General features: G+C 56.0%; 117 protein-coding genes (2 of these 117 cut by a window edge). 50 read left to right on the top strand and 67 right to left on the bottom strand.

Annotation, left to right across the window (positions count from 1 at the left end; translation table 11 throughout):
- From USG84_RS03375 to USG84_RS03365, 3 genes are all read right to left on the bottom strand, one after another.
- Positions 1-635 carry the start of a DNA topoisomerase III gene (locus USG84_RS03375; RefSeq protein WP_320738158.1) on the bottom strand. Its footprint begins 1309 nt before the window's first position, so the window shows 635 of its 1944 coding nt (coding positions 1-635); it begins with the start codon at positions 633-635; the stop codon falls past the left edge of the window.
- Positions 636-639: 4 nt separating this feature from the next.
- Positions 640-1683, bottom strand: a complete 1044-nt coding sequence (gene selD, locus USG84_RS03370) for a selenide, water dikinase SelD (protein ID WP_061098526.1) — start codon at positions 1681-1683, stop codon at positions 640-642.
- Positions 1684-1799: 116 nt separating this feature from the next.
- Entirely contained in the window at positions 1800-2351 is a 552-nt protein-coding gene (locus tag USG84_RS03365) for an NAD(P)H nitroreductase (protein ID WP_045261605.1), read from the bottom strand.
- A gap of 167 nt (positions 2352-2518) precedes the next feature.
- Between USG84_RS03365 and sppA the strand changes: the two genes are divergently transcribed.
- The 4 genes from sppA (at position 2519) to USG84_RS03345 (ending at position 7538) form a co-directional block, all read left to right on the top strand.
- Positions 2519-4375: a signal peptide peptidase SppA gene (sppA, locus tag USG84_RS03360; RefSeq protein ID WP_151413206.1), complete on the top strand. Its 1857-nt coding sequence runs from the start codon at positions 2519-2521 to the stop codon at positions 4373-4375.
- 63 nt (positions 4376-4438) lie between these two features.
- On the top strand, positions 4439-5455 hold the full coding sequence (ansA, locus tag USG84_RS03355; protein ID WP_028012774.1) for an asparaginase: 1017 nt from the start codon (positions 4439-4441) through the stop codon (positions 5453-5455).
- 9 nt (positions 5456-5464) lie between these two features.
- Positions 5465-6106: a bifunctional nicotinamidase/pyrazinamidase gene (gene pncA, locus USG84_RS03350; protein ID WP_063437674.1), complete on the top strand. Its 642-nt coding sequence runs from the start codon at positions 5465-5467 to the stop codon at positions 6104-6106.
- Between the two features lie 175 nt (positions 6107-6281).
- Positions 6282-7538 carry a glycoside hydrolase family 18 protein gene (locus USG84_RS03345; RefSeq protein ID WP_061098530.1) on the top strand — a complete coding sequence of 419 codons (1257 nt, stop codon included), beginning with the start codon at positions 6282-6284 and terminating at the stop codon, positions 7536-7538.
- A 61-nt stretch (positions 7539-7599) separates the two neighbouring features.
- On the opposite strand, the gene USG84_RS03340 is transcribed toward USG84_RS03345, so the two are convergent.
- Both USG84_RS03340 and msrB read right to left on the bottom strand, forming a co-directional pair.
- Positions 7600-7878 carry a YeaC family protein gene (locus tag USG84_RS03340; protein WP_061098531.1) on the bottom strand — a complete coding sequence of 93 codons (279 nt, stop codon included), beginning with the start codon at positions 7876-7878 and terminating at the stop codon, positions 7600-7602.
- Between the two features lie 41 nt (positions 7879-7919).
- Entirely contained in the window at positions 7920-8333 is a 414-nt protein-coding gene (msrB, locus tag USG84_RS03335; RefSeq protein ID WP_013097052.1) for a peptide-methionine (R)-S-oxide reductase MsrB, read from the bottom strand.
- Between the two features lie 341 nt (positions 8334-8674).
- Here msrB and gapA point away from each other — a divergent pair, with 341 nt between their 5' ends.
- Both gapA and USG84_RS03325 read left to right on the top strand, forming a co-directional pair.
- On the top strand, positions 8675-9670 hold the full coding sequence (gene gapA / locus USG84_RS03330; protein ID WP_014831506.1) for a glyceraldehyde-3-phosphate dehydrogenase: 996 nt from the start codon (positions 8675-8677) through the stop codon (positions 9668-9670).
- Between the two features lie 74 nt (positions 9671-9744).
- Positions 9745-10629, top strand: coding sequence for a D-hexose-6-phosphate mutarotase (locus tag USG84_RS03325; protein ID WP_253541591.1), 885 nt, complete (start codon positions 9745-9747; stop codon positions 10627-10629).
- 78 nt (positions 10630-10707) lie between these two features.
- Here the strand turns inward: USG84_RS03325 and USG84_RS03320 are convergent, their stop codons facing one another.
- Positions 10708-11454, bottom strand: coding sequence for a MipA/OmpV family protein (locus tag USG84_RS03320; protein ID WP_041910477.1), 747 nt, complete (start codon positions 11452-11454; stop codon positions 10708-10710).
- Between the two features lie 430 nt (positions 11455-11884).
- On the opposite strand from USG84_RS03320, the gene yeaG reads away from it, so the two are divergent.
- From yeaG to USG84_RS03305, 3 genes are all read left to right on the top strand, one after another.
- Positions 11885-13819, top strand: coding sequence for a protein kinase YeaG (gene yeaG / locus USG84_RS03315; protein WP_014883443.1), 1935 nt, complete (start codon positions 11885-11887; stop codon positions 13817-13819).
- A gap of 74 nt (positions 13820-13893) precedes the next feature.
- On the top strand, positions 13894-15177 hold the full coding sequence (locus tag USG84_RS03310; RefSeq protein WP_320738157.1) for a YeaH/YhbH family protein: 1284 nt from the start codon (positions 13894-13896) through the stop codon (positions 15175-15177).
- 98 nt (positions 15178-15275) lie between these two features.
- Positions 15276-15782 carry a YbaK/prolyl-tRNA synthetase associated domain-containing protein gene (locus tag USG84_RS03305; protein WP_151413270.1) on the top strand — a complete coding sequence of 169 codons (507 nt, stop codon included), beginning with the start codon at positions 15276-15278 and terminating at the stop codon, positions 15780-15782.
- 5 nt (positions 15783-15787) lie between these two features.
- Here the strand turns inward: USG84_RS03305 and yoaI are convergent, their stop codons facing one another.
- Positions 15788-15892, bottom strand: a complete 105-nt coding sequence (yoaI, locus tag USG84_RS03300; RefSeq protein WP_151413204.1) for a small membrane protein YoaI — start codon at positions 15890-15892, stop codon at positions 15788-15790.
- Between the two features lie 144 nt (positions 15893-16036).
- Here yoaI and USG84_RS03295 point away from each other — a divergent pair, with 144 nt between their 5' ends.
- Positions 16037-16483 carry a DUF441 domain-containing protein gene (locus USG84_RS03295; RefSeq protein ID WP_151413203.1) on the top strand — a complete coding sequence of 149 codons (447 nt, stop codon included), beginning with the start codon at positions 16037-16039 and terminating at the stop codon, positions 16481-16483.
- On the opposite strand, the gene USG84_RS03290 is transcribed toward USG84_RS03295, so the two are convergent.
- Positions 16467-17258, bottom strand: a complete 792-nt coding sequence (locus USG84_RS03290) for an AraC family transcriptional regulator (protein WP_151413202.1) — start codon at positions 17256-17258, stop codon at positions 16467-16469. The genes USG84_RS03295 and USG84_RS03290 overlap by 17 nt on opposite strands.
- 99 nt (positions 17259-17357) lie before the next feature.
- Between USG84_RS03290 and USG84_RS03285 the strand changes: the two genes are divergently transcribed.
- The gene (locus tag USG84_RS03285) at positions 17358-18545 is read left to right on the top strand and encodes a CynX/NimT family MFS transporter (protein ID WP_151413201.1); all 1188 of its coding nucleotides are present in this window, start codon (positions 17358-17360) and stop codon (positions 18543-18545) included.
- Between the two features lie 31 nt (positions 18546-18576).
- Here USG84_RS03285 and USG84_RS03280 read toward each other — a convergent pair whose 3' ends face one another.
- Positions 18577-19284, bottom strand: a complete 708-nt coding sequence (locus USG84_RS03280) for a CTP synthase (RefSeq protein ID WP_061098536.1) — start codon at positions 19282-19284, stop codon at positions 18577-18579.
- A 101-nt stretch (positions 19285-19385) separates the two neighbouring features.
- Here USG84_RS03280 and USG84_RS03275 point away from each other — a divergent pair, with 101 nt between their 5' ends.
- On the top strand, positions 19386-19730 hold the full coding sequence (locus USG84_RS03275; protein WP_253541582.1) for a DUF488 domain-containing protein: 345 nt from the start codon (positions 19386-19388) through the stop codon (positions 19728-19730).
- Here the strand turns inward: USG84_RS03275 and USG84_RS03270 are convergent, their stop codons facing one another.
- Positions 19731-20036, bottom strand: a complete 306-nt coding sequence (locus tag USG84_RS03270; RefSeq protein WP_061098538.1) for a hypothetical protein — start codon at positions 20034-20036, stop codon at positions 19731-19733. It lies immediately after the preceding gene.
- Between the two features lie 80 nt (positions 20037-20116).
- Complete coding sequence (locus USG84_RS03265; RefSeq protein WP_045261615.1) at positions 20117-20371, bottom strand: DUF333 domain-containing protein; 255 nt, start codon at positions 20369-20371, stop codon at positions 20117-20119.
- Positions 20372-20683: 312 nt separating this feature from the next.
- Here USG84_RS03265 and USG84_RS03260 point away from each other — a divergent pair, with 312 nt between their 5' ends.
- Entirely contained in the window at positions 20684-21703 is a 1020-nt protein-coding gene (locus USG84_RS03260) for a sensor domain-containing diguanylate cyclase (RefSeq protein ID WP_253543481.1), read from the top strand.
- A gap of 45 nt (positions 21704-21748) precedes the next feature.
- The gene (locus USG84_RS03255; protein ID WP_014883431.1) at positions 21749-21847 is read left to right on the top strand and encodes a YoaK family small membrane protein; all 99 of its coding nucleotides are present in this window, start codon (positions 21749-21751) and stop codon (positions 21845-21847) included.
- Positions 21848-21973: 126 nt separating this feature from the next.
- Here USG84_RS03255 and USG84_RS03250 read toward each other — a convergent pair whose 3' ends face one another.
- Both USG84_RS03250 and USG84_RS03245 read right to left on the bottom strand, forming a co-directional pair.
- Positions 21974-22222, bottom strand: coding sequence for a GlsB/YeaQ/YmgE family stress response membrane protein (locus USG84_RS03250; protein WP_028012758.1), 249 nt, complete (start codon positions 22220-22222; stop codon positions 21974-21976).
- A gap of 278 nt (positions 22223-22500) precedes the next feature.
- Complete coding sequence (locus USG84_RS03245; protein ID WP_253541578.1) at positions 22501-23985, bottom strand: diguanylate cyclase; 1485 nt, start codon at positions 23983-23985, stop codon at positions 22501-22503.
- Positions 23986-24157: 172 nt separating this feature from the next.
- On the opposite strand from USG84_RS03245, the gene USG84_RS03240 reads away from it, so the two are divergent.
- Positions 24158-25657 (top strand): EAL domain-containing protein, encoded by a 1500-nt coding sequence (locus USG84_RS03240; RefSeq protein ID WP_151413199.1) that lies wholly within the window; start codon positions 24158-24160, stop codon positions 25655-25657.
- 1 nt (position 25658) lies between these two features.
- On the opposite strand, the gene USG84_RS03235 is transcribed toward USG84_RS03240, so the two are convergent.
- The 4 genes from USG84_RS03235 to icd all read right to left on the bottom strand — a co-directional run bounded on the left by USG84_RS03235 (position 25659) and on the right by icd (position 29954).
- Positions 25659-25904, bottom strand: coding sequence for a DUF2543 family protein (locus USG84_RS03235; RefSeq protein WP_028012755.1), 246 nt, complete (start codon positions 25902-25904; stop codon positions 25659-25661).
- Between the two features lie 69 nt (positions 25905-25973).
- Positions 25974-26321, bottom strand: a complete 348-nt coding sequence (locus USG84_RS03230) for a DUF1304 domain-containing protein (protein ID WP_151413198.1) — start codon at positions 26319-26321, stop codon at positions 25974-25976.
- Between the two features lie 67 nt (positions 26322-26388).
- Positions 26389-28386: a BCCT family transporter gene (locus USG84_RS03225; RefSeq protein WP_253541576.1), complete on the bottom strand. Its 1998-nt coding sequence runs from the start codon at positions 28384-28386 to the stop codon at positions 26389-26391.
- Between the two features lie 317 nt (positions 28387-28703).
- Positions 28704-29954 (bottom strand): NADP-dependent isocitrate dehydrogenase, encoded by a 1251-nt coding sequence (gene icd / locus USG84_RS03220; RefSeq protein WP_061098543.1) that lies wholly within the window; start codon positions 29952-29954, stop codon positions 28704-28706.
- Positions 29955-30071: 117 nt separating this feature from the next.
- Between icd and rluE the strand changes: the two genes are divergently transcribed.
- The 8 genes from rluE to USG84_RS03180 all read left to right on the top strand — a co-directional run bounded on the left by rluE (position 30072) and on the right by USG84_RS03180 (position 37879).
- Entirely contained in the window at positions 30072-30725 is a 654-nt protein-coding gene (rluE, locus tag USG84_RS03215) for a 23S rRNA pseudouridine(2457) synthase RluE (protein WP_151413197.1), read from the top strand.
- Between the two features lie 9 nt (positions 30726-30734).
- Positions 30735-31208 carry an NUDIX hydrolase gene (locus USG84_RS03210; protein WP_151413196.1) on the top strand — a complete coding sequence of 158 codons (474 nt, stop codon included), beginning with the start codon at positions 30735-30737 and terminating at the stop codon, positions 31206-31208.
- Between the two features lie 40 nt (positions 31209-31248).
- A complete protein-coding gene (gene mnmA, locus USG84_RS03205; RefSeq protein ID WP_061098546.1) occupies positions 31249-32361 on the top strand; it encodes a tRNA 2-thiouridine(34) synthase MnmA in 1113 nt (370 codons plus the stop codon).
- 26 nt (positions 32362-32387) lie between these two features.
- Positions 32388-33017 carry a high frequency lysogenization protein HflD gene (gene hflD / locus USG84_RS03200; protein WP_013097081.1) on the top strand — a complete coding sequence of 210 codons (630 nt, stop codon included), beginning with the start codon at positions 32388-32390 and terminating at the stop codon, positions 33015-33017.
- Positions 33018-33036: 19 nt separating this feature from the next.
- The gene (purB, locus tag USG84_RS03195; protein ID WP_151413195.1) at positions 33037-34407 is read left to right on the top strand and encodes an adenylosuccinate lyase; all 1371 of its coding nucleotides are present in this window, start codon (positions 33037-33039) and stop codon (positions 34405-34407) included.
- A gap of 123 nt (positions 34408-34530) precedes the next feature.
- Complete coding sequence (gene phoP, locus USG84_RS03190; RefSeq protein ID WP_025911763.1) at positions 34531-35202, top strand: two-component system response regulator PhoP; 672 nt, start codon at positions 34531-34533, stop codon at positions 35200-35202.
- The gene (phoQ, locus tag USG84_RS03185; RefSeq protein ID WP_253541574.1) at positions 35203-36666 is read left to right on the top strand and encodes a two-component system sensor histidine kinase PhoQ; all 1464 of its coding nucleotides are present in this window, start codon (positions 35203-35205) and stop codon (positions 36664-36666) included. It begins immediately after the preceding gene.
- A gap of 91 nt (positions 36667-36757) precedes the next feature.
- Positions 36758-37879: a JmjC domain-containing protein gene (locus USG84_RS03180; protein ID WP_151413194.1), complete on the top strand. Its 1122-nt coding sequence runs from the start codon at positions 36758-36760 to the stop codon at positions 37877-37879.
- A gap of 42 nt (positions 37880-37921) precedes the next feature.
- Here the strand turns inward: USG84_RS03180 and pepT are convergent, their stop codons facing one another.
- Positions 37922-39145, bottom strand: coding sequence for a peptidase T (pepT, locus tag USG84_RS03175; protein WP_151413193.1), 1224 nt, complete (start codon positions 39143-39145; stop codon positions 37922-37924).
- A 237-nt stretch (positions 39146-39382) separates the two neighbouring features.
- Between pepT and potA the strand changes: the two genes are divergently transcribed.
- The 4 genes from potA to potD are packed head-to-tail and all read left to right on the top strand — an operon-like array spanning position 39383 to position 43191.
- Positions 39383-40531, top strand: coding sequence for a spermidine/putrescine ABC transporter ATP-binding protein PotA (gene potA, locus USG84_RS03170; RefSeq protein ID WP_192845941.1), 1149 nt, complete (start codon positions 39383-39385; stop codon positions 40529-40531).
- Positions 40515-41372 (top strand): spermidine/putrescine ABC transporter permease PotB, encoded by an 858-nt coding sequence (gene potB, locus USG84_RS03165; protein WP_151413192.1) that lies wholly within the window; start codon positions 40515-40517, stop codon positions 41370-41372. Before potA ends, potB begins: the two co-directional genes overlap by 17 nt.
- Complete coding sequence (gene potC, locus USG84_RS03160) at positions 41369-42160, top strand: spermidine/putrescine ABC transporter permease PotC (RefSeq protein ID WP_061098552.1); 792 nt, start codon at positions 41369-41371, stop codon at positions 42158-42160. The genes potB and potC overlap by 4 nt, the downstream gene beginning before the upstream one ends.
- Positions 42157-43191 (top strand): spermidine/putrescine ABC transporter substrate-binding protein PotD, encoded by a 1035-nt coding sequence (gene potD / locus USG84_RS03155; protein ID WP_151413191.1) that lies wholly within the window; start codon positions 42157-42159, stop codon positions 43189-43191. The genes potC and potD overlap by 4 nt, the downstream gene beginning before the upstream one ends.
- A gap of 39 nt (positions 43192-43230) precedes the next feature.
- Here potD and cobB read toward each other — a convergent pair whose 3' ends face one another.
- From cobB to lolC, 5 genes are read right to left on the bottom strand one after another with little or no spacing between them, the layout of a single operon-like run.
- Entirely contained in the window at positions 43231-44052 is an 822-nt protein-coding gene (cobB, locus tag USG84_RS03150) for a Sir2 family NAD+-dependent deacetylase (protein ID WP_061098554.1), read from the bottom strand.
- Between the two features lie 14 nt (positions 44053-44066).
- A complete protein-coding gene (gene nagK / locus USG84_RS03145; protein ID WP_151413190.1) occupies positions 44067-44978 on the bottom strand; it encodes an N-acetylglucosamine kinase in 912 nt (303 codons plus the stop codon).
- 54 nt (positions 44979-45032) lie between these two features.
- On the bottom strand, positions 45033-46277 hold the full coding sequence (gene lolE, locus USG84_RS03140; RefSeq protein WP_151413189.1) for a lipoprotein-releasing ABC transporter permease subunit LolE: 1245 nt from the start codon (positions 46275-46277) through the stop codon (positions 45033-45035).
- A complete protein-coding gene (gene lolD / locus USG84_RS03135; protein ID WP_008500772.1) occupies positions 46277-46978 on the bottom strand; it encodes a lipoprotein-releasing ABC transporter ATP-binding protein LolD in 702 nt (233 codons plus the stop codon). The genes lolE and lolD overlap by 1 nt, the downstream gene beginning before the upstream one ends.
- The gene (gene lolC / locus USG84_RS03130) at positions 46971-48170 is read right to left on the bottom strand and encodes a lipoprotein-releasing ABC transporter permease subunit LolC (RefSeq protein ID WP_061098557.1); all 1200 of its coding nucleotides are present in this window, start codon (positions 48168-48170) and stop codon (positions 46971-46973) included. The genes lolD and lolC overlap by 8 nt, the downstream gene beginning before the upstream one ends.
- Before the next feature lie 256 nt (positions 48171-48426).
- Between lolC and USG84_RS03125 the strand changes: the two genes are divergently transcribed.
- From USG84_RS03125 to ldtC, 3 genes are all read left to right on the top strand, one after another.
- The gene (locus USG84_RS03125; RefSeq protein WP_061098558.1) at positions 48427-49500 is read left to right on the top strand and encodes an acyltransferase family protein; all 1074 of its coding nucleotides are present in this window, start codon (positions 48427-48429) and stop codon (positions 49498-49500) included.
- Between the two features lie 149 nt (positions 49501-49649).
- A complete protein-coding gene (gene mfd / locus USG84_RS03120) occupies positions 49650-53096 on the top strand; it encodes a transcription-repair coupling factor (protein ID WP_253541571.1) in 3447 nt (1148 codons plus the stop codon).
- A 153-nt stretch (positions 53097-53249) separates the two neighbouring features.
- Positions 53250-54215, top strand: a complete 966-nt coding sequence (gene ldtC / locus USG84_RS03115; RefSeq protein WP_253541569.1) for a L,D-transpeptidase LdtC — start codon at positions 53250-53252, stop codon at positions 54213-54215.
- A 73-nt stretch (positions 54216-54288) separates the two neighbouring features.
- On the opposite strand, the gene bhsA is transcribed toward ldtC, so the two are convergent.
- Positions 54289-54546 (bottom strand): multiple stress resistance protein BhsA, encoded by a 258-nt coding sequence (gene bhsA, locus USG84_RS03110; protein WP_045630104.1) that lies wholly within the window; start codon positions 54544-54546, stop codon positions 54289-54291.
- A gap of 244 nt (positions 54547-54790) precedes the next feature.
- Between bhsA and comR the strand changes: the two genes are divergently transcribed.
- Positions 54791-55426: a TetR family copper-responsive transcriptional repressor ComR gene (gene comR, locus USG84_RS03105; protein ID WP_061098561.1), complete on the top strand. Its 636-nt coding sequence runs from the start codon at positions 54791-54793 to the stop codon at positions 55424-55426.
- Positions 55427-55485: 59 nt separating this feature from the next.
- Here comR and USG84_RS03100 read toward each other — a convergent pair whose 3' ends face one another.
- The 8 genes from USG84_RS03100 to hinT form a co-directional block, all read right to left on the bottom strand.
- Entirely contained in the window at positions 55486-56025 is a 540-nt protein-coding gene (locus tag USG84_RS03100) for a glycine zipper 2TM domain-containing protein (RefSeq protein WP_028012731.1), read from the bottom strand.
- Positions 56026-56218: 193 nt separating this feature from the next.
- Positions 56219-57523 carry an NAD(P)/FAD-dependent oxidoreductase gene (locus USG84_RS03095; protein ID WP_028012730.1) on the bottom strand — a complete coding sequence of 435 codons (1305 nt, stop codon included), beginning with the start codon at positions 57521-57523 and terminating at the stop codon, positions 56219-56221.
- A 236-nt stretch (positions 57524-57759) separates the two neighbouring features.
- The gene (gene ycfP / locus USG84_RS03090; protein ID WP_151413188.1) at positions 57760-58302 is read right to left on the bottom strand and encodes an alpha/beta hydrolase YcfP; all 543 of its coding nucleotides are present in this window, start codon (positions 58300-58302) and stop codon (positions 57760-57762) included.
- 34 nt (positions 58303-58336) lie between these two features.
- Positions 58337-59362: a beta-N-acetylhexosaminidase gene (gene nagZ / locus USG84_RS03085; RefSeq protein ID WP_151413268.1), complete on the bottom strand. Its 1026-nt coding sequence runs from the start codon at positions 59360-59362 to the stop codon at positions 58337-58339.
- An 11-nt stretch (positions 59363-59373) separates the two neighbouring features.
- On the bottom strand, positions 59374-60198 hold the full coding sequence (thiK, locus tag USG84_RS03080) for a thiamine kinase (protein ID WP_151413187.1): 825 nt from the start codon (positions 60196-60198) through the stop codon (positions 59374-59376).
- Positions 60179-60823: a penicillin-binding protein activator LpoB gene (lpoB, locus tag USG84_RS03075; protein WP_151413267.1), complete on the bottom strand. Its 645-nt coding sequence runs from the start codon at positions 60821-60823 to the stop codon at positions 60179-60181. Before lpoB ends, thiK begins: the two co-directional genes overlap by 20 nt.
- Before the next feature lie 13 nt (positions 60824-60836).
- Positions 60837-61211, bottom strand: coding sequence for a YcfL family protein (locus tag USG84_RS03070; protein WP_061098564.1), 375 nt, complete (start codon positions 61209-61211; stop codon positions 60837-60839).
- A gap of 1 nt (position 61212) precedes the next feature.
- A complete protein-coding gene (gene hinT / locus USG84_RS03065) occupies positions 61213-61572 on the bottom strand; it encodes a purine nucleoside phosphoramidase (protein WP_006809243.1) in 360 nt (119 codons plus the stop codon).
- 341 nt (positions 61573-61913) lie between these two features.
- Between hinT and fhuE the strand changes: the two genes are divergently transcribed.
- Positions 61914-64103 (top strand): ferric-rhodotorulic acid/ferric-coprogen receptor FhuE, encoded by a 2190-nt coding sequence (gene fhuE / locus USG84_RS03060; RefSeq protein WP_253541563.1) that lies wholly within the window; start codon positions 61914-61916, stop codon positions 64101-64103.
- A gap of 71 nt (positions 64104-64174) precedes the next feature.
- On the opposite strand, the gene ptsG is transcribed toward fhuE, so the two are convergent.
- From ptsG to yceD, 14 genes are all read right to left on the bottom strand, one after another.
- Positions 64175-65608 (bottom strand): PTS glucose transporter subunit IIBC, encoded by a 1434-nt coding sequence (ptsG, locus tag USG84_RS03055; RefSeq protein ID WP_028012724.1) that lies wholly within the window; start codon positions 65606-65608, stop codon positions 64175-64177.
- A gap of 297 nt (positions 65609-65905) precedes the next feature.
- Positions 65906-66700: a metal-dependent hydrolase gene (locus USG84_RS03050; RefSeq protein ID WP_151413186.1), complete on the bottom strand. Its 795-nt coding sequence runs from the start codon at positions 66698-66700 to the stop codon at positions 65906-65908.
- A gap of 10 nt (positions 66701-66710) precedes the next feature.
- Positions 66711-67715 carry a DNA polymerase III subunit delta' gene (gene holB, locus USG84_RS03045; RefSeq protein WP_151413185.1) on the bottom strand — a complete coding sequence of 335 codons (1005 nt, stop codon included), beginning with the start codon at positions 67713-67715 and terminating at the stop codon, positions 66711-66713.
- Positions 67712-68353 carry a dTMP kinase gene (gene tmk / locus USG84_RS03040; RefSeq protein ID WP_151413184.1) on the bottom strand — a complete coding sequence of 214 codons (642 nt, stop codon included), beginning with the start codon at positions 68351-68353 and terminating at the stop codon, positions 67712-67714. Before tmk ends, holB begins: the two co-directional genes overlap by 4 nt.
- Positions 68343-69365 carry a cell division protein YceG gene (gene yceG / locus USG84_RS03035; RefSeq protein WP_253541557.1) on the bottom strand — a complete coding sequence of 341 codons (1023 nt, stop codon included), beginning with the start codon at positions 69363-69365 and terminating at the stop codon, positions 68343-68345. The genes tmk and yceG overlap by 11 nt, the downstream gene beginning before the upstream one ends.
- Positions 69366-69367: 2 nt before the next feature.
- Positions 69368-70177, bottom strand: a complete 810-nt coding sequence (gene pabC, locus USG84_RS03030) for an aminodeoxychorismate lyase (protein ID WP_151413183.1) — start codon at positions 70175-70177, stop codon at positions 69368-69370.
- 121 nt (positions 70178-70298) lie between these two features.
- Positions 70299-71540, bottom strand: coding sequence for a beta-ketoacyl-ACP synthase II (gene fabF, locus USG84_RS03025; RefSeq protein WP_045630098.1), 1242 nt, complete (start codon positions 71538-71540; stop codon positions 70299-70301).
- Positions 71541-71631: 91 nt separating this feature from the next.
- The gene (gene acpP / locus USG84_RS03020) at positions 71632-71868 is read right to left on the bottom strand and encodes an acyl carrier protein (protein ID WP_003857954.1); all 237 of its coding nucleotides are present in this window, start codon (positions 71866-71868) and stop codon (positions 71632-71634) included.
- Between the two features lie 154 nt (positions 71869-72022).
- Entirely contained in the window at positions 72023-72757 is a 735-nt protein-coding gene (gene fabG / locus USG84_RS03015; RefSeq protein ID WP_010429699.1) for a 3-oxoacyl-ACP reductase FabG, read from the bottom strand.
- Positions 72758-72769: 12 nt separating this feature from the next.
- Positions 72770-73699, bottom strand: coding sequence for an ACP S-malonyltransferase (gene fabD / locus USG84_RS03010; RefSeq protein ID WP_061098571.1), 930 nt, complete (start codon positions 73697-73699; stop codon positions 72770-72772).
- A gap of 15 nt (positions 73700-73714) precedes the next feature.
- Positions 73715-74668, bottom strand: a complete 954-nt coding sequence (locus USG84_RS03005; RefSeq protein WP_041910515.1) for a beta-ketoacyl-ACP synthase III — start codon at positions 74666-74668, stop codon at positions 73715-73717.
- Between the two features lie 6 nt (positions 74669-74674).
- The gene (gene plsX, locus USG84_RS03000) at positions 74675-75709 is read right to left on the bottom strand and encodes a phosphate acyltransferase PlsX (protein ID WP_061098573.1); all 1035 of its coding nucleotides are present in this window, start codon (positions 75707-75709) and stop codon (positions 74675-74677) included.
- Positions 75710-75789: 80 nt separating this feature from the next.
- Positions 75790-75963 (bottom strand): 50S ribosomal protein L32, encoded by a 174-nt coding sequence (gene rpmF / locus USG84_RS02995; protein ID WP_003857964.1) that lies wholly within the window; start codon positions 75961-75963, stop codon positions 75790-75792.
- 16 nt (positions 75964-75979) lie between these two features.
- Complete coding sequence (gene yceD / locus USG84_RS02990) at positions 75980-76501, bottom strand: 23S rRNA accumulation protein YceD (RefSeq protein ID WP_021240759.1); 522 nt, start codon at positions 76499-76501, stop codon at positions 75980-75982.
- Positions 76502-76641: 140 nt separating this feature from the next.
- Here yceD and USG84_RS02985 point away from each other — a divergent pair, with 140 nt between their 5' ends.
- Positions 76642-77226 (top strand): Maf family protein, encoded by a 585-nt coding sequence (locus USG84_RS02985; RefSeq protein ID WP_151413182.1) that lies wholly within the window; start codon positions 76642-76644, stop codon positions 77224-77226.
- 131 nt (positions 77227-77357) lie between these two features.
- Here USG84_RS02985 and rluC read toward each other — a convergent pair whose 3' ends face one another.
- On the bottom strand, positions 77358-78305 hold the full coding sequence (rluC, locus tag USG84_RS02980) for a 23S rRNA pseudouridine(955/2504/2580) synthase RluC (protein WP_048999989.1): 948 nt from the start codon (positions 78303-78305) through the stop codon (positions 77358-77360).
- Between the two features lie 572 nt (positions 78306-78877).
- Here rluC and rne point away from each other — a divergent pair.
- Positions 78878-81985 (top strand): ribonuclease E, encoded by a 3108-nt coding sequence (gene rne, locus USG84_RS02975; protein ID WP_151413181.1) that lies wholly within the window; start codon positions 78878-78880, stop codon positions 81983-81985.
- A gap of 41 nt (positions 81986-82026) precedes the next feature.
- Here the strand turns inward: rne and USG84_RS02970 are convergent, their stop codons facing one another.
- Positions 82027-82929, bottom strand: a complete 903-nt coding sequence (locus USG84_RS02970; protein WP_414146772.1) for a LysR family transcriptional regulator — start codon at positions 82927-82929, stop codon at positions 82027-82029.
- A 145-nt stretch (positions 82930-83074) separates the two neighbouring features.
- On the opposite strand from USG84_RS02970, the gene USG84_RS02965 reads away from it, so the two are divergent.
- Positions 83075-84289 (top strand): MFS transporter, encoded by a 1215-nt coding sequence (locus USG84_RS02965; protein ID WP_320738156.1) that lies wholly within the window; start codon positions 83075-83077, stop codon positions 84287-84289.
- A 75-nt stretch (positions 84290-84364) separates the two neighbouring features.
- Here the strand turns inward: USG84_RS02965 and flgL are convergent, their stop codons facing one another.
- The 11 genes from flgL to flgB form a co-directional block, all read right to left on the bottom strand.
- Positions 84365-85318 (bottom strand): flagellar hook-associated protein FlgL, encoded by a 954-nt coding sequence (gene flgL / locus USG84_RS02960; RefSeq protein WP_151413179.1) that lies wholly within the window; start codon positions 85316-85318, stop codon positions 84365-84367.
- Between the two features lie 14 nt (positions 85319-85332).
- Positions 85333-86973: a flagellar hook-associated protein FlgK gene (flgK, locus tag USG84_RS02955; RefSeq protein WP_253541548.1), complete on the bottom strand. Its 1641-nt coding sequence runs from the start codon at positions 86971-86973 to the stop codon at positions 85333-85335.
- Between the two features lie 75 nt (positions 86974-87048).
- A complete protein-coding gene (gene flgJ, locus USG84_RS02950; protein WP_151413178.1) occupies positions 87049-88002 on the bottom strand; it encodes a flagellar assembly peptidoglycan hydrolase FlgJ in 954 nt (317 codons plus the stop codon).
- Entirely contained in the window at positions 88002-89093 is a 1092-nt protein-coding gene (locus tag USG84_RS02945) for a flagellar basal body P-ring protein FlgI (protein ID WP_028012706.1), read from the bottom strand. Before USG84_RS02945 ends, flgJ begins: the two co-directional genes overlap by 1 nt.
- Positions 89094-89105: 12 nt before the next feature.
- Positions 89106-89804, bottom strand: coding sequence for a flagellar basal body L-ring protein FlgH (gene flgH / locus USG84_RS02940; protein ID WP_023311139.1), 699 nt, complete (start codon positions 89802-89804; stop codon positions 89106-89108).
- 57 nt (positions 89805-89861) lie between these two features.
- Positions 89862-90644: a flagellar basal-body rod protein FlgG gene (flgG, locus tag USG84_RS02935; protein WP_000625853.1), complete on the bottom strand. Its 783-nt coding sequence runs from the start codon at positions 90642-90644 to the stop codon at positions 89862-89864.
- Between the two features lie 11 nt (positions 90645-90655).
- Entirely contained in the window at positions 90656-91411 is a 756-nt protein-coding gene (locus USG84_RS02930) for a flagellar basal body rod protein FlgF (protein ID WP_045281249.1), read from the bottom strand.
- A 20-nt stretch (positions 91412-91431) separates the two neighbouring features.
- On the bottom strand, positions 91432-92640 hold the full coding sequence (gene flgE, locus USG84_RS02925; RefSeq protein WP_061098580.1) for a flagellar hook protein FlgE: 1209 nt from the start codon (positions 92638-92640) through the stop codon (positions 91432-91434).
- A 26-nt stretch (positions 92641-92666) separates the two neighbouring features.
- Complete coding sequence (gene flgD / locus USG84_RS02920; RefSeq protein WP_041910524.1) at positions 92667-93377, bottom strand: flagellar hook assembly protein FlgD; 711 nt, start codon at positions 93375-93377, stop codon at positions 92667-92669.
- An 11-nt stretch (positions 93378-93388) separates the two neighbouring features.
- Positions 93389-93793, bottom strand: coding sequence for a flagellar basal body rod protein FlgC (gene flgC, locus USG84_RS02915; protein WP_013097138.1), 405 nt, complete (start codon positions 93791-93793; stop codon positions 93389-93391).
- Between the two features lie 3 nt (positions 93794-93796).
- A complete protein-coding gene (gene flgB, locus USG84_RS02910; RefSeq protein WP_008500815.1) occupies positions 93797-94213 on the bottom strand; it encodes a flagellar basal body rod protein FlgB in 417 nt (138 codons plus the stop codon).
- Positions 94214-94370: 157 nt separating this feature from the next.
- On the opposite strand from flgB, the gene flgA reads away from it, so the two are divergent.
- From flgA to flgN, 3 genes are all read left to right on the top strand, one after another.
- On the top strand, positions 94371-95030 hold the full coding sequence (flgA, locus tag USG84_RS02905; protein ID WP_028012702.1) for a flagellar basal body P-ring formation chaperone FlgA: 660 nt from the start codon (positions 94371-94373) through the stop codon (positions 95028-95030).
- Positions 95031-95123: 93 nt separating this feature from the next.
- The gene (flgM, locus tag USG84_RS02900; RefSeq protein WP_014883360.1) at positions 95124-95417 is read left to right on the top strand and encodes a flagellar biosynthesis anti-sigma factor FlgM; all 294 of its coding nucleotides are present in this window, start codon (positions 95124-95126) and stop codon (positions 95415-95417) included.
- A gap of 4 nt (positions 95418-95421) precedes the next feature.
- Positions 95422-95847, top strand: coding sequence for a flagella biosynthesis chaperone FlgN (gene flgN, locus USG84_RS02895; RefSeq protein ID WP_061098581.1), 426 nt, complete (start codon positions 95422-95424; stop codon positions 95845-95847).
- A gap of 59 nt (positions 95848-95906) precedes the next feature.
- On the opposite strand, the gene murJ is transcribed toward flgN, so the two are convergent.
- From murJ to rimJ, 4 genes are all read right to left on the bottom strand, one after another.
- Complete coding sequence (gene murJ, locus USG84_RS02890) at positions 95907-97442, bottom strand: murein biosynthesis integral membrane protein MurJ (protein ID WP_061098582.1); 1536 nt, start codon at positions 97440-97442, stop codon at positions 95907-95909.
- A 129-nt stretch (positions 97443-97571) separates the two neighbouring features.
- Positions 97572-98495 (bottom strand): Gfo/Idh/MocA family protein, encoded by a 924-nt coding sequence (locus tag USG84_RS02885; RefSeq protein ID WP_151413177.1) that lies wholly within the window; start codon positions 98493-98495, stop codon positions 97572-97574.
- Between the two features lie 2 nt (positions 98496-98497).
- Entirely contained in the window at positions 98498-99145 is a 648-nt protein-coding gene (locus tag USG84_RS02880) for a YceH family protein (RefSeq protein WP_151413176.1), read from the bottom strand.
- Between the two features lie 9 nt (positions 99146-99154).
- The gene (rimJ, locus tag USG84_RS02875) at positions 99155-99739 is read right to left on the bottom strand and encodes a ribosomal protein S5-alanine N-acetyltransferase (RefSeq protein ID WP_013097146.1); all 585 of its coding nucleotides are present in this window, start codon (positions 99737-99739) and stop codon (positions 99155-99157) included.
- A 236-nt stretch (positions 99740-99975) separates the two neighbouring features.
- On the opposite strand from rimJ, the gene mdtH reads away from it, so the two are divergent.
- The 9 genes from mdtH to USG84_RS02830 all read left to right on the top strand — a co-directional run bounded on the left by mdtH (position 99976) and on the right by USG84_RS02830 (position 106663).
- Positions 99976-101184, top strand: a complete 1209-nt coding sequence (mdtH, locus tag USG84_RS02870; RefSeq protein WP_061098586.1) for a multidrug efflux MFS transporter MdtH — start codon at positions 99976-99978, stop codon at positions 101182-101184.
- Positions 101185-101308: 124 nt separating this feature from the next.
- The gene (locus tag USG84_RS02865) at positions 101309-101869 is read left to right on the top strand and encodes a lipoprotein (RefSeq protein ID WP_061098587.1); all 561 of its coding nucleotides are present in this window, start codon (positions 101309-101311) and stop codon (positions 101867-101869) included.
- A 126-nt stretch (positions 101870-101995) separates the two neighbouring features.
- Positions 101996-103042 carry a dihydroorotase gene (gene pyrC / locus USG84_RS02860; RefSeq protein WP_253541545.1) on the top strand — a complete coding sequence of 349 codons (1047 nt, stop codon included), beginning with the start codon at positions 101996-101998 and terminating at the stop codon, positions 103040-103042.
- A gap of 74 nt (positions 103043-103116) precedes the next feature.
- Positions 103117-103362 carry a DNA damage-inducible protein I gene (gene dinI, locus USG84_RS02855; RefSeq protein WP_028012694.1) on the top strand — a complete coding sequence of 82 codons (246 nt, stop codon included), beginning with the start codon at positions 103117-103119 and terminating at the stop codon, positions 103360-103362.
- Between the two features lie 272 nt (positions 103363-103634).
- The gene (gene bssS, locus USG84_RS02850; RefSeq protein WP_023299782.1) at positions 103635-103889 is read left to right on the top strand and encodes a biofilm formation regulator BssS; all 255 of its coding nucleotides are present in this window, start codon (positions 103635-103637) and stop codon (positions 103887-103889) included.
- A gap of 116 nt (positions 103890-104005) precedes the next feature.
- Positions 104006-105124, top strand: coding sequence for an N-methyl-L-tryptophan oxidase (gene solA, locus USG84_RS02845; RefSeq protein ID WP_151413175.1), 1119 nt, complete (start codon positions 104006-104008; stop codon positions 105122-105124).
- 60 nt (positions 105125-105184) lie between these two features.
- Complete coding sequence (locus USG84_RS02840; protein WP_032644857.1) at positions 105185-105298, top strand: YceO family protein; 114 nt, start codon at positions 105185-105187, stop codon at positions 105296-105298.
- Between the two features lie 218 nt (positions 105299-105516).
- Positions 105517-106083, top strand: coding sequence for a cytochrome b (locus tag USG84_RS02835; protein WP_151413173.1), 567 nt, complete (start codon positions 105517-105519; stop codon positions 106081-106083).
- A 1-nt stretch (position 106084) separates the two neighbouring features.
- Positions 106085-106663 (top strand): YceI family protein, encoded by a 579-nt coding sequence (locus USG84_RS02830; protein ID WP_320738155.1) that lies wholly within the window; start codon positions 106085-106087, stop codon positions 106661-106663.
- 41 nt (positions 106664-106704) lie between these two features.
- Here USG84_RS02830 and USG84_RS02825 read toward each other — a convergent pair whose 3' ends face one another.
- Positions 106705-107754, bottom strand: coding sequence for a rhodanese-related sulfurtransferase (locus USG84_RS02825; protein ID WP_320738154.1), 1050 nt, complete (start codon positions 107752-107754; stop codon positions 106705-106707).
- Positions 107755-107976: 222 nt separating this feature from the next.
- Here USG84_RS02825 and USG84_RS02820 point away from each other — a divergent pair, with 222 nt between their 5' ends.
- From USG84_RS02820 to USG84_RS02810, 3 genes are all read left to right on the top strand, one after another.
- Positions 107977-108903 (top strand): Kdo(2)-lipid IV(A) acyltransferase, encoded by a 927-nt coding sequence (locus tag USG84_RS02820; protein ID WP_061098593.1) that lies wholly within the window; start codon positions 107977-107979, stop codon positions 108901-108903.
- A 140-nt stretch (positions 108904-109043) separates the two neighbouring features.
- Positions 109044-110261, top strand: coding sequence for a multidrug efflux MFS transporter MdtG (mdtG, locus tag USG84_RS02815; RefSeq protein WP_151413172.1), 1218 nt, complete (start codon positions 109044-109046; stop codon positions 110259-110261).
- Between the two features lie 97 nt (positions 110262-110358).
- Positions 110359-110733 carry a MysB family protein gene (locus USG84_RS02810; RefSeq protein WP_028012687.1) on the top strand — a complete coding sequence of 125 codons (375 nt, stop codon included), beginning with the start codon at positions 110359-110361 and terminating at the stop codon, positions 110731-110733.
- A 6-nt stretch (positions 110734-110739) separates the two neighbouring features.
- Here the strand turns inward: USG84_RS02810 and USG84_RS02805 are convergent, their stop codons facing one another.
- The 3 genes from USG84_RS02805 to mdoG all read right to left on the bottom strand — a co-directional run.
- Complete coding sequence (locus USG84_RS02805; protein ID WP_013097162.1) at positions 110740-110967, bottom strand: YceK/YidQ family lipoprotein; 228 nt, start codon at positions 110965-110967, stop codon at positions 110740-110742.
- A 71-nt stretch (positions 110968-111038) separates the two neighbouring features.
- Positions 111039-113567, bottom strand: a complete 2529-nt coding sequence (gene mdoH, locus USG84_RS02800) for a glucans biosynthesis glucosyltransferase MdoH (RefSeq protein WP_151413171.1) — start codon at positions 113565-113567, stop codon at positions 111039-111041.
- On the bottom strand, positions 113560-114439 hold the 3' portion of the coding sequence (gene mdoG, locus USG84_RS02795; RefSeq protein ID WP_151413170.1) for a glucans biosynthesis protein MdoG. It continues 674 nt past the right edge of the window; the window shows 880 of its 1554 coding nt (coding positions 675-1554); the start codon falls outside the window, past its right edge; it ends in the stop codon at positions 113560-113562. Before mdoG ends, mdoH begins: the two co-directional genes overlap by 8 nt.

Below are 114439 nucleotides of genomic sequence, written 5' to 3'. Positions count from 1 at the left end.
TCTTCATCGCGACGCACCACCAGCCCCAGCACTGGAGTCTGCACGCGGCCCACGGAGAGTACGCCCTGATAGCCCGCGTTACGCCCGAGGATGGTGTAGGCGCGGGTCATGTTGATCCCGTACAGCCAGTCCGCTCGGGCGCGCGCCAGCGCGGAGACGCACAGCGGGATAAATTCGCTGTTGGCGCGCAGGCGCGAAATGGCACGCTCAACCGCCTGCGGGTTGAGGTCGTTGATCAGGCAGCGCTGCACCTGCTGCCGCTTTTCCGGCGCCAGCTCAAGATAGTCCAGCACTTCGTCCACCAGCAACTGCCCTTCTCTGTCCGGGTCACCCGCGTGGACCACTTCCGTCGCCTCATGCAGAAAACGCTTAATAACGTTGAGCTGTTTGGTGACGGACGGACGAGGCTGAAGACGCCACTTTTCCGGCACGATGGGCAGATCGTTGAGGTTCCAGCGGGCGTAGCGGCTGTCGTAGACGTCCGGCTGCGCCTGTTCAAGCAGGTGACCGATACACCAGGTAACCACCTGCCCGTTGCCGCATTCGATAAAGCCGTCGCCTTTGCGATGCGGTTTAGGCAGCACGTCGGCGATGGCACGGGCCAGGCTTGGCTTTTCGGCAATAAACAACCGCATCGAATTAACGGATCTCAATCATCGGTCGGCCACCGCGCGCGGTCACCAGCTCGCCGATCGCCGTCAGGGTGATGCCAAACTCGGCGGCGGTCGCCTGAACCTCGGCTTCGGATTCCGGCGTGACCGCCAGCAGCAGGCCGCCGGAGGTTTGCGGATCGCACAGCAGGTTGCGCCACGCCTCTGGCATTTCGCCCATCAGGTGACCGTAGCTGGCGAAGTTGCGCTGGGTACCGCCCGGAACCGCGCCCTGGGCAATGTACTCTTCCACGCCCGGCAGCTTCGGCACGTCCTGATACCAGACCTGCGCCTGCACGCCCGCACCCTGACACACTTCAGAGAGGTGCCCCAGCAGGCCAAAACCGGTGACGTCGGTCATCGCCTTCACGCCGTCGATATTGGCGAACGCCGCGCCGGCGAGGTTCATCTGGCACATGACTTCCGTCGCCAGGCCTTTGTGCTCCGGTTTGAGCAGGGATTTTTTCTCGGCGGTGGTGAGCACGCCAATGCCCAGCGGCTTGGTAAGGAACAGCTTGCAGCCCGCCTGCGCGGTGCTGTTGCGCTTCACGCGCTCGGTCGGCACCACGCCCGTGACCGCCAGGCCGAAGATCGGCTCCGGCGCATCAATCGAGTGGCCGCCGGCCAGGGCAATCCCCGCCTGCTGGCAGGCGAAACGCCCGCCATCAATCACCTCGCGGGCGATTTCCGGTGGAAGGGTGTTGACAGGCCAGCCCAGAATGGCAATCGCCATGATCGGCTTACCGCCCATGGCGAAGATATCGCTGATGGCGTTGGTGGCCGCGATGCGCCCGAAGTCGAACGGGTTGTCGACAATCGGCATAAAGAAGTCAGTGGTGCTGATAATGCTGGTGCCGTTACCTAAGTCATAAACCGCCGCATCGTCACGCGTTTCATTGCCGACAAGCAGGTTCGGGTCGACAAACTTCGCCTGTTCGCTGTGCAGAATGGTCTCCAGCACTTTCGGGGAAATTTTACAACCGCAACCGGCTCCGTGGCTGTACTGCGTTAAACGAATGGTTTGCTCGCTCATGGACGTCTCCTGTCATCTCAATCGCGCTATGGTAGCGCTCATTCCATAAAGAGGTAAGTATGACTGTCTGAATTCTGCGGCGGATGCTCAGAATCCAGACAGTTTAGCGCGTGTAATTAAAAACGGCTGACGAAAGGCGTGGTGTCCGGCACGCTAATGGTGCTGGAGGCTTTAAGCTGCGGGGTGCCGAGGTAGAGGAAACCGACAATTTTGTCGTGCTCACCGCAGGAGAACCCTGCCCGCACGGCTGCGCTCTCGGTCAGCGGACCGGTGCGCCAGATACCGTTAAAACCTTGCGCAACGGCGGCCATCTGCATCGCCATCACCGCACAGCCGGCAGACATTTCCTGCTCCCAGACCGGCACCTTATGGTCGGCCTGGCATTTCGCCACGACAGCGATAATCATCGGGGCGCGGAACGGCGCGTTACGCGCCTTGTCGATACCTTTCTCATCCTGCCCGGCGGCAACTGCCCCCTGCTCCAGCAGCTGGCTGAAACGATCGCGGCCTTCGCCTTCAATCACAAAGAAGTGCCATGGCTGCAGCGTGCCATGATCCGGGGCACGCATGCCGGCACGCAGAATGTTTTCCAGCTGCTCGCCCGCAGGGGCGGGTTCAGCCAGACGTGACGCGCTACGACGGTTAACAAGCAGTTCGAGTGCATCCATTGGTTAACTCCTTTCTTGAAATTTACTCACAAAATTAACACGACGGCAGATTTTGTTACAGCCTGGCAGGCGATTCCTGCTGACAAGTGGCGGTTGGGTCATTACGATAACCCAACATTACCGTCCAGTGGCGACGGAAACAGTCATTTTCTGGTTAGGGAGAATACATGCGAACCCTTTGGCGAATCTTTGCCGGTTTCTTTAGATGGACGTGGCGACTGCTCAACTTCGTCCGCAACCTGGTGATGAACATCTTCTTCATCCTGCTGGTTCTGGTTTGCGCGGGCATCTGGATGCATATCAGCAACGCGAATCAGGCGCAGCATTCGACTCGCGGGGCCCTGTTACTCGATATCACCGGCGTGATCGTTGATAAACCGTCCACCAGCAACCGTCTGGGGGTTATCAGCCGCCAGCTGTTTGGCGCGACGTCAGACCGCCTGCAGGAGAACTCCCTGTTCGATATCGTCGATACCATCCGTCAGGCCAAAGACGACCGAAACATCACCGGGATCGTGCTGGATCTGAAAGATTTTGCCGGCGGCGACCAGCCTTCCATGCAGTACATCGGTAAAGCGCTGCGCGAGTTCCGCGACAGCGGCAAGCCGGTGATTGCCGTGGGCGACAGCTACAGCCAGGGGCAATATTATCTGGCGAGCTTCGCCAATAAGATCTGGCTTTCTCCGCAGGGGACGGTCGATTTGCACGGCTTTGCCACCAACGGCCTGTACTACAAATCGCTGCTCGACAAGCTGAAGGTCACCACCCACGTCTTCCGCGTCGGCACCTATAAATCTGCCGTGGAGCCGTTTATCCGCGACGATATGTCTCCTGCCGCCCGTGAAGCGGACAGCCGCTGGATTGGCGAGCTGTGGCAGAACTATCTCGGCACCGTTGCCGCTAACCGTCAAATTACCGCTGAGCAGGTGTTCCCTGGCGCTCGTGGCGTGCTGGACGGACTGCGTAAGGTCGACGGCGATACGGCGAAATATGCGCTCGACAATAAGCTGGTGGACGCGCTGGGCACCAGTGCGGATATCGAAAAAGCCCTGACCAAACAGTTTGGCTGGAGCAAAGAGGACAAAAACTACAGCGCCATCAGCATGTATGACTATGCAGCGAAAAAGCCGGACGACAGCGGCGACAGCGTAGCCGTGGTCTTTGCTAACGGCGCCATCATGGACGGCCAGGAAACGCCGGGTAACGTCGGCGGTGATACTACCGCGTCGCAAATCCGCGACGCGCGCCTTGACCCGAAAGTGAAAGCAATTGTTCTGCGCGTCAACAGCCCTGGCGGCAGCGTGAGCGCCTCCGAGGTGATCCGCGCCGAGCTGGCCGCGGCGCGTGCCGCCGGCAAGCCGGTCGTCGTATCCATGGGCGGCATGGCCGCGTCTGGCGGGTACTGGATCTCTACGCCTGCCAACTACATTGTGGCGAACCCAAGCACGCTGACCGGCTCGATTGGCATCTTCGGGGTGATTAACACCGTGGAAAACAGTCTGGATTATCTGGGCGTGCATACCGATGGCGTTTCCACGTCACCGCTGGCGGATGTGTCGATGACCAAATCCCTGCCGCCGGAAGTTTCAGAGATGATGCAGCTGAGCATTGAGAATGGCTATAAGCGCTTTATCACGCTGGTTGCCGACTCGCGTAAGAAGACGCCGGAACAGATCGACCAGATTGCACAGGGCCACGTCTGGACCGGACAGGATGCGAAGAGTAACGGTCTGGTCGACAGCCTGGGCGACTTCGACGACGCGGTGAAGAAAGCCGCCGAACTGGCGAAGCTCAAGCAGTGGCATATTGAGTATTATCAGGACGAGCCGTCGTTCTTCGATATGGTGATGGACAGCATGTCTGTTTCCGTTCGCGCCATGCTGCCGGAGGCGCTGCAGGCGTACCTGCCGGCCCCGGTTGCCACGGCGGCGAAAGCGATGAAGGCGGAAAGCGATAAGCTCGCGGCCTTTAACGATCCACAAAGTCGTTACGCGTTTTGCCTGACCTGCGCTAACGTCCGTTAAAAACCGTCCCCTCTTCCCGTGAAGAGGGGATTTTTTTCTTTTGAAGAACAAGAACTCACTACCATGCAGAAGAAATCGATTTATGTAGCCTACACTGGCGGTACCATCGGTATGCAGCGCTCTGAAAATGGCTATATCCCCGTCTCCGGCCATCTGCAGCGTCAGCTTGCGCTGATGCCTGAATTCCACCGTCCGGAAATGCCTGACTTCACCATCCACGAGTACGAGCCTCTGATGGACTCCTCCGACATGACGCCGGAAGACTGGCAGCACATCGCGGATGACATTAAAGCCCATTACGACCAGTACGACGGCTTCGTGATCCTGCACGGCACCGACACCATGGCGTTTACCGCCTCGGCGCTCTCCTTTATGCTGGAGAACCTGAGCAAGCCGGTTATCGTTACCGGGTCGCAAATTCCGCTGGCGGAGCTGCGCTCCGACGGGCAAATCAACCTGCTGAACTCCCTGTACGTGGCGGCAAATTACCCGATCAACGAAGTGTCGCTGTTCTTTAACAACCGTCTGTACCGCGGCAACCGCACCACCAAAGCCCATGCCGACGGTTTTGACGCCTTTGCCTCACCTAACCTGCAGCCGCTGCTGGAAGCCGGTATTCATATCCGTCGACTGGGAACGCCTCCGGCGCCGAACACCGCCGGTGAGCTGATTGTGCACCCGATTACCCCGCAGCCGATTGGCGTCGTCACCATTTATCCGGGCATCTCCGCGGACGTGGTGCGCAACTTCCTGCGCCAGCCGGTTAAGGCGCTGATCCTGCGCTCCTATGGCGTCGGCAACGCCCCGCAGAACGGCGAATTCCTGAAGGAGCTTCAGGAAGCCAGCGAGCGCGGAATTGTGGTGGTGAACCTGACCCAGTGCATGTCTGGCAAAGTGAACATGGGCGGCTATGCCACCGGCAACGCGCTGGCGCACGCGGGGGTGATCAGCGGCTTCGATATGACCGTTGAGGCGACGCTGACTAAACTTCACTATTTACTGAGTCAGGATCTGGACATTCAGTCCATTCGCCGCGCGATGATGCAAAACCTGCGCGGCGAGCTGACCCCGGACGAATAAGGAGCTCTCATGAAGCAACGCGCCCTGCTACTGGTCGATTTGCAAAATGATTTCTGCGCGGGCGGCGCGCTGGCCGTCGCCGAAGGTGACAGCACCGTTGACGTGGCAAATACCCTGATTGACTGGTGCAAAGCCCGCGGTGAAGCGGTTGTCGCAAGCCAGGACTGGCACCCGGCGAACCACGGCAGCTTTGCCAGCCAGCACAACGTCGAGCCTTTCACCCAGGGTGAACTCGACGGGCTGGCGCAAACCTTCTGGCCGGATCACTGCGTGCAGCAGACGGAAGGCGCGGAGCTGCACCCGCTCCTGAATCAGAAGGCCATCGACGCGGTGTTCCATAAAGGTGAAAACCCGGCTATCGATAGCTACAGCGCGTTTTTTGATAACGGGCATCGCCAGAAGACGGCGCTGGACGCGTGGTTACGTCACCATGAAATCACGGAGCTGATCGTGCTGGGTCTGGCGACGGATTACTGCGTGAAGTTTACCGTGCTGGACGCGCTCCAGCTGGGTTATACCGTTAGCGTCATCACCGACGGCTGTCGCGGGGTGAACATCCAACCGCAGGACAGCGCTCAGGCGTTTATGGATATGGCCGCCGAAGGCGCAACGCTGTATACGCTGGCAGACTGGCTGGAAACGCAGGCGTAGCCTTTTTAGCCGGGTGGCGCTGACGCTTACCCGGCAAAACAACCCGCTCCGATCTCCCATTAAGTGAACTCCCTCGCATCCCAGGCGAAGCGGCAATGCTATTCTCAACAGGCTGTTTTTTCGCCACGCCTTTTCAGTGGCGTGGTTATTTTTATTAAGTCAAAGAGGAACTTGTATGAAACGTTTGCCCCTGCTGGCAGCATTACCCTTGCTTTGCGCGTCGCTTGCTTCCGCCGCGCCTCTGATGTCCGTGGGCTACTTTAACGGGGGTGGCGATGTCACCGCCGGACCGGGTGGCGATATCAATAAGCTGGACGTTCGTCAGATCACCCACCTGAACTACTCGTTTGGGCTTGTTTATAACGACGAGAAAGACGAGACCAACGCCGCGCTGAAAGATCCGGCGAAACTGCATCAAATCTGGCTGTCGCCAAAAGTGGCGTCCGATCTGGCCCTCATCCCCACCCTGCGTAAACAAAACCCGAACCTGAAAGTCCTGCTCTCCGTTGGCGGCTGGGGGGCGCGCGGTTTTTCTGGCGCAGCGGCAACCAAAGAGAGTCGTGCGGTGTTTATCCGCTCCGCGCAGGAGATTGTTGAGAAATACGGCCTGGACGGGATCGATCTCGACTGGGAGTATCCGGTCAACGGCGCGTGGGGGCTGGTTGCAAGCACGCCCGCCGACAGGGATAACTTCACCGCCCTGCTGAAAGAGATGCGCGACGCGTTCGGGCAGAAAAAGCTGGTGACCATTGCGGTGGGCGCGAATGCGGAAAGTCCGAAAAGCTGGGTGGATGTCAAAGCCATCGCCCCGCTCCTCGACTACATCAACCTGATGACCTACGACATGGCGTACGGCACTCAGTATTTCAACGCGAACCTGTATGACTCCAGCGCCTGGCCAACGGTGGCTGCGGCCGATAAATACAGCGTCGATTTTGTGGTGAACAACTATCTGGCCGCCGGACTTAAGCCAAAGCAGATGAACCTGGGGATCGGTTTTTACGGCCGCGTACCGAAACGTGCGGTTGAACCGGGCATTGACTGGAGCAAGCCGGACGCGCAAAAAAATCCGGTCACCCAGCCCTACTTTGGACCGCAGGAGATCGGCCTGTTCAAGTCGCTCGGCTATGACCTGACCAAAGATACCTACGTGAAGTACAACGATATCGTGAAGAAGCTGCTGAACGATCCGCAGAAGCGTTTTACCGAGCACTGGGACGACCAGGCGAAGGTACCGTGGCTCTCGGTAAAGGGTGCCGATGGCAACGCGCTGTTTGCGATTTCGTATGAGAACCCGCGTTCCGTCGCGATCAAGGCGGACTACATCAAAGAGAAAGGCCTCGCCGGGGCGATGTTCTGGGAGTACGGGGCGGACGACAATAATCAGTTAGCGAAACAGCTGGCGGAGTCGCTCGGGATCCCGCATAAGTAGTAAGACATCAAGCCCTCTCCCCGTGGGAGAGGGCTGGGTGTAAGGGCATCAACCCGCACCGTTATTGCATTTTCATCGTCGCAATCGGCTTCGGCGTGATGCCAAAATCTTCCTTCAGCTCGCGCTTGCTCTTCATCACCATCTGACCGTTGGTGTCGATAGTCATGTGCTGCGCGTCAGTGTTGTTGCGCGCCTGCCACAGCATCACCAGCTGCAGACTGTTCTCTTTTTGCTCAGGCGTCAGGGCCACACCGTCGGGCCATTTACCCAGCTCAACGGCGGTCACCAGACGCTGATAAACTTCCGGGGTCATCCCGTTAATCATGTCCTCAATATTCACGATCTCTCCCTTTCAAAGGAATAATTTGCTGAATCGTTTTTTCAACCCTTGATCTGGTCGCCGTTTTCATCGTCGCTGAAGCTCAGAGAAGCTGAATTTACGCAGAAACGCTCACCCGTTGGCTGAGGACCGTCCGGGAAGACGTGGCCCAGGTGCGCGTCGCAGTTGCCGCAGCGAATTTCCGTGCGCACCATACCGTGCGACGAGTCCGTCAGATAGCGGATTGCGTCATCGCTCACCGGCTCGTAAAAGCTCGGCCAGCCGCAGCCGGAGTCGTATTTCGTTTGTGAATTGAACAGCGGGGCATCACAGACCAGACAGTGATAGACGCCGTCTCGCTTATTGTGCAGTAAACGCCCGGTAAATGGCGGCTCCGTGCCGTGATTCTGCGTCACGTAAAACTGCATTTCTGTGAGGTTTTTTTTCAAATCGTCAGGGTTGCGTTGGTTCGACATATGCTTACATCTCGCTGTAGAAACAGACATCTTTTAACCCGGATTCTAACAAAACATTAACACCCTTGCGTGCACTTTTGTTCTAAACTTATGTGTCGCGAAAAGGCGGTCAGGCAATTGTGATCATGTTCACATTTTTATCCTGCGAGGACTTTAAAATTCCGGGCGCAGCCCCCATGTGGTTGCAAGCTCAAAGGGAAAGTGAGGCGAGTCAGTCGCACAAACGTTAGTCACAGGATTGATTTGTCGCAATGATTGACACGATTCCGCTTGACGCTGCGTAAGGTTTTTGTAATTTTACAGGCAACCTTTTATTCACTAACAAATAGCTGGTGGAATATATGACTATCAAAGTAGGTATCAACGGTTTTGGCCGTATCGGCCGTATTGTTTTCCGTGCTGCTCAGAAACGTTCTGACATCGAAATCGTTGGTATCAACGATCTCCTGGACGCTGAATACATGGCGTACATGCTGAAGTACGACTCAACTCACGGTCGTTTCGACGGCACCGTTGAAGTGAAAGACGGCCACCTGGTTGTTAACGGCAAAACCATCCGCGTTACTGCTGAGAAAGACCCAGCTAACCTGAAATGGAACGAAATCGGTGTTGACGTTGTTGCTGAAGCAACCGGTATCTTCCTGACCGACGAAACTGCACGTAAACACATCACTGCGGGTGCGAAGAAAGTTGTTCTGACTGGTCCTTCCAAAGACAACACCCCAATGTTCGTTCGCGGTGCAAACTTCGAAACTTACGCTGGTCAGGACATCGTTTCTAACGCATCCTGCACCACCAACTGCCTGGCACCGCTGGCTAAAGTTATCAACGACAACTTCGGCATCATCGAAGGTCTGATGACTACCGTTCACGCGACCACCGCTACTCAGAAAACCGTTGACGGCCCGTCTCACAAAGACTGGCGCGGCGGCCGTGGCGCGGCTCAGAACATCATCCCATCCTCTACCGGTGCTGCTAAAGCTGTAGGTAAAGTACTGCCAGAACTGAATGGCAAACTGACTGGTATGGCGTTCCGCGTTCCAACTCCTAACGTATCCGTTGTTGACCTGACCGTTCGTCTGGAAAAAGCTGCTTCTTATGAAGAAATTAAGAAAGCAATCAAAGCTGCTTCCGAAGGCGCAATGAAAGGTGTTCTGGGCTACACCGAAGACGACGTTGTATCTACCGATTTCAACGGCGAAGTGTGCACTTCCGTGTTCGATGCTAAAGCAGGTATCGCACTGAACGACAACTTCGTGAAACTGGTTTCCTGGTACGACAACGAAACTGGCTACTCTAACAAAGTACTGGACCTGATCGCTCACATCTCCAAATAAGTTGAGATGAGTGATTGATCCAAAAAGGCGACTTCGGTCGCCTTTTTTATTGTTTTTAGACAGAGGATTGCTTAATGATTAATAAAATTTTTGCACTTCCGGTAGTCGAACAACTTACCCCTGTGCTCTCCCGCCGTCAGATTGACGGTGCCGACGTTATCGTCGTTGACCATCCGCGCGTTAAAGCCTCCGTGGCGCTGAACGGCGCGCACCTGCTCTCCTGGAAACCGGAAGGCGAAGCGGAAGCGCTGTGGCTGAGCGACGCCACCTCGTTCAAAAAAGGGGATGCGATTCGCGGCGGCGTGCCAATCTGCTGGCCGTGGTTTGGCCCGTCCGCACAGCCGGGTTTACCTTCGCACGGTTTCGCCCGTAACCAGCAGTGGACGCTGAAGGCGCATAACGAAGACGACAACGGCGCAGTGCTGACCTTTGAGCTGCAGGCTAATGACGAAACCCGCGCCCTGTGGCCGCATGATTTCACCCTGTATGCCCGCTTCAAGCTGGGTCAAAGCTGCGAGATTGAGCTGGAAGCCCACGGCGAGTTCGACACTACCTCTGCCCTGCATACCTACTTCAACGTGGGTGACATCAGCGCTGTGAAGGTGAGCGGCCTTGGCGATACCTTTATCGACAAAGTTGATAACGCGAAGGAAGGCAAACTGAGCGACGGCATTCAGGCGTTCCCGGACCGTACCGACCGCGTCTATCTGCACCCGGAAGCGTGCAGCGTGATCCACGACGGTGCCCTGAACCGCGGCATTGAGGTGGTTCATCACCATCACAGCAACGTGGTGGGCTGGAACCCGGGCCCTGCCCTCTCCATCAGCATGGCCGACATTCCTGATGACGGTTACAAAACGTTCGTCTGCGTGGAAACGGCCTGCGTGACCACCCCGCAAAAAGCGAGTGAAGAAAAGCCGTCTCGTTTAGGGCAGACGATCCGCATCGTTAAGCGATAATGTCGCTGCACCACACTAAAGCAAACGGGGCGCAAGCGCCCCGTTTTGATGCAAAGATTGCACCGCAATAATGCACAATCAGAACTTGTAGGTCACACCCACAGAGAAGATGCCAGCCCAGGACTTATCAACCATCGGGCTATCCTTCACTTCGTCGCTCAGACGCTCATAACGGCCGGTGCCGTAGACGTTCCAGTCGCCAAGGAAGTTGTAGCTCGCGGTCAGCTCCAGGTAAGGATCCCAGCCGTCATCGGCGCTGTAGCTTTTCAGCCCACTGCGGCGAGACTCGTTTTTAGAGACGCCGTAGTAGTAGTCGTTGTAGTTTTCACTGTTGTACTGCACGCCGATACCCGGGGTCAGGGTGAGCCCACCGTTGGTATAGCGATACAACCACGCCAGATCCCAGATAAAGCCGTTGCTGTTATCCAGCGTATCACCCGCCAGGGCCGTACGCAGGAAGCCATACTGGGTGTTATGCACGTATGAAAGCCCGGCCATCATGGAGCTTTTGCGCTTGTCTAGCTGGCGAAGCGCGTGGCTGTCGCTGTCTCCCGGCTTGAAGTGCGTTGGATCGTAGTAGGCCATGATAGAAAGCTTATCGGCCGTATCGTTCCACAGATAGTAGCCGCCGCCGAGACCGCGGAACCAGAAGTTATCGCCTTCGTAGGTGATAACGGGGACAGGATAAACGTCGCGGTCATACTGTTTGTATGGGCTGTTAATGACGCCAACGCCCGCACCCACCGTCCACTGACTTTCCGCCTGAGCGGTGCTAACTGCGGTCGCGGCAAGGATGCCCAATGCCAGAAGTTTGAGTTTGGTCACAATCCATTCTTTCCTGTAGTCAAATAATCAGCGGGTGAAGTGTAACCGCCATTCCCGTACATCCCAAAATTTTTTGCCTGCTAATCAGTCTGATTAACCCATTATTTTTAACTTTTCAGATGACAACCCGCTTTCATTTATATGACCGCTGAATGAAAAACGTGCTTAAGCCTTATAACCAGGGTGGAAATTTTTGGATGAGTTATTGATATGTCATTGAAATTAGTTTTTCTCAGCATGCAAGTTTGGCAAATGCCATCTACGCTTAAATTTAAGAAGAGTTTTCCTGAACACCTGCGGTTCTTAGCGTCTGACCTGGCACACAGGTTGCTGCTCTGGCAGTGGGGTGCGAGAGATTCTCTTCCGGGAGCCTCCACTACTCATACGAACGGCTCTTATCCTGTGCTAAAAAACGAAAGGACGGCATGCCATGAATATATTCGATCACTATCGCCAGCGCTACGAAGCTGCCAAGGACGAAGAGTTCACACTGCAGGAGTTTCTTACCATTTGTCGGCAAGATCGCAGTGCCTATGCCAATGCGGCAGAACGGCTATTGATGGCTATTGGTGAGCCAAACATGGTTGATACTGCCCTGGAGCCACGGCTTTCCCGTCTGTTTTCGAATCGGGTGGTTGCCCGATATCCGGCGTTCGAAGAGTTCTATGGTATGGAAGATGCCATTGAACAGATTGTCTCCTATCTGAAGCATGCCGCCCAGGGTCTGGAAGAGAAGAAACAGATCCTCTATTTACTCGGCCCCGTCGGCGGCGGTAAATCCTCGCTGGCTGAACGCCTGAAGTCGCTGATGCAGCGCGTGCCGATTTACGTGCTGAGCGCCAACGGCGAGCGCAGCCCGGTGAACGACCATCCGCTGTGCCTGTTTAATCCGCAGGAAGATGCGCAAATTCTGGATAAAGAGTTTGGCATTCCGCGCCGCTACCTCGGCACCATTATGTCGCCGTGGGCGGCAAAACGCCTGCACGAGTTTGGCGGTGATATCACAAAATTCCGGGTGGTGAAAGTGTGGCCATCCATCCTGGAGCAGATCGCTATCGCCAAAACGGAACCGGGTGATGAGAACAACCAGGATATCTCGGCGCTGGTGGGTAAAGTCGATATCCGTAAGCTGGAAAACTTCGCACAAAACGACCCGGATGCCTATGGCTATTCCGGCGCGCTGTGCCGCGCCAACCAGGGGATTATGGAATTCGTCGAGATGTTTAAAGCACCGATTAAAGTGCTGCATCCCCTGCTGACGGCGACCCAGGAAGGGAACTACAACGGGACGGAAGGTATCTCCGCCCTGCCGTTTAACGGAATTATTCTCGCCCACTCGAACGAATCTGAATGGGTGACCTTCCGTAATAACAAAAACAATGAGGCCTTCCTTGACCGCGTGTACATCGTCAAGGTGCCTTATTGCCTGCGGATCTCCGAAGAGATCAAAATTTACGAGAAACTGCTTAACCACAGCGAGCTGGTACACGCGCCATGCGCACCGGGCACGCTGGAAACGCTGTCGCGCTTCTCCATCCTGTCGCGCCTGAAAGAGCCGGAAAACTCCAGCATTTATTCGAAAATGCGCGTCTACGACGGTGAAAGCCTGAAAGATACCGACCCGAAAGCGAAGTCCTATCAGGAGTACCGCGACTACGCCGGGGTTGATGAAGGGATGAACGGTCTGTCCACGCGTTTCGCGTTTAAGATCCTCTCCCGCGTCTTTAACTTCGACCACGCGGAAGTGGCGGCCAACCCGGTTCATCTGTTCTACGTGCTGGAGCAGCAAATCGAGCGCGAGCAGTTCCCGCAGGAACAGGCTGAACGCTACCTTGAGTTCCTGAAAGGCTACCTGATCCCGAAATACGCCGAGTTCATTGGCAAAGAGATCCAGACGGCCTATCTGGAATCCTATTCAGAATACGGGCAGAACATTTTCGACCGCTATGTCACCTACGCTGACTTCTGGATCCAGGATCAGGAGTACCGCGACCCGGATACCGGCCAGCTGTTTGACCGTGAATCCCTGAACGCGGAGCTGGAAAAAATCGAGAAGCCTGCCGGGATCAGCAACCCGAAAGACTTCCGCAATGAGATTGTGAACTTCGTCCTGCGCGCCAGAGCGCATAACAACGGGCGCAATCCGAACTGGACCAGCTACGAGAAGCTGCGCACGGTCATTGAGAAGAAAATGTTCTCCAATACCGAAGAGCTGCTGCCGGTGATCTCGTTTAACACCAAAACCTCAACCGACGAGCAGAAGAAACACGACGATTTTGTCGACCGTATGATGGAAAAAGGTTACACCCGCAAACAGGTTCGCCTGCTCTGCGAATGGTATCTGCGCGTGCGTAAATCGTCCTAAAACAAGTGCCCGGTAGCGCCTGCGCCTGCCGGGCCAACAAAAACGCAAGTTGGCAAATGCAGTACGGGGGGTATATGACCTGGTTTATTGACCGGCGTCTTAACGGCAAAAACAAGAGCACGGTGAACCGCCAGCGCTTCTTGCGCCGTTACAAAGCGCAAATCAAACAGTCGATCTCCGAGGCCATCAACAAACGCTCGGTGACCGACGTCGACAGCGGCGAGTCTGTCTCCATCCCTACCGATGACATCAGCGAACCGATGTTTCATCAGGGGCGCGGCGGCCTGCGCCATCGCGTACACCCGGGTAATGACCACTTCGTTCAGAACGACAGAATTGAGCGCCCTCAGGGCGGCGGCGGTGGTTCAGGAAGCGGTCAGGGACAGGCCAGCCAGGACGGTGAAGGTCAGGATGAGTTCGTTTTCCAGATTTCAAAAGATGAATATCTCGACCTGCTGTTTGAGGACCTTGCGCTGCCGAATCTGAAAAAGAATCAGCACCGTCAGCTTAACGAGTACAAAACCCATCGTGCGGGCTATACCGCTAAAGGCGTGCCCGCCAATATCAGCGTTGTGCGTTCGCTGCAGAATTCGCTGGCGCGACGCACTGCCATGACGGCAGGCAAGCGTCGCGAACTGCGCGAGCTGGAGAGCAGCCTGAAGGTCGTGGAAAACACGGAGCCGGCGCAGCTGCTGGAAGAGGAGCGCCTGCGTAAAGAGATTGCCGAGCTAAGAGCGAAGATTGACCGTGTGCCGTTTATCGACACCTTCGACCTGCGCTACAAGAACTACGAAAAACGGCCTGAACCCTCCAGCCAGGCGGTGATGTTCTGTCTGATGGACGTCTCCGGCTCGATGGACCAGGCCACCAAGGATATGGCGAAGCGTTTCTATATCCTGCTCTACCTGTTCCTGAGCAGAACCTATAAGAACGTGGAAGTGGTCTATATCTGCCATCACACCCAGGCCAAAGAGGTGGATGAACATGAGTTCTTCTACTCCCAGGAGACCGGGGGGACCATCGTATCCAGCGCCCTGAAGCTGATGGATGAAGTGGTGAAAGAGCGTTACGACCCGGCGCAGTGGAACATTTATGCCGCGCAGGCGTCGGATGGCGACAACTGGGCCGACGACTCACCGCTGTGTCACGAGATCCTGGCGAAGAAAATTCTGCCGGTGGTGCGTTACTACAGCTATATCGAAATCACCCGTCGCGCCCACCAGACCCTGTGGCGGGAGTATGAACATCTGCAGTCCATGTTCGATAACTTTGCCATGCAGCATATCCGCGATCAGGATGATATTTATCCTGTGTTCAGGGAGCTGTTCCACAAACAATCTGCAACCAGCAACGCATAACCCACAGCCAGCGAATCCGCTGGCTGTTTTCTTTCGACCCCGTTTATCCCGTGCTAATGTAGCAAGCTGCATACTGGATTATGACCGGGAAAATTGTGATGACTGACGACGTTATTGGGGCTGGAACCCACCAGAAGCTGATCACCTTACTTACCGCGCAGGGCGCGCGTTTTCGCGTCATGGAGCACGAGGCGGTGGGGAAATGCGAAGCGGTGAGTGAAATTCGCGGGACCGATCTGCGCCAGGGCGCAAAAGCGCTGGTCTGCAAAGTGAAGGGCAACGGCGTTAAAAAACACGTACTGGCGATTCTGGCCGCCGACCTGCAGGCCGATCTGAGCCAGCTTGCCAGCCACTTTGGCGGGCTTAAGGCCTCCCTCGCCAGCCCGGCCGAGGTTGATACCCTGACCGCCTGCGTTTTTGGCGCTATTCCGCCCTTTAGCTTCCATCCTGATTTAGCGCTGGTTGCCGACCCGCTGCTGTTCGAGCGTTTCGACGAAATCGCCTTTAACGCCGGTTTACTGGAGAAATCCGTGATCATGGATACCCAGGATTACCTGCGCATTGCCCGTCCTGAGCTTGTTAACTTCCATAAAGCGTCGTCGTGACGGCGCTAGCCTCTTCTTTCCAGAAACAGCACGGAGGCGACGAGAATCACGGCAATAGCGAAAAACGATGAGGAGATAATGAGCGTTTCAACAAACATGTGATCGTGCATGATGGCGGCCCCTTTGCGATACCTGCTTCCGTTTTAATCCGCGCAAATGACAAGGTTATGACAACAATATAATCTTTTTAAAACTGTTCTCCGCCGCGTTTCCGCGTACAGTAAGCAGGGTAACTATTCTGGCAAGGACTCCCCATGTTTGACCCTACTCTGCTCATTCTTCTGGCTCTCGCCGCGCTCGGGTTTATCAGCCACAACACCACCGTCGCCATCTCGATTCTGGTGCTGATAATTGTGCGCGTGACCCCGTTAAACACCTTTTTCCCGTGGATAGAAAAACAAGGCCTCACCATCGGGATCATCATTCTAACCATCGGGGTGATGGCACCCATCGCCAGCGGAACGCTTCCCGCTTCGACGCTGCTGCACTCGTTTGTGAACTGGAAATCGCTGATGGCGATCGCGGTAGGCATTTTTGTCTCGTGGCTGGGCGGGCGCGGCGTTACGCTGATGAGCAGCCAGCCCTCGCTGGTGGCGGGCCTGCTGGTGGGCACCGTGCTCGGCGTGGCGCTCTTCCGCGGCGTGCCGGTGGGCCCGCTGATTGCGGCAGGGCTGGTTTCCCTGTTTATCGGGAAGTCATAGTCAGGCTGGCCATGTAACGCGCCGGCGTCTGGCCCAGCCCCTTCCTGAACATGGTGATAAACGCGGTGGTGGAGTCATAGCCCAGCGTTTGTGCCACCTGCTGTACGGATTTCCCGCTTATCAGATGCTGTAACGCCACAATCAGCTGCAGCTGATGACGCCAGCGACGAAAGCTTAAGCCGGTCTCTTTGACCACCAGCCGCGCCAGGTTACGTTCGCTCATCGCAAAGTGGCTCGCCCACTGGGCCAGCGTCTGCCAGGCGGCGGGCTCTTCCGCCATCTTCTCGCTCATCAGCCGGATTTTAGGGTGGGGTGAGACGGGCAGCTGCAGATGCTCCTGGCGCTGGAGCGGCAGCTCGTCAAACAGGACGTCCACCAGGCGCGAGGTGGCCGCAAGATGCAGCTGTTCACGCGTTTTCTCCGCCAGGGATAAAATCAGCTCCCGCACGAGGGGAGAAATTTTCAGGGTGCAGCAGCGGTCGGGCAGGCTGGCGGCGCCAGGCTCAATAAACAAAAAGCACAGCTGCGCCCCCGGCGTGGCCCTGTTGCTGTGCGGCATTTGGCCTGGGATCCAGACGGCGTACTGGGGCGGTACCATCAGCATGGCATTTTCCACTTCGCAGGTGATCGCGCCGCCAAGGGCCAGAATCAGCTGCCCCTTACGGTGTTGATGCTGCGGAATATATTGTTCTTCCGCCACCACGCGGATGCGAAACGCGACGGCCGCATCGTGCTGGCTATCAGGATCGTAGCCGTCCAGTCCCAGACCAATCATCAGGTTGTCCGATATTAGCGATAAACTGTCATTTTAGCCTGATTTCAACCACTGAGAAAATCGGTATTGTGTGCGCTCGCTTGAACGTATGAGAACACAATGACTACTGCTCTTCGCACCTCAGGAAAACAGGGCGCGCTGTTGATTGCAGGCATTCTGATGATTGCCACCACGCTTCGCGTCACCTTTACCGGAGCAGCCCCGCTGCTCGATACCATTCGCCTTGATTATGGCTTAAGCACGGCACAGACCGGTCTGCTGACCACCCTGCCCCTGCTGGCCTTTGCTCTTGTCTCCCCGCTCGCGGCAGGCGTTGCCCGGCGTATCGGCATGGAGCGCAGCCTGTTTATCGCCCTGATGCTGATTTGCATCGGGATTGCGGTTCGCTCCCTGCCTTCCGCAACCCTGCTTTTCATCGGAACGGCGGTCATCGGCTGCGGGATCGCGCTCGGAAATGTGCTGCTGCCCGGCTTAATTAAGCGTGATTTCCCGGGCCAGGTTGCCCGACTTACGGGCGCCTACTCCCTGACGATGGGTGTCTCTGCCGCGCTAGGCTCGGCGCTGATCGTTCCGTTGGCGCAGGGTGATGCGGGCTGGCATGGCGCGCTGCTGATGCTGATGGTGTTTCCGCTGATTGCCCTGTTGCTCTGGCTGCCGCAGTGGCGCCAAAAACACGTCGCAACGGTAACGGGCGCCGGCGCGCTGCATAACCGCGCGATCTGGCGCTCGGCACTCGCCTGGCAGGTGACGCTCTTTCTGGGGATTAATTCGCTGATTTATTACGTTGTCATCGGCTGGCTGCCGGCCATATTGCTAAGCCACGGCTTCAGCGAAGCGCAGGCCGGCTCGGTGCATGGCCTTTTACAGCTTGCCACGGCCGTGCCGGGGCTTGCCGTTCCGCTCGTCCTCCATCGCCTGAATGATCAGCGAACCATCGCCGGAGCGGTTGGGCTGATGTGCGCGGTTAGCGCGGCAGGCTTGTGGTTTATGCCTGATATGGCGGTGATGTGGACGCTGGTGTTTGGCTTTGGTACCGGGGCAACGATGATCCTCGGCCTGACGTTCATCGGCCTGCGCGCCAGCTCCGCACATCAGGCGGCAGCGTTGTCCGGTATGGCGCAGTCTATTGGTTACCTGCTCGCCGCCTGCGGTCCGCCGCTGATGGGCAAAATTCACGATTCGGCTGGAGACTGGCGGATCCCGCTTCTCGCCTGCGCGCTGGCCGCTGTCGTCATGGCCATCTGCGGCGTACTTGCCGGGCGCGACCGGGAAATCGCGCCCCGATAAACACGATGGCAGACCATCGGGTCTGCCTTTTTTACCCGCGCGCCGCGCGCAGCATTGCCTGCACCAGCACCACCGGACGCCCTTCCAGCGCAGCACGCTCGTGCTGGAATAAGGTGATCACAAAGAACGGATGGGTCACCAGCTCCGCCGCGCGGATTTCCCCCTGCTCGTCCCAGCCCGTCACGCGCATATCACCGCTCTCCAGTTCCCGGGCAAATGCCGCCGATACGCCATAGCTACAGCGATAACCCTCTACGATTTCCGGCTTTCCGTAGGCCTTCGCGATCAGCGTATTATTGCGCAGCTCAATGGCTTCGGTTTTTTCCACCAGCGAGCAGGCCAGCGGCGCAATCACCATCGTACCTTCAGTATCCGTCTCAGCATGTGCGGCATCGCTCCAGCCCAGCACGTTACGGGCATATTCAATCAACGCATGCTGGAATCCACCGCAGGTGCCCAGGAACGGAATGCTGTTTTCACGCGCGTAGCGTGCGGCAATAAAGGCCGCCTCGGTATTTTTATAGGGGCTTGCGGGAACCAGCCAGATGGCATCGTAGCCCACCAGATCCTCAGAACTGGTTAATTCCGTGGTGGCAAGCCAGTCGTAATCGGCGGTGAGGTCAAGGACTGCGGCGGCGTCGTCAATGGCCAGCGGGATCGCCTTGTGTGCAATAACGTCAGGATTGTAATCGCCAACCAGCGCAATGCGCAGCGTCGTTTTAACCGGGAGGTGTTCCATGAAAGGTTCCTTATGCCAGAGTATTATCAGATAACATAAGGAACCTCAGACTACCGATCTTCTGCAATTATCACAATACCTTAAATTGGGAGGGTGGAATCATGATTCAGTGCAAACGCGTCTATGAGCAGGCAAGCCCGGACGATGGCTATCGGGTTCTGGTGGACAGGCTCTGGCCCCGCGGGGTTAAAAAAACGGACCTCGCGTATGACGAATGGTGTAAAACGCTCACGCCGTCCAGTGCGTTACGCAAGGACTTTCATAGCGAAGCGATTGATTTCGCGACCTTCACTCAAGCCTACAAGGACGAGCTGGCGCAGCATAAGGACGAGGGAGAGCGTCTGGCGGCGCTGGCGCACAGGCAGACCGTAACCCTGCTCTACGGCGCGAAGGACACGAAGCAGAATCACGCTCTGGTCTTAGCCGACTGGCTGCGTCAGCTGTGATCAGCCGACCGTCAGCGCATTCTGAATTTGCGGAGCTTCGTCCGGGGTAAGCGGCATCAGGTGTTCGGCGCGGACAAACGCAAAGCCGTGCTGATTGTCAAAGGCGTAGACGTCTCCCGTCACCAGCCAGAGCGCGCGGTCCGCGCTTGCGGGTAACTGCGTCATCACGCCGTTGACCGGGTTAACGAAACGCTGGCCGGGCTGGCAAAGGCCAAATAGCTCAACGGATTTACCAATATTGCGACGGCCTGACGCCGTGCGGGCACCAACGATCATCGCCATGCTGCCCGGTTTAAGCTGAAACATACTTCTCTCGCGGTAACGGTAGCCAGACAATGGCTAAGAATAATCCTAAAGAGAAGTGTATCGCAGCTACTATCCCTCTGTCACCTGGCGGGTTGCGGATGATCGCGACGATAGAGCGTCCATTCGTCGATCACTTCGCCGCCAGGCAGCTTGCACTCGGTGCGGACACCCTGCGGGCTTTGAATCGGGACCTGTTCCCCGCCCTTTTCCAGGCAGTAAACGGAAGCCGGGTTCGCCATGCCCACGGCGTGCGGTGGTTTCGGGGCGTCGGGTGGGGTTGTTTTTGCGGTGCAGGCAACCAGGGGAAGCGCCAGCGCCAGTAGCAGAAATCTCATCTTGTTGATCCTTTTAACATCATCGTTGGCTAAGGGTAACGGCTTGTCGCCGCTTTCTCCATGATTTCTCCATTCTAACTGCACTTTTCAACGCTATAGTCTGGCATGTTCTCACTTTGACCAGAGAACATCATTCCGTAATCAAGATGTCTTTGCCCCGCTCTCAACAACGGGGCTTTTTTTCCCCGCCCAATCCCCCTTCTTTCAGCCTGTATTAAATTTTCTGCATTCATGTTTAACTATGCCGGAAGCCTACGAATTCAGCATAACATGCAGATGCAGACGTCTTCTGCCTGGGAGTCTTTCTACGTCATGTCGGATATTATCCTTGCCCGTGTTTCAGAAACCCTCGCCACTGAGCAATCTCTTGAAAGTCTTGTTCGCCAGCTGCTGGAGATGCTGGAAATCGTCACCGACATGGAGTCGACATACCTGACGAAGGTGGATATCAAAGCGCGGCTGCAGCACATCCTCTATGCCCGAAACAGCAAGCAGATGACGATCCCCGAGGGGCTGAGCGTGCCGTGGGATGAAACGCTGTGTAAGCGCGCGCTCGATAGCGACACGCTGTTCAGTAACGATGTTCCCGAGCGCTGGCCGGAGTGTGAAGCGGCGAAAGCACTCGGCATTACCACTTACATGAGCATCCCCGTTCATCTTGCCGATGGCTCGCTATACGGTACGCTCTGCGCCACCAGCACGGCCAAAAAACCGCTCAGCGCGCGCGGTGAACAAATGCTAAAACTCTTCGCCGGATTGATTAGTCAGTACATTCAGAAAGAGTCTCTGGTAACTCAGCTCCGTGAAGCCAACGCGGCGCTTATCGCGCACTCCTACACGGATGCCCTTACAGGATTACCCAACCGTCGCGCCATTTTTGAGGATCTGACCACCCTGTTTTCCCTGGCGCGTCATCTGAAACGTAACGCCATCATTGCCTTTATCGATCTGGATGATTTCAAACTGATTAACGATCGGTACGGGCACGAAGCAGGCGACCAGTTCCTGATTGAAGTGGGCAAGCGTTTGACCGCAGAAAAACAGCAGGACGATATCATCGGTCGGCTGGGCGGCGATGAGTTTCTGGTAGCCACTCTAAGCAACGTCAAGAATGAGGAGCAAATTCACCTTCTCAGAACGCGCCTCAGCGCCCGAATTGCGGGGGAATACTGGCTGGGTAGCATCAGCATTATTTATCCTGGCGCCAGCCTCGGCGTTATCGAAGTGGATCCCGGCGTAACCGATCCGGACAGTGCGTTACGTGCCGCGGATATCGCGATGTATCAGGATAAGAAAGGAAAAAGTAAAACAGGCTTTCTCACGATGGATTAACCCCGTACACTCTACGGCGTTACAAAAACCGAAACAGGTGATGATATGAGAATAGGGATCCTCTTCCCGGTCGTTATTTTTATAACGGCGGTGGTATTTCTGGCGTGGTTTTTTGTCGGTGGTTACGCGGCTCCAGGGGCATAAATGAGAAAAACCACCCTGATTATGTTGATCGTGGCCGTCGTGGCGTTTGCCGGCACGCAGTTTGGCTGGTGGTAACCCCGTTACGTAAAAAGGCCGCCATCTGGCAGCCTTTTTAACGCTTCAGTATTAGCTTTTGATCTTTCTGTAGATAAACAGCACAACCAGCGCGCCGATCACTGCGACCGCGAAACTGCCGAAGTTAAAGCCATCGACTTTACCAAAACCGAACAGCGTACTGATCCAACCGCCGACTACCGCGCCGACAATACCCAGTATTATGGTGACGATAAACCCACCGCCATCTTTGCCCGGCATGATCCACTTCGCCAGAATACCCGCAATAAGCCCAAAGATAATCCAGGATAAAATTCCCATAACTTTCCTCTCTGTATGGTTTTTGTCATTAAATCAACGACACAAAAAGGATAGCACAGGATCTGAGAAAGGAAATTTGTGATAAGCCTCACAGAGAGAGTCTGCGCATTTCTTCATCAACACACCCTTCCACAAGAACTGTGGGGTTGCATCTTTTGTTGAGAAAGATTATCTTTCTCAACACTGAATAGTTGAGAAAAATACTCAGGTATTCAGTACGACATTGCTCACATTGCTTCCAGTATTTCTTGCCCACTCTTGAGTGGGCTTTTTTTTGATCAAGCTCCAACGAAAGCGTGCCGGTTGCGTCCGCCGCGTTTTGCCTGATAGAGCGCCTGGTCGGCAGCATTAATAATATTCTGCTGGCTACCCAAGATATTGACAGCACGCGCGCTGGAGACCCCCACGCTTACCGTGACCCGCCCGAAGGGGCTAAACGCGTGTTCAATTTGCTGAGAGAAAACATTGCGAATAATTGCCTGCGCAAGGCGGAGCGCCTCCTGGATATCCGTTTCAGGCAAAATCACCGCAAACTCCTCCCCGCCATACCGCGCCACAACCTGGTTGTCGCGGGTGAGGCTTTCCCTGAGGCAATTTCCCAGCAACGCCAGGCATCTGTCCCCTTCCGGATGGCCGTAGTTATCGTTGTACTTTTTGAAGTAGTCCACATCCACAAGGAGCAGCGAAAGCGGCGCGTCCTTTGTCGCACACGCCGCGATTTCCGAGAGGATTTTTTCATCAAAGATGCGCCTGTTATAAAGCCCTGTCAGCGCATCCTCCGAGGCAATAATCTTTAGCGCTTTGTTATCCCGTGCTTTTCTGGATAAGTCGGAATAGAGGAAACAGGACGCCACGATGAGCGTCGCGGTAAACACCAAAATAAGTGCGGCAAGCTGAATCGCCTGCTTGCGCCACGGTGAAAGGGCTTCATCAATGCTTACCGCTACCGTGGTAACCAGTCCGTAGCGCCTGTTTTTCTCATAGGCATAAATGCGTTCGATTTTATCAAACCGGGAGACGGAGCTGGCTATACCTGTATTTTGTACCTTGAGGTATTTTCTGAAGAGAGGTGAGTCAGAAAAAATCGTACCGATATAGTTATTTTTAAAGGGATAACGAATCAGTAAAACGCCTGCTTGCGTCGTTAAACCAATAACGCCCGCGTGACCAATATTAATCTGTCCATAAAGCGCCAAAAAATTTTCGATACCCAGCGTCACCACCACAACACCGTTAAATGCACCGGTGTGGGTTTCAAGGCGTCGGCTAAGGGTAATAACCCATTTACCATTGGTTCTGCTTATCACCGGCTCACCAATATAAATCTGCTGACTTTTATTTTCCTTGTGATAGACAAAAAATGCCCTGTCCGCGCCTTTATGCGGGCCGGCAAAATTCTTGTGCAATGCAGTGAAGATATCCCCATGCGCATCATAGACAACCACGTTATTAATCTGAGTAAGAAGATTATCCTGATTGCTTATCATTCGCTGAATATTGATCGCCTGTTGCGGGGTCATACCATAAATTTCAATTGTGTCAGAAACGGTAGTAATCAACATTTCACTCTGGCGAATGATCCCTTCCGTGTAGACGTTCAGGGTATGGCTCAGGTTGGCAACGCTGGTATTGATCTGCTGAATTGACTGCTGTCGGGACGTGGCAATCTGGACGGCAAGCGACAATGAAACAATCAATGAGACAATGATGACGGTAATGGTTGTTGTGTAAAAAGTATTTTTCACATGCACGAGCTTTTCCACCTTATCACGCCTGGCATCCCTGGCTGACAACTCTTGTCACTGTAACAAAGCTCAGGTTAAGAGGAAAACGAATTGCACTTAAGCGTAACGGCCGCCGTTATTATCAGGCTTGTAGCTTGTCCTGCCTGTGATAAGATTTGAGAGATGAGGGAGCGGACAGGGTATCTGGAAAATGAAAAAGATCATTGCCGTTACTATCGTTTCAGCGTTTCTGGTCTTCCTGTCTCTTTTTGCGGTAAATGCAGTTATCGTGAGCCAGCAGAAAAGCAAACAGCTTGAGATTTCCCGTACCCTTTTACAGCACTCAGAAGGTCTGACCCAGAGCGTAGCGCAGACCCTCAAAAACCTGACCACACAGGGATGCGACAAAGACAGTCTCGATCGCTACCGGCAGGTCAAGCTTGAAAGCCTCTATGTTGCAGACGTCGGTTTTACTGAAAAGGGAAAAATAGTCTGTACCGCTTTTTGGGGTAAACTCGTTAACCCTGTTCCGCTTCCTGAAGAACTCCATGAAACGCCCAGAGGATTTCTCCTCGCACAATTTTCCAGAAAAGATTTTTTTACCGGCAATGCGGCCATCTATAATAATCACATTATCTTCACCTCCCGCTATGCTTACGATAAATTCACCCCGGTTACGGAGAGCTATTCTCTGAGCACCACCACCAGGGACTTAAGCAGAACATTTTTTTCGGCTACGCCTGAATTTAACCAACAGAGCGAACTACATTCCTCCTTGTTTACCTTGACCCTCACCCAGTGCAGCACCTCCTGGGATTTGTGCGTCATTGTGAAGCATCACAACGCGGGACTGGCCTCGTTATCTCCCGTCGTGTTTATCGTTCTCGCGGTCATTTTATGTTTTGTCTGGATTGCGATAACGCTATTTTTCTTTCGACTCAACGAGGACCGGTTCTCTCTGGAGCGGACGCTGGTCAAAGCGGTTATCACTAATACCATCGGCGTTCATTACCAGCCGATTGTTCGGATTGAGGATAAAAAAATTGTGGGCGTGGAGGTCTTGTCGAGATGGCGTGACGCAAGATACGGTGACGTCTCCCCGGAACTGTTTATTCCATTAATCAAAAAAATCGGCCTGTATAAAAATTACTATATTAATATTTTGCAAAAATCCCTTTCGGATATCGCACCGCTTATTATTAAATATCATCTGGTTGTTTCGCTCAATGTTGGCCGAACGGAAATTGAAGACGGACAGTTTATCAGCATTTTGCGCCGTAGCTGTTTAGCTAATAACATTCCGCTCTCTCTGATAAAAATCGAGCTTTCTGAAAAAGCTATTTCAACGGGGAATATTCTGGAAGATTTCTGCAAGGATTTAAAAAATCTTGGCGTGAGAATATCCATTGATGACTTCGGGGTGCAAAACTCAAACCTGGCAAGGCTATCGCTGCTTGAATATGATGAGATCAAAATCGACAAGTCGCTGGTCGATGGCATCAGTGAACATTACAAGCAGAACATTTTTGTCATCTTTAGCGACGCCCTCGCAAAACTGAATAAAACGCTTGTTTTCGAAGGCGTAGAGAGCGAAATACAGTATCGCTTTATTGCTGAAAGATACCCCGAGGCGCTGATTCAGGGATGGTATTTCTCAAAATCCGTCACCCGGAGCGAGCTTGCGAAGCGACTCGCTGGGATCGCGCGGTAGGCTACTCGTTTCCCCACTGGTTGAGAAAATTCGCAATATCGTCAATACGTTCGGCACGAACCCCGGCTTCACGCGCCATCTCCTGCTGAGCTTCCTCATCGATCTCCTCATTATTCGACAAACGGGTGAGAAGAAGCTGGAAATAATGCGCCAGCGAGTCCTGCTCTGACTCACTCACGGGCTTTGTGGCTTCCGTCGCGTATTCTTCGACGATGTCATAATACTTGAGTGGGATTTCGTTATTCATAACAGCGTTAACCTCTGAGGGGGAAGCCACAAGTATATCCGACGACGTACGGTTAACCAACGCGCTGCGTCAGATAAGCAGGGCAAGCAGGGCTGCAAGAGCAGGCAGGGCCTGAACGTACAGTATCTTTCGGCTGGCGGTCGCTGCGCCAAAGAGACCGGCAATCAACACGCAGGTCAGGAAGAAAATGGCCACAGATATACCCTTTTCACCAAGCCAGAGGCTCCAGAGCAGACCCGCAGCCAGAAAACCATTATACAGCCCCTGATTCGCGGCGAGCACGCGGGTATCGCGCGCAAAATCGGGACGCAGATTGAAGGCCTTGTGCCCTGTTCTGGTGTTCCACAGGAACATTTCCAGCACAAGAATGTAGATGTGGATGAATGCAACGACAGCGATAAGAATGGTGGCTAACATTATTTTTTTCCTGCTGGAAGAGAGTGCCTACCCTAACGTAATGCCGCCCTAAGGGCGGCAAAACATATTAACGAACCAGGTGCAAGAAGTGCAGGTGTTTTTCATACTGGTCAAGTATGTCGTTAATAAGCTGTTCCTGATTCCAGCCCATCACATCATAATTCTGACCGCCCTCTTTCAGATAAACTTCTGCGCGATAATAACGGTGCTGCTCCGCCTGCTGCTCATCATTATCCATCGCGGCAAGCGCAAAAGTAGGCGAATTGTAGCCACGAAGCCTTACTTCATAAATAAAGTTCAGCTCATTGCCTAAATCCACTTCAAGCCGGAGACGATCGTCAGCCGCATCACTGATATGGCTCAGGGTCCCCTGCTTGTTCAACTCTTCCTGAACCAACGTCATGGCAGGCTGAATAACCTCGTCCATAAACCGTTTCACCAGAGAGCGTTTTGGCAGATAGGCAATGTTACGCAGCCTTCTCTGCCACGGAATAGGGTTACGTGCGGCAGTCGGCGCAATCGTCGCCATGCTCAGACTTTCACGTTTGGTCAAATCTCGACGCAGGGCTTTTAACAGTCCGTAAATTGAGATCAATAAGATCGCGGAGAACGGTAATGCGCTCGCTATCGTTACGGTTTGCAGCGCGCTCAGGCCACCCGCAATCAGCAATGCGATAGCAACAATTCCCATGAGCGATGCCCAGAAAATTCGCTGCCAGACAGGCGTGTTCGCGACGCCGCCAGACGCCAGCGTATCAACAACCATTGCCCCGGAGTCAGCCGAGGTGACAAAGAACACGATAACCATCGCCATTGCAATAAATGACAACACTGACGAGAACGGGAAATGTTCCAGGAAATTAAACAGCGCCAGCGCGACATCCTGCTGGACGGTATTTGCCAGGTCAGTGGCTCCCTGGTTCATGATGAGATAAATGGCGCTGTTACCAAACACCGTCATCCACATGAGGGTAAAACCAGCGGGAACAAACAGCACGCCCGTAACAAACTCACGAATTGTCCTGCCACGGGATACGCGCGCGATGAACATACCGACAAACGGCGACCAGGAAAGCCACCATCCCCAGTACAATAGCGTCCATCCACCAAGCCAGTTGCTTGATTTCGGTTCGTAGGCGTAAAGGTTAAAGGTTTTACTCACTAATTCCGAAAGATAACCGCCGGTATTTTCGACAAATGATTTCAGTAAAAGGACGGTTGGTCCAAGACACAGCACAAGCGCCAGGAGTAAAACAGCCAGACCCAGATTGAGTTCAGAGAGGATACGAATTCCCTTGTCCAGACCGGACACCACTGAAATCGTCGCTAACCCCGTGATGACTACAATCAGAATGACCTGCACCGTTTCATTGATGGGCACCCCAAAAAGGTGGTTCAGACCGGCATTAACCTGCAAAACACCGTAACCCAGCGATGTGGCAACGCCAAAGACCGTCCCTATCACCGCAAAAATATCGACTGCATGGCCTATTGGCCCATAGATGCGATCGCCGATGATGGGATAGAGTGCAGAACGCAGCGTTAACGGCAAACCGTGACGGTAGCTGAAGAATGCCAGAATCAGCGCCACAATGGCATAGATGGCCCAGGCATGCAGCCCCCAGTGGAAGAACGTTAGTCGCATGGCTTCTTTCGCTGCGGCTACGGTTTCAGGGGTGCCGACGGGTGGCGAAAGGTAATGCATTACCGGTTCGGCAACGCCAAAGAACATCAGGCCGATCCCCATCCCTGCCGAAAAAAGCATCGCAAACCAGGAATGGTAGCTGAAATCAGGCTGGGCATGATCCGGCCCCAGTTTGATATCACCGTAGCGCGAAAGGCCGAGGAAAGTGACGCTCAGCAAAATCAGGGCGACAGCAAGAATGTAGAACCAGCTGGCATTCGTGAATATTTGTTGCTGAAGCAGTTTGAATTTTTTGTCTGCCAAATCCGGGAATACAGCGGCAAAGGCGACAAGAAGGAAAATTAACAAAGCAGATGTGAAGAATACCGCTTTGTTAATCTGGCTTGTAGACTTCTTTGGGATAGTATCATTTTCACTCATCGTAATTTATTCCATTAACTTTCGAACGCTCTGGATCTAAAGCGTTATCTTCCTTAGGGTAGCAAATATCCGTTGCTTTTGCAGTCAGGTGAGCAAGGGCTTAAGCTCGTTTATTACGAACAATCTGATCCGAAAAAATCAGCCAGCTAGCTGGCGATTTGGCTTCTGAATATTTGGCGCTACACCCAAATACTATTGATACCATCTGAGGACGTAATTTTTTATAGCGATGGAACAAATATTATTTATCCCTTCTAAAAGAATAATAAAAAAACGGGAACCATCAGGCTCCCGTTTTGTTTGATCCAGAATCTGGATTACATATTCGCGATAATCGCGTCGCCAAACTCTGAGCATTTCAGCAGCTTAGCGCCTTCCATCAGACGTTCGAAGTCGTAAGTTACGGTTTTCGCGTTAATCGCGCCTTCCATACCTTTGACGATCAGGTCTGCGGCTTCGAACCATTCCATATGGCGCAGCATCATCTCTGCGGAGAGGATGATAGAGCCTGGGTTCACTTTGTCCTGGCCGGCGTATTTAGGCGCAGTACCGTGGGTTGCTTCGAACAGGGCGCATTCGTCACCGATGTTCGCGCCTGGGGCGATACCGATACCGCCAACCTGTGCAGCCAGGGCGTCGGAGATGTAGTCACCGTTCAGGTTCATACAGGCGATCACGTCGTATTCCGCTGGACGCAGCAGGATCTGCTGCAGGAACGCATCGGCGATCACATCTTTAATGACGATCTCTTTGCCGGTATTCGGGTTCTTGATCTTCTGCCACGGGCCGCCGTCGATCAGCTCACCGCCGAACTCTTCTTGCGCCAACTGGTAACCCCAGTCTTTGAACGCGCCTTCGGTGAACTTCATGATGTTGCCTTTGTGAACCAGGGTCACAGAGTCACGGTCGTTGGTGATCGCGTATTCAATTGCCGCGCGCACCAGACGTTTGGTCCCTTCTTCGGAGCACGGCTTGATGCCGATACCGCAATGCTCAGGGAAGCGAATTTTCTTCACGCCCATCTCTTCGCGCAGGAATTTAATCACTTTTTCTGCGTCAGCAGAGTCAGCTTTCCATTCGATACCCGCGTAGATGTCTTCTGAGTTTTCGCGGAAGATAACCATGTCGGTCAGTTCTGGGTGCTTAACCGGGCTTGGGGTGCCCTGATAGTAACGAACCGGACGCAGACACACGTACAGGTCCAGCTCCTGACGCAGTGCCACGTTCAGGGAACGGATGCCGCCGCCGACCGGGGTGGTCAGTGGGCCTTTAATAGCAACGCGGTAGTCGCGGATCAGGTCCAGCGTTTCCGCTGGCAGCCAGACGTCCTGGCCATAAACTTGAGTAGATTTCTCACCGGTGTAAATTTCCATCCAGGAAATTTTACGCTCGCCTTTGTAGGCTTTCTCAACAGCGGCATCAACCACTTTCAGCATTGCCGGGGTAACGTCTACGCCGATACCGTCACCTTCGATGAACGGGATAATCGGATTGTGAGGAACGTTAATCTTGCCGTTTTGCAGGGTGATCTTTTTACCTTCCGCCGGAACAACTACTTTGCTTTCCATTAACCTCTCCTTCGAGCGCTTCTGGTTGTTACTGATCTTATGTTAATAAATTGTAATGAGCCCTTCGATAGTACCTGATTGTCCTGCGCCATGAAAGGTCTTCGTTATTAGGCTATAATGCGGCAATTGATAACGCCTGAAAATACCATGAAGAAAACTTCTTTTACAAAACACCGGGTTGAGCGATTCAGCTCGCGACAAGCCACCAAAAGACCCCAGCAAAACCAGCCGAAGCGGGTGATTTTGTTCAATAAACCCTACGATGTTTTGCCGCAATTCACCGATGAGGCCGGGCGCAGCACGCTGAAGGATTACATCCCCGTTCAGGGCGTCTACGCCGCCGGTCGTCTGGACCGGGATAGCGAAGGTCTGCTGGTCTTAACCAACGACGGCGCTCTGCAGGCGAAGCTCACGCAGCCGGGCAAACGCACCGGAAAAATTTACTTCGTTCAGGTCGAGGGCGAGCCGGACGAAGAGACGCTGGCGAAACTACGTAGCGGCGTGACGCTGAACGACGGTCCCACCCTGCCCGCAGGTATTGAACGCGTGAATGAGCCGGAGTGGCTGTGGCCGCGTAACCCGCCCATTCGCGAGCGCAAATCCATTCCGACAAGCTGGCTCAAAATCACCCTGTATGAAGGCCGTAACCGTCAGGTTCGGCGCATGACCGCCCACGTGGGCTTCCCTACCCTGCGCCTGATTCGCTACGCCATGGGCAGCTACACGCTGGATTCCCTGGCAAACGGTGAATGGCGGGACGTAGCCCCTTAAGGAGAAACGATGTTTAAACCTCATGTCACGGTCGCCTGCGTGGTGCACGCGCAGGGTAAATTCCTGGTTGTAGAAGAGAGCATCAACGGCAGGGCGCTGTGGAATCAGCCAGCCGGGCATCTGGAAGCCAATGAAACCTTATTACAGGCAGCAAAACGTGAACTCTGGGAAGAGACCGGCATCCGCGCGGAGCCCCAGCACTTCATCCGCATGCACCAGTGGATTGCGCCCGACAGCACCCCATTCCTGCGCTTTTTATTCGCCGTTGAGCTTAGCGAAACGTGCGCCACAGAACCGCATGATGACGATATCGATCGCTGCCTGTGGGTCACCGCCGAGGAGATCCTGAACGCGCCAAACCTGCGCTCGCCGCTGGTTGCGGAAAGCATCCGCTGTTGGCAGTCAGGCGCACGCCTGCCGCTGGAGGTCATCGGAGAATTTAACTGGCCGTTTACAGAGGGTGTCAACGGTGGGGGGGCGTGATAGAATACGCCGCCTTGAAGTTCAATGTCGTGAGTATTCCATGTCAGATAATAGCCAGAAAAAAGTGATCGTCGGCATGTCCGGCGGTGTCGATTCCTCCGTTTCCGCCTACCTGTTACAGCAACAGGGCTATAAGGTGGAGGGCCTGTTCATGAAGAACTGGGAGGAAGACGATGGCGAGGAATACTGCACTGCCGCTGCGGATCTCGCCGACGCGCAGGCCGTATGCGATAAGCTCGGCATTGAACTGCACACCGTTAACTTTGCCGCAGAATACTGGGACAACGTCTTTGAACTGTTCCTTGAGGAGTACAAAGCCGGACGCACCCCGAACCCGGATATTCTGTGCAACAAAGAGATCAAATTTAAAGCCTTCCTGGAATTCGCCGCGGAAGATCTGGGCGCTGACTACATTGCGACCGGTCACTACGTGCGTCGTGCGGACGTGAATGGCAAAAGCCAGCTGCTGCGAGGCCTCGACGGCAATAAAGACCAGAGCTACTTCCTCTATACGCTAAGCCATGAACAGATTGCGCAAAGCCTGTTCCCGGTCGGCGAACTGGAAAAGCCTGAAGTGCGTAAAATTGCCGAAGAGCTGGACCTGATCACCGCGAAGAAAAAAGACTCTACCGGTATCTGCTTTATCGGCGAGCGCAAATTCCGTGATTTCCTGGGCCGCTACCTGCCTGCACAGCCGGGGAAAATTGTCACCGTTGACGGCGACGAGATTGGTCAGCATCAGGGGCTGATGTACCACACCTTAGGCCAGCGTAAAGGCCTGGGTATTGGCGGAACTAAAGAAGGTAGCGAAGATCCGTGGTACGTGGTCGATAAAGACGTCGAAAACAATATTCTGATTGTCGCCCAGGGCCATGACCATCCGCGTCTGATGTCCGTTGGCCTTATCGCGCAGCAGCTTCACTGGGTCGATCGCGAGCCGCTGAAAGGCACGCTTCGCTGCACGGTGAAAACGCGCTACCGCCAGACCGATATTCCTTGCACCATTACCGCGCTCGATGACGACCGCATTGACGTCCGTTTCGACGAGCCGGTCGCCGCCGTTACCCCGGGCCAGTCTGCTGTCTTCTACAGCGGCGAAATCTGCCTGGGCGGCGGGATCATTGAACAGCGCCTGCCGCTGCCCGCTGTTTAACCGATTGCACACATAAAGGAGACCGTGTGGCGAAGAATTACTATGACATCACCCTGGCGCTGGCAGGAATTTGCCAGTCTGCTCGTCTGGTGCAACAGCTGGCGCATCAGGGTCACTGTGACGCTGATGCCCTGCACGTTTCGCTCAACAGCGTTATCGACCTCAACCCCGGTTCAACCCTGGGCGTGTTCGGCGGCAGTGAAACCAATCTTCGTCTCGGTCTTGAAACCCTGCTTGGCGTGCTTAACGCCAGCAGCCGTCAGGGGTTAAACGCGGAACTGACCCGCTACACCTTAAGCCTGATGGTGCTGGAGCGTAAGCTGAGCGCGGCGAAAGGCGCGCTCAATACCCTGGGCGATCGCATCGCCGGGCTACAGCGTCAGCTCGACCATTTTGACCTGCAGTCTGAAACGCTGCTGAGCGCCATGGCGGGCATTTACGTTGACGTTATCAGCCCGCTGGGCCCGCGCATTCAGGTCACCGGCTCCCCTGCCGTGTTGCAAAGCCCGCAGGTGCAGGCGAAGGTCCGCGCTTCCCTGCTGGCTGGGATCCGCGCCGCCGTGCTGTGGCATCAGGTTGGCGGTGGCCGCCTGCAGTTAATGTTTTCTCGTAATCGCCTGACCACTCAGGCAAAACAAATTCTTGCTCATTGTTAACCTCCCGGAGTTGCGAATTATGGAATTATCCTCACTGACCGCCGTATCCCCTGTCGATGGACGCTACGGCGATAAAGTCAGCGCGCTGCGCGGGATCTTCAGCGAATATGGTTTGCTGAAGTTCCGTGTTCAGGTTGAAGTACGCTGGCTGCAAAAGCTGGCCGCCCAGGCAGCAATCAAGGAAGTTCCTGCTTTTGACGAAAAGGCAAACGATTACCTTGATAAAATCGTTGCTGAGTTTAGCGAAGAAGATGCCGCGCGCATTAAGACCATTGAACGCACCACCAACCACGACGTGAAGGCGGTTGAGTACTTCCTGAAAGAGAAAGTGGAAAGCGTCCCGGCCCTGCACGCGGTATCCGAGTTCATTCACTTCGCCTGTACTTCCGAAGACATCAACAACCTGTCTCACGCGCTGATGCTCTCCACCGCGCGTAAAGAAGTGGTGCTGCCTTACTGGCGTAAAATCATCGACGCGGTGAAAGCGCTGTCCGTGGAATACCGCGACATTCCGCTGCTTTCCCGTACTCACGGCCAGCCAGCCACCCCATCCACGATGGGTAAAGAGATGGCGAACGTGGCGTACCGTATGGAGCGCCAGTACCGTCAGCTGGAACAGGTTGAAATTCTGGGCAAAATCAACGGCGCGGTCGGTAACTATAACGCCCACATCGCCGCTTACCCGGAAGTTGACTGGCACCAGTTCAGCGAAGAGTTCGTGACCTCGCTGGGCATTCAGTGGAACCCGTACACCACCCAGATTGAGCCGCACGACTACATTGCCGAGCTGTTTGACTGCATCGCGCGCTTCAACACCATCCTGATCGACTTCGATCGTGACGTGTGGGGCTACATCGCGCTGAACCACTTCAAGCAGAAAACCATCGCCGGTGAAATTGGCTCCTCCACCATGCCGCACAAAGTGAACCCAATCGACTTCGAAAACTCCGAAGGCAACCTGGGACTGGCGAATGCCGTACTGCAGCATATGGCGAGCAAGCTGCCGGTTTCCCGCTGGCAGCGCGACCTGACCGACTCCACCGTGCTGCGTAACCTTGGCGTGGGCATTGGCTACGCGCTGATCGCGTATCAGTCCACCCTGAAGGGCGTGAGCAAGCTCGAAGTGAACCGTGACCGTCTGCTGGACGAGCTGGATCACAACTGGGAAGTGCTGGCAGAGCCGATTCAGACCGTGATGCGCCGCTACGGTATCGAAAAACCGTACGAGAAGCTGAAAGAGCTGACCCGCGGTAAACGCGTTGATGCCGAAGGCATGAAACAGTTTATCGACGCTCTGGCACTGCCGGAAGAAGAGAAAACCCGCCTGAAGGCGATGACCCCTGCGAACTACATTGGTCGCGCCATCACCATGGTTGATGAGCTGAAGTAACGTCCCTTCCCCCCTTTCCGCCCGGAAAGGGGGTTGCTTTTCCCCGGTTTACTGAATGTTTATCCCCACAGCAACATAATCAGCGTTAAACTATTCATACTATTTATTCCGGGAGAAAAGATGATGCGCGTACTGGTTGTTGAGGATAACGCATTGCTACGCCACCACCTGAAGGTTCAGCTTCAGGAGATGGGACATCAGGTGGACGATGCTGAAGATGCAAAAGAAGCCGATTATTATCTCAATGAACATCTGCCGGACATCGCCATTGTCGATTTAGGCCTGCCTGATGAAGACGGCCTGTCGTTAATTCGTCGCTGGCGCAGCCATGACGTTTCCCTGCCGGTTCTGGTTCTCACCGCCCGCGAAGGCTGGCAGGACAAAGTTGAAGTGCTCAGCGCCGGTGCCGATGATTACGTCACCAAACCGTTCCATATTGAAGAAGTGGCGGCGCGCATGCAGGCGCTGTTACGCCGCAACAGCGGGCTGGCTTCACAGGTTATCTCCATTCCGCCTTTCCAGGTGGATCTCTCCCGGCGCGAGCTTTCGATCAACGATGAAGTGATAAAGCTCACCGCGTTCGAATACACCATTATGGAAACGCTGATCCGTAACAGCGGCAAGGTAGTGAGCAAAGACTCTTTAATGCTCCAGCTCTACCCTGACGCTGAGCTGCGCGAGAGTCACACCATTGACGTGCTGATGGGCCGTTTGCGTAAGAAAATCCAGGCGCAGTATCCGCAGGACGTGATCACGACCGTCCGCGGCCAGGGCTACCTGTTCGAATTACGCTAAATGAGACGGATTTTGCGCCACATTCTGCCCCTCTCGCTGCGGGTTCGTTTTTTACTGGCAACGGCCGCGGTGGTGCTGGTGCTGTCGCTCTCCTACGGTCTGGTCGCCCTGGTGGGCTACAGCGTCAGCTTTGATAAAACGACCTTTCGACTATTACGCGGCGAAAGTAACCTGTTTTATACCCTGGCCAAATGGGAAGACAACCATATCACCGTTGAAATGCCGGAGAACCTGGATCAACAGAGCCCCACTTTAGCCCTGATTTATAACGAAAAGGGAAAGTTGCTTTGGGCGCAACGCGATATTCCGTGGCTGGCGAAAAGCATTCGTCCGGAGTGGCTCAAAACCAACGGGTTTCATGAGATAGAAGCCGATCTCAACACCACCAGCACGCTGATCCGCGAAGATCGCTCGATGCAGCAAAAGCTCAATGAAATCCGTGCTGACGATGCCGAAACGGAAATGACGCACTCGGTGGCGATCAATATCTACCCGGCGACCATGAACATGCCGCAGTTGACCATTGTGGTGATCGACACCATTCCGGTTGAGCTAAAACGTTCCTATAAGGTCTGGGGCTGGTTCGTTTATGTTCTGGCCGCAAACCTGCTGCTGGTGATCCCGCTGCTTTGGTTGGCAGCCTGGTGGAGCTTGCGCCCTATTGAGTCCCTGGCGCGAGAGGTGCGCGAGCTTGAGGAACACCATCGTGAAAAGCTCAATCCGGAAACCACCCGTGAGCTGACCAGCCTGGTGCGTAACCTCAATCGCCTGCTCAAAAGCGAGCGTGAACGCTATGATAAGTACCGTACGACCCTGACCGACCTCACCCACAGCCTGAAAACGCCGCTGGCCGTGATGCAAAGCACCCTGCGTTCCATGCGCAGCTCAAGGCTGAGCGTCGACGATGCCGAGCCGGTGATGCTGGAGCAGATCAGCCGAATCTCGCAGCAAATTGGCTACTATCTGCATCGCGCCAGCATGCGTTCCGGCAGCGCGCTCCTGAGCCGCGAGCTGCACCCGGTGGCCCCGCTGCTGGATAATCTCACGTCCGCCCTCAACAAGGTTTATCAGCGTAAAGGGGTGAACATTAGCCTCGATATTTCGCCTGAGATTAGCTTTGTCGGTGAAAAAAATGACTTTATGGAAGTGATGGGCAACCTGTTAGATAACGCCTGCAAATACTGCCTGGAGTTTGTGGAAGTGTCGGCGCGCCAGACGGATAACGAGTTACACGTTATCGTTGAGGATGATGGCCCGGGGATCCCGCTCAATAAACGTGATGTGGTGTTCGATCGCGGTCAGCGAGCGGATACGCTGCGCCCCGGTCAGGGCGTGGGTTTAGCCGTCGCCCGCGAGATTGTCGACCAGTACGACGGAAAAATCGAAACCAGCGAAAGCTTGCTCGGCGGGGCCAGAATGGAAGTGATTTTTGGTCGTCAGCAGCCCACATCGGACGATAGTTAACCCGTTATGTGAAAAATGCGAGGATCTCGCAGCCGGGGGGCTGAGCTTCCGTTATAATCCGAGTCAGTAAGAGCCTGCGGAATAAAAAAATATGGATTATCACTTAACACTTAACTGGCCCGAATTTATTGAACGTTACTGGCAAAAGCGCCCGGTGGTTCTGAAACGCGGGTTCAGCAACTTTGTCGACCCTATCTCACCTGACGAGCTGGCCGGTCTGGCCATGGAAAACGAAGTCGACAGCCGCCTGGTCAGCCACCTGGACGGGAAATGGCAGGTCAGCCACGGTCCTTTCGAAAGTTACGATCATCTCGGCGAAAGCAACTGGTCGCTGCTGGTGCAGGCGGTCAACCACTGGCACGAGCCGACTGCCGCGCTAATGCGCCCGTTCCGCGCCCTGCCCGACTGGCGCATGGACGATCTGATGATCTCCTTCTCCGTACCTGGCGGCGGCGTGGGTCCGCATCTGGACCAGTACGACGTGTTTATCATTCAGGGTACGGGCCGCCGCCGCTGGCGCGTGGGCGAAAAAGTGCCGATGAAACAGCACTGCCCGCACCCGGATCTGCTTCAGGTTGACCCATTCGAAGGCATTATCGACGAAGAGCTGGAGCCGGGCGATATCCTCTACATTCCGCCAGGCTTCCCTCACGAAGGTTACTCCCTGGAGAACTCGCTGAACTACTCCGTCGGGTTCCGCGCGCCGAGCGGCCGCGAGATGATCAGCGGCTTTGCCGACTACGTCCTGCAGCGCGAGCTGGGCAGCTATCGCTACAGCGATCCGGACGTGCCCGCGCGCGAACATCCTGCTGACATCCTGCCGGAAGAGCTGGATAAGCTGCGCGGCATGATGCTGGATCTGATCAACGAGCCGGAGCACTTTAAACAATGGTTTGGCGAGTTTATCAGCCAGTCGCGCCACGAGCTGGACGTTGCACCGCCGGAGCCGCCGTATCAGGCAGACGAGATTTATGATGCGCTGCAGCAGGGTGACAAGCTGGTTCGTCTGGGCGGATTGCGCGTGCTGCGCATTGGTGAAGAGGTCTTCGTCAACGGTGAGAAGCTCGACTCCCCGCACCGCCCGGCGCTGGAAGCCATTGCCAGCCATCTGGTGTTGACTGCCGACACCTTTGGCGATGCGCTGGAAGATCCGTCCTTCCTCGCGATGCTAGCCGCGCTGGTCAACAGCGGATACTGGTTCTTTGAGGACTGAGTTGCTTTAATGCCCGGTGGCCCTGCGCCACCGGGCTTTTGCTTACCGCTTCGCGGTTAACTCCGCTATCCGCACAATCACCTTCACCGCTTTTTCCATTCCTTCCAGCGTCACGAACTCATGCTTGCCGTGGTAGTTGTAGCCACCGGTAAACAGGTTCGGGCACGGCAGCCCCATAAACGACAGCTGCGAGCCGTCAGTGCCGCCGCGAATCGGTTTTAAGACCGGTTCAATATCGCAGTCGCGCATAGCCTGCTGGGCGATATCCAGAATGTGCGGATGGGCCATCACCTTGTCGCGCATATTGTAATAGCTGTCTTCAATGATCAGCTCAATATAGCAGTCAGGATGCAATCCCTTCCCAACCTTCTTGGCGATCTCCATCATTTTGCGCTTGCGCGCCTCAAAGGCTTTACGGTCAAAATCGCGGATGATGTAATGCATCTGCGCGCTGTCCACGGTGCCTTTGATGCTGGTGAGGTGATAAAAGCCCTCATACCCCTCGGTCTGTTCAGGGCTCTCTTCCGCCGGGACTTCCGCATGAATACGCGACGCCAGCGACAGCGCGTTCACCATCACCCCTTTGGCAGAGCCCGGGTGAACGTTGTTTCCGACAATTTTTATGGTCACCGAGGCGGCGTTGAAGTTTTCATACTCCAGCTCGCCCACGCCGCCGCCGTCGACGGTGTACGCCCACTGCGCGTTAAAAGCTTCCACGTCGAAGTGCTTCGCGCCCTTACCCACCTCTTCGTCCGGGGTAAAGGCCACGCGGATGTCCCCGTGCGGGATGTTTTTATCTTTCAGCACCGCCAGCGCCGTCATGATTTCCGCGATGCCCGCCTTGTCATCCGCCCCCAGCAGCGTTTTGCCGTCGGTGGTGATCAGCGTCTGGCCGAGCAGCTGGTGCAGCACCGGGAACATCACAGGAGAGAGCACTTCGTCGCCAATACCCAGCGCAATATCGCCGCCGCGGTAGTTTTCCACAATCTGCGGGTTCACGTGTTTGCCGCTAAAATCCGGAGAGGTGTCGACATGGGAGATAAAGCCAATCGCCGGAATATCACCAGGCACATTCGCCGGCAGCGTTCCCATCACAGTGCCTTTTTCGCTTAACGTGACGTTGACCAGCCCCATGGCCTCAAGCTGCTCTTTAAGCAGGTTTAACAACTTCCACTGGCCTTCGGTGCTTGGCACCTGGCGGACACCCGGCTTAGATTGGGTATCCAGCGAAACATACTGTAAAAAACGCTCAAGTAATTTATCCATGCAGTCACCCTCACTTTTTGTGACAACATTATCAGTAAGCATCAAAACGCAAATATTGCGTCAGGTCACTTTTATCCCGCAAACGAGAACTTTTTACGTTTATATCTTTATGCGTTAATAAATGTAGCTTATGAATCAGTGACAAGGATTGGCGATTACGGGGGATTGCCGTAGAATGTCCGCCCTCATTACGAGTCACCAAGGTGGTTACACACAAACCCCGCTTCAGTCTGCTGCCTGAGGCGTCTATATGGGACAGCGCAAAAATTGAATACACAATCCCGTTCTCGTTCACCGCTGGTGCAACTGGAACGAATTCGTAAAAGCTTTGATGGCAAAGACGTCATTTCAGACCTCAACCTGACCATCAATGATGGTGAGTTTCTTACGCTGCTTGGCCCCTCCGGCTGCGGCAAAACCACCGTACTGCGCCTTATCGCCGGGCTGGAAAGCGTTGATAATGGCCGCATCCATCTTGAGAACCAGGACATCACCCAGGTTCCTGCCGAAGATCGCCACGTCAATACCGTTTTTCAGAGCTACGCTCTGTTCCCGCACATGACCGTGTTTGAGAACGTGGCGTTTGGCCTGCGGATGCAAAAAACCCCGGCTAATGAGATCGAACCGCGCGTCACCGAAGCTCTGCGCATGGTACAGCTGGAAGCGTTTGCCCAGCGAAAGCCCCACCAGCTCTCCGGCGGTCAGCAGCAGCGTGTGGCCATTGCCCGCGCAGTCGTCAATAAACCACGCCTGCTTCTGCTGGATGAATCCCTCTCCGCGCTGGACTACAAGCTGCGCAAGCAGATGCAGAACGAGCTGAAGGCGCTACAGCGCAAGCTCGGTATCACGTTCGTGTTTGTCACCCACGATCAGGAAGAGGCGCTGACCATGTCTGACCGCATCGTGGTGATGCGCGACGGCAAAATCGAGCAGGACGGTACGCCGCGTGAAATTTACGAAGAGCCGAAAAACCTGTTTGTCGCCAGCTTTATTGGCGAGATCAATATCTTCAACGCCACGGTGCTTGAGCGTCTGGATGCGCAGCGCGTTCGCGCGAACGTCGAGGGACGCGACTGCATTATCACCGTGAACTTTGCCGTCGAGAAAGGCCAAAAACTCAACGTCCTGCTGCGCCCGGAAGATCTCCGCGTTGATGAGATCCACGACGCGGCCGACGTCGAAGGTCTGATCGGTTACGTTCGCGAACGTAACTATAAAGGGATGACCCTCGAGTCCGTGGTTGAACTGGAGAACGGCAAAATGGTGATGGTCAGCGAATTCTTTAACGAGGACGACCCTGACTTTGACCACTCTCTTGACCAGAAAATGGTTATCAACTGGGTAGAAAGCTGGGAGGTTGTGCTGGCTGATGAAGAACACAAGTAAGTTCCAGAAGGTGGTGATTGCCACAATCGTCGGTTGGCTTGTGCTATTTGTCTTTTTACCCAACCTGATGATCGTTGCCACCAGCTTCCTGACCCGCGACGATGCAAACTTCGTTTCGCTGGTCTTTACGCTGGATAACTACGCGCGCCTGCTCGATCCGCTCTATTTTAACGTGCTGCTGCACTCGCTCAATATGGCGCTAATTGCCACCGTGGCCTGCCTGCTGCTGGGGTACCCTTTCGCATGGTTCCTGGCGGGACTGCCGCAAAAGGTGCGCCCGCTGCTGCTGTTTCTGCTGATTGTGCCGTTCTGGACCAACTCGCTGATTCGCATCTACGGGCTGAAAATCTTCCTCAGCACCAAAGGCTACCTCAATGAATTTCTGCTGTGGCTGGGGGTGATTGATACGCCGATCCGCATTATGTTCACCCCGAGCGCGGTGATCGTTGGCCTGGTCTATATCCTGCTGCCGTTTATGGTGATGCCGCTCTACTCCAGCATTGAAAAGCTGGATAAACCGCTGCTGGAAGCGGCAAAAGACCTGGGGGCCAGCAAGCTGCAGACCTTTATCCGGATTATCATTCCGCTGACCATGCCCGGCATTATCGCGGGCTGTCTGCTGGTGATGCTGCCTGCGATGGGCCTGTTCTACGTGTCGGACCTGATGGGCGGGGCGAAAAACCTGCTGATCGGTAACGTGATTAAGAGTCAGTTCCTCAACATCCGCGACTGGCCGTTCGGCTCCGCGACCAGCATTACGCTCACGGTGGTAATGGGCCTGATGCTGCTGGTCTACTGGCGCGCCTCACGCTTGCTGAATAAAAAGGTGGAGCTCGAATGATCGGTCGACTGCTTCGCGGCGGTTTTATGACCGCCATTTACGCTTACCTTTATATCCCGATTATCATTTTAATCGTGAACTCCTTTAACAGCTCGCGCTTCGGGATTAACTGGCAGGGCTTTACCACCAGCTGGTACAGCCTGCTGATGAACAACGACAGCCTGCTGCAGGCAGCCCAGCACTCGTTGACGATGGCGATCGTCTCCGCCACCTTCGCCACGCTGATTGGCTCCCTCACCGCCGTGGCGCTGTACCGCTACCGCTTTCGCGGCAAGCCGTTCGTCAGCGGCATGCTGTTTGTGGTGATGATGTCGCCGGACATCGTGATGGCCATTTCGCTGCTGGTGCTGTTTATGCTGCTGGGCGTACAGCTTGGCTTCTGGTCGCTGCTGTTTTCCCATATCACCTTCTGCCTGCCGTTTGTGGTGGTAACCGTCTACGCCCGCCTGAAAGGGTTCGACGTGCGCATGCTGGAGGCAGCGAAAGATCTGGGTGCCAGCGAAATGACCATCCTGCGCAAAATCATCCTGCCGCTGGCGATGCCTGCTGTCGCTGCCGGATGGCTGCTTAGCTTTACCCTGTCGATGGATGACGTCGTGGTCTCCTCATTCGTGACCGGGCCGAGCTACGAAATTCTGCCGTTGAAGATCTATTCAATGGTGAAAGTCGGCGTCTCACCGGAGGTGAACGCGCTGGCGACCATTCTGCTGGTGTTTTCGCTGGTTCTGGTGATCGCCAGCCAGGTTATTGCTCGTGATAAAACAAAACCTCAGGGGACAATGAAATGAAAAAAATGCTCGCCGCTGCGGCGCTGGTGCTTGGCATGGGTGCCGCGCACGCTGATGACAGCAAAACGCTCTACTTCTACAACTGGACCGAATACGTGCCGCCTGGCCTGCTGGAGCAGTTCACCAAAGAGACGGGCATCAAGGTTATCTACTCGACCTACGAGTCGAATGAAACCATGTACGCCAAGCTGAAAACCTACAAAGACGGCGCGTACGATCTGGTCGTTCCCTCCACCTACTTTGTCGACAAAATGCGCAAAGAGGGGATGATCCAGAAGATCGACAAAACGAAGCTAACCCATTTTTCAAACCTCGATCCGGAGATGCTCAACAAGCCGTTCGACCCGAATAACGACTACTCCATTCCGTACATCTGGGGCGCAACCGCTATTGGCGTGAACAGCGAGGCCATCGATCCGAAAACGGTCACCGGCTGGGCCGATCTGTGGAAACCGGAATACAAAGGCAGCCTGCTGTTAACCGACGATGCGCGCGAAGTGTTCCAGATCGCGCTGCGTAAACTTGGCTATTCCGGTAACACCACCGATCCGAAAGAGATCGAAGCGGCCTACAACGAGCTGAAAAAGCTGATGCCTAACGTGGCGGCATTCAACTCTGATAACCCGGCAAACCCGTATATGGAAGGCGAAGTAAATCTGGGGATGGTGTGGAACGGCTCTGCGTATGTTGCCCGCCAGGCCGGTACGCCGCTGGAGGTGGTCTGGCCGAAGGAAGGCGGGATCTTCTGGATGGACAGCCTCGCGATCCCGGCCAACGCGAAGAACGTGGACGGCGCGCTGAAGCTGATTAATTTCCTGCTGCGTCCGGACGTGGCGAAACAGGTTGCCGAGACGATTGGCTACCCGACGCCAAACATGGCCGCCCGCAAGCTGCTAAAGCCTGACGTGGCTAACGATAAGTCACTCTATCCGGATGCCGAAACCATCAGCAAAGGTGAATGGCAGAACGATGTAGGCGGCGCGAGCCGCCTTTACGAAGAGTATTATCAGAAGTTAAAAGCAGGTCGTTAATGCAATACGTAACGGGCGACGCAACGCCGCCCGTTACGCTTACAGCCCCTTCAGAAGCTTATCCACAAAGGCTGGCACCACCTCGCTCGCCAGGCCGTATTGCTTCTCTTCAAACTCGCTGCCCACCTGGCTTGGCTCCAAATTGAGCTCTACCGTATGCGCTCCGTGCAGTCGCGCTTCGTGAACAAACCCCGCCGCCGGGTAAACGTGTCCTGATGTGCCAATAGCGATAAACACGTCCGCCATCGCCAGCGCGCTGTAGATCTCATCCATCCCCAGCGGCATTTCGCCAAACCAGACCACGTGCGGACGCAGGCGCGACGGGAACTGGCAGCAGTGGCACTTATCCTCTGGCAGCACGTCCTCTTTCCAGTCCAGCACCTGGCCGCTCCAGGCGCAGCGAACCTTGAGCAGCTCACCGTGCATGTGGATGATGTTCTTGTTACCGGCCCGCTCGTGCAGGTTGTCAATATTCTGCGTCACCAGCAGAAAACGATCCCCGAGCGCCTCTTCCAGCTTCGCCAGCGCCATATGCGCCGCGTTCGGCGCAATCTCAGGCTGCTGAAGCTGCCGGCGGCGAGCGTTGTAAAACGCCTGCACGAGATCCGGATCGCGGGCAAAGCCTTCCGGCGTCGCCACGTCCTCGACGCGGTGCTCTTCCCACAGCCCGTCCGCTGCACGGAAGGTTTGAATTCCTGACTCGGCGGAGATCCCCGCGCCGGTCAGCACCACCACTCTGGGTTTATCCATCGCTTCTGGCATGATTCTGTCTCTGAAAAAGATCCGCTGGCGCAAGCGCTCTCGTAAGCGGCGTTTGTTTTTGCGAAAACGGCTGAGTCGACCCTGGCGACGCGACAGCATAAAGACCTCGTAAACTAATCGGTAAGATGAAGGAATGCGGCTCCGCGCATGCCTCCTGCGTCCCCGTGTCGCGCGCGTTCAATACGCGGCACGCGGGCGACCGGCAATAAATGTCGGGGCAGACGCCCGGACAACCGTTCCGTAATCGCAGTAAAGTTTGACAGCCCTCCCCCGATCACCAGCAGATCCGGGTCGACGATGGTGAGAATATTTCCCAGACACACCGCCAGCAGATCCAGATAGCGCTCAACGTGCTCACGCGCCTGCGCATCCCCCTGCTCCCACAGGGTAATGATTTGAGGGGCCTCAAGTTTCTGATGATAGAAGTGTTCGTAAAGCCATGCAAACCCGCGTCCTGAGAGATAGTTCTCGATACAGCCGTGCTGACCACAGCCGCAGCGGGTGAGCGGGAAATCACGCCCCACCACCTCCAGCGCATCCACCGGGAGGCGGATATGGCCAAACTCCCCGGTGATGTAGCTGCGCCCGGTAATCGGCTTGCCGTTGATCGCAAGCCCCCCGCCGACTCCGGTACCGAGGATCAGCCCCATCACCAGCGGATATTGGCGGAATTCATCGTCCCAGGCTTCAGAGAGGGCAAAGCAGTTGGCATCGTTATCTAAACGCACGTCGCGTTCAAGGAGGGCCGACAGGTCGGCGCGGAGCGGTTTACCGCTGGCGGCCGGCACGTTGGCGGCGTACAGCGTGCCGTCATCGGTTTCCGGCATCCCCGGAATGCCGATGCCGACGCTGCCCTTCACGCCGAAGCGTTCATCCGCCTGCGCCACCAGCGCGGCAATGGCGGTTAAAAATTCATCGTAGCTTTCGCGCGGCGTGGGAACGCGGGTCTCCCACTGCAGTTTGAGGTTTTTATCAAACACGCCGAGCGCAATCTTGGTGCCGCCAATATCAAATCCATAATACATAGTGCATTCCTCTTTCTGACATAGCGGCCTCAGGACCGCTACGCCATGACGTAATTACTGGCCACTTAATACCCTCGCCGGATCAATTCGGCTTGCGCGACGCGCCGGATACCAGCTTGCCAGCAGACTCAGTAAAAGTGCTGTAACCAGCACATAAAAAACGTCCAGCCAGTGCAGTTCAGACGGCAGGAAGTCAATAAAATAGATGTCACCGGACAGGAACTGGTGGCCGATAAGCTTTTCAATCCCGTTGATGATCGGCGTCAGCTGCAGGGAAACCACCACGCCAATCACCACGCCGCACAGGCTGCCGAACAGCCCTGCCAGCAAACCGTACCAGACGAAGATGGCGCGAATAAGACCGTCTTTTGCCCCGAGGGTACGCAGCACGGCGATGTCGCCGCTCTTGTCCTTAACCGCCATTACCAGCGTCGAGACGATATTAAAGCACGCTACGCCAATCACCAGCACCATCGCCAGATACATGATCGCGCGGATCATCTGGATATCACGGTACATATACCCGTAAGTGCCGATCCAGCTTTTGATATAGACGTAGTTATTGGTGACGCTGCCGGCATCACGCACCAGCTTGTTGGCGTTAAAGACGTCGTTCACCTTAATGGCAATGCCCGTCACGCTGTTGCCCATGTCGAGATACTGGCGCGCATCTTCCAGCGGAACCATCGCAAAGCTATGGTCAAGCTGGCCGCTCAGCTGGAGAATACCGGTGACGTGCAGGCGCACGCGCTTGGGCTGCTGTATTTTGTGGTCGGCGCTGGCGTTCGGGATCATAATTGATACCCAGTCGCCCTGCTTCACCTTCAGGGCATCGGCAACGCCTTTACCCATAATGATCTGCTGCTCGCCGGCCTTAAAGTTAGCCCACGCGCCGTTCTGGACATATTTCGGCAGCGCGCTGAGACGCTCCTCCTGCGCCGGGTTGACCCCTTTTACCTGAATGGCGCGCAGGTTTACCCCGCTCTCCACCAGCCCGGTAAAGTTGATGTAGGGCGCGGCTGCGGCAATGCCCGGTACTTTTTCCACTTTGGCGAGCGCATCGCTCCAGTTGGTCCACGGCTGGTTAACCGGCTCGATCTCCCCGTGCGGCACCACCGCCAGAATGCGGTTATTCAGCTCGCGCTCAAAGCCGTTCATGGCGCTTAAGCCGACAATCAGGACCGCCACGCCCAGCGCAATACCGATGGTGGAGATCACGGAGATCAGCGACACCATGCCGCCGCGACGGCGGCCGCGGCTAAAACGTAACCCGATGAGTAACGATAACGGTGACGCCATTACTCTGCCCCCATCAGGGTCAGTTCCGCATTCAGATGGCCGTCGCGCATCTCAAGCTGGCGACCCATGCGTTTTGCCAGCTGCAGATCGTGGGTCACCACCAGAAACGCGGTACCCTGAGAAGCGTTCAGCTCGCCGAGAAGCTGGAAGATACTGTCCGCATTGCGCGCGTCCAGGTTACCGGTCGGTTCATCCGCCAGCACCAGGCGCGGATTATTGACCAGCGCGCGGGCAATCGCCACGCGCTGGCGCTCGCCGCCGGACAGCTCCGACGGGCGGTGATTGCCACGGTGGCCCAGCCCTACCGCTTTCAGCATATCGCTGGCGCGGGCGTTAATTTCTGCCGGTTTCTTTTTGCCAATCAGCAACGGCATCGCCACGTTTTCCAGCGCCGTGAAGTCCGGCAGCAGGTGGTGGAACTGGTAGATAAAGCCCAGCTCGCGGTTACGCAGCTCGGCCTTCGCCGCAGAGGACATTTTGCTCATCGGCTGGCCGGAGAAGATCACGTCGCCGTTGGTTGGCGTGTCCAGCCCGCCCAGCAGGTGCAGCAGCGTACTTTTGCCGGAGCCGGAGCTGCCGACAATCGCCATCATCTCGCCCTCGCCCACGCTAAAGCTCACATTGTGCAGCACGTCGGTCTGCACAGTGCCTTCCTGATAGCGTTTGGACAGGTTGTCGCATTGCAACAGGATCTTATTCATAACGTAAAGCCTCAGCGGGTTGAGTGGCGGCAGCGCGCCAGGAAGGATAAAGCGTAGAAAGCAGCGCAATGGCCATCGCGGCCAGCGCAATACCGACCACCTGCAGCGGCTCGATAGCCACCGGCAGCGCCGCGCCGTCAAGCAGCGCGCCGATGATCGGCATCAAGTTGTTAAGCTGGCTGGCAAGCAGTGCGCCGAGCACGGCGCCCAGCAGCGCGCCGATAATGCCGGCACTGGCCCCCTGCACCATAAAGACCGCCATGATCTGGCGCGGCGTCAGCCCCTGGGTTTGCAGGATGGCAACCTCGCCCTGCTTCTCCATCACCATCAGGCCCAGCGAGGTGATGATGTTAAATGCAGCCACGGCGACGATCAGGCTCAGCAGCAGCCCCATCATGTTTTTTTCCATGCGCACGGCCTGGAACAGCTCGCCTTTACGCTCGCGCCAGTCCTGCCATTTGGTGCCGTCCGGCAATTTTTGCTGGCTGAGGGTATCGACCTTCAGCGGCTGATCGAGCCACAGGCGCCAGCCGGTGATATTCCCCGCCGGGTAACGCATCAGGCGTGAAGCATCCTGAATATTCACCAGCATCTGATAGCCGTCAACTTCGCTGTTGGCGGCAAAGGTACCAATTACGTTAAACAGGCGCTGGCTCGGCAGGCGCCCCATCGGCGTAAACTGGCTGGCCGACGGCACCATCACGCGCAGCTGGTCGCCACGGTTGACGCCAAGCTGCCCGGCAAGCTGCTCACCCAGAATCACGTTGTATTTTCCGGCTTCCAGATCGGTTTGCTTCACGTTAACCAGGAATGGCGTCAGCGGGTCTTTTTGCGCCGGGTCAATTCCCAGCATCACGCCCACCGCCACGCTGCGGGCACTTTGCAGCACCACGTCGCCCGTCGTGAGCGGCGCAACGCGCGTGACGCCCTGTAGCTTCGCCGCGCTTTCCGGCAGCTGTTGCGGGTTAACGGAACCGTTGGTTGAGGAGAGAACGGCCTGCGGCATCAGCCCCAGGATATTGTTTTGCAGCTCGCGCTCGAAGCCATTCATAACGGAAAGTACCGTCACCAGAGCCATCACGCCGAGCGTAATGCCAATAGTCGAAAGCCAGGAGACAAAGCGACCGAAGCGGTCCGCGGCGCGCCCACGCATGTAACGTAAGCCTATGAAGAGTGCGACAGGTTGATACATGAAGTCCGTCTGTTTGCTGATAGCAGACCCACGAGTATATAAGCGAATCCGTTAAGGGTAAATGACTGAAACCGTAAGCTTTGGTAATCATTTTTCCGATAAATTCAGATAAATCAGCGTGCTATTGGCTGAATCCTCACCTCGCAGCCTCCACCTTTTCCGAAAAACCTCCTGATACAGACTGTTACCCGTTACATCCCGGCTTCGTTTAACAACAATTGCTCGTTCGTTTATGGCAATAAGGTAGTCGCGAACAATGAAGCAAAAAGCATTATGGATTAACCAGATAAAAGGGCTGTGTATTTGCCTTGTGGTTATCTACCATTCGGTCATCACCTTTTACCCGCATCTGAGCGGGCTGCAACACCCGCTCTCCGGGCTCCTCGCCAAATGCTGGGTCTATTTTAACCTCTATCTCGCCCCGTTCCGGATGCCGGTCTTCTTCTTTATCTCCGGCTATCTGATCCGTCGTTATATTGATGAGGTAGACTGGCGCACCAGCCTCGACAAGCGGATCTGGAGCATTGTCTGGGTTCTGGCGCTGTGGGGGATCCTGCAATGGCAGGCGCTGACCCACCTGAACGCCTGGCTGGCGCCCGATCGCGAGCTTGCCACCTCGTCGAACGCGGCCTACGCCGATTCCCTGGCAGGATTTGTGCGGGGCATGCTCACCGCCAGCACCAGCCTGTGGTATCTGTATGCCCTGGTGGTCTATTTCACGCTGTGTAAACTGCTGAGCCGCTGGAAGCTGCCGGTACTTGGACTGCTTGCGCTGGCGAGCATCGCGATCAACTTTCTGCCGCTGCCGTGGTGGGGAATGAACAGCGTGGTACGCAACATGATCTACTACAGCCTGGGGGCGTGGTATGGCGTAGAGCTGATGGCGTGGATGAAAAGCTTTAACCTGCGCCGCACCTGGCTGGCTACCGGCGCTTTCGCGGCCGTCTCCGTCGTGCTGTGGTTTGCTAACGTTCCTCTCCTGCTTTCTCTGCTGTCGATTGTGTTAATCATGAAGCTGTTTTACAGCCTTGAGCAGCGCTATGCCGTGCATCCCAACAACCTGCTGAACGTGATTGGCTCAAACACCATTGCGATCTATACCACCCACCGCATCTTAATTGAGGCCTTCAGCCTGATCCTGATTGGCGAGATGAATGCAGCATACTGGCCGGTCTGGGCCGAGCTGTCCTTAATTCTGGTCTACCCGTTTGCCAGCCTGCTTATCTGTACCCTTGCCGGGCTCGGGGTGCGTAAAATCTCCACCGCCCTGTTCGGGGACGTTTTCTTCTCTCCTCCGTCTACGCGGACCCTGTCACCTTCCACGCGTTAATGCCCTCTCCGCCCCCGTTTTGGGGGCGTTTAGCCCTGCCGTGCGGTTACGATTTGCTTATGTAAAACGATCGAGGATAATAAAGACATTGCGTATCAGTGATATGCCCCAATACTGTTGGTATATCCATAAGAGACTCTGACATAGCCATGCCTGAACACTATCGTTATTCCTTGCCCGTCAAAGCGGGCGACCAGCGCCAGCTGGGTGAACTCACGGGCGCGGCGTGCGCCACGCTGGTGGCAGAAATCGCTGAGCGGCACCCTGGCCCGGTGGTGCTGGTTGCCCCGGATATGCAAAACGCCCTGCGCCTGCACGACGAAATCCGCCAGTTCACCGATAGCCTGGTGTTCAGCCTGGCCGACTGGGAAACGCTGCCTTATGACAGCTTCTCTCCGCATCAGGAGATCATCTCCTCGCGCCTGTCGACTCTGTATCAACTCCCGACCATGCAGCGCGGCGTGCTGATTGTGCCGGTGAATACCCTGATGCAGCGCGTCTGCCCGCACAGCTATCTGCACGGTCACGCGCTGGTGATGAAAAAAGGCCAGCGCCTGTCGCGCGACACCCTGCGCGACCAGCTTGACGGTGCAGGATATCGCCATGTCGATCAGGTCATGGAGCACGGAGAATATGCGACCCGCGGCGCGCTGCTCGACCTTTACCCGATGGGCAGCGACCAGCCGTATCGTCTGGATTTCTTTGATGATGAAATCGACAGCCTGCGCGTGTTCGATGCCGACACCCAGCGCACGCTGGAAGAGGTGGAATCCATCAATTTACTGCCTGCCCACGAGTTCCCGACGGACAAAACCGCCATCGAGCTGTTCCGCAGCCAGTGGCGCGACAGGTTCGACGTGAAGCGTGATGCAGAACATATCTATCAGCAGGTCAGCAAAGGTACGCTCCCGGCCGGGATCGAATACTGGCAGCCGCTGTTCTTCAGCGAGCCACTGCCTCCCCTGTTCAGCTACTTCCCGGCGAATACCCTGATTGTGAACACCGGCGATATCGACGCCAGCGCCAGCCGCTTTGAAAGCGAAACCCGCGCGCGCTTCGAAAACCGGGGCGTTGACCCGATGCGTCCGCTCCTGCCGCCGGAAGCGCTATGGCTGCGCACCGACGAGCTCAACGCCGAGCTTAAGCGCTGGCCGCGCATGCAGCTGAAAACCGATTCGCTTGCCGATAAGGCCGCCAACACCAACCTCGCCTTCCGCACGCTGCCGGACCTGGCCGTTCAGGCGCAGCAGAAATCGCCGCTGGATAATCTGCGCAAGTTTCTGGAGTCCTTTACCGGCCCGGTGGTCTTCTCCGTTGAGAGCGAAGGCCGCCGCGAAGCTTTAGGTGAGCTGCTGGGACGCATTAAGGTGGCGCCGAAGCGCATCCTGCGCCTGAGCGAAGCGACCGGAAACGGTCGTTACCTGATGATTGGCGCCGCCGAGCACGGGTTCATCGACACGCTCAACAACCTGGCGCTGATTTGCGAAAGCGACCTGCTGGGCGAGCGCGTCGCGCGCCGCCGTCAGGACAGCCGTCGGACCATCAACCCGGACACGCTGATCCGCAACCTGGCCGAGCTGCATCCGGGCCAGCCGATTGTTCACCTGGAGCACGGCGTTGGCCGCTATCAGGGGATGACCACGCTGGAAGCGGGCGGCATTAAAGGTGAGTACCTGATGCTGACCTACGCCAATGACGCCAAACTCTATGTACCGGTCTCGTCGCTGCACCTGATCAGCCGCTATGCGGGCGGCGCGGAGGAGAACGCGCCGCTGCACAAGCTGGGCGGCGACGCCTGGGCGCGCGCGCGCCAGAAGGCCGCGGAAAAAGTGCGCGACGTGGCGGCCGAGCTGCTGGACATCTATGCCCAGCGCGCGGCCAAAGAGGGCTTCGCCTTTAAGCACGACAAAGAACAGTACCAGCTGTTCTGCGACAGCTTCCCGTTTGAAACCACGCCGGATCAGGCCCAGGCTATTAACGCCGTGCTGAGCGACATGTGCCAGCCGCTGGCGATGGACCGCTTAGTCTGCGGCGACGTCGGCTTCGGCAAAACCGAAGTGGCGATGCGCGCCGCCTTCCTGGCGGTGGAAAATAACAAGCAGGTGGCGGTGCTGGTGCCGACCACCCTGCTCGCCCAGCAGCACTTCGACAACTTCCGCGACCGCTTCGCCAACTGGCCGGTGCGCATCGAGATGCTGTCGCGTTTTCGCAGCACCAAAGAGCAGACGCAGATCCTGGAGCAGGCAAGCGAAGGCAAAATTGACATTCTGATCGGTACCCACAAGCTGCTGCAAAGCGACGTGAAGTGGAAAGATCTGGGGCTGCTGATCGTCGACGAAGAGCACCGCTTCGGGGTGCGTCATAAAGAGCGCATCAAGGCGATGCGCGCGGACGTCGACATTCTGACCCTGACCGCCACGCCTATCCCGCGCACGCTGAACATGGCGATGAGCGGCATGCGCGATCTGTCGATTATCGCCACGCCGCCGGCGCGCCGTCTGGCGGTAAAAACCTTCGTCCGCGAGTACGACAATCTGGTGGTGCGCGAGGCGATCCTGCGTGAGGTGCTGCGCGGCGGCCAGGTGTATTACCTGTATAACGACGTTGAAAATATCCAGAAAGCCGCCGACAGGCTGGCGGAACTGGTACCGGAAGCGCGTGTTGCCATCGGTCACGGACAGATGCGCGAGCGCGAGCTGGAGCGGGTGATGAACGACTTCCACCACCAGCGCTTTAACGTGCTGGTGTGTACCACCATCATCGAAACCGGGATCGACATTCCGACCGCGAACACGATTATCATCGAACGCGCGGATCACTTTGGCCTGGCCCAGCTTCACCAGCTGCGCGGCCGCGTCGGGCGTTCGCACCATCAGGCCTACGCCTGGCTGCTGACGCCGCATCCGAAAGCGATGACCACCGACGCGCAAAAGCGCCTGGAAGCCATCGCCTCGCTGGAAGACCTCGGCGCAGGCTTCGCGCTGGCCACGCACGACCTGGAGATCCGCGGTGCGGGTGAACTGCTGGGTGAGGACCAGAGCGGCTCCATGGAGACCATCGGCTTCTCGCTCTATATGGAGCTGCTGGAAAACGCGGTTGACGCCCTGAAGGCCGGACGCGAGCCGTCTCTGGAAGATTTGACCAGCCAGCAGACCGAGGTTGAACTCCGCATGCCTTCCCTGCTGCCGGACGATTTCATTCCGGATGTGAATACCCGTCTCTCATTCTACAAACGCATCGCCAGCGCGAAGAATGAGAACGAGCTGGAAGAGATCAAAGTGGAGCTAATCGACCGCTTCGGCCTGTTGCCAGATGCGGCGCGTAACCTGCTGGATATCGCGCGCCTGCGCCAGCAGGCGCAGAAGCTGGGCATTCGCAAGCTTGAAGGCAACGAAAAAGGCGGCATGATTGAATTTGCCGAGAAGAACCACGTCAACCCGATGTGGCTGATCGGCCTGCTGCAAAAACAGCCGCAGCATTTCCGTCTTGATGGCCCGACGCGTCTGAAATTTACCCAGGAGCTGACGGAGCGTAAAACCCGCATGGACTGGGTGCGTAACTTTATGCGTCAGCTGGAAGAGAACGCCGTCGCGTAACTCGCCCTTCCCCCCCCGTTAGCGCAGTGCTGCCGGGGGGGACAATTTACAAACTCTTTGCACTTCACCCGATCTTCCCGACACACCCATTCGCCATAATTATCATTAACCCCTTATAAAACAATAACCTTATCATTTGTATGGATTATGGTGATGATGACCTCTTCGCGTTTTACCCGCTGGATAACCCTGTTTGCGCTGGCAGCCACCGTCGCGGTTGCGCTTCCTGCGCGAGCAAACACCTGGCCCCTTCCCCCGCTCGGCAGCAAGGTGGTGGGCGAAAACCGCTTTCATGTGGTTGAAAACAATGGTGGCTCACTGGAAGCAATAGCCAAAAAATATAACGTCGGTTTTCTGGCCCTGCTGCAGGCGAACCCCGGCGTCGACCCGTACGTTCCGCGCGCGGGCAGCGTACTGACCATCCCGTTACAGACTATCCTGCCGGACGCCCCGCGCGAGGGGATCGTGATTAACCTGGCGGAGCTGCGTCTGTACTATTACCCGCCGGGTAAAAATGAGGTCACCGTCTACCCTATCGGTATTGGTCAGCTGGGCGGCGATACGCTGACGCCAACGATGGTCACCACCGTCTCGGATAAACGCGCCAACCCAACCTGGACGCCGACGGCCAACATTCGCGCCCGCTATAAGGCCCAGGGCATCGAACTTCCTGCCGTGGTTCCGGCAGGCCCGGATAACCCGATGGGCCACCACGCGATCCGCCTTGCCGCATACGGCGGCGTTTACCTGCTGCACGGCACAAACGCGGATTTTGGCATCGGCATGCGCGTCAGCTCCGGCTGTATTCGTCTGCGCGATGACGATATCAAAACGCTGTTTAACGTGGTTACGCCGGGAACGAAGGTGAATATTATCAACACGCCGATTAAGGTCTCTGAAGAGCCAGGCGGCGTGCGGCTGGTTGAGATTCACCAGCCGCTATCGAAAAATATTGGCGACGATCCGCAGACGTTACCCATTAACCTGAATGCCGCGATGGTGAGCTTCAAAACGAATGCGAATACCGATAACCTGGTGATGGAGCGCGCGATGGAAGCGCGGTCAGGCATGCCGACCGATGTCACCCGGCATCACGATGTCGTCCAGCAGTCCATGTAAGACGGAAAGTAAAACGCCCTGCTTAGCAGGGCGTTTTTTATTGCAGTGGCATAAATGAGGGTTTATGCCCGGCTTATTTGTAGATGACAGCGGTGCCGTGCAGGGTGTTAGGACCGGTCACGGAGGTGATGCGGTAAGATTTTGCACCCATTGCTTCCGCTTTTTGTGCCAGCTGATCTTCCAGTGAGCTCAGGTTAGTCCCGGCAGACGCAGAGATCGTCCCGACTTTATGCTGATCGGCTGGAGTGGATTGTACCTGTACAGCAGCGAAGCTTGCGAAAGAGAGTGAACTCAGAACAGCAGCAGCGATGAGGGTTTTTACGTTTTTCATAATGTTTACCTTTGGCAGATGAATTTTTAGGTCGTTAGCTATTTAGTTAACGATCGATAGGTAAATCATAAATGTGATCCAGCTCACGCGTCAACATATTTTTATAACGAGCATTAATTAAATTTTAAAGTCGTTATTTTTCATACATATATGATTAATTTATTTTTAAGCATTCTGCACTGGTGGTGGGTTGCGTTTATTTTTATAATGGTCATTCAACAAACCAACAGAGGACCAACGGCAAATGACAACCGACGTCACGAGTTGTGCGAAGAAAAGCCGTGGCCGACCAAAAGTGTTTGACAGGGATGCAGCGCTTGATAAGGCCATGACTCTCTTCTGGCAACATGGGTATGAAGCGACCTCGCTTTCCGATCTGGTAGAAGCTACCGGAGCCAAAGCGCCGACGCTTTATGCTGAATTTACCAATAAAGAGGGGCTGTTCAGGGCGGTGCTGGACAGGTACATTTCGCGCTTTGCAGCGAAACACGAAGCCCAGCTATTTTGTGAAGAGAAAAGCGTGGAACAGGCGCTACGGGATTATTTCACCGCCGTTGCCACCTGTTTCACCAGTAAAGAGACGCCCGCGGGCTGCTTTATGATTAACACCTCTGCCACCCTGGCGGCAGCATCGAAAGAGATCGCCAATACGGTGAAATCGCGTCATGCGATGCAGGAGGAGACGCTCAGCGCATTTCTGGCTCAGCGCCAGCAGCGCGGTGAAATTCCCGCGCACTGCCAGCCTCAGATGCTGGCGCAGTACCTGAGCTGTATTTTGCAGGGAATGTCGATCAGCGCCCGTGAAGGGGCGACGCTCGAAAAACTGCAGAACATTTCCGACACCACGCTGCGCCTGTGGCCAGAACTGCTCAAAATCTGACGCAAAAAAAAGCTCCTCAGCCTGAGCGCTTGAGGAGCTAAGTTCAGAGAACATCTTTTTTACGCTTTGTTATTCAGTACCAGCTGGCCATTTCCGTCCAGTGGAATTTGGGTGCCCGGGTCTTTATCCATACGGATTTTGCCCTGCTGATCGCCAATCTTGTAGGTCACGTCATAACCCAGCATTTTTTCCGACTTGTCATAGACGGTTTTACAGCGCTGCTGGGTCGTGGTGTAGGTATCGTTATCCTGCATCGCGCCCTGCACTTGGTTACCGGCATAGCCGCCACCCAGCGCGCCGACTACGGTCGCGACATCTTTACCCCGGCCACCGCCAAACTGGTGACCAATCACCCCACCCGCTACCGCACCGAGAACAGAGCCGGCAATACGGTTTTCATCCTGTACCGGACGACGGTGGGTTACGGAGACGTTACGGCACTCCTGACGAGGGGTTTTTACGGTTTCTTTAATAGGCGTTGCGGAAACCACCTGCGCATACTGCGGGCCGCGATCTAAAACGTTGAGACTGGCAACAGCAGCCACACCTAACGCAGCTGCGACGCCGATCCCTATACCCGCCAACATTGATTTATTCACGGGACTTCCTCCTTTGTTGCTATTGGTAACAATTCTGCAATGGAGGCGCGGCTTCGCCAATAAGACAAAGGATCAAAAAGTGGGCATCGGGGAGAGATATATCGTGTTTAGGAGAACTCTTAGGCACCTAATCCACGACGAGCAGCATGATATGCTAAAAAATCCCTCCGGAGGGCCCGGAGGGAGTGAAAGATTAGTGCAGCTTCAGACGTGGACGAATGACGCGGTTGATTCTGCCCACCAGCATCATCAGGCCCGTTTTAAAGTAGCCGTGCAGCGCGATCTGGTGCATACGGTAAAGGGAGATATACACGAAGCGTGCAATGCGCCCTTCCACCATCATCGAGCCACGCATCAGGTTACCCATCAGGCTACCGACGGTAGAGAAGTTTGACAGCGATACCAGAGAACCGTGGTCTTTATAGACATAGGCCTTCATTGGCTTGCCTTTGTACTGCGCCAGAATGTTGTGCAGCACCAGGCTTGCCATCTGGTGAGCGGCCTGAGCACGCGGCGGCACGAAGCCCCCTTCAGGACGCGCGCAGGAGGCACAGTCACCAATAGCGAAGATTTCAGGGTCACGCGTGGTTTGCAGCGTTGGCTCCGTTACCAGCTGGTTAATGCGGTTCGTCTCCAGACCGCCGATATCTTTCATAAAGTCAGGCGCTTTGATACCTGCCGCCCAGACCATCAGATCCGCTTTGATGTACTCGCCGTCTTTGGTGTGCAGACCACCTTCGTCAGCGCTGGTCACCATGGTCTGCGTCAGTACGCGCACGCCCAGTTTAGTCAGTTCATTGTGCGCTGCGCCGGAAATGCGCGGAGGCAGCGCAGGCAGAATGCGTTCACCCGCTTCAACCAGCGTCACGTTCAGCGCTTCGTTGGTTAACCCTTTATAGCCGTAGCTGTGCAGCTGTTTCACCGCATTGTGCAGCTCCGCGGACAGCTCAACACCCGTCGCGCCGCCGCCGACAATGGCAATGTTAACCTTGCCATTCGCACCCAGATTGCTGGTGTACTTCAGGAACAGGTTCAGCATTTCCTGGTGGAAACGACGCGCCTGGTGCGGGTTATCGAGGAAGATACAGTGCTCTTTCACGCCCGGCGTGTTGAAATCGTTAGAGGTACTGCCGAGCGCCATCACCAGCGTGTCATACGCCAGCTTGCGCTCGGGGACCAGCAGCTCGCCTTTTTCATCACGCAGCTCGGCCAGGGTAATGGTTTTGCTTTCACGGTTGATGTCCACCACCGAGCCCAGCTGGAACTGGAAATGATGGTTGCGCGCGTGCGCCAGATAGCTCAGCGCGTCCACGCCCTCATCCAGCGAGCCGGTCGCCACTTCGTGCAGCAGCGGCTTCCACAGGTGGCTGTGGTTACGATCCACCAGCGTGATTTTGGCTTTTTTACCGCGCCCCAGCTTCTTGCCCAACTGTGTGGCCAGCTCCAGCCCGCCGGCACCACCGCCTACAATCACTATCTTTTTCAATGGCGTAGTCAACGTGACCCCCTCAAATTATTAACCAATTGTTAATTAAAAGTTATAAAAATAACCCTTAATTAACAACAGGTTACAGCACTGAAACCATTCAGGTGCATTGAGAATATCACGTCAGGCGCATTGGTCATACCAAAATTGATATGCATCAAGTTTTGATGGCTTAAAAGTAGACAATTCTGGACAAAAAGAAACCCGGTGCGTGTTCACGACCGGGTTTCTGAAGCGGCAGGCTGGGTTTAGCCCAGCGTTTTAAAGGCCTTGATGCGCTGGAGGTGCGGAGAGATATTCTTAAACTTGTGGGTCTGCTCTTCGTCCCAGACGATCTCGTAATAGTGATGCAGCAGCTCTGCGGTCCGGTGGCTGTTGAGAGCCTCATCATTACGCGAGAGGATCGCCAGACAGCGATCGCGGTTTTTCTCACGGAAGTTGCTCACGCACTTGGTCGCAATATCGACATACTCTTCCGGGCGGTCAATTTTGCCTTCCATGTTCTCATTCGGGAAAAGGTTAGGATTGAAGACCACCTGGCGAATGTCGCACAGGAAGCCAATCCGCTCCGCCCAGTAGCCGCCCAGCCCCACGCCGCAAATCAACGGGCGATCGTCGACGTTAAGCTGCAGCATCTTATCCACCTCTTTGAGCAGATGCTGCATATCATGCTTCGGATGGCGCGTACTGTAGCTAATCAGCCGTACATCGGGATCGATAAACTGCAGCTGCAGCACCTTCTCATGATTACCAGGACTGTTTGAGTCAAAACCGTGTAAATAGATGATCATCGTCTTCTCACCACGCTACGCCTTCCGGGAGGGTTTACAGGCTGGCTTTGTGTGCCTGCCAGCGCTCGTTCAGGTCTTCAAGCCGGGCGTTGACCGACTTCCAGCGCGCCGAATCCATCAGCTCCTGACGGCTAAATGAACCTTTATGATACAAATGCGTAACACGCTCTGCATTGATCGGTGACAGGTTATCCAACACGCTAACGGCACCTTTACGATTATTGCAGACCAGGATCATATCGCAACCTGCGTCCAGCGACGCCTGGCCGCGTTCCGCGTAGCTGCCCATAATTGCCGCCCCTTCCATCGACAAATCGTCGGAGAAAATGACGCCGTTGAAGCCCAGCTCCTGGCGCAGAACGGTTTTCAGCCAGTGCGGGGAGCCGCTGGCAGGGCGCGGATCGACGTCGCTGTAAATCACGTGCGCCGGCATGATGGCGTCCAGCTTGTTATCGGTGATAAGCGAGCGGAACACCGACATATCTTTGGCGCGAATTTCCTCTTCCGGACGCGGGTCGCGCGGCGTCTCTTTATGGGAATCCGCCGTCACCGCCCCGTGGCCCGGGAAGTGTTTCCCGGTGGTTTTCATTCCCGCCTCGTGCATCCCGTCGATAAACCGGGTCGCCATTGCCAGCGCAATACGCGGATCTTCATGGTATGAGCGCTCGCCAATCGCGGCGCTGATGTGGCCCACGTCCAGTACCGGAGCAAAGCTGATATCGATATCCATGGCGATCATTTCACTGGCCATCAGCCAGCCGGCTTCCTGCGCCAGTTTCCCACCCTCTTCCGTGCCGAGCAGCGCGGCAAAAGACTGGGCTGCCGGCAGGCGGGTAAAACCGTCGCGAAAACGCTGCACGCGGCCACCCTCCTGATCGACGGCCACCACCAGATGATTGCGCGACGCGGCGCGGATCTGGCGCACCAGTTCCCGCAGCTGCGCCGGATCGTGATAGTTGCGGGTAAACAGGATCAGGCCGCCCACCAGCGGATGCGCCAGAATTTCACGCTCCTCCGCATCCAGCTCAAACCCTTCTACATCCAACATGACTGGACCCACACTCACCTCTCTTATCCTTTAGTTTGTAACTGGCGCCAGGCATCGTCTGCCAGCGCAATAAATTGTTTATCTCTGGACTGCTGCAAACGCATCTCAAACCAGCCCGCCATCAGCATGATGACCCAGGGCCGCCAGCGCCTCACCTGGCGGGCCAGCGCATCGGCGTCAACGTGCGCCACTCTGGCATATTCTCTGATGAGTTTCTGCCGCGCGGCTTCACTGTCCGTCCAGACCGCGGCCAGCTCCAGCGCCACATCGCCATCTCCGGCATATTCCCAGTCGATAAGCCTGGCTCCCTGTGGCGTATGCACGATGTTCCCGGCGTGCACATCCATATGTAACGGCGAGAGCCGAATCGGTTGCGGCTCGCCCGCTTTACGCAGCCGTTTGAGATGCGCAAGCCACACCGGGGTACGTCTTGCTGGAGAGGCTTGTTGCCAGTAGTTTTCCAGCAGCGGAAGTAAGGCGATTCGCCACCCCAGACGCTGTTGCTGGTGCAGATGATACAGCATCGCCGCAAGCGCTGGGGTGTCCGGCAGCGCGCTTTTCACCTCCCCCTCCAGATAGTCAACGGCCATCCAGCCCTGCTTGAAAAAACGGGGTTCAGGCACGAGATCCGATGGAAGACGTTTGAGAGCGCGAAACTGACGGCGAAACTGGAAAGCCGGGGCGAAGGGATCGTGGTTCTGCCGCAGGACCAGACGGTGCGCGCCCTGCGCTATAATGCAACTCGCGCCGCTAAGCCCGGAGTGGGCCTGCGGCGCGATAAGGCGGTACTGTGGAAAATAACGCGTCAGAATCTCTTCACGCGTGGTGTCATTGTTGCGTAACCGCACCTTTACCTGACCAGATAATTTCGCCTGTCTGAACCAGCATCAGCTGCATCTGCAGGGCTGGGGTATTCACGTTACCGGTCGCGTTAGAGTACAGCACATACTGGGCGCCAACGTTGCGGGCAATGCCAATCGCCTTGCTGCGGGTGCCGAGGCTATCCTGCGGCGACAGCCCCAGCTGCTGTTTGGCTAACGCGAGCTGCTGAGCAGAGACCAGCGTAAACTTACCGTTGTTTGCCAGCGCGTTGCGCAGCGTTTCTGTCGCTTCGCCCGCGTTCAGCGAACCGTTGGTGCGGTTATTCACGCTATCGACCAGCAGTACGCTGCCTGCCGTCACGCCCTGAGCCTGCAGCATTTTACCGACCATCGGCTGCATCGCACCGTTCCAGTCGTAATGGCGCACGCGCGGCGCAGGCTGTGACGTCTGGTCCTGATGCTCTATCGGGCCAGGCTGTGCCGGAATAGACGGTACAGACGGCACGGTTGGCTGGGTCTGCGTTGGTGGTGTCGGCTGCTCGGTACCCGGCTTTGCCTCTTCCACGGGAGCTGGCTGTTCTGTACGGGTCACACACCCTGCGAGGAACAGCGCGAATGCGGTCACGAGCGCATAACGGCTCATATTTTTAATCAAGGTTCACCCCTTAGAGATAAAGATAAAGTCTCACCTTATGCGCACCCAGATAGCTGGCGCTGTCATAGAGCGTTACCGACGACCTTGCCGGAAGAGTGACGCTGCGCGGCGCCTCCAGCGGGTGCATCTCAAGACCTCTTACGTCATACCAGAAGAAACGGTAGTGGACCGTCACCGGTTCATTTCTTTCGTTAAAGAGCGTAGAGGAGGCAGAAGATTTAATTTCACTGATGGTCAGCGCGGGCTGTTGCGCCGTGATGCCCGCAGCCAGCACGGAGGATTCCATTACCAGCGTCTGTTCATCGCTGACGGGGATCGCCGGACGCGTGCTGCACCCCACAATCATCATCGTCATTACCAGCGCTGCAATACGCCCTTTAAACATGTTACAGACCTTTGTGAGCCAGCATCGGTCCCAGCGGACGTCCACCCAGCAGATGCATGTGAATATGATAAACTTCCTGGCCGCCATGACGATTACAGTTCATGATCAGACGATAGCCGTCTTCCGCTATACCTTCCTGCTCGGCAATTTTCGCAGCCACCGTCAGCATACGACCTAACGCCACTTCGTGCTCGGTTTTTACGTCGTTTACGGTAGGAATCAGAATATTGGGAATGATAAGGATGTGTGTCGGTGCCTGAGGGGAAATGTCCCGGAAAGCAGTTACCAGTTCATCCTGATAGACGATATCCGACGGGATTTCGCGGCGAATAATTTTACTGAAAATCGTTTCTTCAGCCATGACCTTTTCCTTTTTTGTTAGGTGCGTCCGCTGTTAACACACTCTCTGGAGGACTGTGTGACACAATTCAAGAGTATGAGCGAGTTTCTCCTGTCCTTTCAACCTTCTCCCCCGAATTCTTTGCTGAATATTCATCAGCTGACTGAAGAGTGACCGCTCGCGCGCCTTAACGGGCTGAAACATTATTTCAGTTTCGCATGACACATCTGTTTACAGCATTAATAGCAATGCGTATATTTCGCATTTGCATTTTCATGCGCATTTTTAACATAGAAAACGACGTCAGACCGTGTCAGCGGGACTGATGCAGCTCACCTTCATCGTTCATTAAGGGTTTGATAATGTCTTTCAATCATCACACCAGGGATGGGCAACGTCAGCCTGTCGCAACGCCTTCGTTGCTGGCAGCCTGTATTGCCATGGCATTGATGCCAGCCGTGAGTTTTGCCGCCGCCACGGGCGAAGATACCGTTGTGGTTGAGGGCGGTTTCGATAGCGCCCCGGATGCCGCCAGCGGGCAGGATCGGGATTACAGCGTAAAGACCACCACCACGGGGACCAAACTACTCCTCGTGCCACGCGATATCCCACAGTCCGTTAGCGTCATTAGCCAACAGCGCATGGCGGATCAAAATCTGCAGTCTATCGGCCAGGTGTTAACCAACACGACTGGCGTAACGGCGCAGGTGCAGGACAGCGACCGTACCGTATTTTACTCGCGCGGATTTTTCGTTAGTAACTACGCCTTTGACGACCTGCCAACCTCCATCAGCGAGGTGTGGAACTTCGGCGACACCGCCGCCGATACCGCGATTTACGACCGTATCGAAGTGGTTCGCGGCGCGACCGGGCTGATGTCCGGCACCGGCAACCCGGCGGCGTACGTCAATATGGTGCGTAAGCATGCGGATAGCAATGAATTCAAAGGCAATGTCTCGGCCAGCTACGGCAGCTGGGATAAGCAGCGCTACGTGCTGGATCTCCAGGCACCGCTGGTAGAGTCCGGGAAGGTACGGGGACGCCTGATTACGGGCTACCAGGACAACGACAGCTTCGTGGACAACTACCACTACCGGAAGAAATTCCTCTACGGCGTGGTGGATGCGGACGTCACCGACAGCACCACCCTCTCTGTGGGCTATGAATATCAGGAAAGCCACACCGCCGATCCGACCTGGGGCGGATTGCCGACCTGGTACAGCGACGGCAGTAAAACCGACTACAATCGCAGCCAGACCGTCGCGCCTGACTGGGCCTACTCGGACAAGGACAGCACCCGCATCTTCGCTAACCTGACCCAGCGTTTCGACAACGGCTGGGAAGCGCACGTCAACGGCATGCACGCGGAGACCAACTTCGACAGCAAGCTGATGTATATGTCCGGCTATCCGGATAAAGAGACCGGTGCGGGCATGGTGGGCTACGGCGGCTGGAACAGAGGTGAACGCAAACAGGATGCGGTTGATGCCTTCCTGCGCGGCGGCTTCGATCTTTTTGGCCGCCAGCATGAGATGATGTTTGGCGGCAGCTTCAGCCGACAGCGCAACCACTATGACAACAGAATGCCGGATGCCCTGTACGGCATGGTGGACGTGGGGAACTTCAAAAACTGGAACGGAAATATCGCCGATCCGCAGTGGACGCCGTGGAAGCTCTACAGCCAGGACGACATTCGCCAGTCCTCAGCGTATACCTCCGCCCGCTTCTCGCTGGCCGACCCGCTGCACCTGATCCTCGGGGCGCGCTACACCAACTACAACATTCGCTATAACCCGGCGGGCTCTCCTGATACCCGGCTGGAAAGCACCAAAGATGACGTAACGCCTTACGCGGGCCTGGTCTACGATATCAGCGAAGACTGGTCGACCTACGTCAGCTATACCTCCATCTTCCAGCCGCAGGACAAGCGTGACGCCAGCGGACGCTATCTCGATCCAACCACGGGCAAAAGCTACGAAGCCGGCGTAAAGGCAGACTGGTTCAATACCCGTCTGACCACCTCGCTGGCGATTTTCCGCATTGAGCAGGATAACGTGGCGAGCAACACCTATACCTACATGCCGAGCGGTGAGTCGATTTATGAATCGCTGGACGGCGTGGTCAGCAAAGGGATTGAGTTCGAGCTAAACGGCGCCCTGACCGATAACTGGCAGCTGACGTTCGGCGCGACCCGCTACATTGCAGAAGATAAGAACGGCAACGCTGTCAGTTCCGATCAGCCGCGCACGACGATGAAGCTGTTTACCCGTTATCAACTGCCAATGCTGCCGGCGCTGACGGTGGGCGGTGGCGTAAACTGGCAGAACAAAGTGTGGACGGATGTGGACGGCGGCCCGGCGGGACAATCCCGCGCAGAGCAAGGCAGCTACGGGCTGGTTAACCTGTTCAGCCGCTATCAGGTCACCAAAGATTTTGCTGTTCAGGCGAACGTTAACAACCTGTTCGACAAAGAGTATTACGATTACGTCGGCTCTTACGTGGTTTATGGCACACCGCTTAACGTCTCGGTGAGCGCAAGCTACGACTTCTGAGTGTTGGCACGACAAACCACAGCAATAAAAAAGGCAGCCATTCGGCTGCCTTAGTCTCCCCAGGTCACAGCTTAGCTGTTGCGGATGTACTCATCCATTTCGGTTTTCAGGTTATCGGATTTGGTACCGAAGATTGCCTGAACGCCCGAACCTGCAACAACCACGCCCGCTGCCCCCAGTTTTTTCAGACCCGGCTGGTCCACTTTCGCAACGTCGGCAACGCTCACACGCAGACGAGTGATGCACGCGTCCAGGTTAGTGATGTTCTCTTTACCGCCGAACGCAGCAACCAGTGCCGGAGCCATTTCGCTTGTCGCGCCTGCTTTGCTGTCTTCAGTTGCATCTTCACGACCCGGAGTTTTCAGGTCCAGTGCTTTGATCAGCACGCGGAAGATGGTGTAGTAAACAACGGCGTAGCACGCACCCACGATTGGGAACAGCCACAGCTTGCTGCTGTTACCGGACAGAACGATGAAGTCGATCAGACCGTGAGAGAAGGACGTACCGTCACGCATACCCAGCAGGATACAGATTGGGAACGCCAGGCCAGCCAGTACAGCGTGGATGATGTACAGGATCGGCGCAACGAACATGAAGGAGAACTCGATCGGCTCGGTGATACCGGTCAGGAACGAGGTCAGCGCTGCGGAGATCATGATACCGCCCACTTTTGCACGGTTTTCTGGCTTAGCAGAGTGCCAGATTGCAATCGCAGCAGCCGGCAGACCGTACATTTTGAACAGGAAGCCACCAGACAGTTTACCTGCAGTTGGGTCACCCGCCATATAACGTGGGATATCGCCGTGGAACACCTGGCCTGCTGCGTTGGTGAATTCACCAATCTGCATCTGGAATGGAACGTTCCAGATGTGGTGCAGACCGAATGGTACCAGGCAACGCTCGATGAAGCCGTAGATACCGAACGCGACAACCGGGTTCTGGTAAGCAGCCCACTGAGAGAAGGTCTGGATAGCGGAACCGATTGGTGGCCAGATGAAGGACAGGATCACGCCAGTGAAAATCGCTGCCAGACCAGAGATGATCGGAACAAAACGCTTGCCCGCGAAGAAGCCCAGATACTCAGGCAGCTTGATGCGATAGAAGCGGTTGAACATATACGCTGCAATCGCACCGGAGATGATACCGCCCAGAACACCGGTATCTGCCAGGTGTTTCGCGGCAATCTCTTCTGCCGGTAAATGCAGAACCAGCGGCGCAACCACAGCCATGGTTTTCACCATGATGCCGTAAGCAACCACTGCAGCCAGCGCAGAAACGCCGTCGTTATTGGTGAAGCCCAGCGCCACACCGATAGCGAAGATCAGAGGCATGTTAGCAAAGACGGAACCGCCTGCTTCAGCCATCACATGGGAAACTACGGCTGGCAGCCAGCTGAAGTTAGCAGAACCGACACCCAGCAGGATACCTGCGATAGGCAGTACGGATACTGGCAGCATCAGCGATTTACCGACCTTTTGCAGGTTAGCAAATGCATTCTTAAACATAATTGAGAGTGCTCCTGAGTATTTGTGCTTTTTTTACGCTTTCACGCATTGGCCCGGGGGGAGTACCGTGCCGTGGACAGGACATCTAAGCGCCCTTTATTTATTACACAGAGTAAAATAATTCCCTCTGAGTTTGTTTGACGGCTATCACGTTTCAGCTTAAGACGGTCGAAAAACTTTCAGTAATTTACAAAAAGCATGTCTGGATGTTTCTAAGAACGCCGTCACCGCCCCAAATGAGGCGGTGAACTTTACTCGTTTTACTTATTAATTACGAGCCTAAAAAAAACAGGCTTATCAGACGGATTGCAGGCGGGCGGGGTCGATATGGAACAGCGCAGAGAAGTTTTGCGTCGTGACGCGGGCCAGTTCTTCGATACTGACGCCTTTAAGCACGGCCATGTACTCCGCAACGTCTCGCGTCATGGCCGGCTGGTTCTCTTTACCGCGATGCGGTACCGGCGCCAGATACGGAGAGTCTGTTTCCACCAGAATGCGATCGAGCGGGACATAGCGCGCAGCATCACGAAGCTGCTCAGCGTTACGGAACGTCACGATCCCGGAAAACGAAATATAAAACCCCAAATCAAGCAGTTTACCCGCCGTTTCTCTGTCTTCTGTGAAACAGTGTAGTACGCCACCGCAATCCGTCACGTTTTCTTCCCGGAGGATCGCCAGCGTATCGGCGCGTGCATCGCGGGTATGCACGATGACCGGTTTATTCAGTTCGCGGCCGATGCGGATATGGTTGCGGAAAGACGCCTGCTGGCGCGCTTTCGTTTCCGGCGTGTAAAAATAGTCCAGCCCGGTTTCACCCATCGCCACGACGCCCTCTTCTGCTGCCAGTCGGCGCAGCTCTTCTACGTCATACTCTTCATCCTGGTTCAGCGGATGAACGCCGCAGGAGAACACAACGTTATCGCGAACGCCCACCAGCTCACGCATTGAGCGATACCCCGGCAGCGTCGTCGCCACCGCAAGACAAAATTTCACATCGCGGGCAGCGGCTTTTGCCAGCACGTCATCCACGTCGTTGTGCAGGGATTGATAATCCAGGCCATCAAGATGGCAGTGTGAGTCGACTAAAAACATAATGTCTCTCTCAGAGATGGGAAACAGGCGGCGTAACGCCTGGTTGCAGGTAGTGTTCAATACGCAATAACTGGTCGGTCAGCAAAAGCTCGCGATTAAGACCCGTCACGGTTAAAAGCTGTTCGCGGCTCTCGCAAACATCATGAAGGATAGCGTGCAGAGACGCGCCTGTAAGGCGGCTCGCCAGCATGTTGACCAGGGGCCACGCGTCCGGGTTAGTCAGCAGCGTAGCCCCTTGCTGGATTTTTAGCGCATCGAGCAATAAGGCGGCCAGCCAGTGCAGACGCTCAACGGCCCGATCGCTATTCAGCGCGGGCAGTAAACCCAGCCAGTCCTGGGTGTTAAGTGAAGCCTCAACGGCCCGGCAGAGCGTTTCTCGCTGCGACCAGACGTCAGGCTGCAGTAATGCCAGCGCCGCCGCGGGTGCGCCGCTGCTGAGGCGCAACGCAGACAGCGCACTTTCCTGTGACGTTGTCACCTCGCGTTCCAGCCAGCTTAACGCCCACGATTCCTGGGGCACCGCGAGATGATGAAGACGGCAACGGCTACGCAGCGTCGCCAGCAATCGTCCCGGGTCACGGCATGAGAGGAAGAACCACGTCTTTTCTGGCGGCTCTTCCAGGGTTTTAAGCAGCGCGTTCGCCGCCGCCTCGGTAAGCAACGCAGCGTCGTTGAGCCAGACGACTTTCGCCCCGCCCAGTCGCGCATGTTCATACAGTTTCTCGCTGACTTCACGAACGGCATCAATACCGAGCGCGCTTTTGCCCTTCTCAGGCTCAAGCGTGTAGTAGTCAGGATGCGTGCCGGCCTGCATCAGCTGGCAGCCGCGACATTTACCGCAGCTTTTATGCCCTTCCGGCTGCTGGCACATCAGGAAGCGAGTGATGGCGTAGATCAACGCATCATCCCCCATTCCCGGCAACGCCTGAATCAGTAACGCATGATGCCCCCGACCGGCCTGATAGCTGGCGATCAGCTGTTCAAAGTGCGGGCGCAACCATGGATACCATTTCATGCCTGCTGCTCCTTTAGCCACTGCGTAACGGTCTGTTGAATATCGCGCGTGACGTCGTCCAGAGATTGCGTGGCATCAATGGTACGAATTGCACTGTCCTGCTCGGCCAGTTCAAGATAGCGCGCGCGCGTGCGGTTAAAGAAATCGAAAGACTCTTGCTCAATGCGGTCCAGTTCGCCGCGCGCGCGGGCGCGCCTGAGGCCCACTTCCGGGGTCACATCCAGATAGAGCGTCAGGTCCGGGCGAAAATCACCCAGTACGGCATCGCGAAGGGTTGCCAGCATCGCCTGGTCAATACCGCGTCCCCCGCCCTGATAGGCCTGAGTCGACAGATCGTGACGGTCGCCGATCACCCACTTGCCTTCGGCCAGCGCAGGTTTAATCACGGTCTCAACCAGCTGCACGCGGGCCGCGTAGAACATCAGCACTTCGGCTTTGTCAGTGATAACTTCATCGCCAACGGATTTAATGTCCAGCACCAGGCTGCGCAGTTTCTCCGCAAGCTGCGTACCGCCCGGCTCGCGAGTAAAGACCATGTCAGCGACGCCAAGCGATTTCAGCGTATCTACCACCACGTTGCGGGCGGTGGTTTTACCCGCCCCTTCGAGTCCCTCAATGACAATGTATTTACTGCGCATTTTTTTCCTTAAGTGCCTTCAGATAGTCCTGAACAGAGCGATTGTGGCTGGCAAGGTTGGTGTTAAAGGTATGCCCGCCTTTTCCGTCCGCCACAAAATAGAGATACGGTGTTTTGGCCGGGTGCGCGGCGGCTTTGAGCGAAGCCTCGCTCGGCGTGGCTATCGGGCCCGGCGGTAAGCCGTTAATCACGTAGGTATTATACGCCGTTGGCGTTTCCAGATCTTTTCTGGAGATCTTGCCGGCATAGCTCTCGCCCATGCCGTAGATGACGGTCGGGTCGGTTTGCAGACGCATGCCGATGCGCAGGCGGTTGATAAATACCGACGCGACCCGGTCGCGCTCGGCCGCCACGGCCGTCTCTTTCTCGATTATCGAGGCCATTGTCACAAACTGGTTTTGATCTTGATAAGGCAGCCCGTCCATGCGCCCTTCCCAGGCGGTATCAACTGCCTCGACCATCTTTTTGTGTGCCCGTTTAAGAATCGCCACATCGGTCGTGCCCGCCGTATACATCCAGGTGTCTGGCCAGAACCAGCCTTCCACCCACTCAGGATGTTCAAATTTCAGCACCTCGGCGACCGTCTCATAGCGGTCATCTTTGAGCGTGTGCTTAATGTAAGGCGCATCACGCAATTGTTTGAGGTAATCGCTCAGGCGCATCCCTTCGACAAAACGCAGCGGGAACTGTGCCTCTTTACCGCTTTCCAGCAGCTGCAGCATCTCTCTGACGGTCATGCCGGGCGTAAAGCGATAGGTACCAGCCTTGAAGTGAGACAGTTCAGGCTCGATACGCAATAACCACTGGAACACGCGTGGACGGTTGATGATTTTATCCCCGTATAGCTGCTCGCCGAGCGCCATCCGCCCGGTACCTGCTTTCAGGGTAAAAATCGTCTCGTCTTTAATCAGGATTTTACTGTCCGCCAGCTGGCGAACTTTCCATACTCCCGCTCCGCCGGCGATACCCAGCGCAACGATCAGGAGAAGGACAAAGCGCAACATTTTCTTCATGACTATCTGATTTGCTCACATATCGGGGCTAAAAACGTAAACAGCTCGCGCGAAGACCAGCGTTGTTGACCATACGCCCGGACGGGTATAACAGGCATCAGCGCATTGCAGATGACAACTTCATCGGCGGACAGCAGCGCCTCTTCCTTCGCGTTTACTTCGACAACGCGAAAGCGTGCATGTGCCAGCTGTTGCAAACAAAACTGACGCATGATGCCGTTAACCCCAGCCTGCTCCAGCGAAGGGGTGAATACCTCACGGCCCTTCCGCCAGAATAAATTAGCCGCACAGCATTCCGTAATGAACCCTTCGCTGTCAAGGACTAGCGCCTCATCGGCGTCCGTCTGTTCAAGATGAGTACGAATAAGCACCTGTTCAAGGCGATTAAGATGTTTTATTCCGGCGAGCATTGGGTTTCGCCCCAGCCGTACCGGGCTCAGCGTCAGCGTCACCCCCTCCTCACGCCAGCGCGCATAGTGGGCAGGATACGCTGATACAGAAAGAATACGCGTGGGATGCTGACAGGCGGCACCGCTGTACCCTCGCCCGCCGCTGCCGCGGCTGAGGATAACTTTTAAGACACCGTTTGTATTACCTGATGCCAGCCGACGCATCTCGCGCTCGAGAATGTCCCACTGCATGAAGGGAATCAGCAATTTCTCGCAGGCTTTTTGTAAACGACGGATGTGGGCGTCAAGCAGGCACACCTCACCGTCAAGAATACGCGCAGTGGTGAAGCAGCCGTCGCCAAACTGGATTGCCCTGTCGCTTGCCGGCAGCGTTTCTTGCTCAAGGCCATTAATTAAAAACATGGTGGCTCCTTATGCGTGGAGGCTCAGTCTGGCAGGATGTTAAAAGCCGGACAAGGGGATTTTCCCTAATAAAAAAGGCCCGGCAAGCGGACCTTTTTTTATAGCTTTCGCGCAGTCAGGCTCAGACCTTTTTGAAGATCAGAGAACCATTCGTGCCGCCAAAGCCGAAGGAGTTACACAGGGTGTACTCCATACCGCTAACCTGGCGCGCTTCGTGCGGAACGAAGTCCAGATCGCAACCTTCATCCGGGTTATCCAGGTTGATGGTTGGCGGTACAGCCTGATCGCGCAGCGCAAGGATGGAGTAGATTGACTCTACTGCACCCGCCGCACCCAGCAGGTGACCGGTCATGGATTTTGTGGAACTGACCATAACGCGGCTGGCAGCCTCGCCGAAGATAGACTTAACCGCCTGCGCTTCAGCTTTATCGCCTGCAGGCGTAGAAGTGCCGTGCGCGTTAACGTAGCCAATCTGTGCCGGGGTAATACCCGCATCACGGATCGCGTTTTCCATCGCCAGCGCAGCACCTGCGCCGTTCTCCGGTGGAGACGTCATGTGATAAGCGTCGCTGCTCATACCGAAGCCAACGACTTCAGCATAAATTTTTGCGCCACGTTTTTTCGCATGTTCGTACTCTTCCAGTACAAGCATACCTGCACCGTCACCCAGCACGAAACCATCGCGGTCTTTATCCCACGGACGGCTCGCCGCCTGAGGGTTATCGTTACGGGTAGAGAGCGCACGCGCCGCGCCGAAGCCACCGACACCCAGTGGGGTACTGGCTTTTTCAGCACCGCCCGCAACCATAGCATCTGCATCGCCGTACGCAATAATACGCGCGGCCTGGCCGATGTTATGTACGCCAGACGTACACGCAGTAGCGATAGAGATGCTTGGCCCACGCAGGCCGAACATAATGGTCAGGTGACCTGCCACCATGTTAACAATCGTGGACGGAACGAAGAACGGGCTGATCTTACGCGGTCCGCCATTCATCAGCGATGTATGGTTTTCCTCGATCAGGCCAAGACCGCCAATCCCGGAGCCGATAGCGGCGCCGATACGGGTTGCGTTCTCTTCCGTAATCTCAAGGCCAGAATCCTGCATGGCCTGAACGCCAGCGACAATTCCATATTGAATGAAGGCATCCATCTTGCGCTGTTCTTTGCGCGAGATGATCTCTTCACAGTTAAAATCCTTTACTAAGCCAGCAAATTTCGTTGCATAGGCGCTAGTATCGAAATGGTCGATTAGGCTGATGCCGCTCTGACCGGCAAGGAGAGCTTTCCAGGTGGACTCTACGGTATTGCCGACAGGAGACAACATGCCAAGTCCGGTCACAACTACACGACGCTTAGACACGTTTGTCCTCCAGGGAGGGATAAAAAAAGAGATTCGTGGGACTAAAAAAGATAAAACTCAGGCGGTCGAATGACCGCCTGGAGATGTTCACTTACGCCTGGTGGCCGTTGATGTAATCAATGGCAGCCTGAACGGTAGTGATTTTCTCAGCTTCTTCGTCCGGAATCTCAGTATCAAACTCTTCTTCCAGAGCCATTACCAGCTCAACGGTGTCAAGAGAATCTGCGCCCAGGTCTTCAACGAAGGAAGCGGAGTTCACAACTTCTTCCTGCTTAACGCCCAGCTGTTCGCCGATAATTTTCTTAACGCGTTCTTCGATAGTGCTCATACTCTTAAATTTCCTATCAAAACTCGCTTTCGCGATGGTTTTCGTAGTGTATAAAATGTTGAAAAATTTGCAACTAAATCCCGGCAGGTCTTACCACGATTTTACGTTATTTTGAGGCCATTTGCCCTAATAACGCAAATATTTTCGATCGTGATTAAACCATGTACATCCCGCCGTTGACGTGGAGGGTCTCACCAGTGATGTAACCCGCTTCGTCAGAGGCTAAAAATGCAACCGCGCTGGCGATTTCTTTAGGGTCGCCAAGACGACCCGCCGGAACTGCCGCCAGCGTACCCGCACGCTGATCATCAGTCAGCGCACGCGTCATGTCCGTTTCAATAAAGCCCGGAGCAACAACGTTTACAGTAATTCCGCGGGACGCGACTTCACGCGCCAGCGACTTACTGAAACCGATCAGACCTGCTTTCGCCGCAGCGTAGTTAGCCTGACCAGCATTTCCCATGGTACCAACCACAGAACCAACAGTGATAATACGACCATGACGCTTTTTCATCATAGCGCGCATTACCGCTTTTGACAGACGGAATACAGATGACAGGTTGGTTTCGATAATATCGTTCCACTCATCATCTTTCATTCGCATCAGAAGGTTGTCGCGAGTGATCCCGGCATTATTGACCAGAATATCCACTTCACCAAACTCTGCGCGAATATTTTCCAGAACAGATTCGATAGATGCAGGTTCGGTCACATTCAGTACCAGACCTTTACCGTTCGCACCCAGATACTCGCTGATGGCCTGAGCGCCATTCTCGCTGGTTGCTGTACCAATCACCTTCGCGCCGCGCGCGACCAGTGTTTCAGCAATTGCACGCCCGATACCGCGGCTTGCGCCAGTAACCAGGGCAATTTTTCCTTCAAAACTCATGGTATTCCTCTTTTATTGCGAGAGTGCCGCTGACATCGCTTCCGGCTCGTTAATCGCCGAGGCAGTCAGGGTGTCAACAATACGTTTCGTCAGACCGGTGAGGACTTTACCAGGACCGACTTCATACAGGTGCTCAACGCCCTGAGCGGCCATAAACTCAACGGTTTTGGTCCACTGTACCGGGCTGTAGAGCTGGCGAACCAGTGCGTCACGAATCGCTTCCGGCGCGGTTTCGCATTTCACATCGACGTTGTTCACAACGGAAATCGTCGGTGCGTTAAAGGTAATTTTTTCCAGCTCAGCCGCCAGTTTCTCGGCAGCGGGCTTCATCAGCGCGCAGTGAGACGGTACGCTGACCGGCAGCGGCAGTGCGCGTTTGGCACCCGCGGCTTTACAGGCTGCACCGGCACGCTCAACAGCCTCTTTATGACCAGCAATAACGACCTGCCCCGGCGAGTTGAAGTTAACCGGAGAAACCACCTGCCCTTCAGCAGATTCTTCACACGCTTTTGCAATCGCGGCATCATCCAGACCGATAATGGCAGACATGCCACCCGTTCCTTCTGGCACCGCTTCCTGCATGAATTTACCGCGCAGTTCTACCAGGCGCACCGCGTCAGCAAACGCAATCACACCGGCGCACACCAGCGCAGAGTATTCACCCAGGCTATGGCCCGCGAGCAGCGCTGGCGCTTTACCGCCCTGCTGCTGCCATACGCGCCACAGAGCAACTGACGCAGTCAGCAGCGCTGGCTGAGTTTGCCAGGTTTTGTTCAGCTCTTCGGCCGGACCCTGTTGGGTCAGCGCCCACAGATCATAACCCAGCGCATCAGAAGCTTCACGAAAAGTCTCTTCAATAACCGGGTAGTTTGCTGCCATTTCAGACAACATCCCAACGGTTTGAGAACCCTGGCCCGGGAACACAAAAGCAAATTGCGTCATTTTTTATTCCTTATACTAGAAACGAACCAGCGCGGAACCCCAGGTGAACCCGCCACCGAAGGCTTCAAGCAAGACCAGCTGGCCCCGTTTGATTCGTCCATCGCGTACCGCTTCATCAAATGCGCACGGTACCGACGCCGCAGAGGTGTTGCCGTGACGATCCAGCGTCACCACAACGTTATCCATCGACATGCCCAGCTTTTTAGCCGTTGCGCTGATGATTCGCAGGTTCGCCTGATGCGGCACCAGCCAGTCGAGAGCGGTGCGTTCAAGGTTGTTCGCTTCCAGCGTCTCATCGACGATATGCGCAAGCTCGGTCACCGCCACCTTGAACACCTCGTTACCCGCCATGGTCAGGTAGATGGAGCTGTCCGGATTAACGCGATCGGCGTTAGGCAGCGTTAACAGCTCGCCGTAACGGCCATCGGCATGCAGATGCGTGGAGATGATACCCGGCTCTTCGGACTGCCCCAGCAGCACCGCACCGGCACCATCACCGAAAATAATGATCGTTCCGCGATCGGTTGGATCGCAGGTACGCGCCAGCACGTCAGCACCGATGACCAGCGCATATTTGACGGAGCCAGATTTAACATACTGATCGGCAATGCTCAGCGCGTAGGTGAAACCTGCGCACGCAGCGGCAACGTCAAACGCCGGGCAGCCTTTAATACCGAGCATGTTCTGCACCTGGCACGCCGCGCTTGGGAAAGCATGCGTGGCAGACGTCGTGGCAACCACGATCAAGCCAATCTCTTCTTTATCGATACCCGCCATTTCGATAGCGCGCTGTGCGGCTTCGTAACCCATGGTGGACACGGTTTCGTCTGGCGCGGCGATACGACGTTCGCGGATACCTGTGCGCGTGACAATCCACTCGTCAGACGTATCTACCATTTTTTCCAGATCGGCGTTGGTACGCACTTGTTTTGGCAGGTAGCTGCCGGTACCTAAAATCTTCGTATACATGTACGCTCAGTCACTTTTAGCTAATACAGATTCCAGGCGAGCGGCAATCCGCTGAGGGACTTGTCGCTGCACCGCCTGCACTGCCTGTTCAATGGCGACAGAAAATGCTCGCTGATTGGCGGCGCCATGACTCTTAATCACGATGCCGCGCAATCCTAACAGACAGGCGCCATTATACTGGTCGGGGTTGAGGTGACTGAATCGCCGCGTCAGGCTCTTTTGTAACCAACGCTTCAATAAAATCAACCACCAGGCGCTTTTTTTGCCTTCTCCCTGAGATTTCAGCAGAGAAAGGAACATGCGCACGACCCCTTCCATGGTCTTCAACGTTACGTTTCCGGTGAAGCCATCGCACACCAGAACATCCGTTTTTCCCGTCAGCAACTCATTGGCTTCGAGATAACCAATATAGTTGATGGAGGGAACCTGTTTGAGCATTTCAGCAGCTTCGCGAATGCTGTCCAGGCCTTTGGTCTCTTCTTCACCAATATTCAATAACGCAACGCGGGGATTGTTAATCCCGACCACGTCTTCTGCCAGCACCGACCCCATCACGGCGAACTGAGCCAGCATGGTACTATCACAATCCACGTTAGCGCCCAAATCGAGCACCACCGTTTTCCCCTTCTGCTGATGCGGTAACACCGTCACCAACGCCGGGCGCTCAATGCCCTCAATCGGCTTGAGCAGTAATTTCGACAGCCCCATCAGCGCACCGGTATTGCCGGCGCTGACGCAAGCCTGCGCTCGCCCTTCTTTTACCAGCTCCAGCGCGATGCGCATAGAGCTGCCGCGGCTATTGCGAATCGCCTGCGAGGGCCGGGCATCACTGGCAATAACTGACTGCGCAGGAATAATCTGCAGACGCGAACGTTGTTCAAAGTCAGCTTTTGCAAGTAATGGCGTGATTGTGTCGGGATTGCCGACTAAAAGAAGTGTGAGTTGCGAATTAGAATTCAGTGCCTGCAATGCTGCAGGCACTGTCACGGAAGGGCCGAAATCTCCCCCCATGACATCTAACGCCAGGGTTAGACGTGTCAAGGTATCGTCGCAGCCTGGTTCGGTAACTTCCCCGTTTGCACGGGGAAATCCTCACTAAGCCTAATCACGCTGACGCGTGATTACTTAGTGATAACCTTGCGGCCGCGGTAGAAACCGTCAGCGGTGATGTGGTGACGCAGGTGTTTCTCACCAGAAGTCTTGTCTACAGACAGGCTGGTAACTGCAGTCAGCGCGTCATGGGAACGACGCATGCCACGTTTGGAACGGGTTGGTTTATTCTGTTGTACGGCCATGGACCTTACTCCTCAATTACTTACGCTTTAAGCTGGCTAATACGGCAAATGGGTTTGGTTTTTGCGCTTCATCAGGCAGTTCCCCAAAGACCATGTCCGCCTCGGACACTTCACAGTGTTCAGAATCATGCACCGGAACTACTGGCAAGGAGAGGATAATTTCATCTTCAACCAGAGCCAGAAGATCGATTTCACCGAATTCGTTAACCTCAATCGGCTCATACGCTTCCGGGAGTGCTTCAGCCTGTTCGTCAGAACGAACCGGACTGAAACAATACGTTGTGTGAACATGCTGTACAAACGGTTTCCCGCAACGCTGACACTCGAGCGTTACCGTTACCTTTGCATCACCGGTTAAAACGGCGAGACGCTGGTTGTCGATAGCGAACGACATGGAGCATTCTACATCACTGTCCACACTGACTACAGATTCGGCAATACGCTCGGCCTGATCGGAAGTATAGATACCTTCGTAATCGAGGCGTTTTTGAGCCGTACGAACCGGATCAAGAGTCAGGGGTAATTTTACCTTTTGCATAGGGCGCGCATATTAACTTTGTAACGTCATAGAGTCAAAGAAAAAGGCAACCAGAGCTGCCTTTTGCCAATTATTCGCACACATTGCGGCCTGTAGTTTAAAATGGCTGGCATCGATACGCTATATCTGGTGATAAAAATATGCCACATCTCGTACTTGCTTCCACTTCTCCCTACCGTCGAACGCTGCTGGAAAAGCTCGGGATCCCGTTTGAATGCGCCGCGCCGGACGTTGATGAGACGCCGCAGCCGGGCGAATCACCGCGTCATCTGGTGACGCGTCTCGCTAAGGAGAAAGCGCAATCGCTGGCCGCACTTTATCCTGCACATTTGATTATAGGCTCCGATCAGGTTTGCGTGCTGGACGGCGAAATCACCGGCAAGCCCCATACGGAAGAAAACGCCTGCCAGCAGCTTCTGCGCGCGCGCGGCAGTATCGTGACCTTTTATACCGGCCTGGCGCTCTATAACTCCGCCTCCGGCCATCTGCAAACCGAATGCGAGCCGTTCGACGTGCACTTCCGCCATCTAAGCGAGCAGGAAATTATGGATTACGTGCGCCGGGAACGTCCGCTGAACTGCGCAGGGAGCTTTAAGAGTGAAGGACTGGGGATTGCGTTGTTCGACAAGCTGGACGGGCGGGATCCGAACACATTGGTGGGATTGCCGCTGATTGCCTTGTGCCAGATGTTACGGCGTGAAGAGTGTAATCCGCTGTCCATGTGACTTTCGCCCAGCGGCGCTTCACTTGCATGGGGCTACTAAACTGCGGCCTGATGCCCTCACCCCGGCCCTCTCCCACAGGGAGAGGGAGCAAACATTAAAAACGACAACCTCGTTGCCGTTTTACATTTACCTTAACCGCGCAGAACCTTAAGACAGCGCTTCAACTGCTCATCCAGCGGCGCTTCAATACGGATGATTTCGCCGGTATTAGGATGGGTAAACTTCAGCGCGGCCGCATGCAGGAACAGACGCGACAGCCCGGTGCCCGCCAGCTGCTTGTCAAATTCGCGGTCGCCGTAGCGGTCATCAAACGCAATCGGATGGCCCGCAAACTGCGTATGGACGCGAATCTGGTGAGTACGCCCCGTCACCGGGCTGCAGCGCACCAGCGTGGCAAACTCGTAGCGCTCTTCAACCTTAAAGCGCGTCTCAGACGGTTTCCCTTCCTGGCTCACGCGAACAATGCGCTCGCCGCTTTGCAGAATGTTCTTCAGCAGCGGTGCCTGCACCACCTTCACGTGGGACTGCCACTGACCGCGCACCAGCGCCAGATAATCTTTCTGCATCCCTTTTTCACGCAGCTGTTCATGCAGGGAACGCAGCGCAGAACGCTTTTTCGCTACCAGCAGCACGCCTGAGGTATCACGGTCAAGACGGTGCACCAGTTCGAGGAAACGGGCTTCCGGACGCAGCGCACGCAACCCTTCAATCACGCCGAAGCTCAGGCCGCTACCACCGTGGACCGCGGTACCCGATGGCTTATTCAGCACCAGAATATGATCGTCCTCATAAAGGATGACATCGCTCAGGGCCGCGACTTTTTGCAGCTTCGGCGAAACTACCTCTTCTTCACGTTCTGCCACGCGCACCGGTGGAATACGCACTTCATCGCCCGCTTCGAGCTTGTACTCAGGCTTCACGCGTTTTTTATTCACCCGCACCTCGCCCTTACGCAGGATGCGGTAAATCATACTCTTTGGCACGCCCTTCAACTGGGTGCGCAAGAAGTTATCGATACGTTGCCCCGCGTAGTCATCCGCGATAGCAACCATTTTTACGGCTGGAGTCTCTGTTTTCATGGTTGGCGATTCTAAATATCGTCAGCCATTAGCGCCACTCATTTTTCTGTGCTTATATTTACTTTTATCCGGCCTGCGCCCTGTTTCACGCAATCGATTTGGTGGTTATTAAACCAATCACCACCTTGAGGTGAAGAAACTGTGAGTAACCGGGTGATAATTGGTAAAAGTCATCTTGCTATAACCCGGCGAGCAGTGGAATAATGAGACCGTTTTCCGCGTTAAATCCGGGTTTTGTAAGGATGTCGACGGAATGACCAATTTTGTCTGACCGATCATCCACGCAGCAATGGCGTAAGACGTATTGATCTTTCAGGCAGTTAGCGGGCTGCGGGTTGCAGTACTTCCCGGTATAAGGATTGTTCTCTGGAGAGTTCTACCCAGGCAATTCCCCTGATAATTGCGCTGTGTTTCCGTATGAAATACAGGCAACCGACACTCTGCGCCTCTTAAGCGAGCGACAACCGTGAGGTTGGCGACGTGAACAGACACGAGGCCATCGGTTCATACCCCGGAAAGCGTCACCTTGCCCGCAGCTTTGTCGTCAATGTAAGAATAACGAGTAAGTTACGATGAAAAGAATGTTAATCAACGCAACTCAGCAAGAAGAGTTGCGTGTCGCCCTTGTGGATGGGCAGCGCCTGTACGATCTGGATATCGAAAGTCCTGGACACGAACAGAAAAAAGCGAACATTTACAAAGGTAAAATCACCCGCATTGAACCAAGCCTTGAAGCTGCATTTGTCGATTACGGTGCTGAGCGTCATGGTTTCCTCCCTCTGAAAGAAATCGCCCGCGAATATTTCCCTGCAAACTACAACGCCCATGGCCGCCCAAACATCAAAGATGTTCTGCGTGAAGGTCAGGAAGTTATCGTTCAGATTGATAAAGAAGAGCGCGGCAACAAAGGTGCCGCACTGACTACCTTTATCAGCCTGGCGGGGAGCTATCTGGTGCTGATGCCAAACAACCCGCGCGCGGGTGGCATCTCTCGCCGTATCGAAGGTGATGACCGTACCGAGCTGAAAGAAGCGCTGGCAAGCCTTGAGTTGCCGGATGGCATGGGGCTTATCGTGCGTACCGCGGGCGTGGGCAAATCTGCCGAAGCGCTGCAGTGGGACCTGAGCTTCCGTCTGAAGCACTGGGAAGCGATCCAGAAAGCTGCAGAAAGCCGCCCTGCTCCGTTCCTGATCCACCAGGAAAGCAACGTTATCGTGCGTGCCTTCCGTGATTACCTGCGTCAGGACATCGGTGAGATTCTGATTGATAACCCGAAAGTGCTTGAGCTGGCTCGCCAGCACATCGCCGCGCTGGGTCGTCCGGATTTCACCAGCAAAATTAAACTGTACACCGGTGAAATCCCGCTGTTCAGCCACTATCAGATCGAATCCCAGATTGAATCCGCCTTCCAGCGTGAAGTGCGCCTGCCGTCCGGCGGTTCTATCGTTATCGATACCACCGAAGCGCTGACCGCTATCGACATCAACTCCGCGCGGGCAACCCGCGGCGGCGACATCGAAGAGACGGCCTTCAACACCAACCTTGAAGCCGCTGATGAAATCGCGCGCCAGCTCCGCCTGCGCGACCTGGGCGGTCTGATTGTTATCGACTTCATCGACATGACGCCTGTTCGCCACCAGCGCGCGGTTGAAAACCGCCTGCGTGAAGCGGTGCGTCAGGATCGCGCGCGTATCCAGATTAGCCATATCTCGCGCTTCGGCCTGCTGGAGATGTCCCGCCAGCGTCTGAGCCCGTCGCTGGGTGAGTCCAGCCATCACGTCTGCCCGCGCTGCTCCGGCACCGGTACCGTGCGTGATAACGAATCTCTGTCTCTCTCTATCCTGCGTCTGATTGAAGAAGAAGCGCTGAAAGAGAACACCAAAGAGGTTCACGCGATTGTGCCTGTGCCAATTGCCTCTTACCTGCTGAACGAAAAACGTGCAGCGGTCAGCGCAATCGAAGCCCGTCAGGGTGGCGTTCGCTGCATCATCGTGCCAAACGACCAGATGGAAACCCCGCACTATCACGTGCTGCGTGTCCGTAAAGGCGAAGAGACCAGCACCCTCAGCTACCTGCTGCCGAAGCTGCATGAAGAAGAGATGGCGCTGCCTTCCGATGAAGAACCTGCCGAGCGCAAACTGCCTGAGCAGCCTGCGTTAGCGACCTTCATTATGCCTGAAGCACCACCGGAAGCGGCGCTGGAAAAACCGGCAGCCAAACCGGCGGCACAGAAACCAGAAGCCGCGGCAGCGAAAGCCCAGCCGGCGCAACCGGGTCTGCTGAGCCGCTTCTTCGGCGCGCTGAAGAAGATGTTTGCGGGTGAGGAAGTTCAGCCAGAGCAGCCGAAAGAAGAACCAAAAGCAGCCAAACCTGAGCGTCAGCAGGACCGTCGCAAGCGTCAGAACAACCGTCGCGATCGTAACGACCGCAGCGAGCGTAACGAGCGCCGTGACAGCCGTTCAGACAATAACGAAGGCCGTGAGCAGCGCGAAGACAACCGCCGCAACCGTCGCGAGAAACAGCAGCAGAACGTTGAAGATCGTGAAATTCGCCAGCAGGCGGGCGATGAGTCCGAGAAGAGCAAACAGCGCGACGAGCAGCAGCCACGCCGCGAACGTAACCGTCGTCGTAACGACGAGAAGCGTCAGGCGCAGCAGGAAGTTAAAAACCTGAACCGCGAAGAGCCCGCTGAGCAGCAGGACGGCGAGCAGGAAGAACGTACTCAGGTTATGCCGCGTCGTAAGCAGCGCCAGCTGGCCCAGAAAGTGCGCATCGGTGCGGCTCCGGTAGAAGAAACCACCGTAGTTCCGGCTGAAGCGGCAGAAACCGCAACAGGCACGCAGGTTGCAAAAGTTGACCTGCCAGCCGTCGTGGACAATAACGTTGAGCAGGATGAAAACGGTGAAAACCGTGACAACGCAGGTATGCCGCGTCGCTCCCGCCGTTCTCCGCGTCATCTGCGCGTGAGTGGCCAGCGCCGTCGTCGCTACCGTGACGAGCGTTATCCGACTCAGTCTCCAATGCCGTTGGCCGTGGCGTGCGCGTCACCAGAAATGGCATCCGGCAAAGTCTGGATCCGTTATCCGGTCGCTCGCCTGGAGCAGGCTGTTGAAGAACAGGCTGTGGCCGAAGAGGTGATTGCCCCTGTAGCAGCGGTTGAAGAGGCTGTGACCGAAGCAGCAACCGTGGTTGAACCTCAGGTTGTTGAAGCGGCAGAACCACACGCAGTGGACGTCGAAACCACCCATCCTGAAGTGATTGCCGCGCCGGTTGATGCCGCACCGCAGATTATCGCCGAAGAAGATGTCGTGGTGGCTGAGGAAGTCGCTGAAGAGGCCGAACCTGTAGCCGCGGCGGAAGAAACTGCTGAAACCCTCGTCGAAACCACCACTGAAGAAGTCGTTCAGGACGTTGAGATTCAGGTTGAACCGGTTGTTGAAGAAGCGAAAGCGCCTGAAGTGGAGCCAGAGCCGGTTAAGGTTGTTGCCGCACCTGCGCCTGCTCACGTTGCGACAGCGCCGATGACGCGCGCTCCGGCACCAGAGTATGTGCCAGAAGCACCGCGTCACAGCGACTGGGTTCGTCCGGCGTTCAGCTTTGACGGTAAAGGCGCTGCAGGCGGCCACAGTGCAACGCATCAGGCGACTGCACCGGCGACGCGTCCGCAGTCTGTCGAATAACGACGCAGAAAGTAAAAAGCCGACCTTCGGGTCGGCTTTTTTTATGGCTGCTGCACGGGCTTTCTCATCCCGGTGACCTCCGGCATGATCTGCCGCATCAGCTCCAGAAACCGCCGCAATCGCGCCGGATAATACCGGGACCAGGGGTAAACCAGATGCACCGGTAACGCCGCCGGCTGCCACTCTGGTAGTAAATGCACCAGCCGCCCTTCCCGAATATCATCCTGTACCGTCCAGCTGGATACCACCGCCACGCCAAGACCGGTGAGTGCCGTATTGCGTGCGACGTACAGACTGTCGGTGCTCAGGCGTGGGGTAATTATTACGCGCGCGGTAGCGGATGATGCCTCGTGAAAAAGCTCCACATGGCGCTGGTAGAAAGAGCTGATGGCAATCCAGGGAAGCTGCTGCAGATCCTCCGGGGCGTTAACCGTCGGAAAACGGCCCAGCAATGCCGGAGAGGCCACCACCGAGCGCGGCACTTCGGCCAGCAGCACGGACACGGTTGCCGGGTCGACTTCCATTCCCACCCGAATAGCGCAGTCAAGGTTGTCGCCCAGAAAATCAGCCGACCGATCGTTGAGCATCCACTCAATTGAAAGCTGCGGATAACGCTGTAGAAATTCGGTTAAGGGTTTCAGGAGCTGATCCTGACCAAACGCGTGCGGTGCCCGCACCCGCAGCACGCCTACCGGTTCATCTTCCGTCTGCCCCACCTCATCTTCCAGCGCCAGCCAGCTGTCAATCACGCGACGGGCGTGCTGGTAGCAGCGCTCCCCATCATCCGTCAGCCGCGTCGTGTGGGTGGTGCGCAACATCAGACGCACGCCCAGCATGGTCTCAAGCGACTGCAGCCGCCTGCTCACCGTGGCCTGGGTTGTGGCCAGCTGCCGTGCCGCCGCAGAGAGGGAACCCGCCTCCACAATGCGCACAAACGTCCGCATCAGCTCCACCCTGTCTATACGCTCAGCTCTTTTCATCTCATTTTTACCTATACGCCCAACGTATAAGCGTTTTACCACCACGCCCGCTACCGCCGCAAGGCGTAGTGATAAAAAATAGCCTCACACGATGAATGAGGAACGTCTTATGAACACAACAACCGCCGCCCATGCCGTAAGCCGCTGGGTAATATTAATGCTGGCGCTCGGTGCGGGCTTCAGCGTGGCATCCATCTATTATGCCCAGCCTCTGCTGCCCCTGATGGGCGCAGACCTTCACCTCAGTATCGAAGGAATGGGCCTGGTCCCGACCCTCACCCAGGCGGGATATGCCCTGGGGATCCTGTTCCTGCTGCCGCTCGGCGATCGCCACGACCGCAGAACGTTAATCCTGATAAAGAGCGCGGCGCTGGCGCTGTTCCTGCTGGGCTGTAGCCTGACCGGACAGATCCACTCCCTGCTGCTGGCAAGCCTGCTCATCGGCATGGCCGCTACCATGGCGCAGGATATTGTCCCGGCTGCGGCGATCCTTGCGCCGGAAGGCAAACAGGGGAAAACCGTGGGTACGGTGATGACCGGTCTGCTGCTGGGCATTTTGCTCTACAGAACCGTCAGCGGCGTGGTGGGTGAAGCGTTTGGCTGGCGCGTGATGTATCAGCTGGCCGCGGCAAGTATTGCGTTTATCGGCGTGGTGATGTGGGCCGTGCTCCCTCGTTTCGCGGTTCACTCCACGCTGAGCTATCCCGCTCTGCTGCGCTCGATGGAACATCTGTGGCGTCGCTATCCCGCTCTGCGCCGCGCGGCGCTGGCCCAGGGTTTTCTGTCGATAGCCTTTAGCGCCTTCTGGTCTACGCTTGCGGTCATGCTGCTTGAACGCTATCACCTCGGGAGTGCCGTCGCCGGTGGTTTTGGTATCGCAGGTGCAGCCGGCGCGTTGGCAGCCCCGCTGGCGGGCGGCCTGGCGGATAAACTGGGTGCCGGGAAAGTGACGCAGCTTGGCGCCGTCCTCGTGACCGTCTCGTTTGCCCTGATGTTCCTGATGCCCGCTCTGGGAGTTCACGGGCAGCTGATTCTGATTGCCGTCTCTGCTATCGGGTTCGATCTGGGCCTGCAGTCCAGCCTGGTCGCGCACCAGAATCTGGTTTACAGCCTTGAGCCACAGGCTCGTGGCCGTCTGAACGCCCTGCTCTTTACCGTGATCTTTATCGGCATGGCGTTAGGTTCCGCGTTAGGCAGCAATATTTATACGCTGGCTGGCTGGACGGGCGTGGTTGCGCTGGCAACGGTCTGCGGCATCATTGCGCTGGCAATCCGTATGATCGAAAGCGCGCGCGTCGCCTCGGCACCAGCAGAAATGGCATAAAAAAAATGCCCAATCCAGACGGATTGGGCAGTAAAACATGCCCAGTTTCAAGACATGTTCCAAGAGGTCAAGATGTTATTTGTTCAGCTGGAACAGAGACATGCCCTGCATATCGCTAAACGCTTTATAAGAGGCCTGCAGGGCCGCCTGCTGCATGGTGTAAGAGGAAATCGCTTCGTTCCAGTCCACGTCCACCAGGTCGCTCATCTGCTTAGTCTGACCCAGCGCGCGGTCGTCACCCAGGGTATCGAGTTTTTCCAGCTCATTCAGCTTGGTACCCACATCCGCAACGACCGTCAGGACGTTGTTCTGAGCGTTTTTAATACCGATCTGCGCATTGGAAATCACCTGGCTTTGCGCGGCAGCCGCGCCCGGATCGTTCTCAATCGGCGTCTTCAGCGAAGCAATGGCGGAATCAAGGATTTTAAACATGTTGGTATCGCCATACCCACCGCCCGGCAGCTCTTCCGCATTACTGGTAATGCTCTCGAAGATCTGCTGGCCGGTATGGCTGATCGCCATGTTTCGCGCCGTATCGACCTGCTGGGTGATCGCCTCAGTGCCGCCATTGTAGGTGCCGGTTGCGGCATCAAACGGTGCACTCTCGGTTTTGTAACCCGCAAAGATAAAGCGACCATTGCCATCCGTCGTGTTAGCCAGGTTCATGAGCTGGTCGCGGATCCCCTGGATATCGGTCGCCAGAGAGAGGCGGTCGTCATCGCTTAAGGTGCCGTTTGACGCGTAGACCAGCTTCTCACGCACGCTTGATAACGCGGTGTTCACCTGGGTCAGCACGTTATCTTCCAGCGACACTTTTTGCGTGGCAAAGGTGCGCGCTAACGCGAACTGGCTGTTTTGCGACTGAGATTGTGACAGCACAATAGACTGTGAAGCCGCGATAGGATCGTCCGACGGACGGTTAACGCGCTTGCCGGTGGACATCTGCTCACCATAGCTCAGCCATCTGCTCTGGGAATCGGTGATCCCGCGCATGTTCTGTTCGTACATCATCTGGGTGCTAATACGCATTTTTCACCTCAACCTTAACGAATGTTGATAATTGCATCAAAGAGCGTACTGGCAGTCTGGAGCACCTGCGCGTTGGCGAGGTAATACTGCTGATAACGCTGCAGGTTGCCATACTCTTCGTCGAGGTTTACCCCGGAGATGGTCTGCTGCTGCTTAATTAACTGCGTTTCCACATTGGCTTTCGTCTGGCTGCTGACTTTCAGTGAAGCGGTGGTGCTCCCCACGGTGCTCACCAGCGAGGCGTAGGCATCGTTGAAGGTTTTGTTTCCGCCGACCACTTTGCTGTTTTGCAGATCGAGCATTTTCTGCCCGTTGCGGTTGTCGCTCTCACCGCCGTTCTGCACCCCGGCCATGGCCAGTTTGGACTCGTCGCTGATGGACAGTTCCATGTTCATGATGACGTCGGAAACAGGCTTCACGGTAAAGCTGTCTTTGGCGTTTGCCGAACCGCTGACGTTCACGTTGAGACCGTCAAACGACAGATTGCCGCTGGCATCCGGGCTCATGGTAAAGCTGGTCTTGTCCGACGTGCGGGTAATGGTCCAGTCGGTGCCGTTAAACTGCAGCTTATAGTCCGTTGCCTGAACTTTGGTGCTGTCCGCAACGGTGGCATTGACGACCGCCGTACCGCTATTTTTGCTGTTGGAAAGCACAGCCGGAGAGCCAAAGCCGAACAGCTTGCCGCCCGCATCGCCGTTGGCATCAAAGCCGGCCTCGTGCTGCTTGTTCATCGCGTCAGCAAACGCCAGCGCCATCTGGTTCAGGGTGTTACGGGCCTTATCCAGATCTTCCGCGCGGAAGGTCAGCAAACCGCCTAACGAGCCGGTGGTGATCATCTTTTCCGGGATCTCGACATTACCCGCAACCTCATCGACGTAGGCGATAGTGGTGCGGGATGGATCGGCGCTGGACTTCACGGCCGCCAGCTGGTTAGCTTTGCTGCCCTGCACCAGGCTGTAGCCATTGCCGAAAGAGATGTTAAACGTACCGCTATCCTGAACCGAAACTTCCACACCCACGATTTTGTTCAGCTCGTTGACAAGCTGATCGCGCTGGTCGAGCAGATCGTTAGGCGATGCGCCCGCGCCGACGCCGGTGAGGCGGGAAATCTGATCGTTCAGATTCGCAATCTGTTTGGCATAGTTGTTGATCTGCGAAACGCTGGTCGCAATTGCGGTATTCACCTGCGAATCCTGATCGCGAAGATACTGATCGTTGGTTTTAAACTGATTGACCAGGCCGCCCGCTTTTCCCAGCACCGTCTGACGCGCAGCCGGATCTTCGGCGTTGCTCACCAGCGTTTGCAGGCTCTTAAAGAAATCCTGCAGGGTGGTGGAAAGCGAGTTGGTGGTATCGGAGAGCACATCGTCAATTTTTGACATCTGCTGATAGCGCGTGGTCAGGCCGCTGCTCTGGGTCTGCGCGGCGCGCAGCTGGTTGGTGATGAAAGCGTCATATTCACGCTGGACACCGGAGACATACACCCCGTTACCCACCCAGCCGCCGCCGGTCAGCGTGCTGTTAGATGCACCCAGCACCGTCGTCTGGCGGGTGTAACCTGCCACGTTATAGCTTGAAATATTATTACTGACGGTATTGAGTGCCGACTGCGCGGCACTGAGGCCACTCATGGCGCTGTTAATCAAACTGGACATGGGGGTTCCTTTTATACGTTCAGACACGAGTCCTGATGAAGGTTATCGGCAACCTCCACCGGGACTTGAGAACTTTCAGAACAGATTTTCGATATCTGTGCTATAGGCTTTGCTGACCTTCTCGCCCATGGATTTCAGCTGCTGGATCATGCTGGTAAGCTTACGGGCGTAGTTCGGATCGGTCGCGTAACCCGCGTTTTGCAGGGCCTGGGCGCCCTGCTCCGCCGTCGCCGCCTGCGTAACGGCGGTATAACGCGGATTTCGACTCAGCAGCCCCACATAGTCGGACAAGGCTTCCAGATAAGAGCTGTAAACGCGGAATTTCGCTTTCACCTTCACCGCCGCGCCGTTCTCGTATTCGGTGGTGGTGATCTCCGTGGTCGGCCCCTTCCAGCTGGAGGTAGCCTTCACGCCGAAAATGTTAAAGCTCGGGTCGCCGTTTTCCTTGCGGATCTGGCGCTGGCCCCAGCCCGACTCCAGCGCGGCCTGGGCGAGAATCAGGTGGTGAGGCACGCCGCTCTGTTCACTGGCCAGTCGCGCAGGCAGAGAAAGCTGCGCCAGGAAGTCTTTGCTGTCACCGGAGAGCGCCTCGTCGCCGCTGCCCGTTGCCTTCGGTATCGCTTTACGCACCATCTGCGTCAGCGCCTGGTTCTGATAACTGGTCACCGTTTCAAGGTCGAACTTCATCGGCACCTGCTGCGGCTGCTCTTCAGGCTGAACACCCTGTGCGGCGGCGGTCTGTTTGACAATCATGTCAGCCAGACCGAGGCCTTTACCGGCGGTCATCTGCTGCGCAATCTGCTGGTCATACATGCTGGTGTAAAGACGCGTTGAATCGCTGCTGAACATCCCGTCTTTCGGCAGGGTTTCACGCATGCTTTTCAGCATCATCTGTACAAACATCCCTTCCACCTGGCGGGCTACCGGGCGGATATTCGCCGCCGGATCTTTACCTGCTTTGGATTTCAGTTCGTTGAGCGACTGGGCGTCCCAGGCGGCACTGGTCAACAGTTTGCTATCGGTCAGCATCAGATGATTTCCAGTTTGGCGCGCAGGCAGCCCGCGCTTTGCATGGATTGCAGAATGGACATCAGATCCATCGGCGTCGCGCCCAGCGCGTTCAGGGCACGCACCACGCTGTTCAGGTTGGCGCTGGAGCGCACGCTCTGCAGGGAACCGCCGCTCTGGCGTAAATCAATCTGCGTTTGCGGCGTCACTACCGTCTGTCCACCGCCAAATGGTGTATCCGGCTGGCTGACGTTGGCAGAACGGTTAACCGTCACCGACAGGTTACCCTGCGCCACGGCACAACTATCCAGCGACACTTCCCGGTTCATCACCACGGAGCCCGTACGGGAGTTGATGATCACTTTGGCATCCTGCACCGGCACGTTCACTTCCAGATTCTGGATATCCGCCAGCATGCGCACCTGGTTGCTGCTGCCGGTAGAGGTGCGGATCTGCACGGTACGCGCATCCAGTGCCGTGGCATTGCCATAGCTGCGGTTGATGGTGTCGGCGATCTGCTGCGCCATCGTGAAGTCTTCATTATTCAGCTGCAGGTTGATGGTGTTGCCCGCGCCAAACTGGGTCGGCAGTTCACGCTCGATGATCGCACCGTTGGTGATGCGCCCGCCGTTCAGCTGGTTCACCTGCACGCTGCTTCCGCCAGCGGATGCGCCCGCCCCGCCGACCAGGATGTTCCCCTGCGCCAGCGCGTAGACCTGGCTGTCGACGCCTTTCAGCGGGGTCATCAGCAGCGTACCGCCGCGCAGGCTTTTGGCGTTACCCATTGAGGAGACCACCACGTCAATGGTCTGCCCCTGGCGCGCAAACGCCGGGTAGGACGCAGTGACCATTACCGCGGCCACGTTTTTCAGCTGCATGTTGGTTCCCGCCGGCACGGTAATGCCGAGCTGGGAAAGCATGTTGTTTAAGCTTTGGGTGGTAAACGGCGTCTGGGTCGTCTGGTCACCGGTACCGTCCAGCCCCACCACCAGGCCATAGCCAATCAGCGAGTTCCCGCGAACGCCCTGAACGCTGGTGAGATCGCGAATGCGGTCGGCCTGGGCAAACGTTGCGACAAGAACCAGCGCCGCGGCGAAGATCGATTTAAACATGGGTCACCTCGCTTACATCGGCGATAAATTAAGGAAGAAGCGCTGCAGCCAACCCATATTCTGCGCTTCATTAATGTAGCCGTTACCGACGTACTCAATGCGCGCATCCGCCACCTGGGTGGACGGAACGGTGTTGGTGCCGCTGATGGTGCGTGGATTCACCACGCCCGAGAAGCGAATGAATTCAGTGCCCTGGTTAATGGCGATCTGTTTTTCACCCACGACGTGTAAATTGCCGTTAACCAGCACCTGGTCAACCGTGACGGTCAGCGTACCGCTGAAGGTGTTGCTGGCGTTCGCGCCACCTTTACCGTTAAAGGTGTTGCCGCCCGAGGCCTCAACATCCGCACGGGCATTGCCGAACAGGCCCTGCAAATAACGTGGAACGGTGTCGAAGCCAAAATTGGTTTTGCCATCGCGGCTGGCGTTCGCCGACGAGCTCTTGCTCGCGCTGACGTTTTCCTGCAGCACAATGGTCAATGTATCGCCGACATTACGCGGGCGGCGATCTTCAAACAGCGGCTGATAGCCGTAGTTAATCGGCTGCGCGGTCTGGAAAATGGAGCCGTTTACGACTGGCGCAGGGCCAGGAACGGGTTGGGCAGTCGTCGCACCCTGGACCAATGGTTTAGACGGGATCAAGGCGCACCCGCTGAGGGTGACGGCCAGAACAGTCAGTATCGGATAACGAAACGCCGCGTTTTTTTGCATTGCCTTCATCTTCGAAAACAGGGAGCCGGTGCGGGGTTTACCGCACCGGGCTACACCTTAGAGTTGCGTCAGTTTCTGCAGCATCTGATCGGTCGTCGAGACTGCTTTACTGTTAATTTCATACGCGCGCTGAACCTGGATCATATTCACCAGCTCTTCCGCCACGTTCACGTTGGAGGTTTCGACATACCCCTGATACAGCAGACCGGCACCGTTCAGGCCTGGCGTACTTTCATTTGGCGTGCCGGAGGATTGCGTTTCGGTGTAGAGGTTCTCACCAATGCTTTCCAGACCGGTATCGTTCATGAAGGTGGTCAGGTTGAGCTGTCCGACCTGGACCGGCGCGGCCTGCCCCTGCTGGGTCACGCTCACGATGCCGTCACGGCCGATGGTAATGCTCAGGGCGTTCGCCGGAATGGTGATCGCAGGCTGAACCTGGAAACCGCCCGCCGTTACCAGCTGGCCGTTCTGATCGACCTGGAAGGAACCGTCACGGGTGTAGGCAGAGGTCCCGTCAGGCAGTTGCACTTGGAAGAAGCCCTGGCCTTTGATCGCCACGTCTTTGCTGTTGTTAGTCTGAGACAGGTTGCCCTGGCTGTGCAGACGCTCGGTCGCCACCGGGCGAACGCCGGTACCAATCTGCAGGCCTGACGGCAGCGTCGTCTGTTCAGAAGACTGCGCGCCCGGCTGGCGGATGGTTTGATAAAGCAAATCTTCGAAAACGGCGCGCTGACGCTTGAAACCATTGGTGCTCACGTTTGCCAGGTTGTTGGCAATCACGTCCATATTGGTTTGCTGCGCGTCCAGGCCAGTTTTCGCGATCCATAAAGAACTGATCATAAAGAGTCCTGTTAACTCATCGACAGAAGTTGGTTAGCCTTGCCCGCGTTTTCGTCCACGCTGCTGATAATCTTCATCTGCATCTCAAAACGACGGGCGCTGGCGATCATGTCGCTCATGGCGGCTACCGGCTTAACGTTGCTGCCTTCCAGAACGCCGGACATCACGCGGATGCTCGGATCGGCCTGTAGCGTGGCACCACGGGTAGCCTGGGCCGCCTGGGTCAGACGGAACATGCCGTCGTCGCCGCGCTGCACCTCTTTGCCTTCCGCTTTGACCAGCTTCAGACGCCCGACGGGGGCAACGGTGTTGGCCGGATCGCCCGGGTTCAGCGCCGAGATGGTACCGTCCGCAGCGATGGTCAGCTCAGAGCCTTCCGGTACGGTCAGCGGGCCCGCTTCACCCATCACCGGATGCCCCTGAATCGTCAGCTGGCCGGTCGCGCTGACCTGGATATTCCCGTTACGGGTATAGCCTTCGCCACCGTCCGCCGTTTGCACTGCCAGCCAGCCGTCCTGCTGCAGAGCAACGTCCAGCGGGCGTGAGGTGTAATCCATCTGCCCTGGCGTCATGTCTGCGCCCGGAGTGGATGCCGCCACCAGCGTACGGGTCGGCAGGGAGAGCCCTTCCACCGGCACCGCGCGCAGCGCATTCAGCTGAGCGCGAAAGCCCGGCGTAGAGGCGTTGGCCAGGTTGCTGGCGGTAACGGCCTGCTGGTTGAGCGTCTGACTTGCCGCGCCCATCGCGGTATATATTGCGTGATCCATTGCGCTTTCCTGTTAGCCGCTTAACGCAGGTTAACCAGCGTGTTGAGGATCTGATCCTGGGTCTTGATGGTCTGCGCGTTCGACTGATAGTTACGCTGCGCGACAATCATGTTCACCAGTTCTTTACTCAGGTCCACGTTAGAGGCTTCCAGCGCGCCGTTGGTCAGCGTGCCGAAGTTACCGGTTCCCGCCGTACCGAGCAGCGCCACGCCGGAGGACTGGGTAGCCGACCAGACGTTATCGCCTTCAGATTTCAGGCCTTCGTTGTTGGCAAAGTTAGCCAGCACGATCTGGCCCAGCACCTGAGTCTGCTCGTTGGAGTAGTTCCCGACGACGGTGCCGTCATCGTTGATCTGATAGCTCACCAGGTCGCCCGGCTTGAAGCCGTTCTGGTTGGTCGCCACGATGTTGTTCGCACCGGTGTTCTGCTGCATGGAGTTAGCAAAACTCATCGCGAAGGTCGCCGGATCCGCACCAGGGATAGTCGCGGTAGTGATGTTGATGTTTCCACCACCAATCAACGTACCGTTGTTATCGAAGGTCAAGGTCGTGGCCACTGCCGCCGTGCTGCCTGCTACGCTGCCGTCCTGGGCATACACTTTCCAGGAGTTAGCCGGGGTCGCATCTTTGACGTAAAACAGGTTCATGTTGTGCGCATTACCCTGGCTATCAAAGACGGTTACCGTACCTTTTTTGTTGTAGGTATCCGGGTTAGCCGGATCGAAGGCGGCGGTCGGTGCGGCATCGGTAGAGTTGAGGTTAATCTGCTGGGAAGCCGTGGTGGTGGACTTCGCGGCCATCAGCGTGGTCGGGATATTAATCGCCTGTGGATTCGCACCGGTCTGAACCGTTGATGGCGTTCCGGCAACCGGATAACCCGTTAATTGCATCCCCTGCATGTTCACCAGGTTACGGTTTTCGTCCAGCTTGAACTGGCCGTTACGGCTGTAGAACACCGAGCCGTTTGCATCGACCATACGGAAGAAACCGTTCTGGCTGATGGCAACGTCCAGGCCACGACCGGTGTTGGTGGTGGTGCCGTCGGTAAAGTCCTGAGTGATGCCCGCAACTTTTACGCCCAGACCCACTTTGGAACCGGCAAACATATCTGCAAAGGACGCAGAACCGGATTTGAAACCATAGGTCGCGGAGTTGGCGATGTTGTTGCCAATGACGTCCAGGTTGGTGGCCGCAGCATTCAGGCCGCTGACCGCTTGAGAAAAGGCCATGACTTACTCCTGATAAGTGTTAAGGCTTAGATAATCTGCCGAACTTCGTCGAGTGTGGTGGTACCGGAGGTACCCAAATCCAGTTTGTTGCCGTCGCCCCCTTTAATCACGCCCTGAACCAGCGCAAACTGCAGCGGCTGCGCCACCAGCTGGGTCGTTCCGTTGCTGGCGCTAATCGCGACTTTGTAGGAGCCATTTGGTGCTTTCGTGCCGTCGGTCAGGCTGCCGTCCCAGGTAAAGGTGTGAACGCCCGCCTTCAGCTCGCCGATGTCGATGGTGCGAACCACGGCGCCGGTTGAGTCGGTGATCGTCGCCGTCACTTTGTCAGCCGCCTGCTGCAGTTCAACGCCGAACGGCGTAGTGGTGGTGGTCGATGTACCGTCGGTGGTGCTGGTGCCCGCAAGGATAGTAGTCCCCGGGATCATCACGCCGTGACCAATCAGGCTTGCCGCCTGCAGGGACTGGGCGCTGTTAATCTGACCGGAGACGGAACCCAGAGTGGTGTTCAGTTTCTCAATGCCGCTCACGGTACTGATCTGCGCAAGCTGCGTGGTCAGTTCGTTGTTCTGCATTGGGTTAGTCGGATCCTGGTTCTTAAGCTGCGCCACCAGCAGCGTCAGGAAGCTGCTCTGCAAATCGGAGGCATTGCTTCCCGTCAGCGAGCTGGAACTTGTCGAACTTTTGGTGTTGTTAACACCCGTGTTCGTCGGATCGTTCACATTTACGGCGATGGACATGCATGTCTCCTTTACTGGCCGAGAGTGAGTGTTTTGAGCATCATGCTCTTCACGGTATTAAGCACTTCGACGTTCGCCTGGTAGCTACGGGACGCCGACATGGAGTTCACCATCTCGCCCACCACGTCCACGTTTGGCATCTTCACGTATCCGTTAGCGTCCGCGAGCGGGTTACCGGGCTCATACACCAGCTTGTCCGGCGCCTGGCTCTCTACCACGTCAGACACCTTCACGCCGCCCGTTGCCGCGCCTGGCGCAGCGTCGACCTGAAACACAACCTGTTTGGCACGATAAGGCTGTCCGTCAGGTCCGGTCACGCTGTCGGCGTTCGCCAGGTTACTGGCGGCCACGTTCAGACGTTTTGACTGGGCGGTTAACGCCGAGCCGGCGATATCAAAAATATTCAGCAAGGCCATTTATCAGTTGCCCCCCTGCAGGACGTTCATCATGCCTTTGATTTGTCCGCCGAGTACGGTCAGGCCCGTCTGGTATTTCAGGCTGTTATCGGCAAACTGCGTACGCTCCCGGTCCATATCCACGGTGTTACCGTCGAGTGAAGGCTGGTCAGGGATGCGATAAAGTAAATCGGTCGCTGGCGCGGTCATCGCCTGAGCGGGAATATGGCGAGAGGATGTCATGGCGAGTGCAACACCCGTTCCTTCGGCACGTCCACGCTCCATCACCTTTTTGAGTTCACTGGAAAAATCAATATCGCGCGCCTGATACCCGGGCGTATCGGCGTTAGCGATGTTGGCGGCTAAAATCTCCTGCCGCTGGGCGCGTAAATTGAGCGCTTCCTGCTGAAAACGTAACGCGGCGTCGAGTTTATCGAGCATGTCTCCTCCGCTGATGGCAAAATTTCAGTTCACAGCTTAAATCTCACCCGGTCTCCCCTATCGACGGAATAAGCACAAAATGCGTCGCTATTTATTCCGTTGATGCAAAACCACTGCAGGTAGAATTCATCCAACTCTGGAAACGGTGGAACTTGCGATGCAAACGTTAAAACGTGGCCTGATGGCAACCTTCTTGCTGTTTAGCCCTCTGGTGAATGCCGGGGATTTACAGGATGCGCTGACCAATTTTTTTGCCCAGAAGCTGGCGGGCTTTAGCGACGACGTTAACGTGACCATCCGCACGCCGCCGAATCTGTATCCGACCTGCGAGCAGCCGTCCTTTAGCGTGACGGGGACCACAAAGCTGTGGGGCAATGTGAACGTCCTGGCACGCTGCGCCAACGAAAAACGCTATTTACAGGTTGCAGTTCAGGCGACGGGCAATTATGTTGTCGCCGCCGTACCCATTGTGCGTGGCAGCGCGCTGCAGGCAAACAGCGTGACGTTAAAGCGCGGGCGTCTGGATCAGCTCCCGCCGCGGACAATGCTGGACATTAACCAGGCACAGGACGCCGTCAGCCTGCGCGACGTCGCGCCGGGCCAGCCGATTCAGCTCTCCATGCTGCGCCAGGCGTGGCGTGTCAAAGCGGGACAGCAGGTGATGGTCGTTGCCAACGGAGACGGCTTTAGCATCAACAGTGAAGGGAAAGCGTTAAACAATGCCGCGGTAGCGCAAAACGCCCGCGTCAGAATGTCCTCAGGCCAGGTGGTGAGCGGAACCGTCGATTCTGATGGGAATATTCTGATTAACCTATAATCTTTTTAAAGATTTCGCGGCGCGTGCCGATAAATATTCCACTAATGATGATGTCAGGCGCAAACGCCGCGAACCCTCGATGAGGACAACACTATGAGCATTGATCGTACATCAGCCCTGAAGCCGGTAAGCGCTGTACAGCCTCGCGAAACGAACGACGCAACTCCTCAGAAAACGCGTCTGGAAAAACCGTCAACGTCTAACAGCACCAGCGTGACCCTGAGCGATGCCCAGGCAAAACTGATGCAGCCAGGCAGCAACGATATCAATATGGAACGTGTTGAAGCGCTGAAAACGGCTATTCGCAACGGTGAGCTGAAAATGGACACCAGCAAAATCGCTGATGCCCTGATTCAGGAAGCACAGAGTTTCTTACAGAGTAACTAACCGTATGAGTCGACTGTCAGAAATACTGGATCAAATGACGGTTGTCCTGAACGACCTGAAAATGGTAATGGACGCTGAACAGCAGCATCTCTCTTCCGGTCACATTAACGGCAGCGCGCTGCAGCGTATTACTGAAGATAAGAGTTCGCTGCTGGCGACGCTGGACTATCTGGAGCAGCAGCGCCGCGCCGAGCAGGATTCGAAGCGCAGCGCCAATGACGATATTGCCGAGCGCTGGCAGACCATTACCGAAAAAACCCAGCATCTGCGCGATCTCAACCAGCATAACGGCTGGCTGCTAGAAGGCCAGATAGAGCGTAATCAGCAGGCGCTTGAGGTGCTGAAGCCGCATAAAGAAACCGGACTGTACGGCGCGGATGGTCAGACGGCGACGGCACGTATTGCGGGTGTAAAAAAGATTTCGATTTGAAGCTTAAGCGACAAATCATGCAGTGGGGAGCACCCTGAGGTGAACTCCCCTTTTGGCGTTTATGCCGTCCGGCGGGTAAATTCTTTCACCTTGAAGCCCAGCACGGCGAGCGTGGCGAAATAGGCTACCACCCCGACGCCCACCACGGCCATCAGCCGCATCAGACGATAAGGCATCGTGCCCAGAGACCACTCCGGCATGACGTACATCATCCCGATGAGTGCCGCAGACATCACCAGCACAGCCACAACCAAACGCGCGAGGAAACTTGCCCAGCCCGGCTGCGGCGTAAAGATATCCTGCTTGCGCAGCTGCCAGTAAAGCAGCCCGGCATTCAGGCAGGCCGCCAGACCAATAGAGAGCGACAGGCCGGCATGCTTCAGCGGGCCGATAAATGCCAGGTTCATCAGCTGCGTCATAATCAGCGTCACAATGGCAATTTTCACCGGCGTTTTAATGTCCTGACGCGAATAGAACCCCGGCGCCAGCACTTTGACGACAATCAGCCCCATCAATCCCACCGAGTAAGCGACCAGCGCGCGCTGGGTCATCGCGGCGTCAAACGCGGTGAATTTACCGTACTGGAACAGCGACACCGTCAGCGGCTTGGCGAGGATCCCCAGCGCTACCGCGCTTGGCAGGGCCAGCAGGAAGCAGAGACGCAGGCCCCAGTCCATCAGGCGGCAGTATTCGTCATGGTTGCCGCTGGCAAAGCTTTTCGACAGCGACGGCAGCAGGATGGTCCCCAGCGCCACGCCCAGCACGCCGGACGGGAACTCCATCAGACGGTCAGCGTAGTACATCCACGAGACGGAACCCGACACCAGGAAAGAGGCAAAGATGGTATTGATGATGAGCGAGATCTGGCTGACGGAGACGCCAAGAATGGCGGGCCCCATCTGCTTAATCACCCGCATCGCCCCGGCATCTTTAAGGTTGATGCGCGGCAGCACCAGCATGCCGATTTTCTTCAGATGCGGCAGCTGATACGCCAGCTGCAGCACCCCGCCCACGGTGACCGCCCAGGCCAGGGCCAGCACCGGCGGGTTGAAGTGCGGCGCGGCGAACAGCGCAAAACCGATCATGCTGACGTTGAGGAACGTCGGCGCAAACGCCGGAACGGAGAAGCGGTTCCAGGTGTTCAGGATCGCCCCCACCAGCGAGGCCAGCGAGATCAGCAGAATATAGGGGAAGGTAATGCGCAGAAGCTGCGAGGTGAGGGCAAATTTATCCGCCGTGTCGGCAAAGCCGGGTGCGGTCACCATAATTACCCAGGGCGCGGCCAGCATACCGACTACCGTCACCACGGCCAGCGCCAGCGTCAACAGCCCGGAGACATAAGAGACAAACACGCGCGTCGCGTCTTCACCCTGCTTGCTTTTATATTCGGCCAGAATGGGCACGAACGCCTGGGAGAACGCCCCTTCAGCAAAAATGCGACGCAGCAGGTTCGGCAGCTTGAACGCGACGAAAAAGGCGTCCGTTGCCATCCCTGCACCAAAGACCCTTGCCACAATGGCATCGCGCGCAAAACCGAGAACGCGAGAGAACATGGTCATCGAGCTGACGGCCGCCAGCGATTTTAATAAGTTCATTAACGTGAATTTCCAGAACCATACGGATTTATAGACCGGGTACGCGCAAGCGCCACCCGGCAAAGCCAACAAGCGGCGCTTAGTCTAACCCGATTTCAACGAATTACTATCCGCAGATGTTACAGCGAGTTATTCACTCATGGCATCGCGCCAGAGCCGTTCCACAATGCGCTGAGCCAGAATGGCCTGCTCGCCGGACGTTTCAGGAACCGTCTGATTTTCCACGCAGGTGATAAAGTGGCGGGCACATCCTGCGAAACCACGCTGCTCCAGAGTGCTTTGCCAGCCGGGGACCGGACGCATCACCACGCCGCTGCCCTTTTCTTCCCGCCACTCGCGCATGTCGGTAACGTCGAACAGCGCGCCGTCGGTCACCGCCTGTACGGATTCCCGCTGGCTGCCCGCGCGGCGGTGCATGCTGGTGGTGACCTGAAGATGCTCAACGGCAAAATGGTGTTCCGCATACACCATCTGCCCCTGCTCGTTGGTGACGAGAGTGCCGCTTTTCAGCTGTGCATTGCCGTTAGTCAGCCACAGCGCGGTGTCCACTACGTGAAGGTAGTCATCGAGAAGGGTAAAGCGCAGATCGTTCGGACCCACGCTGTCGGTGCGGTGCTTGTCCATGCGCAGCGAGGCCATATTGCCGGACTGCGCCTTCAGCTGCTGGTAAAGCGGCGCGAAGCGGCGGTTGAAACCGACCATCAGCGTCAGTTTTTTACGGACCGCCAGCTCAATCAGCCGTTCGGCGTCCTGAACATTTTCCGCCAGCGGTTTATCCACGCAGACGTGAACGCCCGCATTGAGCAGCTCGCTCACTACCTGATAGTGGGTTGCCGTTGAGGTATGCACAAATACCGCATCGCACTCGCGGGCCAGATCCTGAAGCGATGCCGCATAAGGGATACGCCAGGTTTCGCAGATACGTTCTGCCTTTTCTCGGGTAGGTGACCATGCCCCTTGCAGCGTCCAGCCAGACGCGGCGCCCAGTACGGGCAGCCAGGCTTTCTGCGCAATACCGCCCAGCCCCACCACGCCAATGCGTAATTTTTTCACCGTTAGTCTCCCAAATGTGCCAGCAATGCATCCAGCCGCTGTTTCAGCCCGGCCACCTCGTCTTCCAGCGCCTCTACGCGCGCGGCAAGGTCGTCACGGGTTGCAGGGCCCGATTCCGTCGCCACGCTTGTGGCGTTAACATCGCCGCTGAAGAGATGCATATAGCGGCTCTCACGTTTGCCCGGCTCGCGCGCCAGGCGCACCACGTAAGGGCCATCCTCACGCGCGGCCAGCCCTTCCAGGGTCTGCTCGACTTCCTGCATGTCGCTGAACTCATGCATTCGGGAAGCGCGCGTTCGCAGTTCCCCCGGCGTTTGCGCCCCGCGCAGCAGCAGCGTGGTAATGACCGCCACTTCCGCGCTGCTCAGCTTCAGGTCGCCAAATTCGGAGTTACAGAAGCGCTGCTCGTATTTGGTCACGCGGTTGCCGAAGCCGCTGACGGTGCGCAGATAGTGGCGCTTCACCAGCGCATCCAGCACGTCCTGAACCTCATGCTCGCTGAGGTTCATCACCGGCTCGCGGTTGGTCTTCTGGTTGCAGGCCATGGTCACGGCGTTGACAGAGAGCGGATACTGCTCCGGCGTGGTGACCTGTTTTTCGAGTAAGCACCCGATCGCGCGCGCTTCCGTACCGTTTAGCTGATACTTCATCTTTTCTCCTTAACGACCTGCGGTCCAGTCACGGGTGGTTAATGCCGTCAGAACGTGGTCGCGCCACTCTCCGTCTATCAGCAGATAGTCTTTGGCGTAACCCTCTTTCTCGAACCCTAAACGCGCCAGCAAATTGCCGCTGCGCTGATTATGCGGCATGTAGTTCGCCATAATGCGATGGATATGCTGCGTGCGTTGCATATAGCGGATGGCTACCGTTAACGCCTCGTACATCAGCCCCTGCCCCTGCCATTTCTGGCCGATGGAGTAGCCAAGGTAGCAGGCGTGAAACGATCCCCGCACCACGTTTGAAAAATTGGCGATCCCGATAATCTCTTTCTCTTCTGGATCCAGCAGCGCGAAATAAAACGCGCTGCCCTGCTTATGAAATTCAGCGATCATGCTGAGGCGCGCCTGCCAGCCGGAGGGGTAACAATGGCTCTCGTCCCGAACGGGTTCCCAGGGTTTTAAAAACTGGCGATTCTCGGCGTAATAATCCGCCAGACGCCAGGCATCACGCTCATGCACAAGACGAACGACCAGCCTGTCCGTTGTCAGACGCACTTTTGGCACATTACTGCGATAGCCAAACATCAATACCACTCCTTCCCGTCGCTTCAGCTTACCCATTAGCTTTACTATACCTGCGCCTGTGCCGTCTGTGAAAACAGTGACATACCATTTTCACCTCTTTTCACATTTTTCGATGAGAACTCTCTATCAAAGCACCGTTTTGATAAAAAAATATTGTCGCGCCCGGGGGTGGGAAAAAACGCGGCGACACCGCAGAATGTTAGCGTGCTCACCTTCTTATTTTCCCTGGAGGGAAAATGTCCCGCGTATCACAGGCCAGGAGCCTGGGTAAATATTTCCTGCTCGTCGATAACATGCTGGTCGTGCTCGGCTTTTTTGTCGTGTTCCCCCTCATCTCGATCCGCTTTGTCGATCAAATGGGCTGGGCGGCATTGATGGTAGGTATTGCGCTGGGGCTACGTCAGTTTGTCCAGCAGGGTCTGGGCGTCTTTGGCGGCGCGATCGCTGACCGCTTTGGCGCTAAACCGATGATCGTTACCGGTATGCTGCTCCGCGCGGCAGGCTTTGCCACGATGGCGGTTGCCCACGAGCCCTGGCTGCTGTGGTTCTCCTGCTTCCTCTCCGGTATCGGTGGCACCCTGTTTGACCCGCCGCGCACCGCGCTGGTGGTGAAGCTGATTCGTCCCCAGCACCGCGGCCGCTTCTTCTCCATTCTGATGATGCAGGACAGCGCCGGGGCGGTTGTTGGCGCCCTGCTGGGCAGCTGGCTGCTGCAGTACGATTTCCGTCTGGTTTGCGCGGCCGGGGCGGTGCTGTTTATTCTTTGCGCGCTGTTTAACGGCCTCTACCTTCCGGCCTGGAAGCTGTCGACGGTAAAAGCCCCGGTGCGCGAAGGGCTCGGACGCGTCCTGCGCGACAGGCGTTTTGTCACCTACGTGTTGACCCTGACCGGCTATTACATGCTGGCCGTACAGGTGATGCTGATGCTGCCAATCATGGTGAACGATATTGCGGGCACGCCTGCTGCCGTAAAATGGATGTACGCCATCGAAGCCTGCCTGTCGTTAACGCTGCTCTACCCGATTGCCCGCTGGAGTGAACGACGTTTTCGCCTGGAGCATCGCCTGATGGCCGGGCTGTTTCTGATGACGCTGAGCATGATGCCGATCGGTCTGGTAAACACGCTTCAGCAGCTTTTTACGCTGATCTGCACCTTCTACATCGGCTCCATCATTGCCGAGCCCGCCCGCGAAACGCTGAGCGCCTCGCTTGCGGATGCGCGTGCGCGGGGCAGCTATATGGGCTTCAGCCGCCTGGGTCTGGCCTTTGGCGGTGCGCTGGGTTACGCCGGCGGCGGCTGGCTGTTCGATGCCGGCAAAGCGCTGAACCAGCCGGAGCTCCCCTGGATGATGCTCGGCGTGGTGGGTGTCATGACGCTCCTCGCCCTGTGGTGGCAGTTCAGCCAGAAGCGCAGCGCGAGCGGCATGCTCGAGCCTGGCGCGTAGACCTTCCCTCCGGCGGGAGAAAACTCCCGCCTCACTTCTCAGTATTTTCTGCTGGTTTATGCCATTTCACACTGACATACTTGCGAAACAGGACAGAAGCGCCGATTTTTCGTTGAGGAACACTATGAAGAAAATTGTCATTGCCGCCGCATTTATTGTCAGCGGACTGCTGGTGGGCTGTAACCAGCTTACGCAATATACCGTCAGTGAGCAGGAAATTAATCAGGCGCTGGAAAAACATAACAATTTCTCTAAAGACATTGGCGTGCCGGGGCTGGCCGATGCCCACATCGTGCTCACCAATCTCACCAGCCAGATTGGTCGCGAAGAGCCGAATAAAGTCACTCTGGCAGGCGATGCCGCGCTTGATATGACCTCCCTTTTTGGCAATCAGAAAGCCAACATCAAGCTCAAGCTGAAGGCGCTTCCCGTTTTCAACAAAGAGAAGGGGGCGATATTCCTGCAGGAGATGGAAGTGGTCGATGCGCAGGTTTCGCCGGACAAAATGGCACCGGTACTGCAAACCCTGATGCCCTATCTGAACCAGTCGCTGCGAAACTACTTTAACCAGCAGCCGGCGTACGTCTTAAGCGAAGACAAAAGCAAGGGTGAAGCTCTCGCGAAAAAATACGCAAAAGGGATAGAGGTGAAGCCGGGAGAGATCGTTATTCCTTTCACCGATTAACCTGAAGGGCGCTGCGGCGCCCTTTTTTTTACGGAAAAGTGTGCAAACGAAAACGTTTCCGCTTATGATTTGTGTCCGGCAAAAACAGCCATCCTTATGACTGATTCCTGACAAGCCGGAGCTTCCATGACTGCAAAACCCCAGGTTCTTAAAATCCGCCGCCCAGACGACTGGCATATCCATCTGCGTGATGGCGATATGCTGAAAACCGTCGTGCCCTATACCAGTGAAATTTATGGCCGCGCGATTGTCATGCCAAACCTGGTTCCGCCAGTCACCACCGTCGATGCAGCGGTTGCCTACCGCCAGCGCATTCTGGATGCCGTTCCGGCGGGACATGATTTCACCCCGTTGATGACCTGCTACCTGACCGATTCACTGGATCCGAACGAAGTGGAACGCGGGTTTAACGAAGGCGTATTTACGGCGGCGAAACTCTACCCGGCGAATGCCACCACCAACTCCAGCCACGGCGTCACCAGCATTGATGCCATCATGCCGGTGCTGGAGCGCATGCAGAAGCTGGGCATGCCGCTGCTGGTACACGGCGAAGTAACGCATGCGGAGATTGACATCTTCGACCGTGAAGCCCGTTTTATCGAGACCGTGATGGAGCCTCTGCGCCAGCGTCTGCCGGCGCTTAAGGTGGTCTTTGAGCATATCACCACCAAAGATGCGGCAGAGTATGTTCGCGACGGTAACGAGCTGATCGCTGCGACCATTACCCCGCAGCATCTGATGTTTAACCGTAACCATATGCTGGTGGGCGGGGTGCGCCCTCACCTGTACTGCCTGCCGATCCTCAAGCGCAACGTTCACCAGCAGGCGCTGCGCGAGCTGGTCGCCAGCGGATTCACGCGCGCGTTCCTGGGCACGGACTCCGCGCCTCACGCCCGCCATCGTAAAGAGGCTAGCTGCGGCTGCGCGGGCTGTTTCAACGCCCCAACGGCGCTTGCCAGCTATGCAACCGTATTTGAAGAGATGGACGCGCTGGAGCATTTCGAAGCATTCTGCTCCCTCAACGGCCCGCGCTTTTACGGCCTGCCGGTCAATGACACCTTCATTGAACTGGAGCGCAAAGCGAGCCAGGTTGAGGAGTCCATCGCGCTGACGGATGACACGCTGATCCCCTTCCTGGCAGGTGAAACCGTAAGCTGGACGGTAAAACGCTAAAAAATCAACGCCCCTTGTTGTCAAACCGACAATATGCCTGTATAAATAAACAGTATATTACACAGGGGGCATTTATGCGTATTGAAGTCACCATAGCCAAAACTACCGTTCTGCCTGCCGGCGCGCTTGACGCTCTGGCAGGCGAATTATCCCGTCGTATTAACAACACTTTTCCCGACAACGCTGGCGCCGTAACGGTGCGTTACGCCGCAGCGAACAACCTCTCCGTTATGGGTGCCGCAAAAGAAGACAAAGATCGCATCAGCGAAATCCTGCAGGAAACGTGGGAAAGCGCAGACGACTGGTTCATTACCGATTAACACTGCTCCCTCATTGTGTTTTTTGCCGGGTCGCCCCGGCTTTTTTTTGCCTGTAATTTCGATAATTCAAATTAATTCAGCGTCTTCTTAAAAAATCGTGAACGAGATGGTGTTTTATTGTTCGAACAATCCTAAAAAGCAGAAAAATGTGTTGCTACCTGTTTATTTTTCCCGTTGGAACCCTTATTACTTGGTATACTGAAGAAGCTTTCAGAAAAACATGCATTGAACCTCAGAGCCGTTGTCTTCTAACACGCATTTAGGGGGTTATAATGGAAAAGAATAACGAAGTCATCCAGACCCATCCGCTTGTAGGCTGGGATATCAGTACCGTAGATAGCTACGATGCGCTGATGCTGCGTTTGCACTACCAGACCCCAAATCAACTCAACCGTGACGAAGCGGAAGTTGGACAGACGCTGTGGCTAACAACAGACGTCGCCCGTCAGTTTATTTCTATTTTAGAGGCAGGCATTGCAAAAATAGAATCTGGCGACTATCAGGAAAATGAGTATAAACGGCACTAACCGTATGCCCACTTTTCACTCAACAGGCACCCTCGCGGTGCCTTATTTATTTCCCGCTTGTTTGCGCCCGCGTTGTTAATTACTCTGCTAACAAACCGTAAGTTTACGAGATGCATATGAGATACGACTTAATCATTATTGGTAGCGGTTCCGTTGGTTCGGCCGCCGGTTATTACGCAACGCAGGCAGGGCTTAACGTCCTGATGATTGACGCCCACCTGCCGCCTCACAGCGAAGGTAGCCATCACGGCGACACACGCCTCATTCGTCATGCCTACGGCGAGGGGGAGCGCTACGTACCGCTGGTGCTTCGCGCCCAGACGCTTTGGGACGAGCTGGCGAAACAGACTGAAGAGCGCATTTTTGAGCGCACGGGAGTCATCAACCTCGGTCCGGCCCGTTCAGAATTTCTCGCCAACGTCGAACGCAGCGCGAAAGCCTTTAATCTTGACGTTGAGAAGCTGGACGCGACGGCCATTACCTCGCGCTGGCCTGAAATTACCGTCCCGGAGGATTATATCGGCCTCTTTGAAGCCAACTCCGGCGTGCTGTACTGTGAAACGGCGATCAAAACCTGGATCGATCTGGCTGCCAAAGCGGGCTGCGCGCAGCTGTTTAATTGCCCCGTAGAGGCCATTACGCATGATGCAAACGGCGTTACGGTGAAAACCGTAGACGGGGACTATTCAGCTTCCCGCCTGCTGATTAGCGCAGGAACCTGGGTTACCCGCCTTCTCCCGGACCTGCCGATCCAGCCGGTGCGTAAGGTCTTCTCCTGGTTCCAGTCGGACGGGCGCTACAGCGCGCAAAATAAATTTCCGGCGTTTACCGGCGAGTTAGCCAACGGCGATCAGTTCTACGGTTTCCCTTCCGAAAAGGACGCCCTCAAGATTGGAAAACATAACGGCGGGCAGGTCATCTCCTCACCGGAGGAGCGCAAACCGTTTGGCGCCTGCCCGCAGGACGGTTCAGAAGCCTTCTCGTTTCTGCGCAATATTCTCCCAGGCGTCGGTGGCCTGCTTTATGGAGCGGCCTGCACCTATGACAACACGCCGGATGAAGACTTTATCATTGATACGCTGCCGGGCCATGACAACACTATGCTGATTACCGGGCTGAGCGGCCACGGCTTTAAGTTCGCTTCGGTGCTGGGTGAAATCGCCGCGCAGTTTGCCCAGGGTATCCCCCCGCAGTTTGATCTGACGCCGTTCTCACTCTCGCGTTTTAACGGATAATCGGCCACGGGCTCCGGCGGTATCGGGGCCCGTTTTCTTCGTACTCAACCGTGGGGCGTTATGCGCAGGATCGTGGATTTCCTCATCAATAACATTCGCGAGCACTTTATGCTCTATATCTTATTGTGGGCGCTGCTCGCTATCGTTGATGTTATTTACATTGTGTTTTATTGAAAGCGACAGTTGACGTTAACTGACGTTACTTTATGTTTATTTAAGCTTTTTTCTTCTGCTAAATACGTCTTGCACGAAGCCATTGAATTAATCTTGCGGTTCCTTTTCAAAATCGCTGAAATAAATAAAATAAAAATCAATAGTCAATTATTTCAGTTGCAATATCGCGCCTTCCCGTTCATTTTTACCTTTCGGTTAATTTGAAAATGGACATTCTGATGCAATTGCGTAACTCCTCCCGGCGCTACGGAATAATATCCATAAGCTTGCACTGGATATTTGCCATTGCCGTCTATGGTATGTTCGGATTTGGACTCTGGATGGTCACGCTCAGCTATTACGATGGCTGGTATCATCAGGCACCCGAGCTGCATAAAAGCATCGGGGTTCTGCTGATGCTGGGCCTGGTGTTTCGCGTGATCTGGCGACATATTTCTCCACCGCCCGCGCCGCTAAAGACATACGGTAAAATAACCCGCGTCAGCGCCGTCGCCGCGCATATTGCGCTCTACGCGCTGCTCTTTGCCATCTTTATCAGCGGCTATCTCATTTCAACGGCAGACGGCAAACCGATTAGCGTTTTTGGCCTGTTCGAGGTTCCGGCAACGCTCAGCGATGCCGGGGCTCAGGCCGACACGGCAGGCGTCGTTCACCTCTGGCTTGCCTGGAGCGTGGTGATCCTGTCCGTACTGCACGGGCTCGCCGCCCTTAAACACCACTTTATTGATAAAGACGATACGCTTAAGCGCATGCTTGGCCGCTCGTCAGTTGACTCTGGAGCATAAAATGAAAAAACACCTGCTGGGTATCGCCCTCGGATCTCTGTTATTCACCGCCGGTTCTGCCGTGGCGGCTGACTATAAAATTGATAAAGAGGGCCAGCACGCTTTCGTCAATTTCCGCATTCAGCACCTGGGATACAGCTGGCTGTACGGCACCTTTAAAGATTTCGACGGCACATTTACTTTTGACGAGAAAAATCCTGCGGCAGATAAAGTCAATGTGACCATTAATACGAACAGCGTCGACACGAACCATGCTGAGCGCGATAAACACCTGCGCAGCGCAGAGTTCCTGAACGTCACAAAATTCCCACAGGCCACCTTCACCTCTACGGCAGTGAAAAAAGACGGTGATAAGTTGGCTATTACCGGTAACCTCACGCTGAATGGCGTAACCAAACCCGTTACTCTGGATGCGAAATTGATCGGTCAGGGCGACGATCCGTGGGGCGGCAAACGCGCAGGTTTTGAAGCGGCGGGTAAAATTCACCTGAAAGATTTTAATATCACAACGGATTTAGGCCCGGCGTCTCAGGACGTTGAGCTGGTTATTTCCGTTGAGGGTGTGCAGCAGAAGTCGTAACAGATTCGCCCGGCAGGCTTGCGCCGTGCCGGGCGTTATTATCATTCCGGGTCAGGAATTCCCAGTTTGGTATTCAGACGGCCGCGTGATTTATTAAAAATCTTATTGCCGTTTTCACGCCCTGCGCGACGACGTCGCTGCTCTTCTTCCGGCAGGACGCTCTCTTCGCTGCAAAGCTCGCTACAGCAGCCGTTAAACTTCTCGGCACAGGCCGGACACTGGATAAACAGCAGGTGGCAACCGTCGTTTTTGCAGTTGGTGTGGGTATCGCACGGCGCGCCGCACTGGTGGCACTGGGCAATCACATCTTCTGAAATGCGCTCGCCCATACGCTCGTCAAAGACGAAGTTTTTACCGATAAAGCGTACCGGTAAGCCCTGCTCGCGGGCGCGGCGGGCGTACTCGATAATACCGCCTTCAATGTGCCAGACCTTGTTGAACCCATTGTGCTTCATCCACGCGCTGGCCTTCTCGCAGCGGATACCGCCGGTGCAGTACATAACGATTTTTTTATCCTTATGCTCCTGCATCATCTCCACCGCTTTCGGCAGCTGCTCGCGGAAGGTATCGGCCGGAATCTCCATCGCGTTTTCGAAATGCCCCACTTCGTACTCGTAGTGGTTACGCATATCAATGAACACGGCATCCGGATCGTCCAGCATCGCATTCACTTCCGCGGCCTTCAGATATTCGCCGACGTCCGCCGGGTTAAAATCAGGATCGTCAATACCGTCCGCCACGATGCGTTCGCGCACCTTCATGCGCAGCACCCAGAACGATTTCCCATCGTCATCCAGGGCAATATTCAGGCGTAAGCCGTTAAGGGCCGGCTCGAAGTTATAAAGCGCGTCGCGGAACGCATTCACCTTGCTTTCCGGGACGCTAATCTGCGCGTTAATGCCTTCGCGGGCAAGATAGACGCGCCCGAAAACGTTCAGCGCCGTGAAGGCCTGATAAAGCGCATCGCGGGTCGCCTGCGGATCGTCAATGGTGAAGTATTTGTAGAAGGAGATGGTCGTGCGCGGTTCGGTTTCAGCCAACATGCGCGCCTTTAACATCTCATTCGAAACGCGGTTGTGTAACACTGGCATGGTGTACAAGTCCTGCAATCGTCAGAGAGAATGAAAAATCGGTCGGCATCATATAGCAAACAAAACCAATTTACATCCACACAATTTACGCTACATTTCACACACCCTGATGAATCAGGCTTAACAATTACTGCGGTCGTGCAGGTTTCGACGGCAGATATTTTGGCTATGTCTCAAAAAATGCGACAATAGCGAAACAGGACGTTTGAACACAGGAAAGACATGACCCAGTTACCAAAATTTACCGTCGCCCTTTTGCACCCCCGCTATTGGATGACCTGGCTTGGCATTGGCTTTTTATGGCTACTGGTACAGCTTCCCTACCCTGTTATCTTCCGGTTAGGTAAATCATTAGGCCGACTCGCGCAAACGTTTATGAAGCGCCGCGCCCGCATCGCGTATCGTAACCTTGAGCTGTGCTTTCCGCAGATGAGCGAGGCAGAGCGCCATGATATGGTTTCGAAGAATTTCGAATCCGTCGGCATGGGTCTTATGGAGACCGGCATGGCGTGGTTCTGGTCGGACAAACGCATGGCCCGCTGGAGCAAGGTTACAGGCACAGGCATGGAGCCGGTACATACGCTTCAGGCCAATCAGACCGGCGTGCTGCTGATCGGCGTCCATTTTCTGACGCTCGAAATCGGGGCGCGTATGTTTGGCATGCAGGCGCCCGGCATCGGGGTTTATCGTCCTAACGACAACCCGGTTATCGATCTCATCCAGACCAACGGCCGCATGCGCTCCAACAAAAGCATGATCGACCGTAAGGATCTGAAGGGCATGATCCGCGCGCTGAAGTCCGGTGAAGTGGTCTGGTATGCCCCCGATCACGACTATGGCCCACAGGCCAGCGTCTTTGTCCCCTTCTTCGCCGTCGACGAGGCCGCCACCACGACCGGCACCTGGATGCTGGCGCGGATGTCCAAGGCCGCCATCGTTCCCTTTGTTCCCCGCCGTATGCCGGATGGCTCAGGCTACGAGCTGATGATGCTTGAGCCGGAACTCGCGCCGCCGCTGGAAGATGCGGAAACCACCGCGCGCTGGATGAACGGCGTTGTGGAGAAGTGCATCATGCTGGCGCCCGAGCAGTATATGTGGCTGCATCGCCGCTTTAAAACGCGGCCAGAAGGCACGCCGTCCCGCTATTAATCCTCATGCGGCCTTCAGGGCCGCATGCTGTTTTAGCTTTAAAAGCTCCCCCTCATTGCGGCAATCATAACCCAGGCGCATAATTAGCAGGCTTATTACTTCATGCTTCAGGTGCTCTGCACCTCACTATGCGGATTGTTATGTCACCCTCAGATGCCCCCATAAACTGGAAGCGTAACCTCACGGTTGCGTGGCTTGGTTGTTTCCTTACCGGCGCGGCGTTTAGCCTGGTCATGCCTTTCCTGCCGCTCTACGTCGAACAGCTGGGCGTGACGGGCCACGGCGCGCTCAACGTGTGGTCTGGCCTGGTCTTCAGCATCACGTTTCTCTTTTCCGCCATTGCCTCGCCCTTCTGGGGCGGCCTTGCCGACCGTAAGGGACGTAAAATCATGCTGCTGCGTTCGGCGCTGGGAATGGCGATTATCATGGCGCTGATGGGCGTGGCGCAGAACGTCTGGCAGTTCCTGATATTGCGCGCATTGCTGGGCTTGCTGGGCGGATTTATTCCCAACGCGAATGCCCTGATCGCCACGCAAATTCCTCGCCATAAGAGCGGCTGGGCGCTTGGCACGCTCTCAACCGGCGGCGTGAGCGGTGCCCTGCTGGGGCCGCTGGCGGGGGGAATACTGGCGGATAACTACGGCCTGCGCCCGGTCTTTTTCATCACAGCCAGCGTGTTGTTCCTGTGCTTTATTGTCACCCTGGTCTGCATTCGTGAAAAATTTACGCCCGTCGCCAAAAAAGAGATGCTCCATGCCAGAGACGTGCTGACCTCGCTTAAAAATCCCAGACTGGTGCTGAGCCTGTTCGTCACGACATTGATCATTCAGGTGGCAACCGGATCGATTGCCCCTATTCTGACGCTGTACGTTCGCGACCTCGCGGGTAACGTCAGCAATATTGCGTTTATCAGCGGGCTGATTGCCTCCGTGCCCGGCGTGGCGGCGCTGCTTAGTGCGCCGCGGCTGGGGAAGCTGGGGGACCGCGTGGGTCCGGAGAAGATCCTAATCTGTGCGCTGGTCATCTCCGTCCTGCTGCTTATCCCCATGTCGATGGTGCACTCTCCGTGGCAGCTGGGCGTGCTTCGCTTTTTGCTGGGCGCCGCCGACGGGGCGTTGCTGCCCGCGGTGCAGACCCTGCTGGTCTACAACTCCACGAACCAGATTGCCGGGCGTATCTTTAGCTATAACCAGTCGTTTCGCGATATCGGCAACGTCACCGGACCGCTTCTCGGGGCGGGTATTTCCGCCAGCTTCGGTTTTCGCGCCGTCTTTATCGTGACGGCTGGCGTGGTGCTGTTCAACGCGATTTACTCGTGGTTCAGTTTATCCCGCGCGTTACGGCCGGTGACGGAATAAGAAGAAAGCCTGACGGCTTATTTTCGCATTCATACTTGCAGAATCTGATATTCAGCTATTCTTTCCCTGAAACCTTCTGGAAAACAGGGAGACACCAATGACCATGTACGCCACGCTGGAAGAAGCTATTGATGCCGCTCGTGAAGAGTTCCTTGCCGATAATCCCGGCGTTGAGGAAGAAGATGCTGACGTGCAACAACTTAATATCCAAAAATATGTTCTGCAGGATGGGGATATTATGTGGCAGGCCGAATTCTTTGCCGATGAAGGCGAAGAAGGGGAATGTTTGCCGGTCCTGAGCGGTGCTGGTGCACAGGCCGTGTTTGATGGCGACTATGATGAAATTGAGTTACGCCAGGAATGGCTGGAGGAGAATACGCTGCACGAGTGGGATGAGGGCGAATTTCAGCTCGAGCCACCGCTGGATACGGAAGAAGGTCAAACCGCAGCCGATGAATGGGACGAGCGTTAATTTACGCTACTCGTACGGGCCGTGGCTGGCATCGATGGGCAGCAGCAGCGTGTCGAAAATCAGCGAGAACGGCAGATCGAGCACCGTCAGGTAGCGCCATGCGGAATCACGGACATCCCATTTCACGCCCGGGTAATACTGGTTGCCGTGGCCCTGACCTGGAATGGTGCGGCTGATGATGCTGCCGCAGCCGCTTAGCAGGCATGCCATCATGACGACGATGATTATTTTCATCAGTAACCTCTAAAAAAATACCGGCCTCGCAGCCGGTATTTTATTTGGCGGGTGGCGCTTTGCTTAACCGCTTACTTCGCCTTCAGCGCCAGCGGGTTCAGCTTCAGCTCTTTGTAGTAGTTCACCCATGAAGAGTACTTCTCCGGAGCGGACCATACGCGATAGTGAAGCCTTGCCATCGTGACCGGATCGCTCAGCAGCACCAGACGGCGGTCGCGATTGAGTTTTTCCGGGGTCTCGTTAAGCGCCTGCTCAACGTGACGATCGCGGGCAATCTCCAGCACCTGGCTTGCGCGGTGGCGCGCGGTGGCCATCGCTGTCGCCAGAGCGTTGAATGACGGATTAAACACGGCGTGCATAAAGCCATCGTCCAGCGTGCGGTTGCGGTTCTGTTCCAGATAGGTATCGGTATCCACCAGCACCTGCGGCGGGGAATACTCTTCCGGGATCAGGAACAGCTTCCAGCGTTTGGTACGCAGCCCCACCGTTGAACGGCTGGAGATCACGGACACAAACGGCGACAGGATCAGCGAGAAGACAATCGGCGCCAGCCAGAACAGGAAGCGCAGATCCAGCCAGGCCATTCCGGCCGCCCACACCAGACCCAGCAGCAGCTGAGAGCCGTGGCGCATGAAGGCTTCACTCCACGGCGTGGAGTCGTCATCACGCTGCGGTGAGTTCCAGACCACTTCCCAGCCGAGGAACGCACTGACCACAAACACGGTGTGGAACAGCATACGCACCGGCGCCAGCAGCACGGAGAACAGCACTTCCAGCAGCAGTGAAAGGGTCACGCGGAAGAATCCGCCGTACTCTTTCGAGCCTTTGCACCAGATCAGGATGATACTGAGCAGCTTAGGCAGGAACAGCAGCACCATGGTGGAAGCAAACAGCGCAATCGCCAGCTCCGGACGCCACTGCGGCCACACCGGGAACAGCTGGCGCGGTTGCAGGAAGTATTGCGGCTCCGTCAGGGCATGGACGACCTGCAGCGCAGTGGAGAGCGCGAGGAACATAAACCACAGCGGTGCGGAGAGATAGGACATCACGCCCGTCAGGAACACCGCACGGTGAACCGGGTGCATCCCTTTAACAAGGAACAGGCGGAAGTTCATCAGGTTACCGTGACACCAGCGGCGGTCGCGCTTGAGCTCGTCCAGCAGGTTCGGCGGCAGCTCTTCGTACGATCCCGGCAGGTCGTAGGCAATCCAGACGCCCCAGCCAGCACGACGCATCAGCGCCGCTTCCACGAAGTCATGCGACAGAATCGAACCGGCAAACGAACCCTCGCCCGGCAGCGGCGCCAGCGCACAGTGTTCGATGAACGGCTTCACGCGGATAATGGCGTTGTGGCCCCAGTAGTGCGACTCACCCAGCTGCCAGAAGTGCAGACCGGCGGTAAACAGCGGGCCGTAAACACGGGTGGCGAACTGCTGGCAGCGCGCGTACAGGGTGTCCATACCGGACGCTTTTGGCGAAGACTGAATGATGCCCGCGTTCGGGTTAGCTTCCATCAGACGCACCAGACCGCTCAGGCAGTCACCGCTCATGACGGAGTCAGCATCCAGCACGACCATATAGCTGTACTGGTTACCCCAGCGGCGGCAGAAGTCATCGATGTTGCCGCTTTTACGCTTCACGCGACGGCGGCGGCGACGGTAGAAGATCTGCCCTTCGCCCTGCACTTCCGCAATCAGCTCCATCCAGGCTTTTTGCTCTGCAACGCAGATATCCGGGTTGTAACTGTCGCTCAGGATGTAAACGTCGAAATGTTCCGCGTTACCGGTCGCCTTCACGGACTCCCAGGTTGCACGCAGCCCCGCAAATACGCGGTCAACGTCTTCGTTACAGATAGGCATAATCAGCGCGGTGCGGTGCTCGGGATTGAGGGGTTCATCCCCGACCGTTGACGCCGAAATGCTGTACTTGTCCCGTCCCATCAGCAGCTGCAGGAAGCCCATCAGCGCGGTCCAGAAACCGGCCGACACCCAGCAGAAGAGAACCGCGAACAGCAGGAGAATGCCGCTTTGCAGAATGTACGGCAGCAGCTGCATGAAGGAGACCCAGAGATCCTGGCCCATCATGTCGGTCGGGTTGATAAACGCCCAGCCCTGGTAAGGCAGAATGGTTTTCATGTACCAGGTCGCGACAACCGTCTGCGCAAGCGTCAGAAGCAGCAGGATATAGCGGCGAATGGTCCCCACTGTACGCCATTTCTGTTCGGAGGCCTGCTCTTCTTTCGTCAGGCGCGACAGATAGCGCGGCGTGACGTCACGTCCGCGCAGGCGATCCCAGAAGCGGCCAACCGGGTTGGTGCGCCATGGATCGGGGAACATTGAGGAACGCGTCGCCTTCGGCATCGCCTGAAGCTGATCGCGTCCTTCGTCGTCTTTAATCAACTGTCCTTCTGCCAGCGAGTCTGGCCAGGCCTGCTCCAGACGCGCCTTGACTGACCCCAGCGGCGTATCATCATCACGGGAAAACTGACGATGTTCGCCATCCAGCGCGGTATGAACCGCGCGGATGTCGCTCTTAGGCAGCGCCGCTTTTTCGATATCCGTCAGCGGCATGGCATCAATATATTCAGATGTATTATTCATTGGCAGGTAGCTGGTAGCTCCAGGTTTCACTCAGCGGCTGATCTTCACTGACCAGCGCAGCACGCATTTCAGTGGTCTGTTTCGGATCTTTCACTTTCACGCGCAGGGTCAGACGCCAGCCTTTGGTTACCGGGTTGTAACGCACGGTGTTCTCTACGATTTCACCGTTGTCACCGATGCTGGCCTGGGCCGACACCGCAGTATCCGGAGACAGTTTCTTCATATCCTGACCGGTGAAGTCCACGACAAACGCTACCGTACCGTCAGGCTGACGGATCAGGTTAGACTGCTTCACGTCACCCGTAGAGCGGCGAGTCTGCGTCACATACGCGTTATCCGGCGCATGCAGCTTATCTTCGTCGCGGCTGAAGGTAATGGTGTACTTGAAGTTCATCTCTTTACCGGCTTCCGGCAGCTGATCCGGCGTCCAGTATGCGACGATGTTGTCGTTGGTTTCGTCGTTGGTTGGGATTTCAACCAGTTCTACCTTGCCTTTACCCCAGTCACCTTTCGGCGTAACCCAGGCGCTTGGACGCAGGTCATAGCGGTCGTCGAGATCTTCAAAACGAGAGAACTGACGGCCACGTTGCAGCAGGCCAAAGCCCTGCGGATTTTCCATTGCAAAGCTGCTGACCGCCAGATGTTTCGGGTTATTCAGCGGACGCCAGATCCACTCACCGTTACCGGCATGAATAGACAGACCGTTGGAGTCATGCAGTTCCGGGCGGAAGTTGGTTGCCGGAGACGGCTGGTTCGGCCCGAACAGGAACATACTGGTCAGCGGCGCAACGCCCAGTTTGCCCACTTTATCACGCAGGTAAACCTTAGACTGCACGTCAACAACCGTGTCACGACCCGGCATAATCACAAAG

Source organism: Enterobacter sp. 168J2, from assembly GCF_034107265.1.
In the GTDB taxonomy this organism is placed as follows: domain Bacteria; phylum Pseudomonadota; class Gammaproteobacteria; order Enterobacterales; family Enterobacteriaceae; genus Enterobacter; species Enterobacter nematophilus.
Note: the sequence above shows the minus strand (reverse complement) of the source record. Positions and strands in the feature narration are given on the sequence as shown.

Coding starts and splice junctions, on each gene's coding strand:
- mfd (WP_253541571.1), top strand. CDS start 49,650: ATGCCTGAACACTATCGTTATTCCTTGCCCGTCAAAGCGGGCGACCAG.
- USG84_RS02880 (WP_151413176.1), bottom strand. CDS start 99,145: ATGAAGTATCAGCTAAACGGTACGGAAGCGCGCGCGATCGGGTGCTTA.
- flgH (WP_023311139.1), bottom strand. CDS start 89,804: ATGCAAAAAAACGCGGCGTTTCGTTATCCGATACTGACTGTTCTGGCC.
- hinT (WP_006809243.1), bottom strand. CDS start 61,572: ATGGCTGAAGAAACGATTTTCAGTAAAATTATTCGCCGCGAAATCCCG.
- USG84_RS02965 (WP_320738156.1), top strand. CDS start 83,075: ATGAACACAACAACCGCCGCCCATGCCGTAAGCCGCTGGGTAATATTA.
- fhuE (WP_253541563.1), top strand. CDS start 61,914: ATGTCTTTCAATCATCACACCAGGGATGGGCAACGTCAGCCTGTCGCA.
- USG84_RS03270 (WP_061098538.1), bottom strand. CDS start 20,036: ATGTTTCAGCTTAAACCGGGCAGCATGGCGATGATCGTTGGTGCCCGC.
- flgG (WP_000625853.1), bottom strand. CDS start 90,644: ATGATCAGTTCTTTATGGATCGCGAAAACTGGCCTGGACGCGCAGCAA.
- cobB (WP_061098554.1), bottom strand. CDS start 44,052: ATGCTGTCGCGTCGCCAGGGTCGACTCAGCCGTTTTCGCAAAAACAAA.
- potD (WP_151413191.1), top strand. CDS start 42,157: ATGAAAAAAATGCTCGCCGCTGCGGCGCTGGTGCTTGGCATGGGTGCC.
- bhsA (WP_045630104.1), bottom strand. CDS start 54,546: ATGAAAAACGTAAAAACCCTCATCGCTGCTGCTGTTCTGAGTTCACTC.
- USG84_RS03280 (WP_061098536.1), bottom strand. CDS start 19,284: ATGGAACACCTCCCGGTTAAAACGACGCTGCGCATTGCGCTGGTTGGC.
- USG84_RS02805 (WP_013097162.1), bottom strand. CDS start 110,967: ATGAAAATAATCATCGTCGTCATGATGGCATGCCTGCTAAGCGGCTGC.
- USG84_RS02810 (WP_028012687.1), top strand. CDS start 110,359: ATGACCATGTACGCCACGCTGGAAGAAGCTATTGATGCCGCTCGTGAA.
- acpP (WP_003857954.1), bottom strand. CDS start 71,868: ATGAGCACTATCGAAGAACGCGTTAAGAAAATTATCGGCGAACAGCTG.
- USG84_RS03265 (WP_045261615.1), bottom strand. CDS start 20,371: ATGAGATTTCTGCTACTGGCGCTGGCGCTTCCCCTGGTTGCCTGCACC.
- flgD (WP_041910524.1), bottom strand. CDS start 93,377: ATGTCCATCGCCGTAAATGTGAACGATCCGACGAACACGGGTGTTAAC.
- yeaG (WP_014883443.1), top strand. CDS start 11,885: ATGAATATATTCGATCACTATCGCCAGCGCTACGAAGCTGCCAAGGAC.
- USG84_RS03180 (WP_151413194.1), top strand. CDS start 36,758: ATGGATTATCACTTAACACTTAACTGGCCCGAATTTATTGAACGTTAC.
- nagK (WP_151413190.1), bottom strand. CDS start 44,978: ATGTATTATGGATTTGATATTGGCGGCACCAAGATTGCGCTCGGCGTG.
- murJ (WP_061098582.1), bottom strand. CDS start 97,442: ATGAACTTATTAAAATCGCTGGCGGCCGTCAGCTCGATGACCATGTTC.
- USG84_RS03325 (WP_253541591.1), top strand. CDS start 9,745: ATGATTAATAAAATTTTTGCACTTCCGGTAGTCGAACAACTTACCCCT.
- rluE (WP_151413197.1), top strand. CDS start 30,072: ATGCGGCAATTGATAACGCCTGAAAATACCATGAAGAAAACTTCTTTT.
- USG84_RS03290 (WP_151413202.1), bottom strand. CDS start 17,258: ATGATTGGTCTGGGACTGGACGGCTACGATCCTGATAGCCAGCACGAT.
- rpmF (WP_003857964.1), bottom strand. CDS start 75,963: ATGGCCGTACAACAGAATAAACCAACCCGTTCCAAACGTGGCATGCGT.
- USG84_RS02825 (WP_320738154.1), bottom strand. CDS start 107,754: ATGCCAGTGTTACACAACCGCGTTTCGAATGAGATGTTAAAGGCGCGC.
- rluC (WP_048999989.1), bottom strand. CDS start 78,305: ATGAAAACAGAGACTCCAGCCGTAAAAATGGTTGCTATCGCGGATGAC.
- msrB (WP_013097052.1), bottom strand. CDS start 8,333: ATGTCGAACCAACGCAACCCTGACGATTTGAAAAAAAACCTCACAGAA.
- USG84_RS03230 (WP_151413198.1), bottom strand. CDS start 26,321: ATGTTAGCCACCATTCTTATCGCTGTCGTTGCATTCATCCACATCTAC.
- USG84_RS03125 (WP_061098558.1), top strand. CDS start 48,427: ATGAAGCAAAAAGCATTATGGATTAACCAGATAAAAGGGCTGTGTATT.
- lolC (WP_061098557.1), bottom strand. CDS start 48,170: ATGTATCAACCTGTCGCACTCTTCATAGGCTTACGTTACATGCGTGGG.
- sppA (WP_151413206.1), top strand. CDS start 2,519: ATGCGAACCCTTTGGCGAATCTTTGCCGGTTTCTTTAGATGGACGTGG.
- flgJ (WP_151413178.1), bottom strand. CDS start 88,002: ATGCTGACCGATAGCAAACTGTTGACCAGTGCCGCCTGGGACGCCCAG.
- yoaI (WP_151413204.1), bottom strand. CDS start 15,892: ATGCACGATCACATGTTTGTTGAAACGCTCATTATCTCCTCATCGTTT.
- yceD (WP_021240759.1), bottom strand. CDS start 76,501: ATGCAAAAGGTAAAATTACCCCTGACTCTTGATCCGGTTCGTACGGCT.
- flgK (WP_253541548.1), bottom strand. CDS start 86,973: ATGTCCAGTTTGATTAACAGCGCCATGAGTGGCCTCAGTGCCGCGCAG.
- fabG (WP_010429699.1), bottom strand. CDS start 72,757: ATGAGTTTTGAAGGAAAAATTGCCCTGGTTACTGGCGCAAGCCGCGGT.
- USG84_RS02830 (WP_320738155.1), top strand. CDS start 106,085: ATGAAAAAACACCTGCTGGGTATCGCCCTCGGATCTCTGTTATTCACC.
- USG84_RS03235 (WP_028012755.1), bottom strand. CDS start 25,904: ATGAATAACGAAATCCCACTCAAGTATTATGACATCGTCGAAGAATAC.
- holB (WP_151413185.1), bottom strand. CDS start 67,715: ATGAAATGGTATCCATGGTTGCGCCCGCACTTTGAACAGCTGATCGCC.
- bssS (WP_023299782.1), top strand. CDS start 103,635: ATGGAAAAGAATAACGAAGTCATCCAGACCCATCCGCTTGTAGGCTGG.
- mdoH (WP_151413171.1), bottom strand. CDS start 113,567: ATGAATAATACATCTGAATATATTGATGCCATGCCGCTGACGGATATC.
- USG84_RS02865 (WP_061098587.1), top strand. CDS start 101,309: ATGAAGAAAATTGTCATTGCCGCCGCATTTATTGTCAGCGGACTGCTG.
- USG84_RS02945 (WP_028012706.1), bottom strand. CDS start 89,093: ATGTTTAAATCGATCTTCGCCGCGGCGCTGGTTCTTGTCGCAACGTTT.
- USG84_RS02930 (WP_045281249.1), bottom strand. CDS start 91,411: ATGGATCACGCAATATATACCGCGATGGGCGCGGCAAGTCAGACGCTC.
- USG84_RS03225 (WP_253541576.1), bottom strand. CDS start 28,386: ATGAGTGAAAATGATACTATCCCAAAGAAGTCTACAAGCCAGATTAAC.
- flgN (WP_061098581.1), top strand. CDS start 95,422: ATGAGTCGACTGTCAGAAATACTGGATCAAATGACGGTTGTCCTGAAC.
- tmk (WP_151413184.1), bottom strand. CDS start 68,353: ATGCGCAGTAAATACATTGTCATTGAGGGACTCGAAGGGGCGGGTAAA.
- phoP (WP_025911763.1), top strand. CDS start 34,531: ATGCGCGTACTGGTTGTTGAGGATAACGCATTGCTACGCCACCACCTG.
- USG84_RS03050 (WP_151413186.1), bottom strand. CDS start 66,700: ATGTTTTTAGTCGACTCACACTGCCATCTTGATGGCCTGGATTATCAA.
- ptsG (WP_028012724.1), bottom strand. CDS start 65,608: ATGTTTAAGAATGCATTTGCTAACCTGCAAAAGGTCGGTAAATCGCTG.
- yceG (WP_253541557.1), bottom strand. CDS start 69,365: ATGAAGAAAATGTTGCGCTTTGTCCTTCTCCTGATCGTTGCGCTGGGT.
- USG84_RS02985 (WP_151413182.1), top strand. CDS start 76,642: ATGCCACATCTCGTACTTGCTTCCACTTCTCCCTACCGTCGAACGCTG.
- USG84_RS03070 (WP_061098564.1), bottom strand. CDS start 61,211: ATGTTTAAAGGGCGTATTGCAGCGCTGGTAATGACGATGATGATTGTG.
- mdtH (WP_061098586.1), top strand. CDS start 99,976: ATGTCCCGCGTATCACAGGCCAGGAGCCTGGGTAAATATTTCCTGCTC.
- pabC (WP_151413183.1), bottom strand. CDS start 70,177: ATGTTTTTAATTAATGGCCTTGAGCAAGAAACGCTGCCGGCAAGCGAC.
- ansA (WP_028012774.1), top strand. CDS start 4,439: ATGCAGAAGAAATCGATTTATGTAGCCTACACTGGCGGTACCATCGGT.
- ycfP (WP_151413188.1), bottom strand. CDS start 58,302: ATGATCATCTATTTACACGGTTTTGACTCAAACAGTCCTGGTAATCAT.
- pncA (WP_063437674.1), top strand. CDS start 5,465: ATGAAGCAACGCGCCCTGCTACTGGTCGATTTGCAAAATGATTTCTGC.
- USG84_RS03260 (WP_253543481.1), top strand. CDS start 20,684: ATGTCGGATATTATCCTTGCCCGTGTTTCAGAAACCCTCGCCACTGAG.
- USG84_RS03345 (WP_061098530.1), top strand. CDS start 6,282: ATGAAACGTTTGCCCCTGCTGGCAGCATTACCCTTGCTTTGCGCGTCG.
- phoQ (WP_253541574.1), top strand. CDS start 35,203: ATGAGACGGATTTTGCGCCACATTCTGCCCCTCTCGCTGCGGGTTCGT.
- rne (WP_151413181.1), top strand. CDS start 78,878: ATGAAAAGAATGTTAATCAACGCAACTCAGCAAGAAGAGTTGCGTGTC.
- rimJ (WP_013097146.1), bottom strand. CDS start 99,739: ATGTTTGGCTATCGCAGTAATGTGCCAAAAGTGCGTCTGACAACGGAC.
- ldtC (WP_253541569.1), top strand. CDS start 53,250: ATGATGACCTCTTCGCGTTTTACCCGCTGGATAACCCTGTTTGCGCTG.
- USG84_RS03210 (WP_151413196.1), top strand. CDS start 30,735: ATGTTTAAACCTCATGTCACGGTCGCCTGCGTGGTGCACGCGCAGGGT.
- mnmA (WP_061098546.1), top strand. CDS start 31,249: ATGTCAGATAATAGCCAGAAAAAAGTGATCGTCGGCATGTCCGGCGGT.
- potC (WP_061098552.1), top strand. CDS start 41,369: ATGATCGGTCGACTGCTTCGCGGCGGTTTTATGACCGCCATTTACGCT.
- USG84_RS03240 (WP_151413199.1), top strand. CDS start 24,158: ATGAAAAAGATCATTGCCGTTACTATCGTTTCAGCGTTTCTGGTCTTC.
- flgM (WP_014883360.1), top strand. CDS start 95,124: ATGAGCATTGATCGTACATCAGCCCTGAAGCCGGTAAGCGCTGTACAG.
- USG84_RS03250 (WP_028012758.1), bottom strand. CDS start 22,222: ATGGGAATTTTATCCTGGATTATCTTTGGGCTTATTGCGGGTATTCTG.
- pepT (WP_151413193.1), bottom strand. CDS start 39,145: ATGGATAAATTACTTGAGCGTTTTTTACAGTATGTTTCGCTGGATACC.
- USG84_RS02820 (WP_061098593.1), top strand. CDS start 107,977: ATGACCCAGTTACCAAAATTTACCGTCGCCCTTTTGCACCCCCGCTAT.
- USG84_RS02970 (WP_414146772.1), bottom strand. CDS start 82,929: ATGCGGACGTTTGTGCGCATTGTGGAGGCGGGTTCCCTCTCTGCGGCG.
- USG84_RS03305 (WP_151413270.1), top strand. CDS start 15,276: ATGACTGACGACGTTATTGGGGCTGGAACCCACCAGAAGCTGATCACC.
- USG84_RS03255 (WP_014883431.1), top strand. CDS start 21,749: ATGAGAATAGGGATCCTCTTCCCGGTCGTTATTTTTATAACGGCGGTG.
- USG84_RS03365 (WP_045261605.1), bottom strand. CDS start 2,351: ATGGATGCACTCGAACTGCTTGTTAACCGTCGTAGCGCGTCACGTCTG.
- flgL (WP_151413179.1), bottom strand. CDS start 85,318: ATGCGTATTAGCACCCAGATGATGTACGAACAGAACATGCGCGGGATC.
- fabD (WP_061098571.1), bottom strand. CDS start 73,699: ATGACGCAATTTGCTTTTGTGTTCCCGGGCCAGGGTTCTCAAACCGTT.
- dinI (WP_028012694.1), top strand. CDS start 103,117: ATGCGTATTGAAGTCACCATAGCCAAAACTACCGTTCTGCCTGCCGGC.
- purB (WP_151413195.1), top strand. CDS start 33,037: ATGGAATTATCCTCACTGACCGCCGTATCCCCTGTCGATGGACGCTAC.
- solA (WP_151413175.1), top strand. CDS start 104,006: ATGAGATACGACTTAATCATTATTGGTAGCGGTTCCGTTGGTTCGGCC.
- mdtG (WP_151413172.1), top strand. CDS start 109,044: ATGTCACCCTCAGATGCCCCCATAAACTGGAAGCGTAACCTCACGGTT.
- flgE (WP_061098580.1), bottom strand. CDS start 92,640: ATGGCCTTTTCTCAAGCGGTCAGCGGCCTGAATGCTGCGGCCACCAAC.
- USG84_RS03285 (WP_151413201.1), top strand. CDS start 17,358: ATGACTACTGCTCTTCGCACCTCAGGAAAACAGGGCGCGCTGTTGATT.
- flgC (WP_013097138.1), bottom strand. CDS start 93,793: ATGGCCTTGCTGAATATTTTTGATATCGCCGGCTCGGCGTTAACCGCC.
- lolD (WP_008500772.1), bottom strand. CDS start 46,978: ATGAATAAGATCCTGTTGCAATGCGACAACCTGTCCAAACGCTATCAG.
- USG84_RS03295 (WP_151413203.1), top strand. CDS start 16,037: ATGTTTGACCCTACTCTGCTCATTCTTCTGGCTCTCGCCGCGCTCGGG.
- USG84_RS03005 (WP_041910515.1), bottom strand. CDS start 74,668: ATGTATACGAAGATTTTAGGTACCGGCAGCTACCTGCCAAAACAAGTG.
- pyrC (WP_253541545.1), top strand. CDS start 101,996: ATGACTGCAAAACCCCAGGTTCTTAAAATCCGCCGCCCAGACGACTGG.
- icd (WP_061098543.1), bottom strand. CDS start 29,954: ATGGAAAGCAAAGTAGTTGTTCCGGCGGAAGGTAAAAAGATCACCCTG.
- USG84_RS02835 (WP_151413173.1), top strand. CDS start 105,517: ATGCAATTGCGTAACTCCTCCCGGCGCTACGGAATAATATCCATAAGC.
- USG84_RS03275 (WP_253541582.1), top strand. CDS start 19,386: ATGATTCAGTGCAAACGCGTCTATGAGCAGGCAAGCCCGGACGATGGC.
- gapA (WP_014831506.1), top strand. CDS start 8,675: ATGACTATCAAAGTAGGTATCAACGGTTTTGGCCGTATCGGCCGTATT.
- selD (WP_061098526.1), bottom strand. CDS start 1,683: ATGAGCGAGCAAACCATTCGTTTAACGCAGTACAGCCACGGAGCCGGT.
- USG84_RS02840 (WP_032644857.1), top strand. CDS start 105,185: ATGCGCAGGATCGTGGATTTCCTCATCAATAACATTCGCGAGCACTTT.
- flgB (WP_008500815.1), bottom strand. CDS start 94,213: ATGCTCGATAAACTCGACGCCGCGTTACGTTTTCAGCAGGAAGCGCTC.
- USG84_RS03310 (WP_320738157.1), top strand. CDS start 13,894: ATGACCTGGTTTATTGACCGGCGTCTTAACGGCAAAAACAAGAGCACG.
- comR (WP_061098561.1), top strand. CDS start 54,791: ATGACAACCGACGTCACGAGTTGTGCGAAGAAAAGCCGTGGCCGACCA.
- flgA (WP_028012702.1), top strand. CDS start 94,371: ATGCAAACGTTAAAACGTGGCCTGATGGCAACCTTCTTGCTGTTTAGC.
- potB (WP_151413192.1), top strand. CDS start 40,515: ATGAAGAACACAAGTAAGTTCCAGAAGGTGGTGATTGCCACAATCGTC.
- lolE (WP_151413189.1), bottom strand. CDS start 46,277: ATGGCGTCACCGTTATCGTTACTCATCGGGTTACGTTTTAGCCGCGGC.